This window comes from Bradyrhizobium sp. WSM471 (assembly GCF_000244915.1).
Classification (GTDB): Bacteria; Pseudomonadota; Alphaproteobacteria; order Rhizobiales; family Xanthobacteraceae; genus Bradyrhizobium.
Genome location: NZ_CM001442.1, coordinates 2,155,741 through 2,271,083, shown reverse-complemented (window position 1 = coordinate 2,271,083; position 115,343 = coordinate 2,155,741). Strand labels below are relative to the sequence as shown.

Sequence of the window (115,343 nt, the reverse complement as noted above, 5' to 3'; positions counted from 1 at the left end):
GATGTGCAAAACTCCTCGCGCTCGTCCTACCGTCATTCGAAGAGAGGGGAATTCAGATGATTACACTCAAAGCGTTTGTACTCGCCCTTGGTGCCGGGATCGCATTTTGGAATTGTTCGGGCGACTTCGGCTACGACGTGGCACTGGCGACCGCCGCCTGCCTGCCATAACTTTTCGACGACAGGAACCCGCCTTGAAGGCAACCTACATCGGACTGGTAGTGCGAAGCCCGCCAGATCAAACCGGCAGCAGCTCAACATAAACGCTCTTGCTCTAGCCGTCTTGGCACGCGATGTCCAAGCTGTCGCAAGCGATGGCGAAAGCCTGTTTTGCCTTAGCTTCTTCGAAGCAAAATTTGGTTCCGACCTTCCGCTCGATCGGTCCACCAGACGGTTCTCGTATCTTTGGCGATGCTCCAGCAGCACGCACAGTCAGGCAATGTTCGTTTGTCATCAAGCCTCCGGAAAATTGGAGTGACCTGCCCCTGAAGTTTCACGCAGTAGCGGTTAGAGTCTCGGCGGATGTTACGCCGTTTGGCGCGGTGTTAGCAACGTGCGATCGGCGGAGCTGGTCGGGGTTGCGCAGCCGATCGCACGTTGCGGTGAGGTAGGCGGCATAGGCCGCAGGGGCCAGATAGCCGAGCGAGGAATGCGGGCGTTGGCCGTTGTAGTCGCCGACCCAATCCGCAATCTTGGCGCGGGCGTGATCGAGGCCGAAGAACAAGGTTTCGTTGAGAAGCTCGTCCCGCATCCGGCCGTTGAAGCTTTCACAGAAGCCGTTCTGCATCGGCTTGCCCGGCGCAATGAAGTGCCAGTCGATGTTGTTCTCCTTCGACCAGGCCAGCATGGCATTGCAGGTGAACTCGGTGCCGTTGTCGGAGACGATCATGCCCGGCTTGCCGCGCTGATTGATCAGCGCCGTCAGTTCGCGTGCCACCCGCCGCCCCGGGATCGAGGTGTCGGGGATGGCCGCCAGACATTCCCGGGTCACGTATCGACGATATTCAGGACCCGGAAGCGACGGCCGCTGGCGAACTGGTCGTGGACAAATCCAGCGACCACCGGGCGTTCGGCCGAGCCTCGAGCAGTATCGGCGCTCGGGTGCCCACGGCGCGGCGGCGGGCTCGGCGCTTGCGCACGCTGAGGCCTTCCTCTCGATACAGACGGTAGATCCGGTTCCGCCCGGACGGCTCGCCCTGCTGGCGAAGCAGCACGAACAGCCGGCGGTAGCCGAACCGCCGACGGGCATTAGCAAGCTCGCGCAAGTGGCCGCGTAGTTCGGTGTCCGGCGGTCGGCACGATCGGTAGCGAACCATCTTGCGGTCAGCGCCGACGATGCCGCAGGCCCGCCGCCTCCGACAGACCCATGACGGCCTGCAGGTGCGCGACGGCTTCGCGCTTGGCGACGGGCCCTACCATTTTTTTGACAAAAGCTCGCGTAGCGCTGCAGCATCCAGCATCTGCTCGGCCAGCAGCTTCTTCAGCTTGGCGTTCTCCGTCCTCGAGTTGCCGCAACCGCTTGGCATCGGAGACGTCCAGACCGCCGAACTTCGCCTTCCAATTGTACAGCGTCGCTTCAGAGACGCCATGCTTCCGCGCCAAATCGGCAGCCTTCGCACCTGCCTCATGCTCACGCAGCACGCCAATAATCTGCTCTTCCGTAAACCTGGCTCGCTTCATCTGTCCGTCCTTCAGAAGGCCGGACTCTAACTTCAACTGGAGGAAATCGGCAGGGGCAGGTCAACAGTTGAACAAGACGCAGTCTGGGGCAGACTGCGGCCCGCGCATTGTCAAAAAATCCGGGTGAAAGGGGTCTAGGTGCAAAGCCAGCCCATTGTGCAAACAAAATGCTGTTCCATTACAGGAGCTTAAATTTTGCGGCCTTCGTGCACATAGGGAGGCCCGCTAAAACTACCGAGGTAGGCGACTTCCGCTTCCTGAGCAAGGCCGCGCAAACCCCCAGGGCCGCTTCCCGTTAGATTTTGGACCCGTTTGAAGGGCGGTTTGCAACATCAAGTTCGAAGCGATCCGGCGCGGGGAATTGCCGATCCCGCATCGTCTGCCGAAGGCTGAATAGGCCGGAAAGGCCGGGCGAAGCAGCGGAATGATTATGTGAGGCGGGCAACAATTGCCAAAGCTAAGCCGCAGCCGAAGTCACACGAACAATTCCAAAACAAATCTCCGTACCTTGGGCGAGCACAAATGCTTTGAGTGCAATTATATGAAGACCCTCTCGTCCAGTGAGGGCGAGGATGAGCCATGATCGTTTCCAGGCAGCTTCAAGGGGACGGGGCGATTGGTTTCGTTCACCGAGCCGTTTATTCCCCTACTTCCATTAGGCGGCGCCGTTTGCCTCGGTATTGCAACCAACCGCAGCTCTCGACAGTACACCCTTTTCAAGTGCCTTCTTATAGGAGATAAACTTTGGCCTAGGTTATGCAGCTTGGCTTAGTATCCAGCAGCCAAGCTGTTGTTGGCACCTCAACGTTTCCCCAGAAACCGCTCATGCAACGTGATGGGGCCCTTTGAGCCGTCGAGAAGAACCCTGACCCGTGTGCGCGTTGCACCTGTCCCAAGAACCACGCCACGTTTACCGGCTAGTCGCGGGCCAGCGTCGGCCTGCACGACGATTAACTGGCCGGCGGACAACGGCGTCATTGCCGACGAGTCCAAGCTGGAAGAAGTTTGCAGCCTCGAATGGCGATCACCCATCGATTGCGCTCTCATAACCAGCATCGCCGCCGCTCCTACCAGCTGGACAGCGCGGCGCTTACCCAAAATGGCGAAGATCTGTTAGCGGGGCCGCTTCGCGTGCTCGTAGGCCACCGCTCCCGTCTGGTCGCTTCGATTCGCTCGCGATCAGCACAATGGCGAGCAATCGCAACTATCGAGCTCGACGGCGTCTCACCAGCCAATACACGCCATATCCTATCGCGAGAAGAGGAAGGCCGGCGCCTGCAATCGGTCCGGGCGCTCCCCGGATTTGGCCGGGCGCGTTGGAGCAATTCCCGTTGCCATTGCAGGCGCTCGCTGTCGGCGAACCCGTCATCAGAATAAAAGTCAAAACGGCCGCAGAGGGTAAGGACAAGGTCAGCTTTTTCATTTGTATCTTGCTCCACGCCACCCGCCAAGGGAAGGAAATATCTAAACTCCACGAATTTAAACAAGAGCTGTCCAAGATTAAATGATTAAACAACGACTGATCTTTTTCAGCGGAACCCAAATCCGCGACCGCATTACTATGAAGACCCGGCGAAGAACGACTTGTCGAAAGTTCGCACTACAACAGATGATCGTTGGGCTGAAATCAGTCGGCGGTTGTTCGACCCACGATACAGCCGTGTACGACGCTACCCGACCGATGGCAACAAGCAGTGGATCGGGCGCATCGGGACCCGCCGCGCCATCATAAGCCTTAACATGGACCAGCTTCTTCGGAGCCGATGGTTCCTTGAGCCGAAGTGGCCCCACAAGCCGGCGATTGTGACCTTCGCCGCACCCGATTTCGTTCGTGCCATGTTCGTGACGTGTCGTCGGGAGGCGTCGCCATCTTTCTCCAAGACTAAGGGTCATACCGAAAGAGTTTGAGCTGCTGATTGACGGAGTGCCTGCGATGACGCTCTGCAAAATGGTCTGGCGCCGCGATGCCTTTGTAGGCGCCAAGTTTACGGTCCGCGAGGCTTGCTAATAGTGTTACAGCGTAGTTGCCGTACAGGGATACCCTGATGTGGCTTGCGCGTCCGCCGGCGAACCGGATGCTTGACGCATTTGCGAAATCCCGTGTTTCGCGTCACAACGGCTTCGGGACGCGGAGCTTAGCGCTCCGCTCTGGGCTGTTCTCGACCTCGCGGTTCACTTCCGGACCAGCGTCAACCTCATGCCGGTCAGCATGGTGTAGGCAAGGCGTCGCCAGATCAGGTTCATCAGCACTAACATGATCGCATCCTCTCACTTGAGACGTGGCTTAGGTTCGGTCCGATTTGTTTCAGGGCGACTTCGCCAGCAGAGGATATGGCTTCTTCGGGGAGGCGAGGCCGCGTTTAAACCGCCGCTTCATCACTGAGGGCAGTGTCGCCGAAGCGCCTGCAGGTTAGATTAGATAATAATGGGGATAAAATATGCGGTTTAATATTCAAATTGCCATAAGCGAACAATAACGCTCGCGTGGTGAACCTTACAGTTCCCCTCACCGACACAAATTTAAGCAACGCATGCTATGCTGAAAGTGGTCACGGCCGCCCCGTGACCGGGCGGCCGTGTCCTGAGCGTCCTCAACCTACCCCAAGCGAAGTGCACGGCCGCCACCTGTTATCAACGTTTGCAAAGCACTGCAACCGACAGGAAGTCCCTTGGGAAGCAGTTGGACGCCACACGGCGAGTGAAGGCGCAATGACGCACGAAGCCGCGGTAGGGCCGATAGCGGGCGCAACCGTTGCTGCAAGTCCTCAGCTGATTGTCGAGGTAAGATTGACGCCCGTTGTTCTTCGACTGTGCACGCCTGAGCTCGTTCACTCCAGGCCGGGAGAGACGAACGTGTTCATTTGAATGTTAGTCATTCTCATCGGTGTCAGTGTCGCAATTCTGATCGCCCACACGATCGATGCAATACGCTCCTGAAGCGGGACGGGTTCACACCTGTGAACGCACGCCGTCGCAGCCGGCGTCACCCCTCGCGGAAGGTGGGCCGCCAGCTTTCCAGCCAGTATCCACTGGCGGCCCGTGCCAATCGAAAATTCTGGCCTTGCGTGGTCAGACGACTGGCGAAGTGATACTGCTTCGCAGTCACCCGACCCCGCAAGCGCTTGGTGCAATTAACGTAACGAGGCGAGGTTACCGGCCGCTCCTTCGAGCGGCACTATGGCCAGCCGGTAGGATCAAAGCACCAGAGAGCGGCGCAAGATCAGCGAGCGCCCCTCAGTCGACATTACACCATGCATCGCGGCATCCCGCGAGCGCGACATGCATACTGATTCACTGTGCCGCAGTTCAACTCGCCTGGATCGGCGACGGTGTCTCGCGCGCGGCGTGGACGCGCTTCCAGTCCAATCCTTCGAGCAAGGCTGACAGCTGCGCCGCGGTCAGGCGAATGACGCCGTCTTGCACGTTGGGCCAGCAGAACGAACCGGTCTCAAGCCGCTTGGCGAACAGGCACACACCCGTACCGTCCCAATAGATCAGCTTCACCCGGTCGGCGCGCTTGGCGCGGAACACATACACGGCGCCGGAGAACGGATCGGCCTGGATGCTCTCACGCACCAGGGCCGCGAGCCCTTCGGCACCCTTGCGGAAGTCGACCGGCCTGGTCGCCACCATCACCCGCACCGCGCCCGTCGGACCGATCACGTGCAAGTCTTCAGCGCATGGATCACCGCCGCAACCGTCGCGGCATCCGCGCCGCGGCCGACCCGGACGGCGACGCCGTTGATCTCGAGCTCGATGATGCCACTGTTCTCGGCGCCCTCGGGCGCCCTCCGGAGGCGTCGGCGCTGCCGCCGTGAGCGCTCCGGCGGAGTGGACGGTGGGGTAACGACAGCGGGCACGAACGTCTGCGGCTCGGGTCCCACAGGGATCGCAACCGGCTGTCGCATTTGCCGGCGCCACGTAAACAGCTGTTGCGGCGACAATCCGTGCCGCCGCGCGACCTCCGATACCACGGCTCCCGGGGCCAGCGTCTCCTCGACAAACCGCGCCTTGTCGTCGGCTGAGAACTGCCGGCGTCGGCCGCTCTCCGTGATGACCTCGACCCGACGAACCGAGGCCCTAGGCTCAAGCATATGGTCAAGCTTAGACACAAGCCGATCTCCAATCAGAGATCGATCATTCCTCGCTCGACGCCTTCAATGGAAGGTGGGACCGCAACAGCGCTTACCATTGGACCATGGCGCTAGATGGATCGTTTAACACTCACAAAGCTCGCCCCCGCTGCTGCAACGGTCACCTCGGTGGGCGGACTACGTTGAGACCTCTCTGCGTGATGCGGTACTCAGTGCCATCAGGCGTTTCACGACGCTCGATCCATCCGTTTAGCAGAAGCGCTTTCTTTGTTCGTGGTGGGTCAGGCATCTTGGATGCGTGCGTCCATTTTGCATGCCGGAGGAGATCCAGGAATTGACGATGGCGCCGATTAAATATCTCCTCGGGAGTAGCCTCAGCGGCGCGATGATAACGGCGCACCTCTTCAAGGATCGGTTCGAGCGATCCCCATTCAGTCATGTACAACTCATTTGGTTCAAATTTTTTATGTAATACTCTTACTTCGACTAATTATCTCTTGTTCTAATTCGCAGAATTGCACACGAAACCCCACGGCATTGTCTATTGATCTGCCGACTTTACCAGCGAAGCTTCGCCTTGTGTCAAAGCCGTGCGCCAGACCGTCGGCCTAGCGAACGTTGGGTTTAGGTAGCCGTTCGGGATGGAAGTGTGTTGGGTTGATCTTCCAGTCCGGTCGCTTTTTCTCCTCTTGGACGGGCATCAGGGTTGTCTGAAAAAACAGCCCCCCAACCTCGCCAGAGCACGAAGCGTAGTTCGAAGCGGCCGTGCCCGTCAGCTTGATTTCGACTTCGTCAGCACCGAAAACGTTTTGCTGTCCATCAGCGTGTCGGCACGTCGTCAGCGTTGCCGCAAATCGTGTTCCGGCGATCTGATACGTTCCGCCGTAACTCATGACTGTATCGCCACCTGTGATAACGCCGTTCCTCAGATGAACACGGCCGGTGCCCGAACCGCGCTCGGTCTGAAACCATGCCATATATTCGCCGTCTTTAAGCATGTGTTCGCCTCGCTCAAAGCGCAATAAAGCCGAGCATCGGACCAAGAGAGCGGCGAAAGTATTACAAAACCATGAATGATCCAACAGAGCGGGAGGTCATCGGCGTGGGCGCCGGCGTGCAGGCGCTCTATCGGCTTGCTAGAACGACGCGAAGACGCCGGGCGCCGACGATTTCGAAGAGGAAGGCGGCTATGAAGCTTTTGCAAGCCAGCAGAGCCCACCGGCGCCCTCGCAGCGCGCGAAGCAAAACCAGGACGTCCAGGTAAGGCTAACAGCGAGGAACAGCCACTTTAGCGGAGGGTTTTTGGTGGAAGAGCCTCCGTTTCGTTTGCGGGCTTGTGATGAAGATCGGAGCCGCCCATCATTCCTCTGCAAGCTGGGACGCGTCCGAGGCGCATCTCGGCAGGTAGGAGCGCGAAGTTGCCAACGTCCTATCCGTGGGACGACTAGAGAGGCGCGGAACAGGGCTGCCTGCCCGAGCGGCTTCAACCGATGTATCTTGTAGCGGGCCAAGCGGATGATTGGCGCGTCTCTGCAAGATCGTTGGTTAAAAAGGTTCCCATTTGGCAGCATGACGACATAGGACATCTTTGTTACCTCGATACTGACAACCTTGAGATACCAGACAGACCCGACGAGGCTTGTCGGATTTTGACAGCCGCCCGTAATAATCCGGGAATGCAGCCCGCGATATAAATCGCTAAGATTTACTACCGCTCCAAGTTGCGGGAACGCGCGCACGCCCTTTCGCGTTATCGCAGCTAGGTGACCCATGTCGATCTTTTCGATTTTGGCAGGATGGATCAGCTTCAACGTAGCTGTTGCCGTTGCGTTGACCCTCCGAAGCCCGGTTCGACGCAAGCCCGTGTTGCAGCCTTGCGTTTTTTACTTAGTCGCGCGAGCAGAAAATTACTAACGGCTCTGCTTCACGGATTCTCTTCTTTCGGCATTGTGAGCCCTTCTGGCTTCAATCACCCTAGTCCGAAAGCCGATAGCATTCGAGCCAGCCCTAACAGAGACGCTCGCTCAGCACTTCCATGACGCGCACCAGAGCTGCGTCGGCTATTAGGGGATTGCGGGAAGCTGTCGCGTTTCAATATCCTCGCTCTGTGAATGCTCTCGAGAGATGAATCAAGCGGGCGTAGAGCACCCTTATTATGATAGCCCGCGAAAGGACAACAGAACTGGGTTCGTTCTGCCAAATTCAGCAATTTGTGCTCTCCCCGCCCGACTAGCTTTCTTCTTAGCGCGGCGTACGCACGTCGCGTGTAGCGCTCCAGCCAACCAAGGAATCCACGGCTCCTGGAATTTCGTCCAAACCGTCATTCTTTAGAGCTTCTTCAATGCCTTTGAGAACGACCACGCGAACACGGTCGCCCCGATGAAGAGCAGTCGAACGCTCGTAAGAGGCAACGCCGCCCGGCGATGGAGCCGCCAGCAAAGGCGCAGCGCATTCATTCGGGAACGCGCTTCGCCTTCCCGCGCAAAGGCCGGGGCGTCGCCCGCTCCCGCAGGTTTCGCGTTTGTCGGAGGTTACGACCATGCCCCAATCTTGATGCAGCACGGTGGCTCATTGACTCGTTCGTAACTTCAGTAAGAGCGATACACTCAACCATACATTTCCACTGTGGTGTCCTGCTGCGAGTAAACATCGACTTCGACGTTCTCAGGCACGAGGATTCACGATCCAATATATCCTATTAGTGGACTGGGAGAGCGCCTTGTCGTTGACGAATTGTCCGGAAAATGACATTTCGATGCCGGCACGCCCTGGTCCAGCGAAGTGCTCCACCTGCTGTGAGGGCTAAGCGTGCTGCTAAACGTAGCCTCCAAATCGAAGTGCCTAGCGATCGATCTTCTTCCTATCAGCTACCGGCTGCTTGCCGAGCGTTGTCCCGATATTTAATCCGAGCAAGGATTTGCAGCCCAAACAATCAGCTTTGCTGGGTTCCCCAGAAGCTTTAGCAGCATCTTGCAAACCTTGGATTGAACCTCGCCCGAGTTGAATTGCACGCAGGATCAAAAGCAGGCCCGTTCGGCATTGGCACCGGGTTAACGAAGATTGCCGTCGGCTCGCTCACGCAGCTCGCGCTGTCCTTGCGCGATGTTCAAGAGCGTTGATCGTCAAAATAAGGTTGTCGCGGCGGGATCGGAGGTTTAGCGCAAGCAAAGGATAGGTCGGCTGGCGCACGTCAAATACCCTAGCTTTTGCTTCTTCTTCGAGAATGTCGGAATTCATGAGATCGATGCGCCACCAAAGATCGGCGATAAGCGCGCTGAGCTGCACTTCTCCGGTGATGCCGGAATGGGACATGTCTTGCATCGTTTTCGCCTCAACCTGAGACAGCCTCAACATTGAGACTGACACTTGATGTTGACTGAGCAAGCGTGATGCCAGCGCGTACCCTTGGCAGGCAAGTTCCGGAATAATTCGCCGGGACGATACAAGCTTAGTTCGCGAATTCGCTTCGGTTTCGTTACGTTCGCAGGCAGCGAGGCCAGGCTCGCGCAACGGCACCGACGCGGCGTAGTTTCACAGGAAAAGGTGGGCCGCCAGCTTTCCAGCCAATATCCACTGGCGGCCCTCGCCAATCCTGAAAATTCTGGCCTCACGCGGTCAGACGACTGGCGCGTTCCAATCCTGTTAGGTGGCCGTGCCCCGTGCAAGCATCCGCTAAAATCAAGGTAACGCGGCAAGGTTACCGTCCACTCTCGCCAACGATGCCGAAGCCGCAATCAGCAAGAAGCCCGCGAGAGAGCGGGCTTCAATCTACCAGGGATTTTCTGGGGAGCCTTTCCCTGAGCCGGGACTGCCAATGGGAACTCCGTTTGGGGCGGTGCCCGCGCCTCTGAGGGTATTGTTGGACTGGGCGCCTGCTGTCCCGACCGCTGCTGGATTGGTCGTGGTTGCACCGGAGCGAGCGGCACCGGCGGTCAGAGGCGTGGTCACCCCTTGACCGGAAAAGGTCGGATTGTTGGAAGTTGCGACGGGTGCGCCTGACCGGCCGCCTGCAGGAGATAGGCTACCCGTGCCGGACGGCCCCGAGGATGATGCTCCCGAGCTGGAGGAGGCGCCTCCAGCTGCGGACGATCCGCCTCCGGCGCCCCCACCTCCACCTCCACCTCCACCTCCTCCAGCTTGAGCGAGAGCGGTTGAAGCCAGAGCAACGCACGCGACTGCTGCAACAAAGGATTGCCGTACCATGGGAACAATCTCCAGTGATTTGCCCGATAACGGTCGATCAATGGCGGGAGTTCCTTCAGTTCGTGCCTCGCCCGATGGCTTCTAGGGCCACTCCGGCCAGACGATGGCATTGAAGCGACATCCGCCGCGGTGAAGCTCACTATCTCCGCATACTGGGTGGCGGCAACGTCAACTGCGGGTTGGCCTGACTAAGTGAGCTGTCAGTATCAATCTCTCAGGCAGCGGCCGTAAGACAACTGAGCAAGCCGAGCGAGGCTGCAGCCTACTGTTCCGCCACCGATCTTTTCTAAGGCGTCTGCGAGGTGCTGATGCCTATCGGGGGTTAGGTGTTGCAAAAGCTCGAGTGAAACGGCGACCCCCGAGGATGAAGATCATGACACGCGCGAAGTGCTAAGTGCTAAGGATTGCTGGCGCAACGACAAGCACTGCTGAGACAAAACTCCAGGCACCGGGTAGCTTCCCGAACGCGCAGGCCAAGCGCAATGCAGGTGCGGGCGCCGCGCAAAATGGGCTGCCACTCGGCTCTCGAGCGGGAGGCACTTCGCTTCCGCTGTGCCTGTTTCCAGAGGCGAGGATTGGATGTCCAACGACGCGATGCCATTTCGTCCTCACCGGAGACTTGCATTCCGTGGATGAAAGCGCGTTGCACTATGAGTATGTCTGCAAGCGCGTTGAGCGCCGGGAGCAAGTCTGCCGCGCTATGAAAGCCTAGTTCGCCTCTGGCCAGTTCGCGCGGGAGCAGCATCAAGCTTGCTCATTGTGCCGAGCAGTTCGATATTCGGTTCTCGGCAAGGACTAAAGGAGAGTGAGAAATGAACAGTTTCCCACAGAGGGCCGTCGGGGTGACGCTGACCGGCGAGGAATGGACCACAATCCTGATGGTGATCACGCGCGGCCAGGACAGCCTCTCGCGCCACGGCTGCAGCGTCTACGGGCGGGCCGTTGAAAGGCTAGCTGCGCAGGTCTGCACTGCATCGGACCAACATGCCAGCGGCCTTACACCGGGCCTGCGTTTGGTGGGCGCCGAATGAAGAGACAACGGCTTGGAAGAGGTAATGCAATATCCGGCGCTCATTCCAACGCGAGTAGTGCCCTACTTTCTTCAAACACCAGCGGCACAGTCCTACGCTGGCTTGCCCTTGAGCCGCCGTCAATTCGGACTTGGGGCTGGCGCTGCCACTTGCTTGCGGATCCCGCCGGCCGCATTCATACGATTCAATGCTCTGTTCTTAATTAACCGAACTGAGCAATTTGGCCTCATTCCAGACCCAATTCGTAGCAAGTTGTTAACGTTGCCAATGCGGGGACTGGCAAATGCCAAAAACTATTGTACTCGGGATACTTGGCTCAGTTGCAATCTGTTCGATTGTTATTGGGGGCCGTAGGTCGGATGCACCCCCTCAGTCGGATGCGCTGCTTGCGTTTGTTGGACCTATTTCGACTGTAACCTCTAATAAATCTGATAGGTTGCCAACTCTTGTGGAGAGTGCTGTCGCGCTGCCCAAGCAAATAACGGAGGTAAGCTTCGTGGCGGTGCAGCAAGAGCCCCGACCGGCTTCCCCTATAATCTGGCCAAAACCATCGCCTGATTTCGTTCCTCGTCACTGGCATGATCCCTACGCTTCGCAGCCGGAAGCCAAAAAGCTTGCAAGCAGCGCAAAAAAATCCGCCAGGCGGCCCGCCGAAAAACGTCTCGCGAGCGTAGCAAAAGAATGTTCGACCGATGGGTTTGCGCCGCTCCTGAGAAAGCTCAGGTTGGCTGCCGATTGCGAGACCTAGAAGTATCCGTTCAAATGCAAGCGCTAAGCGGCTCCCTTGCTTCGCGATCGGGATAGCTCCGCGAAGATGCCTCCGGCTTGGACTGCCGATGAGCCACAGAATGCGAATGTCACGACGATCGCAGCCGGTGCTGTTCTGTCCAGGCCAGCGACCTCTTCCTTTCAGCTGAAGAGGTTGGGTCTGAGCGCAGGTGCCAGCCCACGCAGCAGCCTGCGTTTCGGGCTTATCGTGGTGCCGGGCCGGTGCTGGAGACCTTTAATCTGCTGAGATGGATCGTCGAACACGGGAGCCCCGCCAGCTCGCCGGCGAGTACAGCAATTCGGAGCGCGGGGAAGAGCGCCTTGTCATTGGCGAATTGTCCGGAAAATGACTCTTCGATGCCGATGCCGATGCCGACACAACCCGGTCCAGCGAAGTGCTCGTGGTCCCTGCGAACGCTGACCGTGCCGCTGATGTAGAATTTAAACCGAAGTGCCTAGCCATCAATCTTCCCCCCATCTAGTACCCCCTGCATGCCGAGGGTTGTACTGAGCGGATCCGATTCCAGCACGGATTTGCGGCCTAATCAAACTGCTTTGCCTAGTTTCCCAGAAGAAGCTACCACGGTGCTTCGCGGACAATAAAATGAACCTCGCCCAACAGTTTAACTGCACGATGAGCAAAGGGTAGCCCCCCATCAGTCCGCGGTTGGTCACGCGCACGAGCAGAAGGTGAGCCTGCTGATAGATGCTGTCGCCGCTCAGCCGGAGGCCGTTTTCCAACGCCACACCGGCCGAGCGATCGCCTCAGGCGCGAGGATTGACGACCCTATAACCTCGTAGAGAACGCGCGTGGATTCTCGGGGCGCCTCCTCCCGAGTTGGGATCGTATGCCATCCATACGTCGCCGCCAACATGCTGCTCTAGGACAAACACGTGACCATGCCGCGCGGCAACCATTCCCGGAGCCGGCGTTACGCGAGGAAATGGTAGCCAATTGGACGCGAGATTTAAGTCCGTGCGATGCGACCAAATACCTTGATGGATGCACCGCATCCGCAGAAAGCGTGAGGGCAGCCTGCCGGCCGGCTACCAACGACTTGTCCTCTGTCTACCGAGGCTTCAGCATACCACCTCCGAGCGCGCGCCGCCTGAAGCGCCTGCGATCGTCGTGAATTGCTGAATAGATTTGGTTGCGAGAACGAAAAGTCGCAGGGCACCGTGACGTTGCACTCAGGCGCTTTATTAAAACTTATGCGGCGCGCTTCTGTAGCGGTGGCCCCGATAATGACCAATACAAACGCGACAAAAACTGGGTCTTAACATATGTAGGACTCCTACGGAGTTGGTCCTGCCCCGGCGCCAGAAAGCCATTCGAGCTTGGCGAAAATTGGACTCTGGGGCGTAAGCTCGATGCATTAGTTTAAATTATTTGAATTATTATAATCGCCCCGTTGGGCGTCCTGCAGCGTGGCCAATGGTTGGCGCGCCAGCCCGGCAGCGCGATGGCGTGGAGCGCGCCTTACCGCATCAGCTCTTGACCAGCAGGTCACCAAACCCGTGAGGTAAGAGTTTTGCAGTAAATAACAGATAATTTCCGATTTTTATAAGCGAATGTTGCTTGGCAAGGAGATTGCGATGCCCTCGGAAATTGACTTGGAGTTGGCCAGTTTGACGCAGGAGATTGCCGCGCGCCATCGGGCGGTTGAAGACAAGCAGATCCTGATCCAAGCTCTCGAAAGGGACGGGCACGACGTTTCTGAACAAGAGGCCGCGCTACGCAGGGAGCGATCCGATATAGCGTTGCAGGTCACTCGACAGTTTCAACTGATCCAACAAGTGGCGGAACAGAGCGAATGAAGCGGCATTCGATATTAAGATGTCATCTTGCCCTGACAGGGAAAATCGTCAATCATCGTGGGTTGTGTTCTCGCGACCCATCGATGTTCACATCCTTGCTATCGACGGGACCTGGAGCCGGCCTTGTAAAATGACTGACGTTTCCCAGGCAGGTGCGAAGCTCCATATCGAAAGTCTCGACGGACTAGCCCTGAAGGAATTCTTCTTGGTGCTGCCAACCAGAGGAGTTGCCTATCGGCGCTGCGAGCTGGCATGGGTCAATGGCGAGGAGATTGGCATCTCCTTTCTACACGACCATCGAAAGATCTGATCAGTGGACGAGCGTCGAAAACACGACCGCGCGGAGATCGATGAGATCGCCTACATATTCGGCGATGGATCTAGTGTCCGGTGCCGCGTGCTCAACATCTCGGAAGAAGGAGCTGCGATTGAGCTGGCAGACCCGCGATCTACAAGACCGCAATTCAAGTTGATGATCCAGAACAACCGCGCCATCAAGAACTGTTGCTTGGTATGGTCGAGCGGCAGCCGTATCGGCGTGAAGTTCGTTGACTGAGCAGCGCAGACGTCCGCCAATCTTGCCCTCAGGCGCTCTGGTTGGGAGCCAGCCGGGAGTGACATCGCTCGCGTATCGGATTGGCGAGCGCGCTAGTCCGACGGTTGTTGCTAAGGCTGTTTCGTGCTTACGCAGCCGAACCTCAAGGGGGAAAGCCGTAGATCGGCAGGCCCGGTGCCTCTCACTTAATGTGAGCGCACCGGCCGCGAGGGTGACGGATATGTCGCTAGGACAGGCAAGCCATGATGGCGAGGACAACGTCGGATCCGAGATCGCCGGACCACAAAGAGAAGAAAACGCCTGCACCAAGCACGATTGCAAATTTGAGCGCCATCATTTGAAATCCCCTTCAATATAGAGAGGTAAACCCCGGTCGTTTCAGGACTGTTTCAAGCGAGGAGTTTATGGCTTCATTCACCCAACCGTTATCTGCTGATCCGGATCCAAATTGTTGCGCAATGGCAAAACAGAAAGCATGCGTCGGGCGTCAGTTGCGGCCGGGCGTTCTAATCACGCACAAAGACCACCATATTCACCAATTTAGTGGGCTAGGCGTTAGTTTCAGTATCGAGCGGACTGACGGTCAAGCAACCGCACCATTATGCCCGCACCCCACATCCATTATCTTGAAAGGAAGCTGACTGCTTCCGCCGAGGATGCTTTAGGAGGCTGCCAAGCAAGGCAACGATTTTGGAAGCGTGGTTTAAGTGCTGCCGAGTACCGCGCTGCGGTTTGGCGGGCTTTCTTCTGGCCGGGCGGCAGGCACGAACGGTTGGACCACAGCTTCGCCCCCTGGTGTGTATGCGCACTAAGCACCTTAGGAAGATAGCCTGGGGCCTCAGGCCTACCATGCCTCCCCTTTGGACAGATCTCCTGACCTGCTTCTCTCTGGGCTACTGACTGGAAACGAACCGACTCTGAGTGCATATTGCGCCGATGCAGGTGCCGTGCCCCAGATGCAAAGTGATCGTCGCCGTTGGCCACACGAGGTGGTTCTTCGACGGCGGCGAATGCCGAGAGCTTCGCGGGACTGTTGCCGGCGATGCGAAGGAATATGAAAAGTGCTCGGTTCTGATCGAAGCGGTGGCTAAGGCCGGAAAAAATGCGACGACCTAAAATGAGCGGCATAGCGTCCGACAAGCCCGCCTTGGGTTAGAGCGGACCCGCCCAACAAGTCTCGACCCAATCCGTCGCGCTGAGGAAGTTCGGCGGCTGGTTGAAGAGGAAATCGATCAGCAGCGCGCTATTGTTGAGGAGCTACGCCGCAAACTGAATTGAGGCCTGACGGTTTACGTTAGAGAGCTCTCACGACTAAGGCCGCAGCGGAGGGACCGCTGCGGCCCTGATCGTCGAAAAAATCCGGGTGAAAAAGATCTAAGTGAAATATCTACCAGCCCCGGTCGCAAGATCCTACCCGCCCGAATTAGTTAATTTCAAATTAAATCTGTTGCGCGGCGGAGGCAACCAGAGCTGTGCTTAACGTGCGTGAAACTGGTGAGGGAAGGCCCGCCGGGGCTGGGTAGTTGGCGGGCCTCCCCCCAAGCACAAGGCCGCGTATGTCCCCCACGGCCCCGTCCCAAAGCTTAGATTATTATAAAGACATTAAGGATGAATGGAGAGGAGCAGTTCACGGGCTCTGCATTCAGTCGTAAACAAACCGGAGCGATTGGTGTCCGCCTCTCGCTATCTGCAACTCCCGCCGGCCCCCAAGGTCGGCGGGTTTTTATTTCGATTGTAGCAGGGCGTGTCATCTGATCGGTCGTCAAGATCAATACGGCACCGGCCGAAGCGTAGCCGAGCGCCCCATGTAAAAGCGATGATCCCCGGCAGCTTTAGCCGCTTATCCTGAACAACGCGCCGCCAGATCAGGCTCATGAATGTCAATCGGCGCGCAACGCCGCACACCGTCTCGCCAGCCTGTAACGTCTCTTCAATCAGACGGACCTTCTCGTCGTAACTCCATCGGCGCCGACGTTCAGCGCCCAATACCTTCACCTGCATTCGCCACATGACCTTAAGGCTAGACTTAAAGTCACATCCTCAGAAAGACGCCCAAACTTCACAAGGCGGCCGCCCCCGGAGGGATACTCTGATCACCACAAAAGGTAAAAAAAAGGCGCCCGTAGGCGCCATTTTCTAAGCTGCTGAAGCCTTTTACCTTCAGGCTACGGCCGTCGCGTCGGCTCCGATAGCTTGCGCCCGTGCAGCCAGCGTGATCCGGGTGCGGACCGGAACCTGCCTCTGCGCTTTTGCTCGGGGATACGACAATTCGGTCATCGGCTTGCCCTCGGGGTAGAGCTCCTGATATTCGGCCCAGTTGTCGAAGTTCAAACGATCCACGTTGTCGACGAAAGTTTCCGCCGGTGTATTTTCGGCCAGGATCAAAGAATGATCATCAAGCTCGACGTGATAGTAGACGAATACTTCTGGGACATTAGTTTCGCGCAGAATAGACGTGCCGTTCACTAACGCTCCCGCTTGGACTAGTGCACCCTCGACCAAGAGGGCATGGTCTGGCGAAAGCAACAAGTCGCGAGAAGGCACGTTCTGCTCCAATGCACCTGCGAGCACCCGGATTGGCCAAACACGCATCTTATCAGCGAAGCGCGTGGAAACGGTCTGCACGCCGAGCCAGCTGACCGGCCTCACCTGGCCGTCACTCGTCAACACGAGATCGCCGCGCTTAAGCTCTTCAACGGCAACCCCGCCATTCGGCGTCTGGATCATCGTGCCCGCCATGAAACAGGCTGCATCGGTCGTGATGGTGTCGAGAGTGCCGCTCTCCCCGATAGAGAAGTGCGCGTTGCGATAATCTCCCTGCAGAACCACCGTGCCGACTGTCGTGGAGCCCTGCTTGATGATCAGCGTTGTTTGCCCGCCGCTAAAGCTCGTCGTATAGGTCTCTGTACCCGCGCTTGCGACCGTAAGCTTGATCTGATCGCCTGACTTGAAGCTGGTAACAACTCCATGAAAGTTGCTCGACTCGCCGCTCATGCTTGAAAGGTCGAGCGTGCCGGTAGCTGCATCGAAAGCAATCGTCGGCTTGATCGAGCCGGTGCCAACAGTATTGTCGAACTTAAGCGTACTGTTGGAGGCGATATGGAATGTCGAAGCGGTGCCTGTACTATCGACCGCGCCTTTGAACTCCAGCGTACCACCGCTCGCCGTGATCGTGCCCGATCCATTGACCGTGGTGCCAGTATCGATGACGCCGAAGCCTGTTAGTTTCGCACCAGATCCAATGGTGATTCCGGATGCGTCCTTGAGCGTGCCACCACTCAACTTGATGGTACCGCTTGTGATGCTTTCGGCCGCATTGATCGTCAAAGATCCGGAAGGGCCGATTTCCAAAGTTTGATCGGGGTCACCAATCGAAATAGCGGATGAAGCCGTTGCAGTGCCTTCGATCTTCAACGTCGAATTGGCTGACGTGCCGATCGTAAGGCCAATGCCACTATTGATTGTGCCAAAGACGTCGAGGGTACCGCCGCTCGCCGTAATCGTACCCGAGCCGGAGATCCCAGCACCGGCGGTAATTGTTCCGGCCCCCGTGATTACCGAGAATGAGTTCGATAGATTTATTGCACCGCTTGTCGTTAGGGTTTTTCCAGACTGAACCGTGAGCGTCGTGAAGTGGGTCGAGCCACCCTGGTCGTCGCCGGTAATAGTGAGCGATTTGATGGACACATTCACATTTAAATTGATCGATAGTGTGCTGTTGCCATTGCTTGAAACCAAGGTGACGTCATCGCTTGCCCCCGGAACTCCATTCGGGCTCCAGTTGTTCGCATCACCCCAATTGCTGGTAAAAGCCCCGCCGTCCCACGTCTTCGTTGCCATTTGCGCAATCCTTTAAATTTCCAAAAAAGCGAAGCTAAAAGCGTCCCCTGCATTGAATGGGGAGTTAACCGTTTGTTATCTAAACAAACCCGCGAGGAAAAGGCGTCGCGATTATCTTTGAGACGTTTTGAGCAGAATTCGAGATACTTTGGTTAACAGTGCGAGGAACCCACTACCTTTGGTAACAAAACGATACCATACAATCCCAAATTCTGGGCACTGCTATCAGAAAGGGGCAAAAAAAGAGGCGACTTAGAGCCGCCTCTTTTTGACCTGCCGCACTACGCAACAGATTGCGCGTCCTGCGGCATATCGGTTTGAGCTCTTGCAGCCAGCGCAATGCGAATGCTGACTGGTACCTGACGGTGCGATTTTGCGCGAGGGTACGGCAACTCGCTAACCGGCTTGCCGTTTGGATAGAGCGCTACATGCTCGGCCCAATTGTCGAAGCCAAGACGATCAACGTTGTCGATGAACGTCTCCGCTGGGGTATTTTCTGCAATGATCAACGAATGATCTTCCACCTCGACGTGATAGTAGACGAACGTCGATGGGACCGCGGTCTCTCGCGCGATCGAAGCGCCATTCACAAGCGCGCCAGCTTGGATGAGCGTGCCGTCCACCAACAGCGCGTGATCGGGAGAGACCAATAAGTCTCGGGACGGCACATTGTCGGCCAAAGCTCCTGCCCGAACGCGGATCGGCAGCGACCGCATTTTATCGGCAAAGACGGTCGATACCGTCTGAATGCCGACCCAATCGACTGGGACTGTGCGTCCATCATGAGTCAGCACGAGGTCGCCACGCTTGAGTGCTTCTACAGCAACATCACCCTGGGGCGTCCGGATCAGCGTACCGCTGTAGAAGCAGAATGTGACCTCGGCATTCGTGTCGACATTGGTCAGCCTGCCGTGTTGGCCGTTCAAATTGCCGGAATACGCGGTATCCGTCAGGAAGAAATAGTTACCGTGGTTGTCCTGGATAATGATGCCGTTATGGCCAGCCAGATCGGCAGTCGCGATGAAGGTATATTTGTTGCCGTTGCTCAACGAGCCGCTTGCAACGTCGCTGATTTTGACCTTGTCGCCGTGATCGAGCGGATCATTTCCGGACCGGTCTACCGCCTTCACCCCGACCGCGACCGGGTTGACTCCAGGTGACGAGGAATCAGCATCGACGAGCTTATATGTTCCGCCCGTCTTTACCAACTCGTACGCGAAATTAAATTCCTCACTCGTTTTTGTAACCATCGTGATAACCTCGAAATCCAATATTTACCACACCCCAAGGTTCTCATAACCGATTGCAAATCCCGTTGATATACGGAGAAACGAAATAACTGTAACTTGAGATATATTGAGCGAATGGATTTACGATCTTTCCACTGGTCATCAGAGCTTGGGGGAGACAGTGGTGGTGAGTGGCTGGCAGCCGTATCGCCGATATTCACGTCGCCAACGCCTTTCCCAAACCAGAAGAGTGCCATCGATGTCTGGGCCAGCAGCAGTTTCGTCATCACCCAAAGCTCCTGCGATTGCGCGAGCCTCGTCCACGACCCGTCAAAATTTGGCCGGTTCGAGCAAGTGGGAATCTGCGTAATTCTGAGCGGGACGATCGACGAGCGCGCGAGCGGCGCAACAGGTCGGCTCGGCGACATCTTGCTCTTGGACCTGCGCGAGCCAATAGAATTGGTCCGCGAAAGCGACGGGACGAATTCTTCCGAAATGACGTTGTGGCTGCCGCGGTCGCAACTGCTGGATCGGCTGAAGGGCCTTACAACTTTAAACGCGAGAGTGGTCAAGGCCGATCAACCGGGAACGGTCGTCGCAACCGCAGCGTTGCGAGCATTACTCACTCAGCTGGACGTCACAACGCCGTCCGTTTTGGACCAGTTGGCGCGCGGCATTGCCTCTCTGACAGCGGATGTGGTTGCCGCGGCTGCAGCTGGGGAGCCGAATGTGCATACGGCCCACGCACCACCGTTAGAAAGCTTCGTGACGCTGTCACAATTCATCGAGACCAATCTGGCTGCGCGGGACTTGGGCGTTGAGAAGCTCGCGCGTACGTTCGGGCTTTCGCGCGCCTCGCTCTACCGACTATTTGAACCGGTCGGCGGTGTCGCTTCCTATATACGAACGAGACGCCTTCACCGGGCATACCAAGAACTAATGGCTCCTGGCCTTCAGAACCGGCGCATTGGGCCCATAGCATACGGTGCCGGCTTCCGAAGCATCCCCGCCTTCAATCGTGCGTTTCGTGCTACGTTTGGACAGCCACCCCGCACCACGCGGAAGACACAGGTCGCATTTCCCAAGTCCCGAGCTCGAACCATCGAAGAGATGGGACCTCTCGCACGCTGGCTCTCGGAGATATCGTAAAGCGGCTTGCGCGTTGATGGGGCGCTCGATTGGCTCGTGCAAAATGGCTAGGGTCTCGTGCTACTGCATTTCATGACGTGAAGTTCGATACCGGCGGCAATCGAACGCGCGGGTGAGATATCAACCGTGCTCAACAACAGGTCCACAAAATCGAACGTGAAAAGCCTCACGATTCCACCGGTCTTGTCCTCCCTCCAAGCTACGATCTGATGCTTGTTGGTGAAATCACTTTTCATCTCCCAGACCGTCTTGCCGTACTCAGTTCGAAACGCTGGGCGATCTGGGTCCCTGATAATCTTAAGTATGGTTTTTCCGACGACCTGAAGTCTGTACCGCACTAACGGCTTCTCAAGAACATCGCTGTCAATTCCAACGTTCTTATTATCGTGCTCCGGAAATTGCGTCTTGCTCGCAAACGATTGATAGCAGTCGATCGTCATCTCCGGCAACGAATCCGCCGCCCGCTGTGCGCAAACAGACGAAGATGTAAGGATGGCAAAGCATGATAATATGATGAGCGCTTTCATTTAATTCTCCACACGTTGCTACCTTCTCGTCGCAGAGATGACCGTTGTCGGCGAAAAATCTAATCTGGCAATTTCCTGAGTTTACCAGATAGCTTTGGCGCGAGCCCTCAATGGTTTCAAGGTCGCAGCATCAACCTGATATCGCGACGCTGTCATTCGAGTTGTTGGGTCTGCTGTTCTTACCCGTGAAGCAAGCCGCAAGACTCTTCAGTGGCGCTGTTGAGCAAAGCGACCTCCGTAGCGGATTCGCGGATCTTCTGAGATCAGGACGAACGTCGCAGCTTCGGCGGACAGGCAGGGCCTAGCCAAATACGTAAGCAACACTGCCATACCGAATTTAACTTAATCGCGTTCTGGTTGATTACTTGCTGCGGCAAGGGTGATACAAATTTGACGAGAATTTTGTCGATTTAATATTAGCTCATTGGCGGTGCCCAATTGAATTACACGGGCGATTTTGACGCCGCGCGGCCTGCTGTAGATGGCCAGGGCTCTCATCCCCTGGCCTCGAGTCACGGGGATTCGTTTGCCGTACAGGCTCACGGACACGCGCCCGACGGCGCACTCCTCGTACCTGATCCCAATCTGTTGTTTCACGGCGAGTACAAGCGTGCTGGCGTCGACCTCGTCCTATCTAATGATGGGCGGGAGTTCGTCGTCCATGACTATTTCAAGGGTGAGAAGCGCGCAGCGCTTTCTTCGCCCGACGGCGCGCATCTCAGCGGAGATCTTGTCAACGCGCTCGCCGGCCACGTTCAGTATGCTCAGGCGGCGCCCAGCACAGCGACATCCCAGATTATTGGCCACGTAACGAAGCTGGCGGGGAATGCCACCGCGATCCGCAACGGCGTATCAATCATCCTGAATAATGGCGACGACGTCCAGAAGGGCGACGTGCTGGTAACCGGTTCGGATTCGACCCTCGGCGTCACCTTCATCGACGGCACAGTGTTCGGCCTGTCCTCAAACGCGAGGATGGTGTTGAACGAGATGATCTACGACCCCAATGGGTCGAACAACGCGTCGCTGCTCAGCTTGATTGCGGGCACAATCAGCTTCGTCGCCGGTGAGACCGCTAAGCACGGCGACATGAAGATCGATACTCCGGTCGCTACCATGGGTATCCGTGGAACGGCCGTGCTCACCCAGATAAGTTTCTTCGTGCCGCTTGGCGGTGGAGATCCGCAGCCTCACGCCAATTTTCAGGTTCTGGTCGAGCCCGACGGCACCACTGGCTCCTACGTCTTGTTCGACAAGATCACACTGCTCCCGATCGGGACAGTCAACCAAGCTGGACAGATGATCCAGATCAGCGGCGGTAATGTCTCGGTCTCCAATGCATTATTGTCGCCGGAGGTTCAGAAGCTCATCTCCGATGTGTTCTCGCTGAAGTTCAGCGCGAATTCGGACAACACCAGGCTCACCACGAATTTCACCGACACGGTCACCCCCGACAGCCGTGGTCTGGCGATGAACGGTGCAGGCGGCCTAGCCGGTATCCCGAACTTTAACTTTACGATAGCACCCGAGAAAACGGCTGTATTCAATCAAACGGGCGATCTGTTCATTCCGTTTATCTCAATCAAATCTGTCGATGTGATTTCTGCTTCAGATAAAGCGAGTTTCACAATTGCAGATCAGGTCATCATCACCGATTCCAATCCTGCTGACGTTCTTGTTCCATATGTACCAGGAACCGCCACGATCAAATCGGTGAGCGGGCCTTCGACCGCCCCACCAGGTGCCGATCTGGCAAAGCTTTTAACTCTCAATGCCGCGACTGGCGCAATCAGCTACGATCCCGCAAAGTTTGCCTTTCTTGGCGCCAATCAGAATGTCGTAGTCATACTCGAATTTGATAGCAGAGCGGGGTCCGAAATCTTCCATAAAGCTCTGTCTCTAACCATCACCGGGAGCAACGATCCGGCGACGATCTTGGGAACGGCTACCGGCACGGTGATGGAAGACGGCGGGCTGACGGCGCACGGCGTTCTGATGGTCCATGACGTCGATACCGGGCAAGATAACTTCCAGACGGCGGCTTCACTCGCCGGGGCCTATGGCACCTTCACGTTCGATCCAACCACCGGCGAATGGAGCTATACGCTCGATAACACTGCCGCCAAGGTCCGGGCGCTCGCCGACGGCCAAGTTGTCCACGACACACTGACCGTGAAGTCGGCCGACGGCACTGCTTCGCAACTGATCGACATCACTATCACCGGGAGTAACGATGCGGCCGTGATTTCGGGAACGGGGATCGGCGCCGTCAAGGAAGACTACAAGCTGACTGCGTGTGGCACTCTGACGGTCCATGACGCCGATACCGGCGAGGATCACTTCCAGACGCCAGCTACCCTCGCCGGGGCCTACGGTACCTTCACGTTCAATCCTGCCACCGGCGACTGGAGCTACACGCTCGACAACTCTGCCGCCAAAGTTCAGGGGCTTGCCGGCGGCCAGGTCGTACATGACACTTTGACCGTGAAGTCGGCCGACGGCACCGCTTCACAGCTGATCGACGTCACCATCACCGGCAGCAACGATGCGGCGGCAATCTCGGGAGCGGTGACCGGCGCGGTCGAGGAAGACGGCAAGCTGACTGCGTGTGGCACCCTGACAGTCCAGGACGCCGATACCGGCCAGGACTACTTCCAGACTCCAGCCTCGCTCGCCGGGACCTACGGCGCCTTCACGTTCGATCCCGCCACCGGCGACTGGAGCTATTCGCTCGATAACTCTGCCGCCAAAGTCCAGGCGCTTGCTGGTGGCGAGATCATCCATCAAACTTTGACCGTGAAGTCGGCCGACGGCACCGCTTCACAGCTGATCGACGTCACCATCACCGGCAGCAACGATGCGGCGGCAATCTCGGGAGCGGTGACCGGCGCGGTCAAGGAAGACGGCAAGCTGACTGCGTGTGGCACTCTGACGGTCCAGGACGCCGATACCGGGCAGGATAACTTCCAGACGCCCGCTTCTCTCGCCGGGACCTACGGCACCTTCACATTCGATCCCGCCACCGGCGAATGGAGCTACACGCTCGATAACTCTGCCGCCAAAGTCCAGGCGCTTGCTGGTGGCGAGATCGTCCATGACACTTTGACTGTGATGTCGGCCGACGGCACCGCTTCACAGCTGATCGACGTCACCATCACCGGCAGCAACGATGCCGCGGTGATCTCGGGAACAGCGACTGGCGCAGTCAAGGAAGACGGCAGACTAACTGCGTGCGGCACGCTCAAGGTCCAGGACATCGACACCGGGCAAGACCACTTCCAGACGCCAGCCTCCCTCGCCGCAGCTTACGGCACGTTCACGTTCGACCCTGCCAGCGGCGAATGGAGCTACACGCTCGATAACTCCGCCCCCAAGGTCCAGGCGCTTGCTGGCGGCCAGGTCGTCCACGACACCCTGACCGTGAAGTCGGCTGACGGCATCGCTTCGCAGCTGATCGACGTGACTATCGCCGGCAGCAACGATGCCGCCGTGATCTCGGGAACAGCTATTGGCACGGTGAAGGAAGACGGCAAGCTAAGTGCGTGCGGCATGCTCACGGTCCAGGACCTTGATACCGGGCAGGATCACTTCCAGACGCCCGCTTCTCTCGCCGGGACCTACGGCGCCTTCACGTTCGATCCGGCCACCGGCGATTGGAGCTACACGCTCGATAACTCTGCCGCCAAAGTCCAGGCGCTTGCCGGTGGCCAGATCGTCCATGATACTTTGACCGTGAAGTCGGCCGACGGCACCGCTTCGCAGCTGATCGACGTCACCATCACCGGCAGCGACGATGCGGCGGCAATCTCGGGAGCGGCCATCGGCGCGGTCGAGGAAGACGGCAAGCTGACTGCGTGTGGCACGCTGACAGTCCAGGACGCCGATACCGGGCAGGATCACTTCCAGATACCAGGCTCCCCGGCCGGGACCTACGGCACTTTCACGTTCGATCCTGCCACCGGCGATTGGGGCTACACGCTCGATAACTCTGCCGCCAAAGTCCAGGGGCTTGTCGGTGGCCAGGTCGTCCATGACACCCTCACTGTGAAGTCGGCCGACGGCACTGCTTCGGAGCTGATCGACGTCACCATCACCGGTAAGAACGATGCCGCGATAATCTCGGGTAAGCTGAGCGGCAATGTGGAGATTCCCGATGACGGCCCGGGTAGCGGCAAGTTAACCGATACTGGCAAGGTAACCGACACCGACATCGACAATAATCCCAACACCTTCATACCGAAGCCTGCTGGGTCGGCCACTAGCCACGGCTACGGCACTTATCAACTGACCGCGTCGGGCATTTGGACCTATACGCTCGATTATTCAAACCCGACCGTACATAGGCTCGATGAAGGCCAACATCTCAACGACACCTTCACAGTTCAGACCATTGATGGCACTGCCAAGGTCGTGACGACTACAATCAGCGATGATGATCCGCCGCATCGAGCTCCGGCTGGCGTCGCTGGCTCCGAAATCAATCTCGGCTTAGCCGACCCGTTCTTGCAATCTGGCGCCATAGTCACTGTCACACTCGCCGGCGTTGCGGACGACTGGATCGTAACCGATGAAGTTCGAAGCGCTGATGGTACTTGGTCGGTGCAAACAGCCGATCCTGCATCTCTGTCGATAACAACGCCGGGTACTTTCGAAGGCGCCGCGCTTCTAATAATAACTGAAGTAGTGACCACGCAGGACGGTACAAGTACAAACCACGTCGTCGCTGACAATGTTGAAGCCTACGCCCAAGGAAGGCCAATCTTCGCTTATGCAGGCGACGATTTCCTTACGGCGGCGAGCGGTCATGACTTGATCGTGTTCTCGCAACCCATTGGTCATGACCTCCTTTACAATTTCGATGTTCGTGCCGATCAAATCGATCTGATCGGCTTTTCCGCCACCGACTTCGGCGCCGTTCAAGCGCACATGCTGGACGATGTCTCCGGCAGCGCCGTCATTGCGCTGGGTGATGAGCAATCTATTACGCTACCGGGCATCTCATCGTCTTCGCTAACGGCAAGCAATTTCGTTTTCGATCTGGCACCAGCGTTCAGCAATGTTGGCACGATGTCAGTTTCTGACGGAGCCTTACTCCCGATCAGCGGAGAAATGAACAATACCGGCACCGTCCTAGTAAGCGCGGCAGGCGACGAAACCATCGTGCAGCTCATTCAACCCGGATTGACGCTTAAGGGGGGCGGGCAATTTTTACTCTCGGATGATAACAGCAACATCATTTCGGGAACGAGCCCGAATGTCACCCTGAACAACGAAAACAACGTCATCTCCGGTGCAGGTCAATTGGGCAACGGACAACTGAACTTCATCAACGCCGGCAACGTCAACGCGACAGGCAACCAACCGCTTATCATCGACACTGGCTCGAATGTGATCCACAACGCGGGAATTTTGGAGGCTTCTGGACCAGGAGGCCTGATCGTTGTCAGCGCAGTCGACAATTCGGGCTTCCTCTGGGCGAATACTGCCAATCTGACGGTCAAAGGTGCCGTTAGCGGAAACGGCACAGCGATTATCGATGGCCCAGGCCTGCTTGAGTTCGAGGCCGCTTCAAACGCCAACGTGGTTTTTGGCCTGGCTAGTGGCGGCACCCTGTCGCTCGGAGATGCCTTCCATTTCAACGGTACGATTTCAGGGTTCAACGATTTGGACATTATCGAGTTGAACAACTTCAACCCCGATTCAGCCACTATCAGTTACGTCCAGAATGCGAACACCGGCGGCACGCTAACCATCGCAAACGGAGCACAAGTCGCTCACCTGACTCTTCTTGGCGATTACACTGCGGACTCTTTCAATCTTGTTTCCGATTTACCGGGCCACGCACTGGTGACGTACGCCCACCAAGGGATCATCTCATAAGCATTTCCATTACAAGATCTTTTTAGCACCGGGGAGGTAGCGATGAGGGACTATCAATCCATGTCGTTGGACGACCTTTTGCTTCATCATCATGAAATCAGCGAGACGATCCAACAACGAACCAATCTAAAATCTCACCTGACCAAGCCGCGGAAGCCATATCCGCGTGTCCGTCCAAAATACCGAAACCCAAACAATCCGTCACAGACGTGGTGTGGACGCGGGAGTCAGCCGCGATGGGTACACGACCTACTTGCGGCAGGAACAACACTCGAAGATCTAAAACTCAAATAACCCATGATCCTGTCGGACGTCGACCTTCGATGCTGACTTGTTCGATGCTGCGGTTTGAGGCGGCTCATGATCGACTCGACTCGAGCACCAGCAGCTCGGAGAGCTTCACCATCGCGTGCTCGCTCCTTTTGGCAGATCAGCGGGAGTTAGCTTTGCCAACCATCTGCTCGCTACGACCGATGACGATCAACGGCAGAAGCCCCCGGATCTTGAGAAGCACCCGAATTATCCCAGCCGAATCAAACGATCGAGTTCACGGTGCATAGCCTGGCTCCAAGATGGCATCGACACACCGAAGGCCTGGCGGAGCCTTGACGTGTCCAGCCGCGAATTGGCAGGCCTGATTGCTTTTGTGGGAAACTCGCTGGTCGCGATGGCGTGAATCGTCGCAGCCTTGACTGCCTGACCTCTCAACTTGAGGCCATCCACGATCGCTGTTGCGAAGCCATGCCAGGACGTCGCGCCGGCGTTTGCCAGATGGACGAGCCCCTCTGCCGCCGCGAAATCCTCGGCCAAATCCGTAGTGTTTGTGCGTCGATCAATGATGGCCGATGTCGCCTCTGCGATTGAAGCCGCCGCCGTTGGGGCGCCAAACTGGTCCGCCACCACCCGCAATTCGTCACGCTCGCGCGCCAAACGCGTCATCGTGCGAAGGAAGTTTGTTCCCTGTGCGGCGTACACCCACGACGTTCGCAAGATGAGGTGGGCTGCGCCAGATGCCTGGATTGCTCGCTCTCCCTCCCACTTGCTACGCCCATAACTTGAGAGGGGTCCGCATCTGTCCCCTTCGCGCCAGGGTGTCTCGCCCGATCCATCGAAGACATAGTCTGTAGAGAAATGGATCAGGGGAACGTTACGTTTACGGGCCCAAGCGGCCATGGCGGCGGGAGATGCTGCGTTCACGCGCAGAGCGAGTTCTGCCTCATCCTCAGCCTTGTCGACAGCTGTGTAAGCAGCTGGGTTAACTATGAGGTCGGGCACTAGGCCATCTAACGCTTCAGCTACGGTCTCGGGCCGAGAAAGATCGAGTTCCGCACGCTGCGGCGCCAAGACCACGTGTGAAGTATTCAGCAGAGGCAACAGCGCTCCACCAACCTGCCCACTGGTCCCGGTCAGAAGGACCCGCATTACACTTGCCCGTAAGTCGGCAAATTCGTCACGTCCACGAGCAAAGGCGCCTCCGCGTCACGCGGCGACAATGACGGGTTGGGAATGCCCCAATCGATCCCGATGGCGGGATCATCCCATCGGACGACAAGTTCGTCCTTTGGGCTGTAGAGATCATCGCATTTGTAAAAGAAATCCGCCGTTTCAGACAGCACCGCGAACCCGTGCGCGAAACCTCGAGGCACCCACAATTGCCTGCGATTTTCCTCGCTAAGTTCAACCGCCACATGCCGCCCGAAATTCGGACTTCCAACACGGACATCTACGGCAACATCCAATACCGTGCCCCGCACGACACTGACGAGCTTGCCTTGCGTCGAGGGGTTTTGTAGGTGAAGGCCGCGAAGCACCCCATAGGACGAGCGCGACATGTTATCCTGCACGAACGGGCGGCTGACACCGTGTTCGGCGTAGCGGTCGAACCGGTAGGTTTCGAGGAAAAAGCCCCGCTGGTCGCCAAACAGCTTGGGTTCAATAACCAAAACCTCAGGAAGCGTAGTCGCAATAACATTCATTGTGATATATGAGGGGCTCGAAAACCTTGTTTACTCTAGATTTATAGCGAACTTGTGCCGGCTATTCCATCTGATACGTTTTAATTGGTAAATTTGTGAGAGGGCCATGAAGGGCATCATACTCGCCGGCGGAACTGGCTCGCGCCTCTACCCCGTGACCACCGTTGTATCCAAGCAATTGCTTCCGGTTTTCGACAAGCCGATGATCTATTATCCCCTTTCCACGCTGATGCTGGCAGGGATTCGCGACATTCTGATCATTTCGACCCCTCTGGACAAACCTCTGTTTCAGCGCCTGCTCGGCGATGGATCGGACATCGGCGTGCGATTCTCCTACGAAAGCCAGGACGCTCCCCGTGGTTTGGCTGACGCCTTCATCGTGGGACGCGAATTTGTAGGCCAGGATTCGGTCGCCCTCATCCTGGGCGACAACATCTTTTACGGCCATGGCCTTCCAGAGATGCTCGCCCACGCCGGGGCGCGAAAGAAGGGCGCAACGGTGTTTGGCTATTACGTGAACACGCCCGAGCAGTATGGTGTCGTCGAGCTCGATACCACCGGCCGAGCGTTGTCAATTGAGGAGAAACCCAAGCAACCAAAATCTAACGTCGCGGTTACGGGCCTTTATTTCTACGACAACGACGTCCTGGACATCGCCGCGAATGTGAAGCCGTCCGCCCGCGGAGAAATCGAAATCACCGACGTCAACAACGCTTATCTCGTGCGCGGTGACCTCTTTGTCGAGGTGCTCGGGCGCGGATTTGCGTGGCTTGATACGGGTACGCATGCCTCTCTCGTGGAGGCCAGTCACTTCGTACAGATCCTGGAGCAGCGCCAGAGCTTGCGGGTCGCTTGCCCCGAGGAAATTGCCTTGCGGCAGGGCTACATCTCTCTGAAAGCTTTCGAGAAAGTGGCTGAGAAGACGGCCAAGAGTAGTTACGGGGAATACTTGAAATCGGTTGCCCGTTCTTTCCAACAGTAATTTCAATCACGGAGGGCGCTCCAGATGCGCTTCAAAGGCTCAACGATCTTCGTGACTGGGGGGGCCGGCTTCATCGGCTCTGCCGTGGTGCGACATTTGTTGCGCGATACACATGCGCGCGTTGTCAACATCGATAAGCTCACCTACGCGGCTAATCTCGACTCCTTACCTGGCGCCGAAGGCAATCCGCATTATCAGTTCGAGAAGCAGTGCATTTGCGAAGGCGCCTCACTTCGCAAGTTGTTCGAGAAGTATCAACCCGACGCGGTGATGAATCTCGCCGCCGAGAGCCATGTCGACCGCTCAATCGATGGTCCAGGTGAATTTGTTCAGACCAACATCGTAGGTACTTTCACGATCCTGCAAGAGACCCTACGCCATTGGCGAACCCTGTCCCCCGAGAAGCGTGCGTCGTTCCGCTTCCTCCACATATCCACCGACGAGGTCTTCGGCTCGCTGGGCGATGAGGGGCTCTTCACGGAGACGACAGCCTACGCCCCGAACTCCCCCTACTCTGCCAGCAAAGCTTCGTCTGATCATCTGGTACGCGCTTGGCGGGAGACTTACGATCTGCCGACGCTGGTGACGAATTGTTCGAACAATTACGGGCCGTTTCACTTTCCGGAGAAGCTGATCCCGCACATGATCATCAAGGGTCTCGCGGGTGAACCGTTGCCGGTCTATGGCGACGGCAAGAATATCCGCGACTGGCTCTATGTCGAGGATCATGCCAAGGCTCTGACGACGGTTCTCGAACGAGGCAACATCGGCGAGACCTATAACGTCGGTGGCCGTAACGAACGTACCAATCTGCAGGTTGTCCAGACAATCTGTGACCTACTTGATGACATGGCTCCCACAAGCGATGGATCGCGCCGTCACCTCATTTCGTTTGTTAGTGACCGTCCCGGCCACGATCATCGCTATGCAATCGACGCTTCAAAGCTCGAGCGACAACTTGGCTGGCGCGCGGAAGAAACTTTTGAAAGCGGAATCGAGAAGACCGTGAAGTGGTATCTCGATCAGAAGCCGTGGTGGGCCGCAATTTTGGAGCGGGGCTATACGGCCAAGCGCGTAGGCATAAAGCTTTAGATCTGCGGCATCAGTCCTAAGCTGACTTTTTAGCCCTCTGCCGGTTGCGGCTGATGGAGGGGTTCAACCAAGATGTGCTCCACAACAATTTTGCCGCTGTGCTCCAAGTGACGCCGCGAATGCACCTTCTGAATGCTCGTTAAATTCGATAAACCATCGCGCTTCCAGAACTCATCAGTTTTGCGCTTGCGAATGAAGCCTTGCGCGACTTGCTCAAACCAGAGGTCCACATAACGAAGTCTGTTTCTAACATGCGCTGGCGTGGGTTCGCCATCCGGAAAGCTTCCGGCATCAACATGAGCTAAGCGCCGAAGCGACCCGGGCGATGCTCGATGCTGCACCCAACCCGCAGCAGCCTCTCTCGAAGATCCACGTCCTCGAATCCCCATCCCCAATAGTCGTTCGAAAACCCATTCGCCGAGCTAAAGTGCTCCTTGCTCATTAAAACGACTGCGCTAAAGAGCTGCCGAACAAATTCCGGGGTGAAGCTAGAGTTGAGCCCGTCCGATATCGCCATCGCAGGCCTCTCTGACAGGCGATAGTCCGCCTCTTCGGGTAAGAGGTCTACGTCATGGAAACAGACATAATCGACGTCCGGCGCCATTGCCTGAAATCCAGCGTTGTTAACGAAACCGCGATTGAAGGGAAGATTGCCGGCCTGCTCTGAAACCATAATCCGGACGGCAACTGTCGAGCTGAGCGTGTCCCGAGCAAAGAAGGCCAGTAAGTGCGGAATGAGTGCCGCAAGGTGTTCCGACCTGTCGCGATAGGGAACAATGATCCCGAGGGTTGTCGGCATTCATTTCCACCTTACAGGCGGTTACGGCGGTCACCAAGTGATGCACCGCCATTCAGCCCCCTGCTAGAATTAAGTCCAATCCCGTTTTTGGGTATATCAACCCTCTATTCATGGTAGAGCCGAGAGTAAAGTTCATTTTCATGGCCGCAATTTACCTTCTGACGCCGGCCCATTTTTTCCTCAGCTAGGGCCGTGTTAAATAGGTTCGTTGATCCGCCATATTGGCTCCCCTCATCTAAGTCATTCGATGCAAGGTCCATTAGAAAATAGCGAAGCAACCGAGAAGTTGGCCGGACTTTCAGCTCCCGACGCCGCCGAAACTGCGCGGAGCTTGATCGAGCAAGGCCGGCAACTCCGGAAAGCCAATGATCGTGTCGGATCGCTGGCGGCGTTTGCCCGAGCAACCGATGCTGACCCTTCGAACGTAACCGCTGCGATCGAATGCGGTTATGATCATCTTCACCTCGTCCAGATCCCCGAGGCACGGGATGCCTTCGAGCGCGGCCTTGCGCTTGATGCCGACAACAAGTCAGGCCTGATCGGCTTGGGTCACACCTTTAGGCATCTACGTGATCTCGCGGAGGCCCAGCGCTGCTTTCAGCGCGTCCTCGAACTCGAGCCCGGTCATGCGGGCGCATCCATGGGGCTCGGTTACACTTTGAAATCGCTGGGCCGCAGCGATCAGGCGCTTGACGCGTTCCTGTCGGCCGCAAAGACCAGCCCCACGAACACTGCCGCGAAGGTCGAGGCTGCGAACATCCTTCGCGATACCAACCGTATCGACAACGCCATTGCCCTGTTGCAGGACGTCATCGAGCAGGGCCCATCAAATGCGGGACATATCTCGGCTCTCGCGCGGCTGTTGAAGCAATCGGGCCGCAATCTGGAAGCGGCTGAAACGTTTCGAAAGCTCATTACGGTTGACCCCACCGACATTAGTTATCGTATAGAACTGGGTCATATTCTTCGTGACATCGACGCCCTCGACGAGGCCCTCGAGGTCTTGACCGCAGTCCTGGAGCAGGAGCCTGCGAATGCCAGTGCATGGGTCGCGATGGGCTGGCTGCATCGCAAGGCTGCAAGGCTTGACCCTGCTGCAGAGGCGTTCCGGCGTGCGGTTGACCTGCAACCCACAAATGCCGGGTCGCTGCACGCGCTTGGCATCAGCGAGCGAGACCGCAGCAACCATGGGGCTTCCCTGGACTGTTTCAACCGTGCTCGCGATGTCGATCCAAGGGCACTTTATATTCGGCAAGAGATCTGCAATTCGTTGCGAAATCTCGGACGTTTTGACGACGCCGCCGCCCAATACCGGGACGCCCTGAGGGATTGGCCGGCATCACGAGAGTTACACCTTGGACTGGGCTATGCGCTCCGAAGCGCCGGACACAGCGACGAGGCCTTGGCCGCTTTTGATGCGGCCACGGGAGACGATCCGGCGCATCCGAACGCGCCCATCGAGGCCGGTCACGTGCTCTTGAAGCTCGGCCGGCCGACCGAAGCGGTTGAGCGTTTCCGGGAAGCGCTTACGCGCGCGCCGGGGAATCCGTCGGCCTTGGTTGGCCTTAGCTACGCACTTCGCCGCCTGGGGCAGTTAGATCAGGCCGAGACAGCCCTGCGCGAGGTGCTGGCCACACAACCAGACCATGGCGGCGCCCGCGTGGCGCTTGGTCATCTGCTTGACGCCCAATACCGGCTGGACGAAGCGGCCGAGCTGTTCTCGCAGGTCATCGCCAGCCAGCCCGATCACGCCGAGAGTTACGGGGCTCTCGGCAACATTCATCGGCGGCGCGGAGATCGCGATGCCGCGCTCGCGTCGTTCCGCCGGGCGGCGGCTGCTGAGCCAGCCAACGAAATGCGGCTCCTTGATGTGGCCGTCGAGCTGAGAGATCTGGGCCAGCTGGACGAGAGTGCCGCGGTCATCAATCGAGTGCTTGCCTCGGCTCCCACGGAAGCGCGTGCGTTGATGCAACGCGGGCAGCTGCTGCGCCGGCAGGACCGGCGGGACGAGGCGCTGGTGGTGTTCAAGCAGCTGATCGCCCATCACCCGGACAATGCCCAGGCGATGGTTGAAGCAGCGAGCGAGGAGCGTGCGCTCGGCCGCCCGCAGCTTGCGACACAATGGCTTGATCAAGCCCTTATCGCCGAGGCCGATCACGTCGGAGCCCTAATCGGGCTCGCCGAATTGGCCATGCAAAGCGACGATGCGGAAGGGGCCCTGGAGATTTATCGCCGCGCAGCGGCCGCACATCCTACAAATGTTTGGGCATGGCTTGGCGGTGCGCGAGCTGCTTTCGAAGCGGGCTCGCGCGATGAAGCTTTCCGCTTGATCGCAGAAGCTCGTGAGCGGCTCGGATCGCATCCCGAGATGGCTGGGATGGAAATCGAGCTGCTGCGCCAACTGCGAGAATGGACCCGGGCGCAAGAGACGATCGATCAGGCCTTGGCCGAGGCGCCGCGTCCAAATTTCTGGCTCTGGTCGCATAAGGTCCAGATTGCGACCATGACCGGCGACTACGTGCTGGCCGAGCAGGAGTTGAATGGCCCGACGCCGGCCTCGAGCGTAACCGACCACGCGCGGGTCGAGTTGCTTCGCGGGCAGCTTGCCGAGGCCAGATTTGCCTACGGCGAGTCGATCCCGGCCTATCAGGAGGCCATTCGCCTCAATCCCAGCGATGCATGGGCCCATTTCGAGCTCGCGCGCGCGGCATTGATGAGCCTCGACATCGATACATCACGGAAAGCGCTCGCGAACTTCATTCGTGTCAGCAGATCCTCGCTTCTCCTCAAAGGTCAGTCCCTCAGCCCGTCGCAAAATCACGTCGGACAATTGCTCGACGAGTTCGTCCTGGATGCCGATGCCTTGGCGGAACTGCAAAGCATCATGTCTGGCGATCCCGCAGTTCAATTCGGCCGATTGCGAGCGATGCTCGCGGCTTATCCGGACTACACGCCAGCTGCGATGCTTCTGGCGATCGCGCTGCGTCAAAATTGCCAATTTACAATACCGCCAAAATCGGATCCGGGAGCTCAGAGTCCAATCCCGCGGCACATCGTGCAATTCTGGGATCGGGATCCGCCGAAAGAAGTGACTGAGCTGATGGGATCGTGGCGGGAACTCAACCCAAGTCACCGCTGGACTTGTTTCGATAATGACAGCGCGAGAGAATTCCTCAGGCGTGAATTCGGTGTGCAGGTCCTTCGTGCCTACGATCGCGCCGTCGTACCGGCTCAACAGGCCGACCTGTTCCGCCTCGCCTGGCTTGCGGCGCGAGGCGGCATCTATGCCGATGCCGACGACCGATCCCTTGCACCGATCGACAGCTATCTTCATCCAGAGGCGACACTGGCAGTGCATCAGGAGAACTACGGTTCGATCGGCAACAATTTCATCGCCGTGACGCCGGAGCACCCTGTCATCGTCCGCGCCCTCGATATGGGCACCGCGGCCATGAACCGCGGCGATACCGATCTGATTTGGCTTTCGACGGGCCCAGGTCTCCTGACCCGCGCATTTGCGCTGGAGTGGGCAAGCGGACGCCCCGGTGGCCTACTTCGACGAACTCAAGTACTCGATCTCGGCCATCTCCAACGCGTGATCGGCATCCACTGCCCCGTCCGTTATAAATCAACAGACAAGCACTGGAGCCGCACGGCGTTTCGCCGAAAAGGGAAGCCACGCTAACCGAGCTCTAAAAGGTCATCTCCATTCTGGCAGGAGGTTTATCATTGTCTAATCCACCCTCGCGTTGGACGTTACCTTCGCAGCCGGGTAGCAAACGAATGTTCGATCAGAACAAATTCGTCTTCTTCTCGACGCCCTCTACGGCCAGTTCGAGGAGCCCGCTGGGTCGCCGCCGACGGACTGAGGCAGGTCACTGCAACACCGTAGCCCTCTCGCCAAGGCGCTGAAGGCGGAAGCGCTGGCGAGACGCAGTTTGAGCGCAGTCGGACCGCAGCTGCAGATCGACCTCCGGGGGCACTGGGCCGAGATGAGAGGAGCGAAACTCACGGCGTTCGTGTTCATCTCAACGAGGCGATTAGCCTGTCATTGAACTGAACCGATCGCGCATCGCCCTGGCGCGCACGAGCGCCCGAGGATTGTCCATCAACACCTAGCGCCGAGGAATGTGCTCTCCACCCGGCAAACCAATCCCACACCGCTGCTCTAGGTGTTGCAGGCGGCAGCCAACCCAAGCTTTCTCAGGAGCGGCGCAAACCGATCGTTTGGGCATTCCTTCGCCAAGCTCGCTTGAACTTCTTCGGCGGCTCGCTTGACCCGCTTCTTTGCGACGCCCGCGTGCTTTTGAGCCTCAGGCTTTGGAGCATACGGGTCGCGCCAGTGACGAGGAATGAAATCAGGTGTTTGGCTAGGACGGCTAATCGGAGGAGCGGGAAGAGGCTCTTGCTCTGCAGCTATGAAGCTCACCTCCGTTATCTGCTTGGGCAGATCCAGGTCTTTCACCACAAGAGTTTCCAACCTGTCGGATTTCTTCGTGCTCGCAGCCGACGCCGGTGCAGCGAATACTACAAGCACCTCTGACTGAGGGGATGGATCCGACCTGCGACCCCCAGCGGCAATCGCGCAGATTGCGACTAAGCCAAGCACCCCAAGTACGATAGCTTTTGGCATTTGCCAGTCCCCACATTGGCAATCTTAGCAATCTGCCACGAGATGCGTCCGGAATGAGGCGAAACTTCCCATTTTGGCTAATTCGAAAGCGGCGCATTTGGCGACTAGTAGCACTGGCTCACCGAAATCAGGCAAAACCTGCCTGAAATCCGCCGACAAAGCGACTGGGACGACCGAAAGATAACCCGGCGGTCCGAGTCGAAATCCGATCAAATCCGGCCTCAGTCCGAATCACTGGAGCGGGCGCGGCGCGCCCGCCCATGGTGCTTCTGTTCTTTCAGCGCATCCTGAACGCGTCAAAGGCGTGCGCCAAAAAGATCACGACACTCAGGAAGGCCAACGTGGCAATTGCCGTCTCTGTCATGGCCTCACCCATTTGCTGGAGATGCCCAGAAGAGCGGCCTGCACGAACTGTTCGTAAAGTACATTGATAAGCGCCAGCATGACCACATCCCGTTCTTTATCATCCCGTGGAACGTTAGGGTGGGAGTGTTTCAGGCTCGCTTCGTTGCGCCCGGAAATGGTTTCGCCGCCACGGCGAAGGGGCTGGCCTACGGTGTCCCGACGCGGCGCCCGTAACCTCTCGACGGCGATCCTGAGCTTCTTGGACTGGCGCCGCCGCCGGTCCGTGTCTGCTACCCCAACCCATTCGGCTTCGGCACTCCGCCTATCAGTGTTCTTATACAACATGCCTCTTTCCGTTTTCGGCGACGCGCAGCCGCAACGGACGGGTGTCTTGCCGGGCCTTGCAGGCATGGCCAACGATGTTCTTGACAGCCACCACGCGAAAGCCTCTGAGGAGTGGACGGCGTGTGCAGAAGGCACTATTTTCGCGACATGATGCGGAAATTAATCATTTTGATTGCCTGGTGCGGCCTCGGATCCATCGCCTTTGTAACACTCTCTCCGATCGGCTTGCGCCCTGAATTAGGATCTGCCGGGTTCGAGCGTTTCGCAGCTTACGGTGCCCTCGGCGTTCTCTTCGTAGTGGCATATCCTCGCCGATTCACACTGATGATGATATTCATACTCGGTGTGGCCGTTTCGCTCGAGCTGCTGCAACATCTCACGCCTGACCGCCATGGCCACATCGCGGACGCTGCGCAAAAGGTTATTGGCGGGCTTGTTGGTTCGAGCGCCGCGAAGTTCGCCCATCTGTGGCGAGACCGATCCTGAAAACGGCGGCTACCGCGGCGGCGATAGGGTTAGCCATGCAATTGCGTGGGCAAGCGTCTCAGTCACCAGCTGTGGGTGTGCGTTGATGCATGCGTTCGTCGCTCTCTAGTTTCTATTGTCGCGGTGGCCTCGCCGCGACTCCGCTTGCTTATCTGGCAAGTGCCGGCGGCCCGCGCCGGATACTAAGCGAGGTGGCGATATACCCTATCCCAAATGCTGCTGCGCTGGTGGTCGCTCCATACTCGTCGGAACCGCCACAGATAAGACGACGCGACCATCTACTGGTGGAGAATGAGATTTTGCTCGCACGGACTCACCGAAGAGACCTCGGCAAGACAACCCTGCTTGCCGCCAAGTCTCCCCTCCGCGCTCCCCTGCTTACCATCTTGTTGGCCGCTACCCGCTGTGGTGACGCCCTCACAGCTTATTGGCGCTTGGCGTTCCGAATCAGGCAGGTTCGTCCGAAGTGCCGAATGGACGCTGCCGCTCGAACGATGTGCACCGAAAGACTATTGTGACTAGGAGTTAATTTTGGGCTGGATCGCAAATCTACTCCGCCTTCCGGACGTCGGCCTTCGACCTCGGGACGGCACCCACGTGGACCTACAGCCGTTATCGGCGCGCGGCGCTCGATGGTTGAAGCACAACCTGTTTCGCTTCCCCGGTGCGGTCTGGTCCCGCAAGCAGGGTTGTGTGGAATTGGCAGAGGGCGACGTTATCGCGTTGCATCTCGTGGTCGAGCGCCTGAAAGAGGCTGGTGTTCGGGTGCGATTCTATGGGCGGCTTCGGCGCTGGGACGGGAAGGCGCCGGTGTGGACCTTGCTGGTGCGTGGAAAACGATGATCCGGCGGCGTCGAAGCCATTGGCTCATCGACGCTCTGCAAACCCGTGCGGCCGGTTAACCTGCAAGCTTCGCATCAATGTTAATCCGCGAGTTTGGTTGTGTGCGTTCTACTCCGCGCTAAGATTCGCTTACCGGACATTGCATGCCCGGGCCCACCATGGCGAAAGTCGGCGCGCTCTCATATTCGGCGTGTCGTCTTCGTTCGCCCAACAACGCGCGCGAGTTGATTTTGCAGAAGCCGTCAAAGGAACCGCTCGATCTCGTCGAAATGCGTCGAGAGATTAGCGTCCTGCGAAGCTGCCATTCGGAAAATGGCCGCGTCACGAACCTTTTGAACAAGCTGATGATCAAGGTTGCACATCTCATGGAGCCAGAGAACGCCGCTCACGCTGAACAGCTGCGCAAAGCTTACGAAAGAACGATGGCAGAGGTGGAGAGAGCCGTCGCGCACAATGAACCCAAGCCGTCCAGGTAAGCCTAATAGCGAGATCATATTGTAGTAAAGCGCCACTTCATCGGAGGGTACCTACAGTCGTGAAAGAGCCTTCGTTTCGCGTACGGGCGCTTTTGCTGCGAGGGGTGCTTGCCATTGCCAGGCGGCCCCGCCCAGCTTTGCCAGAGGCACGGGTATTAGAACGAGGGCCGGCAATCGCTACTGGGTCAATCTCGATGCTACTGCGTCGGTGGGTGCATTAACCCTTCCGCAGCGTTGCCGCGTCCGCGAGGACTCCGTCGGCGGACTTGGCGGCCTTGAGAAAATAACGCGACCATTTCACCGGATGACGTCACGCTCCACAGGAATGAACCTATTCTCATTCAGCGAGATGCAGCGCGTCCTTAGACCTCGCCAGCGCGAGAAGTGGAGCAGAAACTCCCAGAACTTGACCTCCTGGACCATCAGAGCCGGTCTAAGGCATAGATGAACCTGGGCCCTTTCAAGAGACTACACCGTTTGATTTTGCGAAAATTGCTCGCATTAGCTGCATATCAGAAAGCTACACTAATTAAACCGCTTGGCAACTTTAACTCGCAGATAAGAAGGTACTCGCTCTAAAAGAACGAGAAGCCGATCTCGGAGTTGAAGTCCGACAAGGCGCAAGGCCTCGTCCGATTACCAGATCTTCTTCACGCGCGACGCCTAGCCCTTGGACGTCATGGTTTTGACTTTTCTGTTATTCAATTCATCTGCCATTTGTAAGCTGAAGAACCGCTTTAACAGGCGATCAATCGCTGTGTCGAAACGTTCTTCGAGATCCAAATTGGCGAGTACCCCAGTGCTTTCCAAGGCGTTGCGGATAGCGCGCTCATTAGGAGCGGTTATCCGTGCTAACTCCGATGTCGGCCGCGATAGCGCGTCCGACTTCTGCGGTTTCGCCGGCGATGGCGACTTCGGCACGCTTGCCTGCGGGCAGGTACGGCGCACCAATAAACTTAACGAGCGCCCTTCAGACGCCTCCGCGAGAGGTATTCTGCGACCTCATTTGGACTGAAGATCAAGGTTGCCTTGAGCTGAACTGAAAATTATGATCGCCGTCCTTTTGAAGAAAAATAATAGTGCGGAGGGCGTCGTATGACCGGGTTCGAAGCCAAGCTTGAACGTTTTGAATGCCTCGCCACTGAATGCGAATTGATCGCTGAGCGAGCGAATGAAAACGATCGACAGCTGTACCTACGCGCTGGCCAGCGTTATCGCGATTTGGCAAAGGATATGCGCGAACTGATCGCTTCCTTCGACATCGCCGCGTAAAGTACAGCGTGCTGCTTAGCGGGAAGCTGTTCAACGGCCCACACATCCGTCCCCGAGGCGACTAAGGGTCTCGATTGGCGCCCGGTGAGTGGTTCAGCGCAGCCGATGGGGTATTAGAGGACCCCAGCCTAAAACAGGTCTTTGAGGCGCATTGAAGCATCCTTACGCGCTGGTCACGCCTGCTTAGCCTGGGGGGTGCAAGCCAGTCTGCCTACCGTTCCGGCGGCCTAAGACGCTTTGAGCGCTCACGTCGGCGATCAGAAATATGCTCGCGAACGCCGTAGCCAACGCCAAACCCGGCACCGAAGATAAGCAAGATGACGACAACGTCTGCCATTCGATGCGTTCGCCGCTGCCGAGAGAATGCCAGAAGTGGGCCACCAGCTTACCAGCCAATCCGCTGGAGGCCCGTGCCAGTGCTGAAAATTCTGGCCTTGGGCGGTCAGACGACAGGCACAACGATACTGCTGTGGACGTCAGGCGACCTGCAAGACTGCGCTGGGATTAAGGTAACGCAGCAAGGTTACCCGGGTCCTTCGCACGCGGTGTCCGAAGCGTTCTCGCATTGGCAGTGGCCAGCCGAAGTGTCTCCCTGAGAAGGAGAACTTCTTCGTATTGTTTCTCAGTTTGCAATTTTGTCGCCAAACGCGCGATTTGGTTGTTGTTGAGGAGTTCGACGCGCGCAGCAATATTCGTGTGCTTATTCGACATAGACCACCCCCACTGCGTTGTGTTCCGGGCACTTTTTATGACTGTTCCAAGGTTTCAAGACATCGCATACCAACCGTTGGGAAGCGGGATGAATGGCCAGGACGCGACTTCAAGATTATCGTTCGCGGCGGCGGGCTTCATCGCAGCTGTCGGATCGGCGACGGCTTCTTCCACCTGGGCGGCACTCGCCGCGGTGCGCGCGGCGCACCTAAAATCGATTTGCATGAACAAAGCTCCCCATCGGAAGCGCGGAAATTTGCAGTGTTCTAAAAAGGGTCGATAAGAATTAGGGCACGACGATATATCGGGTCCGCGTCGCAAGCAATAGTAGTGCGGCTCTGACTTAAGTCGAATTCCGCCGTCGCGCAGCGGCGACATACAAAGCGCGAATTCACCGAGCGCCCTTCAGGCGACACGACGTCGAGCACGTCGTCATCACGCCGTTGTCGCACCTAATGCAAGCCTTGACGCATTGATCATAGTTCTTCGGATCAAAAGGCGAGAACATTTTGGCAGCGCATGCATTCGTCGAGTTGGTGACGTCTTCCTCACGCGAACAGGCCGAAAGCCCCGCAGCGACCGTGAGGATAACAACCGCATGGATTGTTCGCTTTCGAGCGCGCTTCACGTTGGGTCAGACCAAGGCGTGCTGGACCGAAGCTACCGGTCTTGGAGACTTCGACTGCATGGCGGCGAGATATCGAGATGTCGTGACTACGGCAAAAGCGACGGTAATGGCAAAGGCGACCGTGGAAACAACAACAGCGGTACGAGGACCAATCATAATTTGAAGCGCTCCTCCCCAGGGCGTCCCCCGGCAATCACCTTAGCGACATGGTCCCAAAGAGTTCAAGCTTCGTCTCATAGCTCGAAGGACCTTTGCGAACTTGCGATGCCAGAGCCCGGCGTGCGAGTGTCTACTTTTGAACAGTTCGCCGACCCAAAGCTGTGAGCCCGCCCCGCAGCTACGCTGCGCGCTTCTGCTCGCCAATCCAGAGCGTTAAGATGCGATTTCACTGTTTGCGCGCGATGCGGTTCAATTGACTGGCGGGTCTCATTTAGGACAGTCTTGCTTTCCGATTAAGGATATTCGAATTCGAACGGCGTATGGAAGCCGCCGCGGCGTATTGTTGTCTCTATGCGCTTGAACCGCCAATTCACGATTGTGACCGGACTGGGCCTTGCTCTGGCAACGTACGCAGCGGTGGCAGCGCTGAAAGGCTGGCCGGTCATCGGCGGGCACCATCACGGCGATCGCGTGATGCTCATTGAGCGATTTTGCGTGTGGGCTCTTTTTGGATCTGCGCTATCGCTCCTTTTACCGGGCAGGCTGCTGATCGTTTGCGGCTTCCTCATAGTGACTTCACTCGCAATAGAACTGTCGCAAATCGTTCGCCCTGACCGCTATCCCAGCCTCTTCAGCGCTGCGCTGAAAATCCTAAGCGGCATCGTGGGTGCAGCGGTCGCACAAATCGTTCTCATGTTCTTGCCTCGTCCTCCATAGTCGTTGTATTGCCCTCATTTGCCCAAGTAACACTAACGCACAGATGTTCTTGCGCCGCTCGGCAACGGGCCCGATGCTTCATGCAGTCGCGAAGTCGTCCTCGTCTTGCGTAACGGCGGCTTCGCGGCGAGGGGTCGCCGCCCCCTCGGTCGGCGATCCCGCCCACAATGCTGCTGAGGTTCGGAGGCAAAGTGTCTGTTGAATGGACGGGCTTTGATCGGCGACGCGTCACACGCAAAACGGTCGACCAGACAGTCATGCTCTCGCTCTCAGGCGGAGCGACAGTCACGCGCTGCGCAATGCGTGACCTCTCAGTTTTTGGGGCCGGCCTACTGCTAGAAAATGCTCCGATCCCGTCGACTATCCTCCACCTATCGTTTGACCATTTTCGAACAGGCTTCGCCTGCCGCCTCATATGGCGTCGCGATGCTTTCGTCGGGGTGGCGTTTGTCCATTAGCGTGCTGCGATCTAACGCCGGCGCAGCGCGCGCGCTGATCGCGAAGCTGAGGTGCACGGTCGGCAAAGGCCGCCTAGGTCCTGATCCTGACCGGGTTGCCGGGACGTCACTGGATAAAAGCGCCGAACTGGATGGGCTGGCGGCGATGCCGAGCGGCTCGCCCCGGGCTCTTTAGGCGGAAAGAGCTGCATCGGCAGTCCGATGATGATACCTGTCTGGTCAGCACCGACATTGCTCATCCCAATGTCGGAGTTAGGACCGCGTTGAAGGCGCCACCTCGACGCGGTCCGCCACTATTGACCGAAGCATTACACAGCGGTCGCACAGCTAACGTGGCTTGCAAGCCCCGCCTCTGCTGATCAGAACGTGCGGCCGAAGCCTACTACTCCGCCCATGCTCCCGGGCTGGTGCGGGGCAGGCGACGTCGACGCATTCTGCCCAAACCCGTATGTGTTCGTCCCGGGCACAGGTACCGAGATCTGCGAGTTTCCGTTCACGCTGTGCCAGTGATGGTGCCGCTCGGAAAGGAATGACGAATTCACGTTCTTCGTTGTGAGTACAAGGTCCAGTCCAGCTGCGGCTGCAAAGGGGCGAGGCGCCGACCATCGCACCAAACTTCCACGGGGCTTCTTCTTCGCAGCGGCCCTTCCCTTTGCATCTACTTCCGTCGCGCAGTCTCACATCCAAACTCAGGCATAGCCGAGCTCGTCGAGCACGTATCCTGATAGATCATCATGATACTTCGCTCGCCGAACGGCTCTGTGCGTATGTCAATTAAACTGACATAGGTTTGGGATTGCCAGATTTTCCCGGTAGTCGTCAGATTCTTGTTGGCAGAAGCGAGTCAACTTGGCATGCTCCTGTGACCGGGGCTCGCACGTTCATCTCGCATCTATTTACACCCGGGGACTGAAGCAACGGCAACGCTGCGGCAGCTGTTTTAGTACGTGTTGTTTAGATCAACCAATGAACTTCTGAGGCCGCCTTTAGGTGGCCTCTTCGTTGGGAACTCAATTCTGCAGGGATATTGCAATGGCAAAACCAGCCGTTTCCCGGGATGCTTTTCGTGGACTATTCGCTTTATACGCGACGAAGGCTCATCACGATCACAAAGCCGGAGAATGCCTTTTGAGGTTGTTCGGGTCTGCAGAATACATTCCTGATCGCCTACTGCAGCAATGGTCTGAAAAAGCTGATCTACTCGGTCCAGAAACCGTCGGTAGTGTAGTGGGGCCGCGCGCCCGTGAACTCGCGAGCGGCGGCACGCGGTACGACCATGCGAGTGATTTTCTCCACTCGCTCCTGAGAGACCTCGGGCGAAAAACGCAGTGATCAGATGCGCCGTTTCCGCGCGCTCTTGCCGCGCCTCTGCTCAACTTTGACCTCATAGGAAGTCTTCTGCCCCTCACGCAGCTCGTTAGACCGGCGCGTTCGCCTATTAGCCCCTCGACTTTAACCTGCGCCTTCTCCCTGGGTCCGGGGAGGTGCGTGGCGCCTCAATCTTCGAGGCGAGCGACCAGGCCGCTGGAGAAATTTGATTTCGATAAGGAGCGGTCAATAACATCTGGAAGATTGCCTTGCTGGCGCTGTAACGAGCTGCAGTCCTGCTGAACTCGCTGCCAATCAACAAAGGGGTGCCTGATCGGTCAATGACGGACCATCGCCAGGCACGACCGCGCCTATGTATCGACAGATCAAAGAGAGCAAAAGCGTCAGCGTTCATCTATGGATACCTTGAATGCGCACTTGAAATAGACAGGACACATTACGAAATCTGACGGGGAGAACTTTCGGGCAACGCTGGGGTTCCACGCCCGGATACATATGATATTAGTTGAAGATTAAAACGTTCGTTGCTACTCGACGATCTCCGGTAGCTATCCATATAGAATGCGACCGAAAATTTTGCGTTGCGAATTTACGGGATGCTTCAACTCCGACTTGCCCCACCGAAAGCCTACAGATGTCTCATTTACCTGCCGACAAGATCGCGCTCTTCATCGATGGAGCCAATCTCTACGCGACGGCGAAAACTCTGGGCTTCGACATCGATTACAAGCGCCTGCTGAAGGAGTTTCAGAGCCGCGGGACGCTGCTGAGGGCGTTCTACTACACCGCGATCATCGAGGATCAGGAGTACTCCTCGATCCGGCCGCTGATCGACTGGCTCGACTACAACGGCTACACCGTCGTCACCAAGGCGACCAAGGAGTTCATCGACGCCTCCGGCCGCCGCAAGGTCAAGGGCAACATGGACATCGAGCTCGCCGTGAACGCCATGGAGCTCGCCGAGCACATCGACCAGATGGTGCTGTTCTCGGGCGACGGCGACTTCCGCTCTCTGGTCGAGGCCGTTCAGCGCCGCGGCGTGCGGGTCACCGTGATTTCAACGATCGCGAGCCAGCCGCCGATGATCGCCGACGAGCTGCGCCGGCAGGCCGACGTCTTCACCGACCTCGTCGAGCTGCAGTCCAAGCTCGGTCGCGACCCGTCCGAACGCCCCGCCCCGCGTGATCGTGAAGCGCGTGGACACATGCCAAAATTCTTGCAGGAGCCGAAGGGAAACGACCCACACGACTAGACCCTGAAGGCGGCGCCCGCATTCCGCAAGTGCGGATGGGCCGGTGGCATTTGTCGCTTTGAGATATCTCCGCGATGGCTCGATATCGCTTGCGTGAAAGGGGCGGCATCCGGCAACCTATCTTGCTGGCGAAGCGAACCTGCTGTGGCTCTGAAGAACCCCGACGCAATTGCCGTCATCGTGACCGCCCTCCGGCTGACTCACGGCGGCGAAGCTGCGCGAGCCATGCTGATCGGCGGCATGAGCTTGGCCGCCTGACAGAGGCGACGTTCTCCGCACCGGTCGAGCGACGCGATGCCGTTCGATACCTCAATTTGCACCTCGAACGTCCGCCAGCCGCTCGAATTCTGATCCTCCGGCGCGTTCCTTCAGCACAGAACGATAATTTCAACTCTCAGGCAGGGCATGCACCTGTAGGCATAGGCGGCGGGGAGGTTTGCAATTGCCGGCAGCGACGCGAGAAACTCCATTGGCCGCTGACATCTGTTGCAGATGAGGGTTGGTGCCTTGTCCGTGTCACCGCCGAGGGCCAATGCGGGTCCGCCAAAAGGTGAGAAGGGTAATTCCAATGGCCGGCGTTTACACCTCCGGACGGCTACCGGGCCGCCGCATCGAAAAATAGGCCCCGCCGGCGTGAGCCGCTATTGCTCCTGAACCGAGACTCAGTTCTGATTTCGGTCATTGCGGCTAAATTGCTTGCGGGAGGCGATCGTGACTGGCGAAGCCGGATGCACCGTTTGCAGCCAAGCTCGACTCCTCAAAGCTGTTTTTCCCGTCACCAAAGGCTACGAACTGAAGCGTTATGAATGCGCTAGTTGCGGCAGCGACCTGTGGCTAGTTACGAGAGTTTCCCGATCATCAGCGCCTAAGCAGCAAAGCGGAAGATCCCGACGAGGTACGCGGCTCAAGACCATCGAAGCCTTGAAAGGCGCCGGTCGTGCCGCAGCTAATCAAAAACCGAAAGCCCCGCCAGCGTGACTGGTCCCCGCAGCTTTTCCATTTCTGTACGATCAGCCGCGGCGTTCCGATTGCCATTGGAGAATGAGATTTCCCGTCCACCCGCAGGGCGGCCGCGACAGGGCACCATTATGATACCGATCGCTTAGACCTCCCTGGCGGTGTGAATTAACTCGCCGCCATGCCGACCTGCACCGGGGAAGCGACCCCGAAATCGCACGAAGCCATTTCCCGGCCCCGCGAAATCTTGCTGAAACAGAGGGGGTCGAAAGTGGCGTAATCGAACACGGGGATGCCACATGTTAGTCCTGATGAACCTGATCTGGCGGCGCCTTGCCTACACCATGCTGACCGCTATGCGGTCCAAGCTTGTGCGCCAATGACGAGAAGGGCGGCCGCGTAAGAAGGCATCCGTGCCGCGTCATGGACGGTCCGCCAGCCCGCCCCGGAGCCTTCCCCCTGGGCGCCAGGATTCAAGGAGCCGGCGGGCTCCGTACCAAAGGGTATCCGTTAGACTGGCAGCATCGAAGCCGCGACATTCGGGGCGATGCCACCCACTTCCATAGGCGCGCATTTCAGTGTGTGACTTAGCTTTCGGTCAGGTTTGCCAAAAAGCGGCCCCAGGACGGGAAAGACCTGAAGCCGAATACGTTCCCTGACCGCGCCAGGCCGATTGACGCTCGCCGCCACGACACTTGGATACCGGCATGCGGCATGCAGAAGGCACCTTCAGCGAGATGCGCGAGATGGGCCTACGCGATGTCCTGGTCCACTGCCATTGCGGCCATCACGTTGATCTAAGGGCCGATCGTTGGGCCGGACCACGTTCGCTTCTCTGATGTCGAGCCGCGGTTTGTGTGCGCCGGATGCGGCAACCGAGGGGCCGGGGTCAGACCGATTTCAGCAGCCGCAAGCCGCAGCCTCAAGCGCTCGTAGCCAATCCGTATTTTTCCCAAGACAAGGCGCCGCCAGCTTGCGTAATACGCGTTTACGCACTCGCGGCCCGACGCGTCCTTGTCCGGTAAGACGCGCCGGGCCTAACCATTCCCTGCTTTCCCCGTAAGGTTTGGCTGAGCCAGCATAGAGCGATTCTACAAGCGACTTATAGGTCTACGTCTCTGTGCAGCGCTCCTCTCGCTTCGGAGCAAAAATCCCATGTCTCGGGCCACACGTTTGACGGACGCGATATACCTTCCAAGCTCGGTTGCGATTTCCCCCGCGGTCGAGCCAACGTTGACCATTTTGATCAGCATCTGTACCTCGCCCTTGGTCCACTGCTTAGGTTTGTGGTTTCGCACGCGCCAAGCTCCGGTTCGCTCGAAGCGGAGATTAGCAGAATTGTTCCACTTCTGGAACGAAATGCCCACTGCGTGGATTTCGGTTCCACCGAATTTGTATTTGCAAACGAGACGAAGCTGGGGCAGAATTTTCTGCACCGGGGCTGGCTTCATATTTCACTTAGTTCTTTTAACCCGGCTGCATTGACCACGCGGGGCCGCAGCGATTTAACCTCCCGCTGCGGCCTTCGCCGTATGCCCGCCAGCGTGACCGGCGGTGGGTCGTCCGAAGATAGCCGCTCGAAGCGACTGCTTAGCTTTGTTTCCCGTGCATGCAGGCGATCACGAACTCCCGCTTTGCGCGACCTTGTCCCTTTCCTCTTCCGCCCGCACTGGAAAACCCAAGTTCGGTGGCGAGCTGCTGGCATTTTTCCAATTTTTGTTTCCAATTTTTGCGGGTTGCGAGGCGCGCCCTGCTGAGCCCGTACAGCGCCTCCGACCAAAGCCACAGCAATGGAAGCAAATAAGATCGGCCTAATCATTCTGCGCACTCCCTACCTGCAGTTGATCAAATCGCTGCAAGAAAATAGTGCACCTGCCCGCATTGCCCTCAATCAATGCGGGCAGAGGACCCTCGATCCCCCTTGAATTGTAGCATGGCAATGCGGGGGTGAGCCGGCGGGCTTTACGGTATATTCTTAAAAGCGAACTGAACCTCCACACCGCGCGCTTATACTGATGAGTATCCGGGATTTTCGCTAATCCCGTCCCGGGGCTGGACGGATATCAAGCCGCCGGGACAAGGTATTGTCTGCCCAGCGGCTCTATTTCGCCTGCCGGCTCAGGGGAGCACCTGCCAATGTGAACCGGCGGAGCTTCAAGCGACTTTCTCCCACCTACGATAAGCGGTAGCTCACCCGCGTTCCGAACCACTAGGAATCGACAATTTGCGAGATTCCTAAGATGCCGCTTCGCTGGCGGCATGCGCGCTTGTCGATATACGAAATGGCCTGGCCATTATCCGCCCCGCAGCCCTGCTGAATGGCTGGCCGACGGACATGTGACCTGCAGCATCCAATGCCTGAACGGCCGTTGCGATCGCAGGGTCGATGTGCGGATCGAGGCGCTCCCGCAGGATCAGCCGCGATCGTGCGTCGGCTTGCGCCTTGTCTGCTCGGCATGCGGCGCCGCAGGATCTGTGCATAGCCGCGGGCAAGTCCGGCCAAGCATGGGCTTGAGGTTCTGATTCCAGCGATGAAGCACGTCACCGAACGCCCTTTTGCCAATCCGGAAGTCGCCGCCGACTAGCTCGTTCAGCTGGCTTCGGCCATCGAGGCGGTACAGGACGGCAGAATCCATATCGAGAAGATCAACTACCCATTCCTCTACACGCTTAAGGCGAGCGGGGCAGAGTTCGGCGCCGGCATCAAGTGCGCTGCCGAGAAGGGCTGGCTCGAGCTCCACTAAAGCGGGACCTATGTGCCACTCCTGGCGCCGGGCGAGGACTTGCTGGCGAGGGAATGACGTGGTCCGTTTGACGAGCCGATCGCGCTGCCAGACGGCTTCCTGAGCTTGCATCAGCAGCCTGCCAAGAAGAGAACACGCCGCGCCTGAATAGCGAGCCGCGATGGTGGCGCTAATCCTCATGGAAGGCGGCGGCCCGACGATGTGCGCTCGTATTGGCGTCATGCGCGCTGCACAATCTGCTCCGCTATCAAAAGCCCCGCGCTTAACTTGCGTGGAGGCACCCTTCCGGCGCGCGTCGTATCCACCCGAATGCCGGGGGACCGAATCAATGCCTAAACGAGTGGCCAGAGCGGAGCAGCATCCACGCTGCGAGAACTGCGACATCTAACAATCCTGAGAACCTTCGTTCTCGACACCCAGTCCGGTCGCGAAGTCGGGGTGTACCAATGCCCAGCTGCGCCAAGCTGCACTGGAAAGAGGGACGCAAATCAGGACGAAGCGCGCGACCCTAATCAGCTGGTGAGGTGAGGCGCTGCGATCAGCTCGGCTTCGCTCCACGTTCGAATTCGACCGTCAGATTTTTTAGCGAGACCTTGACGGCGAACCCAGCATCGAGCCAAGCGCGTGCTTGACTGTGACCCGCGCGGACGTTCTCGTTGCTCCACCACGAGGTGAACTTTCGAGCCGACGCCGGGAGCTTGCGTCCTAGGACGTCCTCTATTTCGGCGAACGTTAGCCGAACGATCGGTCCACGCTCATTCGACAGCCGAACATGCAGTGGGTGGTAAATGGACTTTCTAGGGTTCATGGCCTCAGCACCGCAAATGTAAAGCCTTCATCATAGAACATCCGAGCGGCGCTGCACTGGACCGCAGACCGCTTGGACCTCGCAATAGCGGCAGTTCCTGCGGTTGAGAAGACGCCCGCCATTAAAGCGGTCTTACTCGTTCTCGGCTTGCGAAATTGCGCGGTCCAGTTCGGCTGCCAGGTTCGCGTAGTGAGCGACGACCCTCTCGACAGCTTCTCGCTTGATGACGGACTTTGCGGCGTCTCTCAACTGCTCGCACTTCCCGATCTGCTCGCGCAGTGTCGCAAGATGTTCGAGCATGTCTTTCATCACGCGTTCCCCAACGGGAACGCGCTAACGGCAAAGTCGGAAACCTGCAATCGGGCCTCAGTGCTCGGTCCGGCCGAGCTTTCGACGCGACTGTGCCAGCTGCTTGTCGAGCTGCTCCTCGACGAACAACAGGACGAGGCGTCGAGTGTCCCTGTCGGTGATGTTCTGAAAGGCTTTGATCAGGCGCAGCATCTGCAGATCTTCAACTGGTTGGGTCATGGCAAAGACCTCATCGGAAAAGCGACACATTAAATTATGTTTAAATATGCCTCTATTATTTCCGAAAAGGAACATGGAACTTGATTGAAAGTTAAACACCGCCGGCTCGCCGCCCAGAGCTGGCGGAGCGGCCCCGGCCACCCTCAAGGAGCCCCCCTGAAGCCGGGGCCGTGTCTCTTTAGATGGAGGGAGTAGTGTCCCCAGTCGAACGCCGATTGACACGGTAAGCCAGACCTGTCGACGAAAGCAGAAGAAAGAACCCTTTGAGATTTGAGCCCTTCAGTCTCTCTGCCATCGTGAACACTGATTAGGAACTCCCGTGCCTTGCGACGATTGCCTGTCCAAGTATGGAAGGAAAGAGCATGGTCCGGACGTCGATAATCGTTGCAGTAGCCTCGTTAGTACTTTCCGCAGGCGCATTCGCTCAGGGTGGCGGAGGTGGTGGCGGCGGCGCCGGTGGTGGCGCAGGCGGTGGCGGCTCTTCGGCCAGTTCCGGGGCTTCCAACGGCGGATCGTCTTCGAGCGCGACCGGTCAGACCGGAGCTGGCAACCAATCTCCTACAACTGGCGGAGCCGGCCAGACCACGACCGGAAGCGGCGTCAACCAGTCGTCTGCAGGCAACAGCGCCTCAAGCACGACGAAAAGCACGGACCCCAACGCGCCAGGAGGCTTGCCTGCAAACGCACAAGCTAGGCGTAACGCAGGTGCGGGCACCGCCCCGAATGGGCTGCCAATCGGCTCGCCCGGTTCCGGGATCGGGTCGCCCGAACACCCCGTCGGTTCAAGCCGTTGAGCGCGCCCCATCAGGTTTCGCAGAGCAACGCACTCTTAAGGCAATGCACACTGCATCCGCCTGTCGATGGCAGCAAAGGCGGTGGCCGCCTATCCAGACCGCTTTTCCAGTTCTGCGACGATCAAAGCGCGCTCCTCTAACTGAGCCTTTTGGCTCTCAATTAGGGCATCGAGGATGGAAAACGCGAGAGCGAGATCGCGTTCTTCGCGCTTCAGCCGGGCGATGACCATCTCTTGCTGGCTGATGTGTTGCTCGCCTTCTCTAAGACGGCGTTCGGCTACGATCAAAAGCTCATGAAGGCGCGAAATCGGCCGCTCCTGCCTCCGCTCAGGCTCAAAGCGGGCGAGACGCCGTGGGCCACACCAAACCTCGACAGGATCAACCGCAGCCGCGGCAGAGCCCAGCTGGAGAGCCTCTTCGGCGTTAATACAGTCTATCTCTTGCGCGTTCAGTATCCCGCCGCAGTCGTCGAGCGTGAAGATATGACAGCGCATCGAAGCTTCGCAGCTGTGGTTCAGTCAGGAATACCGACGCAGGGCCTAGACGTTCCCTTGTCCGGTATGCACCGGCTCAAAAAACCTTCAAGTGCCGCTTTCTCCGCTCCCAAATTAACTTCGAGCGCGGACATCAAGCTTAATTTCAAGCTTCAATTGCGGCGACACATCGGAGGGTTACGCTTCTTTAGCCCGGTGGGACATCGATCTTTAGACGGGCCTGTGTAGCGATCTCGCCACAGCTTTTGGTTAAACGCGATGCTAAATTCTCCGGCTCGGCACAGGAGGGCGTAATGTCCATCGATCGCTCACAGACAATAGAGTGGAACGGTGAAGTTCTAACCGGGTGGATTATCGTGGACGGTCTTTCGAGAAAGGTCGCTGCGGACCGCAAAACGATTCACAACCATGCCCCGGGTTTTAGCGACGCTCTCAGTTGGGAAATCGACCGATTTTACGGTGAGATCTTCGAGAAGATGATGCCGTATTTTCGGGCAACCGCCATTGGGCGCTAAGGTAAGCCCGCCAGCGTGTACCGGCGGGTTTTGTATTTTTTATCGAGGACCTGAACCTTCACACTCCCTGCCTACACCCACGAGTATCCGGGGTTTTTTGCTAATCCCAATCTCGGGGCTGGACTGAAACAAACGTCGCCGGGCCGAAGGTATTGTGTGCCCGGCGGCGCATTTGTTTTGACTAGGCTCAGAGCCGATGCAGCCGCTGACCTAGTTCAGCAAGCCCCATGCTCAGCCAGAAGCAACGGCGGGCGAGCCGTAGCTGTGCCCGCATGGGCAGAAGCCGGATCAGGCGCACTCCAATTTCTCGTTAATCAGATCCAGGCGTGCGCTGATTTCAAGCACTACCTAGTGCGTCCCATCAATGGCGGTGTCCGCATCGGGCCCGGCGAGGACAATCGCAAGCAAGCCGGTGAGTTTCTTCGGTCTTCGCTTCCCTTAGGAGATCTAGGGGTGCCTAGGTCATGCCGTCACCCCTTGCTGCCAGTGCTGCGTGCCGATCTGCTCCAGCGGCCCGTCATGGTCAGCAATCCCGCTCTCGGCATAGTCCTGCTCCAGATCGCGCCGGCCACCGGAGGCCCACCGGATTTGATCGCCGCCGCCGGATCACAGCTGCCGAGTGTTGGCCCGTCTTCGAGGTCATTCTCTGCCGGGTCGTCGTCTCCGCCCGAGGTGTCGTCCTCCAGGTCGGCCGGAATGTCCTCCTCCAGCTCAGTCATGACGTAAGGGTCGGACTGGTCGAGGAAGGCGATCAGCCGGTGATCTCCGCTGCAGCCTCTTTTCTAAGCCTGGCGAGGTCGCTGAGAGCCCTTGCGCGCTCCTGCTGTTGGATACCGAGGGCGGACAAAATCGCGCCGGTAGAGTCCGCTGGCAGTTCGCTGACGTTTTCCATGGTGGTGGGGCCATGACCGGCAGCCGGGGCTAGAAACCTGCCAGTCAGACAGGCGCGGCGCCTTTAAGGGAGAAACTTTGGGGGCAACTCCCTCTGGACATCACGACGGCCCCCCGGCCAAAGGCCGGACAGCACATGGCACACTCGAATCTGCCGCTAGGATAGCGGCTGAAATTCAGCATGTGACACGGGCAGCACTGGTTTGGGTTTCTAGACCCACCCGAATCATGCACTTGATGGTGTGATTTTCAAGGACTGCTTTTGAGCGAGGCTTCACATGGGAAGGCCTGCCGTGGTTCGGACTATTACAATCACCATTGATGGTGTTGCGCATCACGGGACATATTTCGTCCAGAACTGCGCCGTCTACGTGCAATCCGTCCTCGGAAGCAAGGCAACCCACGTCGGCGGGTCGCCCCCGGAAGCGGTGGCCAAGTTGCTCCTCTCCGAAATAATTCGTAGCCGTACTGAGGCGATGCACTAAGCGCAGAATTGCGCTTAGGTAGGGCGCGCCTGAGTCGTGGGGGAAAGTGGCACAGAGCACGGTGAGTCTACTTGAACGCGTTGGCGCTCTTTTTGGCGCGCTCCATGTGCGCCACGAGGGACCGCGTGCGGTGGCTGCGAAAAGTTGTCATCAACGCTGAGCGCATGCGGCTCGGGATCAAAGAAGAGGAAGTTGCAAGCCGAGGAAACTTTCTGATCTCTGCGTCGGCACTCCTCTGCTTCACTTAAACGGATCCTGGATCGAAGGCGCCGACTGCCTGATGCGGCGCACGCTCACCGGCGTGCCGTCGGAGACGAACAGCAGCTCGTATCGGCGGCCTTCATTGTCGGTCGCTGCGCAGGTGACATCAGTCACCTTCTTCGCAGCGAAATTGCCAGTCTGGCGGCAGGTACCGGTTGATGGCTGCTCGGCCGGCACCGGCAGTCCGTCGACCTTGGGCCGATCCTTAGAATTGAGCAGCATGAGATCGATCGCCAGCTCGTAGGAATTGTCGTCGGCTCGCTTGCCGTTCGCGCCGGAGAACGATACCACGTGGTTCTCATCGTCGGGATCGTCGACGGCGACCGCGAAATTGACCCGCCCCTTGTCGCCGTAGGCATAGACCAGCGTCTTGCAAGCGAAGCTGCGCCCGGCGACCTTCAGCGTCTTGCACTTCCCCGACATCAACGCCAGGAAGCTGACAAAAGCATTCGGTCCGGCGCTGGATGGGGAGGTTAAGGATTGTTCCTGAGCAAAGCATGGCCCGAAGGAAACTAGGAAAACAAGTGCTGCGGTAGTCGAATGATTTGGCATTTGGTCACTTGGAAGAGTTAGGCACGAGCCAGACCACATCAGCATGGAAAGCGCAACGGTCGCAAAGTGAGCCCTGGATCGCGCGCCAGCCGCCGTTTGCTGCACTGCGCAGCAGTCAAAACGCGCGTCGACAACTAGGCAGCCCTAACGATCCTGGTCAAGCTAGAGCATAGGTGCATGCGGGCTCGCGCGAAGGTGTCGATCAGAACCGGGGCGTCGAATCTCACCGGATGCCCTGAAGCACCTCCGCACCGCGCAGAGATCCCGGGCCTCGCTCCCTGAGCCAATCTTACCGTGCTGCTCGATGGTATGGCGGTTGGTGGTGATGTAAACGATCATAGCGCATGCGGAAGCGCGGCGATCAATCTCGCGGCGCAGTTCCTTGGCGCGCGCTCTCGCCGGCTCGCCCATCAAGCGACGGCCAGACTTGGCATCGGCTCGGACCTGATCGCGGATGCTCTCGTACATGTGCTTGATGTAGTGGTCTGAAAGTTTTTCGAACGGCATCCGCGTCACCATCCTTGCAAAGAAGGGTGGGCCGCCAGACCTAGGGCGTATCGCTGGCGGCCCGTGCCGGACAGTTGAAATTGTGGTCTTGAGGATTCGATTTGGGGATAAGACCAGCCCTGTCCGGCCTTGCCATGAATGCGCAAGCGCGCAGCGGTCTCAAGTCAATGTTCGGATTAACCTCACTTCTCAAGGTTAAGTGCGCTGACTTGGTGCACGGCTTCCCTGCAATGCCGCCCTGAGGCTTACGAGGGCTGCTTTCAATAGATAATTGGAAGAAACGGAAATCGCGGAAAGACACCTTAACGGGAGGAGCCCACCAGGTCCGTACTTTGCCCGCATTGTTCGCCCGACGGGCGGGCGTTGTGGCGATCAATCGCGGCCTGTTCATGGGCTCAGGCGGGTGAGGTCTTGGGAGCCGTCGCAGATGACCGACGTCGGCCTGAACGGGCGTATGGTTATCACGCGTCTGAAGGCTTTGCGCCGATACTGGAGCGCGCTGGGTGCAAAAACGCCGCCCGCTTGAATGAGTCGCGGGCGGCGACTTCCAGCCCCGAGGGGGATGATGCAAAACCCCGGTATCGATTAGTCTGGATAGACTACATGACGATTCAAATAAAATTGGGCACGATAGCAATCGTAAGCCATGCCGATCTGGGCGCTGAAATCGTGCACGGCTTTCAAAGGCTCAGTCCCCGCCAGCCCCGGGATTGAGTGTTTCTGCAAAAACCGCCCGCTTGAATCTTAATTCTCATCGCGGGCGGCATTTTTATTCTGGCCGCTAGAAAGACAAAGACCCCAGATCCGGGTTGAGATCGGATCTGGGGTCCAAGCGTACCAAAGGAAGCGTTCGGGTGTGCGACGACCGAACACCCGCACGCTACGCTCCGTGCCCTAATTTAAAGTTACCATTGTCCAAATTCAGTCCGGGGCGGCTTGGTCGGACATGCCTCCGGTTCGTCTAGGAAGTTTGCGGCGGCAATGATGGGACCGCTGCCAAGCGACCCCATCGGCTCAGCCATCCGCCCACCCACCCTGACGGCCGCCCGCTCAAGATCACCTTCGGCAAGATGCAGGAGAAGGGCGTTTGGGGCGTCGTGGTCTGGTGCGCCAACTGCCGTTGCAGCCATCGGGGCGCGGTCAGTGCGGACCCGTGGCCGGACCATACGCGGCTGGCCGCTGCCAGTACAAGAGCAGCTATGGTCAAGCCCTTGATCATCGGGAGAACGGTAGCCTTGCCGAGTAAAGTCTCGCTCAATGGTAGTGCAGGCTCGACTCGCTTTGCCCGACCAGCCCTAAGTAAACGATTTCTCTATTTGGCCCGCAAATTGTGCCGCGACTTTCCGCGACAGCTTTATCGATCTGTAAGAAGAGCTGGCTTAAAACCCGTCCCCATGGAAAAGCGAACCGCTCGCCGTCGACGTGTATTCAAGTCGGCACTCATCGAGTTTCCCGGAGGCTCCTTCAGTTGCGTCGTCCGAAACTTCTCCGATCTGGGCGCCAACCTGGACGTGCCCAGCGCATCTGGCATTCCGCACGAGTTCACACTGATCATTCCGAGCGCGCAGTCCCAGCTTTCCTGCCGAGCGGTGTGGCGGTCGGAAGGACGCATCGGCGTTGCGTTTTCCTGATCATCGCTCTGGTGCCGGCACTGGCCCGCGCGGGTTAGAAGGCACAGCTAGGGACGCCCATGATCCCGGCTTCGCGGTGCCTAGAGATCGTCTTGCCGGCTGGAACCGCAGATGTCGTCGGTAACCGGTTGACTTATCGCAAGCGCTAAATCACGGTCCTGCTCGCCGGCACGTGGGGGGCTAAGTGATGACCGACCAGAAGAACTACAATGAGCGCTATTTCCTGCGCTTGCTCCAACATGGCCCGTTTCAGCGGCGGCCGCGTGGAGGCTGGCGCTTCGGTGTCAAGGTAATCAGCGACGGCGTCGTTGAGCGGCTCCTCGCCGGTGGTCACACCGAGATTGCCGGCTCGCAATTGAGGCTGAAGCCGCTGGCCTCTAACCCGCCGAGCGGATCGAGCCGAGCGACGACCTCGCCATCATACTGCTGGCGGACTACCTGACGCGCGAGCGTGACGCGGCTACGCACGATCGACTGGCTGATCCGCATACTTGATGACGACCGGCTGCGCGATGCTGTCCCGAGGTCTGGTTGACGCGCGGCTGCATTCCATTGCGCCGCCTGCGAAGATACTGGCTGGGTATGCGAAGCCCACCCCGGCCGCTCTTGGGACGGTCCACACGCCTGCGGCTGCGGCGCAGCCGGCGACCCTTGCCCACGCTGCAATGCTTCGGAAGCCGACCGACCGCGACCGCCAGCGGGCTTTCGGTTCAGCTTCGGCCTATTGGCGGATTTGGCCCGCTGCTTCCGGAAGAGATAGGCGCCCAGTCCCGAGGTCACTTACGCCGGCCAGGGTGTGGTGAGCGTCTAGCTTCGCTCGCTATTCCGCGCGGCTAATTCCTGGTCCAGCTCCTTCAAGCGGACGAGTAGGTTTTCCACTATCTCCATGCAATCGGAATGCCGCAATGACCGCACGCCCCGCGCGGCCAGCTCTTGCTCCAATATAGTCGCCACGATGCCTTGGATGCTCACAATCGTCCCCCGGAAAACATTGCTCCGGCCAGATACGGCTCAACAAAGAATTTGGGTTCGCTCAGCGAAAAGCCGCAGCGTGGTTCCAGCCCCACTGCGGCATTCCCGACAACTTAAAATTGGGTCGTGCTTAAATCGCGCCGGTGTTCTCACAGTAGAACACCCCGTTCCGAAAATGGACTCCGGATAACTACCGAACTCGGGTTTCTAAGCATTGTTGCTTTCGGGAAAACATGGCAACGCTCGCTTTCCAGCCCCATGCTCCCGGCTGCCAATCCAATTGCGGATCAGAGCGCCGGAGCTCGAAAGTGAAGGTCGCAGGAACGGCTGAGAGGCTGCTCCTGCGACCGACGCCGCGTCTGAATCTCTGACGCATCAACCGAACGGTTGAGACCCGCCGAATTTCGACAGTCTCCCGTAATAGACCGGAGATGCGCCAGGCATTCCATAACCCTACGCTGCCCGCTTTTGGTTATTTGGATGACGCGGGACAATCCACCGATCCTTATTTGCAATGTGTGCAGGCGGCCCATGGCGTACCTAGCGAGACTTCCAGAGATTGCAGGTCTGCCCGCTGTGTACGCCTATCGCTGCCTACCTTGCCTGAGGGTCGATACCATTGTGCTGGGCCCGCTCTAGGAACGCCGCTCCCGCGAAAACGTTGAATGACCGGTCTGTGGCGCGACGGTTTCGCGCCATCCACCCGGAACGGTCTGTCGTCTACCGCGCGTATGGCGGCGGGCCGGTTCTCGTTGAAACTCAACAGCAGAGCCGTCCGTAGCCTTAGTATGCCGTGTGTAAAAACTCGAAAAACTGCCGCTGGACGAATTGCTGCGTCGAACGTGCCGTACGCGCTCGTCTAGGCTGCCGGTTTGCCCGCCAACACTTGGACTTGGTCAATATCCATTCCTTGGCTCCCTCTTCGGTCTCAAAATCCCGATATGAGAGTCGGGTCCGCAACCTGTCTTGACGGCCACAAACCAACGTCCGCCTCTCACGTTGCGGTTCAATTTTGGCACCAGCTGAGCCATTCCTATGCGTCCAGTCCGTCCAACCGCAGGAATAAACTCCGGATTTAATTTAAATGGAACCAATTTAGTCGACGCTGTATTATCTGTGGATTACAGCGGAGTTTAACTCCATGCATGATGAAGACCTGGCCCTTCAAGCCGTCAGCGATGCGCAAATCATTTTGGAAGAGTATTTAAAGCCGCAGCCGCGCAACAACGAGCGCGCCATTCTCGACCAACTGGTGGAAATTTTAGAGCGCCCCGACCTCATTGTGGCGGTTAATCGGATGCACCACCGCTAGAATTGCGCGCGAGCTTCAGCCATTCGTCAGCGAGCGGCCCCTTCCTCGTCTGCAGCGCATCGTACGCAGGCTGATGCGCTGGAGATTGAGGCGGTGTTAGTAGCTCTCTGCTCGCGCAACCAAATGAAACACGCGCGCTTGCAACGCGGGCCTATGTTGTCCGGGGCTCCGTAAAGTCAACGCAACCGCAACGGCTACGTTGAAGCCGATCCATATTGCGAAGATCAAAATGATGGTCGACATGGGCAAGTCTCATCAGCGTTTTGCCGTAACTCGGGATGGTAGCAAATCTTAGTTTTGAGATGAGGGATTGCATATCCGGGCGATTACCTGCGACGATCGGAATTCGGCAAGTGTCAACCGTTCGGCTGAGACCCATATGACGAACAGGTTGTGCCAGCGTTCTCCCTCGCGTGTCGATTACTGTCAGGTCGAGGCTGGATCGTTTCTGCTTCCGATGCGAGGCAAGACAGCGATACGCTTGAACTTGACTTCCAGCGCGGCCTTCGTCGTCTCACCCTTGTGGTTGCGCACATCTATGTAATGCGAGTCTTTGACGCTGGCCCAGCGCTCCAGGATATCGTTGAACGCCTTATGGCCGCTGGATAGTATGGCGAGCTGCTTTAGTGAGCCTTCCTGACCTTTCGGAGATGTCCCCCTCGCAGATAATTGAGGTGAGACGACAGGATTAAGTGTGAGGTAACAAACTGCGGCAATGACCGCTCGTTACTTTATGCAGAAGGCGTTCATCCTGCATCGATTGATTTATGTTAACGACAAGCGAAAGTATGGATGTTCATAGTTGAGCTAATCATCCGATAAAAAAGATCGCGGGCACACCGTGTCATTGCTGACAAGCTGGAGGCCGCAATGAATCTCCAGGGGATAGCCGGAAGATTTTCCGAAGGTGACATACATTACGTGCTTGGTCGATTCCGGACTGTCCGTTTAGCCTACGGTGCTGCAAGGCGGCTATTTGGGCGCGGCGTTTTGGCGGAACAGAATGGAATTCCGACGCTCTTTCCCCATCGGAACGTCTCCGAAATCGTTAAGACCATTTCCGAAGAAGCAGTGTTTGTGGGGTTAAATCTCCCGGCGTATATAGTGAGCGAAATTGACACCTTTGCTCGCACGGAGCCGCTTCACGCCAGCTACGACCCGAATGGCCCCACGTTCCGATATTCGGAAGTGATCAGAGGTAAAGCTCCCGACGGTAGATCCGTGCCAGTCGCCGGTATTCACAAGCCGACCCGCTGTCCTGCAGTGCAAGCCATTGTCGATGATCCCGTATTACAAGCCATCGTGCGGACTTACCTTGGGCACGAACCTCGCAAGGTGATGACCATCATCAACTGGAGCTTTGCGGCGGACTTTACCCAGGAGGAGCGCCGACGGCTGAAGCATCAGAACGTGCTTGACTATCATTATGACGTGGAGGGATACAACTTCGTATACGCCAACTTCTATATAACCGATAGCGACCGCAATTCCGGAGCGCACGTAATGATGAAGCGCTCACACAATCGCAAGCCGCTTCGTATGCTTCTTGGCTCGGCGTCGGCAAGCGAAGCAAGTGTGCGCAAGCAGTTTGGATTAGAAAACGAAGTCATCATCGAAGGCAAAGCAGGCACCGGCTTCGTTCAGGATACGTCATGTTACCACCGCGCTACTCCGCCGACCGAGCGCGACCGACTTATGCTTGCTGTTCGATTTATCAATTGAAAGCCGCTCGGCGTCGGAGTAGCTGAGCCGACGCAACCTTTCTCCTCACGTTGCATTCGCCGTGCCATTTAACCTTGCCTCATTGCTGTCTGACGAATTCCGATCTACGGACCCGTCCAGCAACAGAAGGGGCATTGCAGAGCAGCTTACGGTCGCCGAATTTCGCTTTCAGTTTCGCGAAAATCGTATAGAGTTGAGGAGCTGCTTACGATTTTAATCGGCTTCTATTTTGTGTGAGGCGCCAATGGATCTTTCCAGCGAGCGTTTGCGACGCATTTCCGAGGAAAGGCAAAGACTGATCGATATTTTGCTGGAGGTAAAGCGGCTGCGCAAACTTGTTGCGGCAGCAGAGGCCGAAGCCCGAAACAGAGCTCGGCACGTGCGCAGGAAGAACATCAGGCTGGTCGCAGACGCGAACGTCACCGCTTCTCTTTAACCTCTTTCCCACTTGGCGCTCGCCGCTTGTGCCGCTGTATCGAGCTGGCTTGCGATCGCCCAGGTGTTTTAGGATCAAACGGACGAGATCTTACAAGCGAAGTGATCTCGAAAATCAACGGCCTCAGGCGGTCGATATACAGGCGCTGTCACCGCGTTCTGATGGCGAATACGGTATCTACGGCGATACTCAAATAGCGGAGCCGCATCAGCTGGCGAACTTGGGAGCATCTTGGAAGCAGCGCTTTAAACGGCGGTGATCCGGCCACCATCTAACATCGGCCCTCTCGGCTCCTTGTCGGGCTTAATAGCCGGGTCCATGGCCCGCCGAACGATGCCCGGGTCGCGCTTCTCGGTGCCCTTGATCTGGCGAGCTTCGTGGATTTCCTTTGCAAGCCAAGTTCTAAGATGGGTCCTGATTTGGCGAGCTGCTATGGGGGACGCGGCAAGAACATGAGAACGACTTGTGCGGTCGCTGCACCGACGATGCCGCTTAGGATTTTCTGGGCAGCGCTGAAGAGGGCGGGATAACGATCAGGGCGAAGGATTTGCGACAGTTCGATTGCGAAAGCTCGCCGACAACGCGGATTTGGAACAAGGCATATTCAAGCGTTACGACTAAAACCGTCAGAGTTTTTGAGGCTGCCGATGTCCGATGAGGCGCTCCAACGGGAACTACAAGAGCGAGACGTTTGTCGAAGGCGAACGGCGGCTTGCTTAAACGCCACTTCCTCAACGTAGCGCAAAACCAAACGGCGCGCGTCGCCGTTCTTGATTTTCTGAAAGCCATGATCAGGCGTAACATCTGGAGGTCTTCAATACTGCTTGTCACGGAATGATCTTTCGAAGAAAGCGACATTCTAGTAGGCTTCGGATTGCCCAGGCACCTGACCGTTCGTCAAATGGCTTATCGCCGTCTGCACCAGCCCCACCGATCCTCGCCCCGGCATCGCCGGGCCGGCGTCTTCTGACGGCGCCGTCACACGTGGGACAGCCGTCGCCCGATAGGCGTGGCCGCTCTCGCATCGTACGGCCGACTAAGGTTGGATGCTCTACGGGATTATCGTGGGACGAGTTAGATGAACAGGCTTCAACAATTCGTTGAGCAAGGCGCATCTGGCGAACGCACCGGCCGCACCGCCTACGCATTCAACCCTCGATTCTGCCTGAAGCGACCAAGGATCTAGATTGGCAGCCAGTGGCCGAGTTCAGCGCCGCGGACGAGATTTTAGGAGACCCCGACTTGAGGAAGGTCTTTGAGGCCGCGTTGAAGCACGGTTAGTCACGGGCAAGAGGCAGAGGGTAAGCCTGCTGACAGACGCTGTCGCCGCTCGGCCGGAGGGTCGTCGTCCAACGCCCCACCGGCCGTGCGATCGCCTCAGGCGCGAGGATTGACGACCGTATAACCTCGTAGAGAGCGCGCGTGGATTCTCGTCGCGCCTCCTCCCGAGTTGGCATCGTATGCCATCCATACGTCGCCGCTAACATGCTGCTCTAGGACAAACACGTGACCATGCCGCGCGGCAACCATTCCCGGAGCTGGCGTTGCGCGAGGAAATCGTAGCCAATTGGACGCGAGATTTAAGTCCGGCACGATGCGACCAAACACCTTGATGGATGCACCGCATCCGCAGAAGGCGCGAGGGCAGCCTGCCGGCCGGCTACCAACGACTTGCCCTCGGTCTACCGTGGCTTCAGCAAACGACATCAGAGCGCGTGCTAACCGAAGCGTCTGCGATCGTCGTGAATTGCTGAATTTATATGGTTGCGAAAACGAAAAGTCGCAGGGCATCGTGACGTTGCACTCAGGCGCTTTATCAAAATTTGGACGGCGCGCTTCTGAAGCGGTGGCCCCGACAATGACCAAGACAAACGCGACAAAAACTCGTCTTAACATATGCAGGACTCCTACGGGTTAATCCTGCCCCGAAGCTAAAAATGGCTTCGAGTTTGGCGGAAATTGGGCCTCAGACATCTAGCGTCGAGCGTCGATTTGAAACGAATTAAATCCTCATAAATGGAGCCGTCGCGCGTCCTCCAGCGTGGGAAGCAATTTGCCCGCAGGGGCCGCGCTGCTCCCTCGGTGTGCGACTGCGCAATCAACGCCTAGTGCCTTGAGTCAAAGCGTTTCCTTCGTTCGCGCGCAACTCGGGGCCGGGGTGCTGTTGGATGGTGCTGGGTCCAGGCGGAGCGAACGCTGCCCAATCGGCTGGTTTAAAAACTGGGAGACGTGGTTTAAATTTAGAAGATTTGAAGACGCGGATAAGCTGCAGTGCCCGCCGCTTGCAGGAGCCAATTGACGTCATGCGCCGCGACGAGAAGCTGGAACCGACCCATTCACGGATCACGTCTGCGCTTTGGCCAAACCGCGAAGCCTCTTTTCTGCTTTGCAAGCACCGCCCGCTCGTAGCGCTCGAGGCAGCGCAAGCTCTTTGCATCGACCTGTTCGAGCAAGGTCAATAGCGCAGTCAGCATGTCAAAGCGAATGTGATGGATCTTGGCGAGGCAATATCCGCGGTCGCCTTGATACCAAGAGCTGCGATGATCGACAAGCAGATGCGCTCAATTGACGAACCTTTGCTCGTCTCCCGTCGTGACAGTCCATGGCGCAGCGCGTTGGCCTGGAGCGGGCCTTACCGGACACCGATTGGGACCTGTGCTCCGTTTGGCATTTCTACGATGGGCTTCGATTTGTAAATTTGTGGCCATCTGTGCCTCACGCCCGCTTCAGCAGCTTTGCGAACAGTGCACGCCGCTTTAAGCGGTACTCTTTGCCTCTAGAAGGCGGGGTGACTAGGCACGATCATATTCCGAACATCGCGCACACTACACGGGCGCTACCGAACTTGCCGCCCTCACCTCGCAGCTTCATACTCATCCCTGGTATCGCGATGGTCTCGCCGCTGAGGCTACGCTTTTGGCGACTTAAAAGGAATGTCGCAAATTCTGCAAATCAACAACGGTTGTAAACGCTGCTGGACAAACAATCCTGTACCATACGCGCGCCGCTCTAACGGGCGCCTTTGAGCCTGCATGATGTCGAAGACGGCGTCATGACACCGTTCTCGCACTTAATGCACGCGTTGACGCATTGATCGAATTTCTTCTGATCAAACGTTGAATACAACTTGGCTGCGCACGCATTTGTCGCGCCTGTGACGTCGTCATCACCCGCACAAGCGGCGAGCGCTGTGGCACCCGCCAAGATCGCTTTCCGCACAGGATCCGTCTGCTCACAGGCGCAAAGCTTAGATATCCGCGACCGGCTTAAGAACTTGCAGCGCACGCAAGGCGACGGGCTTGATTGACTTGGCGCTGTCCCGCAAGAGGTCGCGGTTTTCGGGATGGCAGCAAATGCAACCGCAATTACGCCGTCCGACAGTGAATGCAAAACACGCAGTACGAGGAAAAGTCATCATGAAGCCGCTCCTTGCCAAAGGAGGCCCCCGCGAATCGTTCTAGCCGGTTCAGGCTCCCAAGTCGATCTCCGGGTAGTGACGCTTTCGGCGATGCCCCCACCATCCGGCGGGGACCCTCGTCTGTATTGTGCTCGTGGCCAACAACCAGCGTGGGTACGGCGTTAACTTCGAGGCCGCCTCAAGCGCCAACGTGGTTTTTGGGTTAACCAGTGGTGGCACCCTGTCACTCGGAGATGCCTTTCATTTCAACGGTACGATTTCAGGGTTCAACGATCTGGATGTTATCGAGTTGAACAACTTCGACGCCAATTCAGCCTCTATCAGTTACGTCCAAAATGCGACGACTGGCGGCACGTTAACAATCGAAAACGGAGCAGTCGTCCACCTGGCGACTACACCGCCGATTCTTTCAACCTTGTCTCCGATTTGCCGGGCCACGCGTTGATCGCGTACGCGCATCAAGGGATCATCTCATAAGCATTTTCATTACAAGATCTTTTCTGCACCGGGGAGGTAGCGATGAGGGACTATCAATCCATGTCGTTGGACGACCTTTTGCTTCATCATCACGAAATTAGCGAGACGATCCAACAACGAACCAATCTAAAATCTCACCTGACCAAGCCGCGGAAGGCATATCCACCTGTCCGTCCAAAATACCGAAACCCCAACAATCCGTCACAGACGTGGTGTGGACGCGGGAGTCAACCGCGATGGGTACACGACTTACTTGCGGCGGGAACAACACTCGAAGATATAAAACTCACATAGCCCACGATCCTGTCGGGCGTCGGTCTTCGATGCTGCCTTCTTCGAAGCTGCTGTTTGAGGCGGCTCATGATCGCGACTTGACTTGAGCACCAGCAGGTTCGGAGAGCTTCACGACCGCTTGCTGCTCGTACCCCCCTTTTGCCGGATCAGCAGGAGTTAGCTTTGCCAACCATATGCTCGCTACGACCGATGACGATCGACGGCAGAAGCGCCCGGATCTTGACAAGCACCTGAACTATCCTAGCCGAATCAAACGATCGAGTTCACGGTGCATAGCCTGACTCCAACCTGGTATCGACACACCAAAAGCTTGCCGGAGCCTTGACGTGTCCAGCCGCGAGTTGGCAGGCCTGATTGCCTTTGTTCGCGTCGTAAGCATGCGGCGTAGGCTGCGCGTTCCAGCCGATGCCGCCGGCTGGCCGGTTACCGGGCTAAACCTCGTCGGGCTTTTTCGGCCTTCGGCTTAACGATCGCCGCGAGCAACCGACCTCGACACCGTCACCACTGACCTGATGTCAGGCGAGTACAGCAACCCGGTCAGGGTCATCGCCTTCACCGCCGGGCGTTGGTCGAGGATGTCTCGGAAGACATCCTCGCGCTCTGCGGCAAGGAGTTGCGGCCGGTGCCGCTGAGCCTGCGCAAGACCAATCTGGCGCGTCTGCTGCGCGGCCGGCCGGACGGCATGTTCGTCGCGCCGTTCGAGGGCGCGGAGCTCGGGCCGGAGCTGTTCGGCGCTGCCTGCCGCATGGGCCCGGAGGGCCTAATCTCAAAACGACGCGACCGGCGCTATGGTGCCGGACGTTCGAAGGACTGGATCAAGGTAAAGACTCGGACGCACCCTGCGATGACGCGCGTGATGGACGCGCACAAATAAAAGCCCGATCCACTATCTCTGTGAGCGACCACCGCCCTCAGCGGTCGTGAAATCGTGGTTGGCCTGTTTCTCCTCGTATACCCGCTAATAGGCCTTTCGCGGCCGCCTGGAAGTTTCTGGGCGAGCGTGCGAACAAATACATCATCGCTTGGATGCATCCAAACAGACCCGCCAGCAACACGTATCGGGGCCAGTGCATCCGAACGAACGTTAGATTATTGCGGCTTTCGAGGTAAACTGAAAGGTAGGATCTTTCTGCTCGACGGCGGGCTGATCCGATGGTCGTCCCCCCTTTGTGCGGTACGATCGAATCAGGTGCATAACCAAGGCCGTGCTTCTTTGCTCGCTCTGACCAATCGGCGTCCTCGTAGAAGAGGAAGAACCGTTCATCCATGGGGCCGATGTCCTCAAGGCAACGCCTCGTGACGTACATCGATCCACCGGAGATGCAATCGAGATCAGCCTCTATCGACTTGAGGTCCACAGGGGCGTAGACGGGCTCGCCATGGCCAATCAACGCAAGATCAGCGCGAAGCCTCCGCCATCGATGACCGGCGCGGCAATACACAGTCGCGCAGTGAACATCAGGCACGATCGTGCTGCCCACCATCCCCTTGTTGCCAGCCGAAGAGCGCTCAACCAGAGCCTTCAAAGCGTTCGGTTCGGGCTCTGAGTCCGGGTTGAGCACCCATACCCCGTCCCATTCCGGGTTTGGCAACACGCGATGAATCCAGACGTTAGTGCCTCCGGCGTAACCCAAATTTTGCGTTGCGCAGCCAACCCACACTCGTGTGTTGCGTCCCTTTAGTGCAAACCGGGCGATTTCGATCTGTCCCGAAGAAACGGCCGCCGGCGCCTCGGGGGGGGCATCCGAGCCTCTAGCGCATGGCCCTGCCGGCCCGATTAGTGTTTCGCACAGCAGAGCAAATGCCCCGTCTCCGCCGTTCTCGCAAATGAAAACGTCAAAGCGCGGTTCAACCGCTGAACGCGATAGTGCGGCGAGGCAAGCCCGTACGTCTTCAGGATTGCGGAAGCCGACGATGATGATCCCGATGCGGCATCGATCCAGGGCCATTTACTCCCACTCAAAAATTTAAACCAGAATTAACTGATGCAGTATGGCCGAATCCAAGGGGTGCAAAAAGAGCGTCTTTGCGTCTAGCTTCAGCCCCACCACACCGCCCACCGTCATCGGCCAGACAAAATGGCCACGGTCTGGCGAAGTCGCCGTCGAGAGTCTGAAACGCGGCGACATGGTGCTCTGCAGCGACGGGCAGATCATGCCTATCAGCTGGATTGGACGGCAGACTGTGTCCACAGTATTCGGCGACAAGGAACGCGCTCTTCCGATCCGCGTCAAGGCCGGCGCTCTCGGTCCAAATATGCCGTGGCGTGACCTGCTCGTCTCACCAGATCACGCGTTACTTGTTGACGATGTTCTTATCCAAGCAGGCGCACTTGTGAATGGCCGCGTAAGCTGCTGCTCTCAGTGATATCCCGCAATCCAATTCATGTAAGCGCTGTCCTCAGGCCACCCGCTTTGAAGTCCGGACGGCAATAGGACCACGCAAGCAGCTGATCGATGTCGCTATTTGGATGGCCGTTGACGATCCTGGTGCGGGGGGCGGTCAGGTAGGCAGGCGGATCGACCTCATCCAGCTTACAGGTTTCGCCCAGAGAGGCGATGGTGGCCCGGTGTTCAGCGCCACGGAACCAGATCTAGGTAGCCGGCGGGCGTCAGCGCCCGCGGATGGATAGGGAGCAGCGCTACAGCCACTCGTGTTCGGCAGGTTCCGAAAACCTAAACCGGCGGGCGTTTAGCGCCCACCCGGGCGCCCGGCTGCCGTTGAGGAGCCGCGCCGGGCGGTCTGGGGCGTGTGAAAAGTGCCGCCCGGCGGGGCGTCGTCGACCCGCCCGGAGCGGGACTTGCCTGGAAGTTATATGAGTCGTCGAACTGAAGCACCGCTGTTGTCGTTCCTGCGTCTTTGTCCCCAATGTCCCATCGATGGTTCCCGGTCGCACCTTTGGCTCGCTCCATGCGTTCTGAAGAATCAAACTCAGCTAAGACTCCTCTTCGTGGATCTCATGTTACGGTCTCGGCCGCGCTTGGTCGGCAGTCTTTTTCCGGGCCCACTCTTTCGCGCTGGTGCTCGGCTAAGGGCCAGGGACTGCGGCAACGTGTGTGTTGCCGTGTTGCTTCGCAGTCAGTCGCCTCAGATAAAAGCCCTTGCCTTTGATCGATAGTGCAATCTCGACACTAACTTTTTTGATGCGCTTGTGACCCAGCTGGTCCAAGAACGGCATCAGCCAGCGTTCGAGTTCGTCTTCCCATCCTGACATGGTCACCCAAGTATCTCATTGGCCGCAAACAAGCTCGCAGCCCCGTGATGGAGCGGCCCCGCCACCATCGCTGAAAATAAGCTTCATCGTCTCCCCCCACTCCCTAAAGCGCAGAGAATCTGATTCGTGCCGGACGGGGAAGACTCGGCAGATGATGGCCGCGGCGCCGATCCTGCCTGCGACTTCTCGTCATTCTAGGAGCCGATTTGATAACGTCCTGCGCATCTTGAACGACATCGGATCAGACGAGATGTCAGCTACCCCTTGCTTTTTCTGACGTAGAGGTCCTGCCAGATTCCTTTGCCGCGCTTACTCTCTGCAAGCCAGTTGCAGCTCTATGAGCGCTATCCTTTGCAAGGCGGCGGCTTCGCGTTCACCTCCACCTGCGGTACGCAGGATAGATTCTGCAAGAAGATTGACATGAAGCGATTGCACAGGCTCCGGCAAGGTCGCTACTGCCGCCTTCAGAGCGGAGGTCATCACCTCAATCACATCGGGCGAAAAGGCCGCATTGGCAAAGTTCTGCATAAAATTGCTCTGCTCGCTCCAACCCGCTCTCTACAACGCCGGGAAAACCTGGCAGTTCCCTATGGGGCGTCACGCGAGTTGAAAGCACGGCATCGAGTATGTCCTCGCTTACGACATCGCAGAGCGGTGCCAGTCGAAGGTATGTGTTAGACACCAACGCGCCTTAACGCTCGGCGTAACGATGTTATCTTGACTTCACGGGAACTTTGCAGTGTCACCAATCAAGTTTCTTGCTCTCCCACTTATCCTTCTGACTGTTCAAGAAGCATCCGCCGGCGATTGGGAGGTGTTTGGTCTTAAGGCACGCATGTCGGTAATGGATGCTGTTCCTATCATGGCCGGCGCTTGTGCCAGCAATATCGAAACACTCCAACCTCTGGCTCCTGTCGAAAATCTGGACAGGCGCATTTGTACGCGAGCAGACGGCTCATCGCTCGAAGTTTGGTTCAGATGCGGAAAGTTATTCGCAGCGTTCGTTCGTAAGAAGATCGAGGGCGGCAATGCCGCTACTGGAACCGTCTTGCAGGACTGCGGTAGGGAAACCAACATCGAAACTTTGGGTGAGCGTCGGATTAGTCTGAGCTGCGATGGAAATGGCTCGGTGACGATCGAATTTCCTCAGGTCGGGGAACGATTATCGCTGACTCGGAACTATTACGCTTTGTCGGGTCCTACTTGCCCTTGATGCAAGACATGCTATCCCACACCGCGCGCGGGTGGCGCACACGGGGCAATCGCTTGGTAGCAACTGTCCAGCAAGAGGGGCACGCTTAGATGACACAATACACTGAGTTTCCTGGTCCGCCGGGTTACAACGTCTTTCAACCGAACGGCATTAACGATTCAGGCGTGATCGTTGGCGTGGCCGGCAATCAAGGTCCCAGTCAGGGGTTTGTGTATCGCGATGGCATCTACACGCTGTTCAATGATCCATCGGCAGGAACTGGGGCTAATCAGTATACAGACCCGACAGCAATCAATGATCTCGGCGATATCACGGGGATCTATTTCGGCGGCGACGGTATTGGTCACGCATTTCTCTACAGCGGAAGCACGTTCGAAACACTGCCCAATCCTTCCGGTTACAGCGCCTTCCAACCGAATGGCATCAACAACGCAGGCGTCATTGTCGGCGTTGCAGGAAATCAAGCACCCAGCCAAGGTTTCATCTATAGCAACGGCGTATACACTGCGTTCAATGATCCTTCGGCGGGATCTGAACCCGGGCAATACACGCTACCTACCGCTGTCAACGACTCCGGCGATATCACGGGAATCTACACAGACGACAACGGCGTTGCTCACGCGTTCATCTACAATGGGGGTGTCTTCACCACACTTCCCAATCCTCCGGGATTCGATGTCTTTCAGCCCAAGGGCATCAGCGATTCTGGCTTGATTGTAGGGGTGGCGGGCAATCAAGGACCCAGCCAAGGGTTTATATATAGTGATGGTGTCTACACGCCGTACAACGATCCGGCATCCGGTAGCGGTCCCGGTCAGTACACACTTCCCACTTCGGTTAGTGGTCGAGGAGAAATCTTAGAGACCTACACCGACGGCAACGGCATTACTCACCAGTCCGTTGCAACGCTGGAGTCTGAAATTCCTTGTTTCTGGCACGGCACGCTGATTTTGACTTCCGAGGGTGAGGTGCCGATCCAAAACCTTAAGGTCGGCGATGTGGTAGTCACGGTCGATGGGCGCGAATGCACCGTCAGATGGCTTGGCCGACGCACAGTATCCAAGCTGTTCGCCGAACCACTGCGAGCATTTCCTGTTCGGATCAAGGCCGGCGCGATTTCCGACAATGTCCCTTCCCGTGACCTTTTACTTTCGCCCGATCATGCCATTTTTATCAATGATGTGCTGTTACAGGCGGGCGCTCTTGTGAATGAAACATCCGTTTTGCGCGAAACGGACGTGCCGCACACGTTCACCTACTATCATATTGAGCTTGACGATCATTCTTTGATCTATGCTGAGAATACGCCGGCTGAGACGTTCATCGATAATGTGGGACGTCTCAGTTTCGATAACTTGATCGAACATAAAAATCTGCACCAACGTGCTGAACCAATTCTCGAAATGAAATATCCGAGGGCGAAAGCTCACCGCCAGGTGCCGCGTTCAATCCGAGATCAGTTGACTGAGCGCACTGCTGACTTTTCGGAAGGGGATGCTTCTGCGGCTTAACGCTGCCCTGGGACGGCTGGGCAGGTTGATGTAGAAGTTGCATCATAGCGTCGATCGGGCGACCGACTGAAACAATCCCGTCTGCCCTATATAACGGACATTCAGCGGCACCGCGTCAACGGAAGTAATGGTCCGAAGCGGCTATTAGCGCTGTCGGCGACTTACTTCCCGACGTTTTCGAGCCTGTGAATGTCCAATGGTTGCTTAGCGTCTGACGGCATGCACCAAGCTACTATTTTCACAGCATTAACATTGCTGGCTTTGAAAGTGTCCCAAATGCCCACACCGGCACTTTCACACGCCAACTTGTTGTCAAACTCCATGCTCGACGTGCTTTGCAACAAGAACGTCTTTCCATCGGGTGACACGAAGAATGCGAGAAGCAAAATGAACTTCATAGCGGGACCTAACGATTGAATTGAAGATTTCGTATCGTCTGCTCATTTTGCTGCCGATCCAGTCTTTCCTTAGCCTCCGGCGATACCCCTTGCGGCGCTGCAGGCGCCCCGGACGGAGTACGTCGCACGCGAGCTGGTGGCCTTATGCGGGGCTGCCCGTCTTCTCGGAATCTAATGAAGTTCTTTTCGGGAGATGCTTCCGAGACCTTCTGCTTTGTGAACGCTGGGAACTGGACGATGTTCGGAGCTGGCTTCGGGTCCTGCGTGAAGGTTATAGACAGCGTTTCATCGACTTCGTACCAACCACCGGCGTTTACAAAGTTTGTGCCTAGCGGGAAGTTGTACGTGAAATTGCCCGAGCCATCCAGGCGGACGACGATCTGTGCTGCAAAGGTTGGTTTATCGAAACTAACCGCTCCGGCCAACTCCGGCTGGTTTGTAGAATCAATGAGACGCTGCAGCCACTCCTGAATTCCAAAATCTTGGGCAAGCGCATGCGGAGTGGTCCTGGCATTATCACAATCGTAGTGGATCTTCTCGTTCAGAAGATCTCTGCCAGCCACGTAGTACGTAACAGCGCCGTTCTTCCAGGTCTTGATATCGATGCCTGCGCCGGGACTTGCGCCAACAGCAAACGTGTTGAAGTGATTGACCGCCGTGCCAGGAAATTTGGTGGTGCCGGTGAGACCGATGCGAGCGTTTAAATCCGTATCGACTTTGGGAGTCAGCTGGATCGACATGCTCCAATGCTGCGGAAAATCGGGCGGAAGTCGTGTGCCAGGGGGGACACGTTCGAAGGAATGCAGAGCGTCTCTTAGCTCACACGTTGCATGCAGAGTGATTGCCTTGATCGGCAGCGTAAGGTCAGGCGCCATCGCCGGCGTCGCTACGCAGCCAAACCCAAAAAGGCAGCTACCTAGAACGAAAACAGGTTTACCCCGCACCGGTTTTGCTCCCAAGACCCGCTGCTACCTTAAGGAGAGCATGAAAGCAGGTAAAGCTCTTTGTATTCGGGCCGATGACCGATGCTCTCGCAATTCGGAGATCAGCCTGGCAGCATTTTGCTGAAGAGCGGTCGTCCGCTGCGGGTAGTTCAACGGCGACCACCGAGAGCGGGAAAGTCCGATTAGTCACCTGAGCTGACATTACCGTGCTTCCATCGCGCGATCTTTCACCACGAGAAAGTTCGGATATTTCAAGCTGATAGCCGGGCTTCGGGTATTCGCTCCGGTATCACCGTTGCCCAGAGTGCAAGTTTAGAGGACGGCCGCTCCATTGATCACAATAGGAGTCCATCATGGCACGCGCATCGATTAGTCTCGTTAATGTCACCAAGCCGACGGCCAATACTCCGGTCCTTTAGCGCCGCAACAAGTTTACGTCCAGCATCGATCAGCAGATTACCAAGATTGGGCTGTTCCGTGGAGGAAAGCTCCTCATTCGGTCGCATCTGCGCCCGATAGAATGTCGAACGACAACCAATCACAAGAATTAAATGTGATTCTTCGGAATCAATCTGCCCGAAATTCGACGTCTAACCCGCGCGGTAGATACAGCCTGCTGTCCGGGCTCCTACTGTCGATGCCAGCATCTGCTCTCATAGCCGATCTGATATTTCGCCATCAGAGCTACGGCTGGGTCAATGCGATTGATATGTTGATTGTCCCGCTCGCTATATTCTGCTGGATCTTCTCAACTATCAGAGCGATCCACCTGCTTGGGCGTAGCCCTGACCGCGCAGTCGCCCTTGGTGGTGGCCGACGACACAGGCAATGCAGTCTGGCGCAAGTGCTTCACCAGAATAATCGCCAGATGTTCCGTAGCAGGGAACAATAGGCGGGTCACGGCGGTTCTCGCTCAGGAGCCTTCCATGAGCTTGAGACGGTCGATCGAGCGACTCGGACCTTATCCCTCGCTGTTTCTGCTGGCGCTTCCGACGGCGACGGTCGAACCTCTGAAGCTTGTCGCGGTGGCCGTGGCGGGAAAGGGCCACTGGATCGCCGGCACGGCGATGATCGTCGTCTGCTATGCGCTCAGCCTTCTGCTGGTCGAGCGGCTTTTCCAAATCGTCAAGCCGAAGCTTTTGATGATGCCGTGGTTCGCGAAACTCTGGGGGGCCTTTATTTCTGTACGGACCCGCGTATGGATGGCCCTAAGAGGGTGCGTCGGACTTTCGCCATGACCACCGATGCTATGGAAAGCAGCCAGGCCTGTCGGTGGCGAAGACTTGCCCGACCGCTACCGTGCAAAGGCTGACCCACTTTGATGTCTGTTTCGTCAACCGGCCGGTCGATAGCATTTACTCGCCTAATGTTTGCTTCGTCTGTTCCTTTGAGGTTGCTGTGGACTGGTATTTGCCTCGGCATTCGACGAAGAGAGAGCATCTACCCGACCGCTGATCGAACCGAGCTGATCGGAGAGAAGTTTGCGTTCTCCTTGTTCTGCGGCAATCCGGCGTTGAAGCTGGCTCACTTGGTCGGCCAACGTCGTTTGACCGTTCTTAATGTCGTTCAAACTTTGTTGGAGGGCCGCTAGGGTGTGCTGCGTCTCGTCACCGTTCAGCACCTGATGGGGCGCATTCGCGGCTTCGAGCGCCTCAATCCTGTTGTTCATCCAAATAACGCTTGCGACGCCCGCGAACACCACGAGAGCAACGATCACCCACGGAAGTGCCGATTGACGCACGCGGGCCGGAGCTTGGGAGTCTTCCATTCTGACCTCGATTAGGAACGAGCGAACCTAACGCTTGGATCGAAGGTTTGTTGCCAGTCCCCTTTTGCTGCCAGCATAGGAATGTGCATCTGCAAGATCTGGCGGACTAGCGAGGCAGCACGGAGGGAGAGACCTCAATGACGCGCCCCTGAACTGAGGAAAACTTTCGGTTTTAAGGAACAACAGGGCCCATCCAGCATCGCCAAGCCGTTCCGAGCCGCCCCCTGGTCGGAGCAACAATGCGGCCCTCGCCTTCCCCCAGAGCGGGGGCCGTCCCACTGCAATTTAGGCAAGGCCGTCCCTAGAAAATAAGAGGGGACCGACCATCTCTTATGCCAGCTCACTAGCCACAATTCCACAAGAGCTGTTTTCGATTCGAGCATAACGATGCCAGGTTCAGCTCTCGATACTGATGAGACAATACTCGACTGCGCGAGGCAATACGCGTGCTTGGTCGCGGCATTCCCTTTCGCGCATCGCGAGTGCAAGCAAGGCTTCCTCGATCAGATGGATCACTTCCTCGCACGCGGCAGCGAATTTCATCGGGTGGTTAGAAGAAGAAGGCAGTGGCGACTCTCTGGTGACATTCTGAGTTCGGTCGTCGGTCGAGCCGAAATCAAGCGGACAATCAGCACGTCTGAGGCCGAAGCCATACGACACTATTACGCGACGCCATCCGTCTCTCATTTGGCTACGCTTTCGGGCGAAGAACTATCCGGATTAGCTGACCTCATGGAGGGATGGGCTCAGGATAAACGCCTCGATTGCCGCTCAACGATTGAGCTACTCGGTTGGTCCGATGGCATGCGGAGTTTGGTCGACGTGGTCGGCGACAACTACATGCCTCCGCCATTGCCCGCCGACACGAAGCCTTCGCTGTTCAAGTTTCTTGCGACCAAGATGCATAGACGATGAATCGAGCAGGGCTTCTGATCTCTGGCGAACTTCCTGCTCACGTTCCAAACCTGCTAGACCGAAGGTCTGGTTCAACTCAATCAGATTGAGTAGCGCATCTTCAATCGATCGGAGATGCGGGGAAGAAAAGCCAGGAAGCGAAGCCTCGCTTAAAGTAGCGGTCGGACGAAAGGCTCACCGCCGTCATTCAGTCCCCCTTCCCTCGGGAATCGGATCGAACGTTCCGCTACGCCTCGCTCGCGAGCGGGCTGGATATCGTCCGCAAGACCCTCAGCCAGCAGGAGATCGCAACAATCCAAACCACGCGCATCGAAGCTGATACCGGCCAGATCCACCTGACGACCATGCTCGCGCATTCCTCCGGCGAGTGGATATCGTTGGACTGTCCGCGCGAGCAAGGAGACCGACGCGCCCCATCGAATGGGCGCGGCGCTCACATATGCTCGTCGGTATGCCCTTTTTACCCTGGTCCGCATTGCCGGCGAGGACGATCTGGACGCGCCAGACCTGGTTGTCCCTTCTCCAACGGCACCTCTGCCACAAGCCGCTCAAGGACCAAAAGGTAAACCCTTAAAAAGTGTTCTGAACCGCGCGCCGACACTGGATTCGTGCCAATCAGCCGAAGTGCGGGAGCGCTTGCTAGGCGAACTTCAACCCCTAGCGCTGAGCGAGGACCTGCTTGCTTGGGCAAAGGTCAACTTACCGACCAAAAACACTCTTCAGGCAGCGGACGCAACTGCCGTCGAGACCGCCTATCGGTCGCGGCTTGAGGCGTCGGCCTCTCCCGAAGCAAACGCCAGCAATCAGGACTCGTCAGCAGCAGATCAACTTCGTCCGCTGGAGCCCATCGCAAGAGCGGACGTAGACAGCGAAGTAGTTGAAGTGGAGACCCGGCACCCCGCTCCCACCCTCGCCTTCCCGAAAGAGCCCCCGCGCAAGCGCAGCAAAGCACACCTCTTGTTTGTTCGAGAGCAACCCTGCTTGATCTGTAAGCAGTCGCCATCGGACCCCCACCACCTGAGGTTCGCCCAACCTCGAGCGCTTGGGCGAAAGGTAAGTGACGAATTTACCGTACCGCTCTGCCGGTCCCACCACCGCGAGCTGCACCGACATGGTAACGAGAGGACTTGGTGGACCAACGTGCAGATATCCCCGCTTCCTGTCGCGAGGAAGTTATGGGGATCTAGTCCTGTGCAGAGATTGCTCGGGTAAGGAGCATTTCGGTCAGGAGGAAACGGTACCACAGACAGCGACTTCATCGCTGTCACGATCAGTGCATCCTGTCATCGTTCGCGCCCTCGAGAGGGGAGCGGCGGCCATGAACCGCGGCGATACAGAATTGATCTGGCTTTCAACCGGCCCAGCTCTGCTGACACGAGCGTTCGCTTTGGAGTGGGCAGGGCAACGTCCAGGCGGGCTCCTCCGGCGAACCCAGGTACTTGATCTCAGCCACTTCAACGCGTGATCGGGATCCACTGCCCTGTCCAGTACAAATCGACAGACCGGCATTGGAGCCGTATCGCCTTCCGGCGCGACCGCCGACAAGGCAAGTCAAGCTTGCTTAGAGAAGAATCGCCTTTCCAGCGGTATCTATGCCGCGAGATCGATACACACGCGGTAATGCTCGGCGGATGAATGGACGCCCTAGCGGCCGTTGGAGGTCGCCGCAATCCGCTACTCCCACCAAGAATGCGTGAGCTTCGCTGACGCATTTCCGGAGCCAAGACCATTCCTGAAGTTCTAACTAGCGTTTGCCTCCTGATATCCGCAGAATACTCCAATTATTTAAAATCGATTTTAGGAGACATTGCGATGGGCAAGCCGTCGGTTTCTCGTAGTGCGTTTCGAAGCCTGTTCGCCGTGCGCGGCGCAGAAGCCATTCCCAGACGTCACCGCGCGGTGACTGAGAGCGACGAAGGAAATCTCAGCGCGGCGACAACCAAGACCGAGGTAGTCAAGGTCAATCCACTGGCACCAACCATCAATTGGTCTCCGGCAACACCGGCCGCGGGGCTCGAGGGGGCCGAGGCGGTTATGAGATTTGCTCTTATTGATGCGCTCCGAGGTATAGCAGCATTGAGCGTTTTGTTCTTTCATGCCTTTGCAGGAGGTCATACGCCGCTGCTGCATGACAGGCTGCCCAATTTAGTCCAGTGGCCCCTTAACCACGGCAATCTTGGCGTCTCAGTCTTCTTTGTCTTAAGTGGCTTTGTGATCTCGCACTCGCTGCTTTCTGTCGATTTGACGCGGGGGATGGCTGCCCGCTTCATGTTGAGGCGGTCCCTGCGTCTCGATCCCTCTTATTGGTTTGCTATCGCGGTTGGATGTGTCGCGGTTCTGATAAAGGGCGAACCACCGTTTACCGCGATGCAGATCGGTGCCCATCTTCTATACGCCCAAGATCTCTTGGATATGCCGGCCATCGCCACCGTGTTCTGGACGCTCTGCCTTGAGATGCAGTTTTATGTCGTTTTCGCGCTGCTCTTGCTTTGCAAATCGAGGAACACGCTGATTGCCGCCTTTGTCCTGAGCATCCCGCTCAGCCAGTTCGCGATCTGGAATGGGCTGTTCACCACGCAGTGGTACGGTTTCCTATTGGGAGTTGTCACTTATGTAAGCTGGAAGGACAGATCGCGATTCGGCTGGTTTCTCGCCTATGCGGGCTGTCTTGCTGTGCTCGCTTTTACTGGGCACGACCTATTTATGTCAGCATGCGTCGGGACAGCCTGCTTCATTCTTTTGTTAGGACATTGCGGAAAACTGGAAACATACGGCAACTGGGGAGCCCTGCAATTTCTCGGAATGATTTCTTATTCACTTTACTTGATCCATGATCGCGTAGTGGGAGCCACGTTCCGGATTGCGCCGAGGTTTCCAGGCAACGGCTTAGGTAAAGAAATTGCTTCCTATGGAGCCGCACTCATACTCTCCATTATGGTCGCCTTCGCCATGTGGTTTGCGATCGAGCGCCCTAGCATGAGGCTCGCTCGTATGCTTCCGTTGACGGCTCGTGGATCAACGATAATTGCAAATGCGTAATTCCCGTGTGCATTCGCGCGCTGTAGGACGAGGAATATGCTGGGATCGGCTTCAGCAGATGGCGAGGTTATCGATGCCGAAGCATGTTGAAGCCGATGCCTTGTTAGGCAGTCCCGACCCGTCGCGGCTGATCCATGCGCTGCGCCCGTTCTTCGCCATGCCCGATATTGAAGAGAATGCGCCTCGCAAGTCAACTACCGGCAAGAAGGAGATCCCGCTCTCGCCCATCGCGGTCTGGCCTACCCCGGACATCCATCCGCGGGTAGTCATGCGAAGGAGGCAGAAGGTTAGGCTGCTGATAGCTGCTGTCGCCGCTCGGCCGGAGGGCCGTTGTCAAACGCCCCACCGGCGTGCGATCACCTCAGGCGCGAGGATTGACGACCGTATAACCTCGTAGAGAACGCGCGTGGATTCTCGTGGCGCCTCCTCCCGAGTTGGCATCGTATGCCATCCATACGTCGCCGCTAACATGCTGCTCTAGGACAAACACGTGACCATGCCGCGCGGCAACCATTCCCGGAGCCGGCGTTACGCGAGGAAATCGTAGCCAATTGGACGCGAGATTTAAGTCCGGTACGATGCGACCAAACACCTTGATGGATGCACCGCATCCGCAGAAAGCGCGAGGGCAGCCTGCCGGCCGGCTTCCAACGACTTGTCCTCTGTCTACCGTGACTTCAGCATACGACATCTGAGCGCGCGCCACCCGAAGCGCCTGCGATCGTCGTGAATCGCTGAATAAATTTGGTTGCGAGAACGAAAAGTCGCAGGGCATCGTGACGTTGCACTCAGGCGCTTTATTAAAATGTAAACGGCGCGCTTCTGAAGCGGTGGCCCCTACAATGACCAACACAAACGCGACGAAAACTCTTCTTAACATATGCAGGACTCCTACGGGTTAGTCCTGCCCCGAAGCTAAAAATGGCTTCGACTTTGGCGAAAATTGGGCCTCTGACATCTAGCCTCGAGCTTAGATTTAAAACGAATTAAATCCTCATAATGGAGCCGTTGCGCGTCCTCTCCAGCGTGGGAAGCAATTTGCCCGCAGCGGGCCGCGCTGCTGCATCGGTGGTGCGACTGCGGAAAACGCTTCGTGCCTTGAAACAAAGAGTTTCCTTCGTTCGCGCGCGCAATTCGGGCCCAGGTGCTGTTGGAAAGTGTTGGGTCCAGCGGTGCGAACGCTGCGAATCGGCTGGATTAAAAAAGTGGGAGACTTAGTTTAATTTAGAAGATTTGAAAGCGCGGATAAGCTGCGATGCCCGCCGGTGGCAGGCGCCAATTGATCTCCTGCGCCACGACGAGAAGCTGGTACCGACCTAGTCACGGATCACGTCTGCGCTTTGGCCAGACCGCGAAGCGCCCGTTTCTGCGTCCGCTTCACCGCCGCCCCTGAGTGTGACGGTGATGCCGTAGTGAGGATCTTCGGATCCGGATGGGCCGGATCTTCCGGCGCATAGGTGAAATCGTACGATGAGATATCGGATTCGGCCGACCGTCGCTAGATGAAGCAGCCGACTAAACCATAACACCCAAACAAGGCTGTTGAGCCTGCGTCAGCACATCAGCGCACTTGCTTTCTTAGACTAACGCCGATTCCGTTCCCGGCTTCTTCAATAAATTCCACACCTGCAAGCTCGAGAGCCCGCCTTAAAGCAGCTTCGTTCGCTGCTGTTGTTTGAATCTCACCATCGTGTCCTTCCGCACGTCTTATCGTTGCGACGCCAACTTTCGCGGCCCCCGCCAAATCCACGGCGCTCCAGCGCAGAAGTGCTCGCGCAGCACGCAACTGAGCGCTTGTAATCTTTGAACTCATATGATATCTTTTATATCACTTGATTGATTTTGGAGGAGACCATGAGACTGCGCCTACAAATAAACGATTCATCGCATCGTCGCACATTCATAGGCGGCTCGGACGCTCGGATCATCATGGGCGAGGATGAGGACAAGCTCGTCAGGCTCTGGCGCGAAAAGCGTGGCGAGATCGAGCCACAAGACCTCAGCCAAGAGCTGATCGTCCAATTGGGGACCATCACCGAAGACCTCAATCGCGCCTGGTACGAGCGCAATTCCGGACACACCGTAGGGGCCGTCCAGCGCCACGTGCGGCATTCAATTCACAAGTGGATGGGAGCCACCTTAGACGGGCGCGTCGAGCAAACCGGTGCGGTATTTGAAGCCAAGTTCATGCTGCCGTGGAATTTTTCCGAGGAGGCAGCAGCCGAAAAGCATATGGCGCAGCTGCAGCACAACATGTGGGTCGTTGCGGCGCGATCGGCCGTGCTCTCGATTATCAACGGGGGAGGCAAGTGGGTTGAAATCACAGTCAGTGCCGATCCGCTCTACCAACACCTCCTGCTGACCGCGGAAAAGCGGTTCTGGCGCTGCGTCCAGACCGGCGAGCCCCCCGTCCTGTTCGGGATCGAGGCACCCCGGCCACGGCTGGAGGCAGTGAATGTCGTCGACATGTGCGGCTCCAACTCCTGGGCGGATCTTGCCGCAACCTACCTGCGAACCCGAAATGCCCATGGCGAGCATGAACTCGCGAAGGGAGAGCTCAAGAAGCTCGTCCCGGAGGACGCCAAGGAGGCGATCGGGCACGGCGTTAGGGCCAAACGGTCGAAGTCCGGCGCCATCAGCTTTGACGCCATGCAGACGGAGGTCGTCCATGCACCAGTCCAGTGAGCGCATCGGCACCATTGCGGCAGCCTTGGCTCGCGCCCAGGCCCAGCTTACCAATCCGGAAAAGAGCCTCACGGCCGTGATTCAGTCTCCCTTCCCACGGGAATCGGACCGGACGTTCCGCTACGCCTCGCTCGCGAGCGGATTGGATATCGTCCGCAAGACCCTCAGCCAGCAGGAGATTGCGACGATCCAGACCACGCGCATCGAAGCTGACACTGGGCAGATCCGCCTGACGACCATGCTCGCACATTCCTCCGGCGAATGGATTTCGTCGGACTGGCCAGTCTGCGCTGGCAAGGAGACCGAAGCGCCGCATCGAATGGGCGCGGCGCTCACATATGCCCGGCGCTACGCCCTTTTTACATTGGTCGGCATTGCAGGAGAAGACGATCTGGACGCGCCAGACCTGGTCGTTCCTGCTCCGACGGTCCCTCTACCACAAGCTCCTCATGGACCAAAAGGTAAACCCACAAATACTAAGTTGAACCGCATGCCGACGCTGGATTCGCGCCAATCCGCCGAGGTGCGCGACCGCTTGCTGAGTGAACTTCACAACCAGGCGCAGAGCGAAAATTTGCTTGCTTGGGCTAAGCTTAACCTACCAATAAAAAATACACTTCAGGCACCGGACGCCGCCGCGGTCGAGGCCGCCTATCAGTCTCGGCTTGAGGAAGTGGCCTCCCCCGAAGCAAGCGGCGATCAAGATTCGCCACCAGCTGATCGACTTCCTACTCTGCGGCCCATCACGAGAAATGGCCTAAGCAGCGAAGTAGCTGAAGGGGAGGTAACGCCCTCCCCACCGGCCCTCGCCTTCCCGAAAGAACTCCCGCGAAAGCGTAGCAAAGCGCACCTCATGTTTGTTCGGGAGCAGCCCTGTCTGGTCTGCAAGCAGTCGCCATCGGATCCGCATCACCTCAAATTTGCTCAACCAAAAACCCTTGGACGGAAGGTCGATGACGAGTTCACGGTACCGCTTTGCCGATCTCATCATCGCGAGCTGCACCGACATGGCAATGAAAAAACTTGGTGGACTAACGTGCAGATATCACCCCTTCCTGTCGCACGGAAGTTATGGGAATCTAGCCCTGTGCAGAGATTGCTCGGGTAAGGGGCATTTCGGTCAGGAGGACAAACGTTCGATTGACAGCGACTTCATCGCTGTGGCGCTTAGTGCATCCCGTCATCGTTCGCGCCATCTACATGGGCACGGCGGCCATGAACAGCGGCGATACCGATCTGGTTTGGCTTTCACCGGCTCAGGCCTCCTAACACGCGCATTCGCGCTGGAGTGGGCAAGTGGACGCCCCGGTGGCCTACTTCGGCGAGCGCCCGTCCTATCACGTGCTGCTTGAAATTGCGCGCCGGGTGGCAGTCGCCGAGAGGCTCCGCATTTGCGAAAGATGCGAACGCCAATGTCAGTCTTGCCCTACGACTTGCTGAGCATCGACGGTGATCCTCAATGACGAGGTAAGCGACGTTCTTCAGCGTCTTGGTGGTTGCTCAACAACGAGCGAACTGCGCAGGATGGGCTGCATTTGCAGCTGTTTAGCTTCATCGTGCCAAACGCAGCGGACGTGATCGCCAGCCATCGAGTCGACCGTCATGAGGGGACCACCCGACTTCAAGCGAACGACGGACCCGAGCTCGATCGTAGGTTCAGCCATTTACCTTATCCTTTCGTAGACATTTGTCTCTACTGACATTTGAGACATTAATCACCGGCGCACACCCCTTAAAGGTGGAGTTGACGCGAAGCAAGTTGAGATCGATCTGATCAGAGTGACGACGCGCCGAACATGGTCGCATTCTTGCCCGTATGCTCGCCGAAACGCCCGCCATCAAGGTCCGTTGAACTAAGATGCGGCGGGCCGCGGTCCAGTCGATTGCCGGAGCCAGGCTGCTCTCGGAGAATCTCAATCCGACGAAAGCCCTTTTCCTGTGCCTGGTTGTTGACTTCAAACCACACGCACGCAGCATAATCACCGCTAACATGTGAGACAGTCATCAGCGGTCCACCCCACTTGAGCCTGACCGTGTCGCCATCTTGGATTTTTTGTTTCATTTTAGATACCCTAATCGATGCTCTAAATCTTTCTAAGAGTTCAGATCATAGCCTTGGACATTCATCGAGAAGCAACACAACAAATTGCAACGAGCAAATTTTCGCCGATAGGGATTTGTCCTTTTCTGCTGTGCGAGCGAATACACCGGACACTGCCACCCATCAGCACTTTTTTTCCTCACTTTAAATCGTTAGACTTTGCAGGATGTTGTCCGGCACACACTCCTCGAGCCAGATTGCAATTTCTTGAATGTCCCCGTTCCACCAGCAACCGGTTCCGTCAGACCCGATCAACACTCGAAAAGGACCATCTGGCATTTCCAAGGATTCAGCATGCCCGAGAGCACCATCGAACGAGATGGCTTGGCTTCTTGGCGAAAATGCAGCGGCTAATTTTCCCTTAGAGTCTGGAGCCCATGCAGAGGAACCTGGCGGACTGATGGTTCTACTCACTTCCGAGATGACCTCCAAAGACGGCGTCCCAACGAGAGCATCTCTTCGCAGATCCAACGCACCGCCCCCACCGACCAACAGGTATAATAGCGGCTGAACCTCCCCATTCGTCGACGGTGTTCTCGGTCTGCCTTGCGCGTAGACAGAGAAACAACGACCGAACGAATCCAGCCCGGATAGTATGAGCTCGCAGATGGCGGGCACACGACTTGCACTTCGTCCATCCGTCCTTATTGCCGGGGTTGGAAAATCTCTCCTCTCAAGTTGTGGCCAGCCAAGACGCATAGAGAAGTCAAGGGCAGTACCCATCGGTAAAGGATTTGTCGATCGAATCATCGGTTGTATCCAGGCGGTTGCCGCTCCCGCTTTAAGCGTCGTGACACAAACCTTGCGACTCCAAACAAGCCTTTCCGAATAGACTGACGTTCCGTTGATACCAACAAAAGCCGATCGAACGCTGTCGTCATATTGCCAAATGTCCAGATTGAGTCCCGTTATGCTGGGATCGTCTTGAGTGACCTGGAAGTACATTGAATTCGTCCAAACTTCTCCATCAGTAGCTGCGATTGACTTGCGATCAACTGTCTCTGGAACGACTTGAAACGATCCAGCGCTTGTCGTAGTCCCCCGCCAATTTATCTCGATCCACTCGATACCATCAGTTGTTCCAAGCGTGATTGTACGCACCAACCCAAGTGGTGCGGACTGTATCGCCCAATTTTTCGGAAGCACTCCTGGGCAGCCTTCAACAGCTCCTTGCAAGGAGTTATTGCTCACCACGTTCGTCCCCGCTGCCCAAATTGAAATTCCCTGATCAGAAGAGATCGCCGAGCAAAACTCACCCTCTGACCAAACGTCTCGTGAATTGATCAATCTCCCTTCGGTATTTTGACCGAATTCAATCATAGAAGATGCATCGACAACCACCGGGCCTGCCTTCTTCCAACCTTGCCCGGTCGTAAAGTTAATATAAATATCTGGCGGAAGAGGGCGCATAACGCTAGGAAGGAGAGAAAGGTCGCTTTCCTCACGGCCCATTTTGGCATCATCGTCGCACTCCGATGGATCAACATCGATCGGCCCAAAGACCTTATACCCTGCCGCAGCGCCTCCCTCGAACGCTTCTACTGCCGCAGCAGCTTGATCAGCCGCTTTGTTCTTTGGAAGAGAAGACCCCTGTGCCTCATATTTTGAAATACCATGTTCAATTACCGAGAGTTCTTCGAGACATTGTCCGCGAAGACCAGCAAAAAATGGATCGCCTCCATCAGCCGAAGCAAGGATCTGTAAACGCTTCTCCTTCAGCGAAGACAAAGCCTTAATATCGCGTAGCCTCAAGTACGCCGAGACAATGGATTCAATAGCTCTCATCGACTGCTTCGGTGCCGTCGGCAAATCATTGAACGACGCACTCTCCCCCAAAAAAGTATAATAACCGGCCTCACGTCGTTTTCAATTGCTTTTGCTTCGCAGGCGCCCCAATCCCATAGTCTGACTTGTACTCGACTCATTGCAAACTGTCGTCGAGCAACTGCTTGATGGATTTCACGCTGCACCCAAATGATCCCCGATGATTTGCGTATCTCGAGAGAACGTGGACCCAGCTCCTGACTAAGGGCTAACGGAGGCTCCTCATACACGTCGAGCGCGGAGGTTTGCCGGGGGGCCGCCAAGCTGGTAAGATTAGCGGTGAAGGCTCTGGAGATGCTGAATGAACCAATGCGCTGTCGTAACAATGGTCTACAATGAACCAGCCTTCTTGCCCCATTGGATTCGGTATTATAGCAAGCAGTTTGGCGCAGATCATTGTTATATTGTTGACCATGGATCTGACGATGGAAGCACGCGGGACGTCGACGGTACTAATCTAGTGCGTATCCCCCGGTCTCCTATGCATGATAAGAAGCGTGCAAACTTCATTTCCCAGTTCTGCACCTCACTTTTGGAATGGTACGAGACGGTAATTTATACTGACGTAGATGAGTTTCTTATACCAGAGCCTGACAGATACAGCTCCCTTGCAGAATACTGCGCAAATAATCAAAGCGAGTCTGTCAATGCAATTGGCCTTAACATCATTCATGTCCCAGACCTAGAGCAAGATCTTGACACTACCCGTCCGATGATCGGTCAGCGGCAGTGGGTTAGATTTTCGTTTGCAATGTGCAAGCCTCTGCTAGTTCGGTCGCCCACCAAGTGGACGCCCGGCTTCCATTCATCAAATCACCCAATCCGATTTGATCAATTGTTCCTATTCCATGCGCGCAACTTCGACCTTCCTACTTCACTGAAGCGCTTGGAGAAGACGCGCGCGATGCCCTGGGGGGACGGACCGCCAGATCACTACCAGCGGTGGACGGCCGATCAGCATGAGCAAATCGTTCGAGCTCAAGCTGGATTGCCAAAGCTGCGAACGAGCCTACACGCAGACGCTCCCCACATTAAGAAGCACCTTGACTGGATTGAGAGCTTTGTGAAGCAGCACCCAGACCAGAAAGACCTCTTCTACTACAACAACGGAGTGCGCTGCGACGAGCTCCTCCTCATTCCGGACCGGTTTCACGGCTATGTTTGAGAATGGAGTCTATGTGGGATCAGATGGCTGGTTGTTTCTTGCCGACGGATCCAACGATGTGCGTAAACTCTACACTGAGCTCTCCTTTCTCTCTCAAGATACGATTCATGGTTGGCGCCAGCGGTTGATTGCACGTCAAGAGAGACTGCTTGAGCGACAAGTCAAATATCTTCACGTCTGGGTGCCTGAGAAGCTCTCTATTTACCGGGATCACATCGGCCCTGACTTTCCTCTGCTTCAGCATTCACCCGCAGATCGAATTTGGTGCAATGAACTTTCCGGCTTCGTGCTGAACTTGATCCCTGCCTTCGCTGAGGAAAAGCAGCGCCAACAGCTTTATTGGAAAACAGATACGCATTGGACATTCGCTGGCGCATACAGAGCTTATCTCGAGATCTGCAAAGCACTCGGTGCTTCCCCTGACTTAATGTTAAGAACAAGACCTATCCATCACATCGAGCTCACCCTTGATTTGGGATCAAAGCTGAACCCACCCGTCAAAGAGCTTTGGGGAAGCGCTCAGCTATTGAACAAATCCAGAATCGTATTCAAAAATGAGATGGTCCGGTTTCTCGAGTTGCTAAACGGCCGACTTCAAGCAAACATGCACACCGGAACCTCGATAGGTTATGACAATCCCGCGTCATTGGATAACCGAAGGGTTTTGCTGTTTGGCGACTCTTATTCAGAATATCGCCCGCACCTTTTGTCCGGATTGCTTGCTGAAACGTTTCGCGCCGTTCAGTTTGTTTGGTCAGCCTCCATTGACTATGAATTGGTCGACAGATTCAAAGCGGATATAGTGATTTCCGAAATGGCAGAGCGCTTCGTGACCAGAGCGCCAGCGGACGATATGGATCTTACAAAGCTGGTACACGATCGCATCGTTAGCTTTTTGAACAAAGAATGCGCGATGTCCAAAACGAAGTTCTCTTGGAATGTTGGTTGAAAGTTCGCGCGACCGCCCCCCCGGCAAACGCACGTCCGTAGCCAAACCCTAATTGGAGCACGCTGGTGCAAAACGCGACAACTACCGAACACCAACGAGTCGTGGAATTCGTTTATGATGACAAATTGGTGAGGTTCTTCATCGAAGAGCCCCGCGATGTCGTACAAAAGGCTCAACTGCACAAGTCTTTCTACGAACAAAATATCCTCGAACGCTTGAAGTACTCCATTCCCGAGGGCGCCATCATTGCTGACATTGGTGCGAACGTCGGCAATCACACTGTTTATTTTGGGCTATTTTGTAGACCCGCAAAGGTCTATGTCTTTGAGCCAAATACACACCTGCAATCGATATTGAAGAAGAATATCGAGCTGAACCATCTCACTTCGGTAGACCAATCATACCTAAGATTCGGAATAAGCGGATCCGACTTTGAGGCGAAGATTCGAGTTTCCTCTAGCGAAAATTGGGGAAACGGCCATTTGGTGAGCGTCAATAGCGCGGGGAGCGCAGAAGTCTTCTCCGAAAACGTCTCAGTGAGAGCCCTAGATTCATTCGAGATCAAGGAGCTCGATTTCATTAAAGCAGACGTGGAGGGTCATGAGCTCGCCTTACTCGAAGGCGCACAAGAAACTTTAAAAAGGTGTCAACCTGCTATCTTCATTGAAGTTGGACAAAAGCGCATCGAACAAGTGACGTTTTTACTCGAATCTCTCGGCTATCGCCTCATTGATTTTGTGACAATGTATCGAGGGCAAGGCAATTACCTATTTGTTCCCACGCGCTCGCCCAACTCTTCTTAGTTACAAGTGCGGGAAGACATCACCGCTGCCGTGGCGGCTAGGAGATTACCCTCCGGATCACCGAGAGTCGGCATCAAGGCTCCGCCCTCGTCACACTCATTCCATGAGTAGATGAGCAACACTCTGGAAGGGCAAGAGTCTAGATTGTTGTCGATGTACGAAACTGCCGATCGAAGGTGGGAGCTAAATTGTTCAGGAGTCGCAATCGAGTAATACCGGTCTGGATCGAAATTCTGCGGACGCCAATGCGAGCTTGCGTCTTGGCGAGGTCGCGTATCCCAACCGACGATCGCTATGGGCACTGTTTGCGCCCCGGTCTTCGACAGTTGACGCCAATACTTCTGAGCCTGCTTATCAAGGTCAACGTATGAACTCAGGTGCCCTGGAACAAATGACGGGATGTAGTTTGAAATTGCGTCTGCTCCTACCTCACTAACCAATGGCGCGCCGTTGACTCCATTCATAATCACAATGTAAGGGGCCCCTAATCCTCGGCCCGTCACAAGCTCTCTCAGATACGACAGTGCGGATCGGACATTAGCGAGATTGCCACCGAAATAGTTCTGGATGTCGCTCGGATACCAAAGAAGAAAAAGCAAAGGACGTTCTTTGACCCCGCTAACTTCAACCCTCTGATAATTCTTTTGCGCCATATAAGCCGCCCACTCTTGACATTTCTCTCTCCACCCAAGCTTGCCGCTGGATGATGATCCGAAGTGCTCTAATGTGGCAATGCCGCACCAGTTGACGCACGACTTGTATTTGCTCGCTTGGTAGAGATCCCACGCCGTTCGGAAACTGGTGTCCGACGCAAACCAGACAAAGGCCCAAAAGTTTAAGCCGCCTTTGGCCGCCGCTAAGATTTCGTTGTCCATAATTACCTGCGAACCGACACAACTTACATCGCTGAGACTCAATTCCTCGCAGTGCTTTGGTGCTCGTGCATGAAACTTGTTTGGCCCTAAGTTTTCTTGGGCAAGTATCGAATTGTCTTTTCGAGCGTACCAAGCGTCCCAACGAATTGCACCGGCGGCGCTAAGTGGAGACGCTGCTCTGCTGGAGGACGAGACTGTGGCTGCCACCGCCACGATCGACGATTGCAGAAACTCGCGCCGTGAAAATCGTGCCATGGCCCCTCCATCCGAGCGCGGCGCTTCAAATTGACGTCCGTCATCTCAGGGCAAGACAGTGACGAAACGAGCGCCTCTTCATAAGCTCGCGTGAGCTTCGAGACCACACGAACCCAATCCGTAAAACGCTCCAAGGTTAATCGATGTTCCGTGCCCGTTCGATCCTGAAGTATAGGACTTACGCCAGATGTCTGACCCGCTAGGCGATTAGGTCACTGGCTTAACATACTTGGTGATCTCGGCATGCAATTTAGGCAAGTCAAGTTCCTGCTCAAATTGCCGAACCTTCAAGCGAGAATTCTCTTCACTCGCATGATTCAACTTCGATAGTATTGGGTCGTTTAGCCAAGATTGGAGCAGGCCCATCGTTCTGGAGAAATCGCCGCGCTGGAACGACAACTGGTGAGCTCCCCAGAGAAAGTTTTCAAACTCCCTACTTGGACCCGCCAAACCCATCGCACCACGGCCGCGCGCCTTCTTCAGCACGAACTCCTGGAATGATTTTGCAAAATAGTGGTTTATCTGCGCCACTTCATAGCGCGGCGGCTTCAATTGCTCAGAAATGCTCACTTCATGGCCTGCAGAGTTCACGGCCCGCCCAGGCCGAATGAGCGCCGGAACGTGAAGCCGTGACATGGACCAGACGTTAGAGATGCGTGCGATTGATTTCACATGATCGTTCTCAGCCGAGAAGGTAAACCTCTCCGTTGTTAGGCCGGGCTCCCAATTGTACTGCAGTGGCGATGAAAACCACCGCCAATGCAGTAGGATCGCATCAACGATCGCGGATCCTTCTTGTCTAGCGCGCCCCTCAATGTCATCAATCACCCCCGCGAAAGTTTCATCCAGTCTGCCCAGAGGTACGAGAAACTCGTCTGCGTCAAGAAAGGCCACCCACTCACAGGCATGCACATCTTGCAACAGGTGCAGCACTGAGTTGAAGGCCTTTCGCTGAGGAGATACCGGTCCGGCAACAACGTTGCGGATAGCGATGATTTCACCACGAGCGGAAAGGTAATCTAGGATCTCGTTTGTTCCATCATCCGAGTCATTGTGTACGACAACAATGAGATCGCTTCCGAGGCCCTTATAATGCGCAATCCACTCTAGAATCCACGGGCCTTCGTTTCGAACGGACGCAACCACCGCTACCTTACCAGTTTTCGGGATGAACCGATTGGCAGCATAAATAAGGCTCGTCGCAAGATTTTCAGGAACCGACTCAGCAAAAAAATCGAGTTCGGCATTAAATATGGTGGATGGCTTATCAGGGAAACGGGTCTGGAGTAGCGCCACCTCTCCCGGACTTAACTTTACCCCATCAATCAAAGAAGTAGCGCTGGCTCGCCCTTGTCGAAGCTCTTCAACAAATGCATCAACGTGAGCGCTTTGGGCCGCATCCAACGAAAAACGGGCGGATATCGTCTTACTGATCTCTTCGTGTCGGTTCTCATCACAGAGACGCGAAAGATCGTGCAGGAAAGAGGATTGCATAGCAGCTCAATCAACGTTCTTGTAAGCTAAAGCAAAGAGCACCTTGCACGCGGATCTAGAAAGTCTGGTTCCAAGGTGGTCGTTCAAATGATAGGGTATGCCCCTAACCGCCGATCAATTTTTGTCCAGCACCTTCTTCCACTGTAGTGCGCTATCCTCCTCCGAAGAATTTGGACTACGTCCTTCGTCTGCCCCGGCCGCATTGAAATGTTGCTCCGCTGACGAGATTTTTCCCGCCTCGATCCCCAAACGGACATCCGGATATTTCTTCAAATACCATTTCTCATCCACGACCGCCATGCCACCTCGCCTCCCCTCGAAATACCCGTAGCCGATGAAATGCATTAGACCGCTTTCGATGGCACCACGCTCGACCGCCTCTCTTACGTCCGGGTTCGCCGCCAGATAACTATCTTCGTTGAAATCAACCTGCGCAAGCGCGATCTGGAGGAGGAGTTTCAGGAGGGGGAGCGGAATCTTGATTTCCTGGGCGGCCTCGGCCTGGTCGCGGCTGGAGTTGAGGCTCTTGAGGAGGGGTTCGTAAGAGGGGACAAACATATGGGGCTCTCGTTAGTCGGGGGTCGCGGATTTTTGGTTAGCCGGGGCTCCGGATGTGCGCGAGCGGCCTTGCTTTGAGCCGGGCGGCTGCGACCGCTGGCGAAGCGTTGTCGTGGCCGATCCGGTCTTCCCTGATGGTTCGGCCTTGGTCTTTGCTTTAGTTTTTCTCTCAGAATTTTTCGTGCGCTCTGCGGGCCTGCGGGGCGCGGTGGAAGGTTTGGCAGTCTTCGGCTTGCCGGCCGTGCCAGGCGCCTGGGTAGACTGGGCGACGCCATCTGCACGACGCGCCTCAGCAGGCGCCTCTGCGGGGCTGAGAAGCTGACGCGTAACCTCGTCGACATAGGCGGCCTGGGCGAGCGCCTGCTTCTTCGGCAGCTTGACCGCACCGCGGATCGCCGCGTGCATTGCAGCAATTTCGGCGACGTGCTTCTCGGCCTTGAGTGAGTGGGTGACGCTTTCGGCATGCCGGCGGTGGACGTTGAGCGGGTCGGCCACATAGGCGATTTTGGCGCCGGCGGGGACCAGTGCCTGCAGGTAAAGACGCCAGTCGCCGGCCATGCGGAAGTGCTTGAGCTCCGAGCCGCAGGCCTCGAGCGCCGTGAGCAGCGCCTCGCGGCGCCAGACCACCGAGCTGACGTTCAGGATCGTGTTCTTGACCGCAAGATAGCGCGCGATGAAATCCGGCCCGCTGAACACCTCGCTGCGCGACAGCGCCTCCGGCTCGATGCTCGCATAATAGGGCTTGTAACTCGCATAGACCTCCCGCCCTTCCGCGTCGATCGAGCGCGAGTCGGAGAAAGCCAGCGCGATGTCGGGATCGGCCTTCATGATGCCGACCAGGCGCGCGAGGAACTGTGGATCGGACTGATCGTCGGCTTCCGCGATCCAGAGGAACTCGCCGCTGGCCATCTCGGCCGCCTTGGCCCATTGCGCAAAGACCGATCCGGAGTTCTCCTCGTTGATGATGAGGGCGAGATCGCGCTGCCGGCCTTCTGCAACCTCCATGATGACGTCGACGCTGCTGTCGGTCGAGGCGTCGTCCAGCACGAGGATTTCGTCGACCGGATGGGTCTGATCAAAAATCGTATCGAGCCGCTCGCCGAGGCAATGGGCGTAGTTGTAGTTCGGCACCGCCACCGAAACGGTCGGCAGAGTGGGCGCAGCAAGCTCGAGCAGGCCCTTGACGTAATTGGGGAACGAGAAATCCTGCTCGATCAGATCCATCATGCGATCCCGCTCGGCGGGCGCGACCGGCGATCGGATGAGTTCGCCGATCGCTCGTGCCATGGCCGCGGTATCGCAATACTCGACGACCCGGCCAAGCTTGTTCTGCAGCAGGAATTCAGGGATTCCGCCCGAGTTTGCGAAAGCAACCACGGGAACGCCGATGCCGAGCGCTTCCAGAGCAACCGTTGGGAATGGATCTTCGCGCGAGGTGAGCGCAAGCACGGAGGCGGCCGAATAGAAGGTCTCCATGTCGCTACGGAAGCCGATCAGATGAAACGTCTTCGTAGCCTCTGCCGCCGCGACTTCGCCCGCGAGCCATTCCATCATGCCGGGATCGTGGTCGCCGACCCACACGAAATGGACGCTGGGATTGCTCAAATGCGCAAGCCGCCAGGCCTGCAGAAACAAATCGAACCCTTTGCGTAAGTCAGCATAGCCGACGCCGAGCACGACCGGCCCGCCCGCAGGGATACCCAGTTCGTAGCGCAGCTGCCGCGCCTTGTCCGGTGCGGCCTCGATCTGCTTGTAGCTGCCTTGCGGGAAAATCACGAACCGGTCGGATTTATCCTCCTCAAGCTTCAGGCCCGCCACGAGACTGTCCTGGACAAAGCGCGAAGCAAACACGACCTTGTGCGAGGCGGTGATGCTGCGCCGCGCCAGATCCTCCAGGTTCTTTTCCCGCAGAATACGCGGCAGTTCGTGGATGAGACTGATCGTTCTGATGCCGCGCTTGGTGAGGAACGGCACGACGCTGCCGCTTGCCGACGTATTGACGACCGCGGCCGTCACCCCCTGATCGCACAACTCAGCCAGCTTGCCCGGAAGCTCGTTGACGCCGCGGACGATGGTAACCGGCGCCACCTGCGCATATTCAGACTCGAGCTTGCCGCCTTCCATGAGCAGGAAGCGGACATCGACGTTGAACGCGCTTCGCAGCGTCTTGCCGATGTGAAGCAGAAGGTGCTGCGCGCCGCTCGGAAACGCGTCATGCCCCACCAGCAGCAGTTTGGGCATGGTGGCATCGCGCTGGATTCCGGCAACCGCCCGCGCCGTCGCATTCAGATAGGCTGATCCGTAATAGAGGTCAGGCTCGAGATAGGCGCCCTCGCACCATTCATTCCAGGCATTGACGCAAATGATGCGCTCGCCGAAGAACGTTTCGGTCTGAGCGCGCTCGATCAAAGCTGACAGCCAGGCCTCGTATTTCGCCGGCGTGGAGCCCTGGATCACCAGACCAGATCCCTGACGCCGCGCGTCATTGTCCCAGCTAGGCACCACCGTCTTGATCAGCGGGAAATCTGCACGCGGCTCTTTCAGCGAATAGTCGACCACATCCTCATAACGGTAGACCTGGCCGTTAAAGGTGTCATCGAACAGCTCGACCTCGTTGTTGATACGTGGCGTGAACTTGGTGATCTTGTGCGGCGGAAATTCGATCGCGCCGTCCAGTCCATAAATGCGGGGATCGAAATCGTCGAAGCTCTGGCTCATGACAATGATTGGATCTTCGCCAAACTTCTCGGCGAAGATCTCGCGCCAGCGTTCAATGACCTCCTTGGCATTCGGGATGATGCCAGGCCGGTACACCATTAGAAGCGGTCGGCCATCGATACGAATATAGCGCGGGTCGGAGAAATGCCGCGCATAGTCGGCGAGCAGCAGCTCGTCATCCTCGGCAAGATAATCCTGCGAGATCAGAACTTCGCCTTCCATCCCATCCCAGCGCCGGGTCCAATTTTCGTTCGCCCACATCAGGCAGAACGGCATGTCGACGTCACGGGTCTGAAGGAATTGCTCCAGCGGCCGCTCCAGCAGCCGCTTGCCGTTGAACCAGTAATAGTAGAACACGAAACCATCGATGCCGCTGCGGCGCGCAAGCTCGACCTGCTTGCGCATCGTGTTGATGTCTTCGAGGCTATAAAAGCCGAGATCGCGCGGCACGCGCGGCTGATAGTGATCTTTGAAGCGCGGGACGCCGCGGGCAATATTGGTCCACTCCGTAAAGCCCTTGCCCCACCATTTGTCGTTCTCGGGGAAGGAGTGGAATTGGGTGAGATAATACGCCAGAACTTTGGCGCGTCGCTTGGCTCGCGGCGGCAGCGGTTGCAGCTCTTCAAATTGCGGACCGCTCCGCGTGAATCTGCGGATTTCTGCGGGGATCGTGGCCTCGTTCAGCGGCGGCTTCGAATAGACGCCCTTCTCCTCGCGATGCTCCAGGAAATGCACCAGCGGGTTCTGCTCAAATTTTCCCCCGAGATAGCGCTGCACGTAGAAGCGCACATCGAATTCGGCTGACGGGTTGCGTCCCTCCTTGAACCCGTACGACATGAAATGCTCGAACGGGTCGACGCCGGCGTCGCGAATATCAGGGTAGGTCGACAGATAATATTGCGAGTCGAATTCGGGGATCGGGCTGAACGGCCCCTTGCGATTTGCCAGATAGTGACCGAGCGGGCTCTCGCTTGGTGTCAGTCCGTAAGACGTCCGATACCAGGCAGGGTCGAAATGTGGGTTGGGCCTCGTTCCGGCGGGTTCGCCAATGCGCGCATAGTGCAGCAGCGGATTGACGCGGGAACTTGTCACGTCGGGGTTGGTCGCGATGTACCAGGCCGTATCGAACAGGACGTTGGGACGTCGTCCCTCCAAAAAACCGTGCAGGAAGAAATGCTCGAAAGGATCAACGCCGGATTTTGCAACGTCACCATAGGTGCTGACGTAGTAATCGGTGTCGAACAGGCCGTGTCGAACCAAATAGTCCTTTGCGATTTTCAGCTGCTCCGGCGTGACACCTGCTTCATGAGCAGCCGTGGCCTGTCCCGATTTTTTGGGAGCTTTCGACTTGCTTCCGCCAGACTTCCGGTTGGCGGAGGTTCGGACAAGACCGCTGACAAAATCCGACATCTGAAGCGCCCCAAATCAAGAAGCAGGCCACGTCCTCCAAGCAAACCTGGTGCCACCGGACGCCGAAATTGAATCGAAGAGACTGCCCTTGCTGTTTCTAGATGCCAGCAGAACCTGGCGCAATGCAGCCAAGCAGAGTGTCGTATTTAATCTTAATTCATGGCCCCGTTTCGTCGAAAACAGTGTTGCAAAAGTCACTCAATACGTGCCCCCTTATGTCTCGGGCCCGGTTCGCTGCTCTTGATGAATGTTGTTGCGCTGGCGTGCTTTAAAGCCTCACGGCGAAGGGTTCGATGGTGCGGACGCGTAGACAAGCAACTGCGAAGCTGGCCCTTACCTGGTCGGACCGCGGTTCAGCGCGGCAAGGCGCTGCCGCGCCAATTCATTGCCCTGCTGCGCTGATTTCTCATACCACCTGACAGCCAATTCTGCATTTGTGGGAGCGCCGGAACCTGCAGCATAGGCGTCTGCGAGCGCAAGCTGGGCCGCGGGCATGCCTTGTTCCGCAGCTCGTTCGAACCATTCGACCGCCTTTTCCGCGTTCCGCTCGCAGCCCTGGCCCTTGGACAGCATCACCGCGAGATTGAATTGGCCGAGCGCATGGCCCTGCTTTGCCGCCGCCTCATACCAACTGAGACCCCGTTGAAGATTGAGCTCGACGCCGTTGCCGGTGCAGAACATCACCCCGAGCTGAAACTGGGCTACCGCATGGCCCGCGCGCGCGGCTTTCTCAAGCCATAGAGCCGCCTGCTTGGGATCGGCACCAAGCTTGTTCTGACCGAGATTGAGGTTAGCAACCTCCATCATGGCTTCGACGGATCCGGCCTCGGCGGCGCTGCTGTACCATTTCACCGCGAACGACGGGACAGGAGGCACCCCCAGCCGCCCCGCATAGAGGTGCCCGAGCATAAGCTTCGCCGGCCCGTAGTTGGCCTCGGCGGCCTCCGTCAGGAGGTCCGTGGCGCGCCTGAGCGAGCGCTCCTTGTCAGTCTGTAGCAGGAACTGGGCGTAGGCGACCTTGGCCTCGGGATCGCCGGCGTTGGCGGCCTGCTCCAGCCATTGTTTTGCCTGCGCCTGGTCGGTGCCGCCTCCGCCGGCCGCATGGAGACGCCCAAGCTGAATCTTGGCCGCGCTCAGGCCGCCTTCGGCTGCGACCTCGAACCATTTGATCGCAGCAGGGATATCCTTCTCCAGGCCGGTGCCATTGGCCAAAAACGTCGCGATGTTGAAGGCCGCCGTGGGATGCTTGTTCTCGGCGGCGCGAAGGAACCATTTTGCCGCCTCCCGCAGATTGGGCGGCGCGCCGTCGCCCGTGGCAAAGAACCGGCCGGTAAAGAATTGAGCCTGCACATCGCCGCGCTCGGCCGCCTTCTGATACCAATACGCGGCCTCTCGCAGGTCGGGCTCCGCGCCCGCTCCGAGAGCATAGAATTCGCCAAGCGCCAGGATCGCCGGCAGATAATCCTTGCGCGCCGATTTCCGCAACAGCGTTTCCGCGCGCTCACGGTCTCGTTCCACACCATCCCCGTTGAGACGCATGATACCGATATGGTAGAGCGCAACGGCGTCTTCGTGTTCGGCCGCCTTTGCAAACAGCCGCGCGGCCTCAGCATGATCCTCAGGCAGTCCCTTGCCCTTCAGATGCATGAACGCGAGCGCCACCGCCGCCCGGACGTAATCCTGATCCGCAGCCCTGCGGTACCATTCGGCGGCGAGCTCGAAATTCTCCGGCAGTCCGCGGCCCTGGAAGCAGACATCGCCGAGCGCAAACTGGCCGGCCGCAAAGTCCTGTTTCGCGGCCGCCATATAAGATTTGAGTGCCGCCTTGAGGTCCCGCTCGCAGCCTTCGCCATTTGTGTAGAGGTCGCCAAGCAAGACCTGCGCCTCGGCCTTGCCCGCATCTGCCGCGGATTTGGCCCAACGAAACGCAGCTTCAGAGTTTTTGGCAACGGCCGTCCCATGTGGAAAGATCAGAGCATGAAGCGACGATGCCTTCTCACCGAGCCGCTCCTCGGACGACCGCCGCCAGGTCTCAGCTGATCCAGGCCCGAGCCCGGCCTGCACGCCATGGCGGTAAATCAGCGCCAGTTTGTATTGCGCTTCGAGATGACCCGCCTGGGCCGCGCGCTCGTGCCAGGCCACGGCCTCGGCAATGCTGCCACGAACGCCCTCGCCTTTTTCGTATAGGAGCGCGATCCGGTGATCGGCTTCCGCATGGCCAAGCTTGCTGGCGTCTCTCCAGGCATGAAAAGCGTCAAGAAAGCGTTGAGCCTCATAGGCAGCGACCCCCGCATCGAACGGGGGCCGTCGGTGACGAAACGATTTCCCGCGCAAGACCTCCTTGGCTCGCCAAAGGAGAAATTGGGCTGCCATCATGGCTCGCGCATGGCCTCTTTCATGCCGCGAAGCATGCCGCCGAGCAGATACATCGCAACCGATCGCGTTCCGACGTTGACATCCCCGGTGAGGGTCATGCCGGGGATCAAGCGGAAATTCTGGGGCACATCGATGAAGTTCGCGTGCTCGACCGAGCAACGCGCCTTGTAATAGGCGTCAACGGCCCGGCCATCGTCATCCAGCGTAAATGCGCCTTCGCTGATCCAGCGTACCTTGCCCTCGGCCGTGCCATGTTCGGTGGCGTTGAACGCGTCCACCTTGATGGTGCAGCGATCTCCCGAACGAATGAACCCGATGTCCCGGGACGCAAGCTTGATTTCCGCTTCAAGGCGCGTGCCGATCGGCATGAGGGTGATAAAGGGATCGCCCGGCTTTAGAACGGAACCAATCGAAAGCTTCGCCATCGTCAGCACAACCGATGGTTCGGTGGCAGTCAGTCGCACCAGATCCTGGTGTTTATTGGCCTTCTCGTAGGACGATCGTGCCGTATCCAGGTTATTGCGGGTCTGCACCAGATCCTGGCTGAGCTGCGCACGCCACTGCTGGACAAAAGCATTGCGATCGGCAATGAGCGATTGCAGCGTATGTTTGGATTCGAGCAGGCTGTTATGCGTGCTGTCCATTTGCCGCAACAGTTCGATGCGCTGATCTTGCGACACATAGAGATTGAGCTTCGAACCGCTGCCGCTCTCGGCCAGGCTCGTACGCATATCTTCGACCTTCTTTGCGATCTCTTCGCGCTGGCCGAAACGCTCGTCATCCTTCTCGAGCTTCTGGATAGTAGCTTTCGTCTGCTCGATCTTGGAATTGAAGCTCGACAGCTGCGCCCTGTACTGCGCATCGCGCTGGTCGTACAGCGCCCCCTGCAGATCCGCATAGCTCTTGAACGCCTCGTCATTGCGATCGGGGAAGACCAGCACACTTCCATCGAGCTCGGCCTTGTCCCGCATCATTTGCGTTTCAAGGCTCGCGATCTGCAATTTGTACTGATGCACATCCGCCGCGGTAAAGGTCGAGTCAAGCGTAGCGACCAATTGCCCGGTCTTGACCTGATCCCCTTCCCTGACGTCGATGGTCTTGATGATCGAGGGGTCGAGCGCCTGCAACACCGTGATTTGGTCGACCGGAACGATCTTGCCGCCGACGCTCGAGACCACACGATCGATGCGCGTCAGACACATGATCCCAACGATCACGACAACGAAAGCCGTGAGCACCAACAGGGTGGCGCGCGCAACCCGGGGCTCTGCCTCCTCGCGGATCGCGTCCGTCTCGGACTGAAACTGTCGAACGGTCGTAAGGGACGCTTGCTGACTACGAGACAAGGCTGGGGCTCCGTCGAACCGGTGCAATCATATGATTATTCTGCTGATGCCAAAGCCCGCTATAGATGTCGTTGCGCTCCAGGAGCTCCTCGTGGCGACCGACATCGTCGATCACGCCGCGATTGAGGACCACAATGGCGTCGCACTTCACGAGCGAGGACAGACGGTGCGAGATAACGATCAACGTGCGCCCATGAGCGATGCGTGCGATATTCGCATTGACGATGGCCTCGCTGTCGGCATCGAGCGCGCTCGTGGCCTCGTCCAGGATCAGGATCGGCGGGTCGACGATCAGCGCCCGCGCAATCGCAAGCCGCTGCCGCTGACCACCGGAAAGGTTCGGCGAGCCTTCATATATATAGGTCTCGTAGCCGCGCGGCAGCTTGTCGATGAACTCCTCGGCGCCGGCAAGTCGCGCCGCGCGTACCACCTCATCGAACGTAGCATCAGGCTTGGCCGCCGCGATGTTCTCCCGGATGGTTCCACTGAACAGGAAGTTTTCCTGCAGGACAACACCGACATTGCGCCGAAGATGGTCGACATCATACTCTCGCACATCGATGCCATCGATCTTGATAAGCCCACCATAATCAGAGTGCAGCCGCTGCAACAACCGAGTGATCGTGGTCTTGCCCGAGCCGCTCTTGCCCATGATCCCGAGCGTTTGCCCTTGCGGGATTTCGAACGAGACGTCGTTGAGCGCCGGCGTGACCGTCCCCTTGTACTTGAAGGTCACACCGGAAAATTCAACCTGCCCCTTGAATGGCGTGCGCACACCGTGACCTGAACGGCCCTCTTCGGCGGGTTGATTGACAAGCTTGCCGACCGTGGCGACGGCCGTCCGCGCTTCGTCATATTGGTTGATGAGCTGCGCCATTTGCATCAGCGGAGCCGAAACCCGCTGCGATAGCATCAGAAACGCAAACATGGCGCCAATGTAGATCGGATCATTCGTCGTGAGCGCCAGATAAACGCCGATGGCGTAAGAGCCGCTGACCGCGAGCCGCTCCAGCGGTCGAACCACGGTTTGGATCATGGTGCCGGTCATGGCCTCGCCAATTCGCGCTTTGGCGACGCGGGCGACCAACACGTCCCACATATGCCGTTGACGTGCGTCGAGCGCGAGCGATTTGATGGTGCGAATGCCGTTGAGCGATTGGATCAGGAACGCACCCTGCGCGCCCTCCGCAGCCATGACGGCACCTGATTTTTTACGATAAGCCGGCAGCATGAGCACCAGCCAGGCCACGATCAGGCCGGCAAATCCGAGAACGATGAAGGTCATGACCGGGCTGAAGAAGAACATCACCGGCAGGAAGAACAGCAGCATCGTGGAGTCCAGGACGGTGCCGAACAATTGGCCAACCAGGAACGTTCTGACCCGGAAGACTTCGCGGATGTCGCGCGAGATCAGGCCGACCGCGTTTTGCTCGAAATAGTCGATCGGCAGGCTCAACACTTTTTCGAACACGTAGGTCGACAGCTTCACGTCGAGACGCGAGGTGAGCCGGTGTACCAGGAACTGTCGCAGGAACGAGAACGCGGCTTCGAATGCGATCACGACCAGCATGCCAACGCAGAGCACGTAGAATGTGTTGTACGCCTTGTAGAAGATCACCTTGTCCGACATGAGGCGCCAGAACATGATCGGCGCGAGCGATAGGAAACCGAGCACGAGCGCGGCGATCGCGACATCGCGCACCATGCGCCGTTCGCGGAAGATCAGCGACGTGATGAGGCCGAAGCTGAACGGCTGGTCCTCATCCGAAATCTCGTAGTCGCGCTTGACCAGCACGACATCCCCCGACCAGATGTCCTCGAACCGCGGCTGGTCGATGACCAGCAGGGCGTCGTCCGCCGCATTGGGATCACGCAGCGTGACGCGGATATTTTGTGGATCGCCGTCAACGGAGAGCAGCACCATGGCGGCGCCATTGCGAAGCCAAACGACCGCCGGCAGTGCCTTCTTCAGCTGCGCCAGATGGGCCCAATCGAGCTTGACCGCCTTGGCCTTCATGCCGGCATTCTCGGCACATTTGATCAGCTGCGGGATCGAGACGTTCTGATCGCGAAGCAAATTGTCCTGCACCAGCTGAGTCGGCGTCAAATGCATCCCATGCTGGCGGGCCACGATGACAAGACACTCAAGTGCCGAGGCGGGTGTGGGGTCGGTCGAGGCGCCTTCGCGAACGAGTTCGGAGCTCATTGGGGTCCTGTCTCTAACCTCTAGAAGAAACGATATGGCCTACCGACGGAGCCGAAAAATCTAACGCTCTGACGCTTCGGGCCAAGCTATTAAATTCATATAATAAATCAGGTGATCTTGCTATGCGGAAAGCCCGCTCCCATGGGGTAAAAAGCCACCTCTTCTGCGATAAACCTTAACACTGCGGCTCTTCTGCGATAAACTTTAACACTGCGGCGGAGAAGCTTCCGGTCACAAGCTAGGCAAATTGCTCGTGAAAATCGAAGCCGCAGGCGGCAAGCTCCTTCTGAATGGCAACGCCATCGGCCTCGGGCATTATCGCCAGCGCGCAGACCTCGAAATCCTGGCTCCGCACCGATACCGTAGGGAAGCCTGCACTGAGCAGCAGGTTGCCAAGCCGCTCCGGGGTAAAACCTGTGCGGTGGGCCATATAGTGTTGCCCCTCTTCGATCGAGCGGGTATGGCCATAGAGCATATCGAGCGGGCGTATCGGCCCAACCGGCGATTCGTAGGCCACAGCGGCGATCCCATGCTCAACGATGAACTGAGCCACCGCCTCCAGATCCGGGCTCATGATGAGAGCGAAACCATCTGACTTGAGAACTCGGTGGAATTGCCGCAGCGCCGGATAGACCTCGTGCGCATAGAGATGCTCAAGCACGTGCGAGGACCAGACCGCATCAAAGCCTTGAGGGCCAAAGGACGCATCGAGCCGGGTGATCGAGCCGACGACGTCCGGCCGAACGCCCGGGTCGATGTCCAGCCGCACTTCTTCCCAATCCGCTTTCGCCGTCATTCGGGCGATCCGTCGGGCAGGACCTGGACCGGAGCCAGCGTTGAGCATGCGCTTGTGGGGCAACGACGTTCCTTCCGGACAATCTCAATCAAACCTTGGCCCGAGATTACCAAGCCGACCGTACCCCTGCCAGCCGGTCACGACTCTCACCGAATTAACGGTAAACGATGAGAACTCAATAGCTTAGTCGAGACGAAAAAGCCCCGCCGAAGCGGGGCTTTCCAATCCGCCGATCAGCGGAATTAAGTGAGCTTGACCACCTGGTCGGTGAAGTAAAGCTCCGTGATGCCGGTGACCTTGATTTCCTGACCATCGTTGAAGGTGATGGTGTAGCTGCCGGGCGCCGTCGGATCGAGCGACTTGACGTCGCCGAGCGAACGGTCGTTGAAACCGACAATATCCGTACCCCCGCCACCGATAATCGTATCGTTGCCAATCTTGGTTTCAACGTGGAAGGTATCGTCGCCCGCGCCGCCCTGCAGCGTCGAGGACGCTCCGGAGCTGCCATAAAGCCAGAATTCATTCTTCGATCCGGCCGCGCCCGTATCCTGGAAGTAATCGCCTTGCTGGCCAATGATAGTATCATTGCCTGCACCGCCGATGAGCGTGTCGGTGCCCGCACCAGCCGACCCATCGTACAATTTTGTGTTGCCGGTGGTTCCCTGCAGGAGCTGATGCTGGCCAGAGCCTGCGATCAGGAAGTTGTTGCCCGCACCGCCCGTGAGCGTATCGCCACCGCCGCCGCCATAGAGTGTATCGGCACCTGCGCCGCCCTGCAGCAAGTTGGCTTCGCCCGCCTGCGTGCTGCCCGAACCAAGGGCCGAGGCATCGCTGGCCGTGCTGCCCGAAATGACGGTCGAATTGATGCCGCCATGCAGCTCGTCGCTGCCGGTGCCACCGTTGATCGTATCCGCACCGTAACCCCAGATGGTGTCGTTGCCGGCGCCGCCCAGAAGCGTGCTCGAACCGGACGAGAAATCACGGATGTCATCGTTATTGTCGCCGCCGTCGAGCAACTGATGCCCGCCGGTGCCGGCCCGCAGCACGTCGTCACCCGCACCACCGTAAATGCTGTCCTGACCACTGCCGCCATAGATGGTATCGCTGCCGCCGTCACCAAAGAGCTGGCTGTTGCCGCTGCCGCCGCCAATCACGTCGGCGCCGGAGCCGCCCCGCACCGTGTCGTTGCCGCTATCGAACAGGTTGACGCTGTCGTTGCCTTCACCCATCGCCACGAAGACGCCGTTCGATCCGCCCGCAACGTTGAGCTGGTTGCCGCCGGCATCATCCATGATGATGGCCTTGAGCGTCGAGGAGGTCTGAACGGTCGCCGAATTCGTGAGGTCCACAACCTGAACGATGCCGGGAACCGGTCCGCTGGTGTAGGTGCCCTGCTCAACCCAGGCCTTCTTGCCGTCCTCAGGACCCGGATCGTAGACGCCGCCGTTTTCAAGCGACGCGATCAGTGCCGCTTGAACCGCGGGATCGAGATGCCCCGCCGCCGTGAGGTCGGCATTCAAATCCGTCTTCGTCAAATAGCTGACAGCCATACAAGACCCCTGAAATTTCCTAACCCAGCCGGCTCATGGGGAAGCCAGATGGAAACGATCAACCTCGAAAAAGGCATTTCAAAAGGCGCAAAGAGAGTCTGCCCCCTTCTCGCCTCCGTTAATCTACTGTTAACGGAGCACCGCAGTGCGTGCAAGATCAGAATTTAATTCCCGCCAACTTAAATCTCAGGCAACATCATATTGTGGTTAACTTCGATTTGGCTGATCAGCCCGAGCACGAAACGGCAAGCTCGCCTAACCCGAAGCCCGCATGGTGTCATTGAGGCGGCCGGCAGCGGTCTAAGCGTGCGGAGAACATCGGGGGGCCGTGGTCGCGGGCTCGATTTTGCTGACGCGACAGCCGGCATCCTGCTACGGCTCCCGGAGATCACTAGAAACGAGGCCCGCGGTCTTCGCTGTTCATGAGCACGATCATTACAGTCGCCCAACGCAAAGGTGGCGTCGGCAAAACCACGCTCGCTGTTTGTATCACCGCGGAACTCGCCAGGCGCGGTCACGGCATATCCTTGGTTGATGCAGATCCGCAGCGCTCCGCGTCCCTGTGGGCCGAGCCCGGCCAGCTCGAATTTCCCGTTCACGAGATAGGCTTGGGCTTGGATACCATCTCCGTATGGACGCGCGATGTCTTGAGCGTGCAATCCGAGTTGCTCGTCATCGATACCGCGCCAAACGAGCGCGAGATGGGGGCCTCCATCGCGCTGGCCAATCTGATCCTCATCCCCTGCACGGCGTCAGGGCTCGATCTCGAAGCCACTGCCGCAACACTCGCGATCATTGCAGCAGTGCGCGCCCGTCGCCGTTTGCCCGCACAGGTGATTTTGGTTCCCAATAGGCTTGACGCAAGAACCTTGGAAGGCCGCCAGCTGGTTCAGGAATTGCAGACTTTTGGCGAGATGGTGGCGCCCGCAATTTCAGCACGGTCGGCCTTCGTCCGCTCATTCGCGATGGGACAATCGGTCGCAAGTTTTGCACCCGATGAACCCGCAGATTTCGAGATTCGCGCGCTTGCCGACACCGTTGAGGATGCTCTCGCCCGCCCCTAAGGACGTCCTTGTGGAAAACACGCAGCAGATTTAATTCGGACGCCCGCTTTCAAAATTTCTCGCGAAACTCGAAGCGAAAATCCTTCTGCGAGGGCATCGTACCAAGGATGGCCTCTTTGCGGCCATAACCGGGAACCGCGGCCTGGGTGCACGCGGTGCTCTTGAAATAACAAACCTGGATTTGGATCGCTTTCGGACAATTGTTCTCGGCGCTGATGACATGGTCGAAAAGGTTGGGGCTGGTTGCAAACGGTCGCGCGAATCCCCCAACGCTGAGACACGGCTTCCCACTGAAATCACGGTGGCGGAGAATCTCGGTGTTGCCGCTGCTGCTGATCTTGGGCTGCGGCACCTCACGCGGCCGGTAGGTTCCGCCCACCTCGGGTCTCGTGCCAAGGCCCGTCAGCGGATCCGTTGTCCCTTGCGCCGCCGCCGGCGACACGACCAGCAAGGTAGCAATCGCAGTAGAAGCAACGAGCGACTGTTGCAACCATTGAGGGGGATGCATGCAAGGGCCTATCTGCGCCATGGATTGACAAACTGTGAGATTGCGAACGGTAAATAAACAGTTAAAGTGGCTGGAACGTTAAGATACATCTTTGATCTGTCGAGATTTGATATTTATTTGTTAGGGGTGCGTAGCGGATGCGTCGCGAAGTTGGAATGGGCCGGCATGCGCCCGGTCGGCGAGCACCTCCGCTGCACCGCGAAGATCATCCGTCGCACAGCGGGCCCGATTCTCGGACCGATCAGGCCGCCGCCCCCTCCACCGAGACGTCCTCGCCGCTCCGGCCAACGCGCAAATCAGTTTGGCCGTTGGGGCTGGGGCTGCAACCAGGCGCGCGGGTCGCATTCCGACTGTTGAGCCTCGAGTTCTTGACGGTCACGGCGGCCGCCTATTTGGCAAGCAAGCTTTATCACCACGCTGTTGTCCCCGACGCCATCGCCGCCGCCCGTTATCTCCCGGCAGCTCTCCTGCTCGCAACACTCTATTGCGTGAGCACGCTTTGGCTCGGCGACCCAGCCCTTCTGCTGGCTTTCCGCCGCCGGCAATTGCTCTGGAATGCCGTCCGGGCCACCGTCCTGTCGTTCTGCTTTTTGTTGAGCGGAATGTTTCTCCTCAAGACGTCCTTGGAATATTCACGCGGCGCATTTTTCGCACAATTGGTGACCGTGTGCCTCGCCACGTTGGCGTTGCGTGGCATCCTGATTCGGCGTCAGGAGCGGGCGCTCGGCCAAGGACGACTGGCCCTGCGCCGCGCCTTTCTGATCGGCGATCCTGCAGCCTCCAGTGCATTGTCAAAGCGCCTTGACGCGAACGGGGTCGTCACCATTGCTCAATTCCCGCTCTCAAGCCTGGATGCCGATCAACCTTCCTCCATGACCCGAGAGCTGATTGAGGCCTGCCGCTCATTGGCCGTGGATGAGATTTTTGTTCTGCCCCAACCAAGCGAGCTTGAAAGCGTAAGGCCCGTGCTTGACCAGCTGTCGCAGCTGCCGGTCGCGGTCCACGTCATGGTGCCGGGACTGGATGGGCTGCTGTCGTCGTCAGAGATTTCCGCGTTCGGCGACGTCACAACCATGAAGGTGCAGGGTGAACCGCTATCCGCCGCTGACGAGCTTCTCAAGCGAGGTTTCGACATCGTTGTCAGCGCATTGCTGTTGGTGACGTTGGCCCCACTAATGTTGATGATTGGGGCCCTTGTTAAATTGACGAGCCCAGGTCCCGCCCTGTTTCGTCAGGTCCGTCACGGCTTCAACAATAAAGCCATCACTGTGTTGAAGTTTCGCACTATGCAGGTGCGCACGGATGACAAGTGTGAGGATTTCCGCCAGGCAGCGCGTAACGACGACCGAGTGACATGGGTCGGGGCAATGTTGAGAGCGACCAGCATTGATGAGTTGCCACAGCTCTTCAACGTGCTGCGCGGCGAGATGTCCCTGGTCGGTCCGAGGCCGCACGCCGTTGCCCATAATAAGATGTTCGAGGAGCGCATCCCGCCTCTATCGCGACGTCACAACGTCAAACCCGGCATTACCGGTTGGGCTCAGGTCAACAGGCTCAGAGGGGAAACCGACACGCTGCAAAAGATGCAAAGGCGCATCGACCACGATCTGTTCTATGTCGACAATTGGTCGTTTTACTTCGACCTCAAAATCATGTTCCTGACCGCCCTGTTGCTCTTCTCGAGGAAGAACTACCAAAACAGCTATTGATTACGGAGGAACTTGATTTGGGTCGGTCGGATCAGCCCCCGGTAGGGGCAGAGAATAACACGTTGCGCGCCCCTTCTCACAGCTTGCGAGCCACCGCCGTGAGGTTTTGGCTGTAGATTCCAGCTGCGGTTTCGCCCGTCTCGACTGCGATGAAGAAGCGCAACCCCAGGCGCAGCAGGTTCCAAAACATCCAGCGGACTGCGCTTTTCAGCCCATGCACGACCGGCTCATCTTCAAAGCACTCAACCTGCCCAAATCCGCCGGCGCGCAGTACAGCTCCGAGCGATTGCTGCGTGAACGCAAGCTCGTGAGTGAAATCGCCGTAGCGGATTCGCCCAAAAAACGGTGATTCGGCGTTCGGCGCATGGATGATCCAGCGCCCATTTGGCTTGAGCACCCGCCTCACCTCGGCGACCAGGCGAAGCAAATCCTGCTTCTTAAGGTGCTCAATCACATCGTAAGTCACGACCACATCCAGGACATCGGCCGCGGTCTGTTCGATTTCGGCAAACAGATCCCCTTGGCGGACTTCGCTAATCCCCAGACGATGCGCAATCGCGACTTGTTCCGCTGACCCATCGACGCCCAACAGCTGAACGTAGCCCTCGCGACGGGCGGCAAGCAGCAGCACTCCATATCCGCAGCCGAGATCAAGAATAAACGCGTTTCGATCAGCCGGGAAGAACCTGCGCACGAGATCACGCAAGATGACTAAGCGCGGCGCAAGATCGTTTTCGTTGACTGGCGCCCGCCCGAAACCTCCGGAGGAGACATATCGCTCATACATAAATTGGTTGGCGTCTTCATCATTTGGCAGACCTGACATCAAGATGCTCGTTCTATGTTGCCGGTGCAAAGGACAGCTCGGGGAGGCAGCTGCGTTCGGCGATGCCGCCTCAAATCATTACAAAATGAAAACCCATTATGTTTCACAACACCTCTTAAGCGATGAGATGCTTGGCCTGTTCGGGAGACTCATCGTGAACCGCCCCGGCCGCCCAGCGGGGCGCGCAGATGGTGCTGGATCCGTCTGACCAAACCCGAGACATTTGCAGCTTCGCGCGCGATTGCACTTAACGGAAGACCAAGCCAGCGGTTAAGGCAGATCCATAGCACGACCGCAATCGCAACCTCGCCGCAAATGGGGCCGATCAACATTCCGTAAATCTTGAAATTCGGAACTAGCGCTGAGCCGAGCACCAGCGATGCAAGCGAGACGGCCAGCACCAAAACCGACACGACGCGCATGGCATTCACGCTAATCAGGACCTGCGCTGCGATTCGACCCGGCAGACTAGCCGCAGACATGACAAGGAAAAGCGCCATCACCGGGTGGTGAAAGGCCACCCGTGAATGGGTCCACCAGTCGAAGATGACCGGGCCAAGCACCATTAGGAATGACGTAACCGCGATCAAGACGAGCGTAGATAGTTGTACGATCACCGCGGTGAGGCGAACGACCTGTTGCGGCTCGCCGCGTCCGGCCGAATGGCTGATTTCGACGCCGACCGGCGCCATCAACATGAAGAAGAGCTGATCGACAAGCCGCATTGCGGTCGCATACACGGCATACACCGCGACCGCCGGTCCTCCCATCAAGGTGCCAAGCACGAGCCGCGGTCCTTGAACCAGAACGCCTTGGGTCGCCAGGTTGAAACAGGCGAACCCCAGTGCGGGTTTGAGCTGATCGCGAAAGAAGCGTCCATCCATAACGCGGAAATCCAGGCGCGCCCAGGGTGCCGCTGAGCGGGCAAGACAAACGATGATGATGAGGTCAACCAGGGCGACAGCCGCCATGATGGCCGCAAGGTACACCGGACGGACGCCGAGGACGCCGACGGAGTAGATCGACGCGCCGAGTTCGACAAACTTTACACCTGCGGCAATGTTATAAGCAGCTCCATAGCGTCCCGCCGAAAAGAGCACCCCGGCCATGAAGCCGCGAAGCGTCTCGCAACAAAGTTGCAGCGCGCCGAGCGCCAGTATGAGCATGACCGCGCCTGACGAGAATTCCGCTAGATTGAACCAGTCGACGAGCGGCAGCGAAGCTGCCAGCGCCAGGATTGCGGCGAGCAGGATCGGAAACGGGCCAAGAGCTAGATTGCAGGACATCTGAAAGCAGCGTTGCGCGCGCACCTGATCGCCAGCGGCAACCAGCATGATGAGCTCGTTCGTCGCGGCGGCCACGAGGCCAAGATTGGCATAGGCTAGATAGGAGACGAGCGCGTTGATCGTCATCCACTGGCCGTAACCTTCAAGCCCCCATGTCGCAATGAGCACAGGGATCAGCGCCACGGTGTTGAGCGCTACGGCAACACGCCAAACCCCTTGCCCCAGGAGGCCAATCGCAAGCCGCTTGATCAGGGCCGGCATGGATAAAATCCGGCGCAAGCGCGACGAGTATAGTAACGGTCAATATTCATCTTGCCTTGCCTTGCGCTGCAGGTCCCGTCTTGCCCTTCAACATGCGCTTGACCACCGAACTGTCTCTCTAATGGAGAAATCGGGCCAGTTCGCCCTTGGTAGGTCTTTTACGTTAATTTTCGATCGCTCAGCGCAAGTGACCGCCGCCCACCTTTTCGGCCCGATTCGGGCTACAACACCGCCGTTGACCTTCAGGCCGAAAGCTCCGCAATCCTGCAATGAGCCATTCTGCACGCATTCTCCTGGTCGGAAATTACGCCCCGGATCGCCAGTTTTCGATGCTGCGCTATACATCCTGGCTCGCCGCGGCCTTGCGGCGCCAGGGGTTCGAGGTCGACCTTATCGCGCCGTCGGTTCGCCTCGCGAAACTAGCCTCCGGCCAAGGCCCAGCCCGCAAATGGCTGGGCTTCGTGGACAAGTTTCTGCTTTTCGCGGCCGAGCTCAAGGTGCGGGCTTCACGCTACGATTTGGTCCACATCGCAGACCACTCGAATGCGCCATACTTGCTGTTGCTTGGCTCGACGCCATCGAGCATCACTTGCCACGACCTCATCCCGATCAAGGTCCTGTCCGGCGAGGTCGAAGGCCAGCGCCTACCCTCAACAGGACGCTATCTCCAGCGGCTCATCCGCCTGTCCCTTCATCACGTCGCCAACATTGCCTTTGTCTCCGCGCCGACGCAGGCCGATTTCACGCGCCTGATTGGGCTCCCCTCAGGAACCAGTGATGTCATTCCCAACCCGGTCATAGGGTTCGGCGGTATGGATCAGAACCGCGCGCTCGAGCTCTTGCGGCAGGCGGACTTGCCCGTTGACCGTCCGTTTCTGCTCCATGTTGGAAGCAATATCTGGTACAAGAATCGAGGGGGCGCGGTCGAGTTGTTCGGTCTTTTGCGCGATCATCCCGAATGGGAGCCGTCGCTTCGCGACGCGTTGATGGTCTGCGTAGGACCGCCGCTTCCCGAAGACGCCACGCGAATAGCTTCGAATTGGCAGCGGAACTTGATTGTCTTGAGCGAGGCATCGAACGAATTGATCGAGGCTCTGTATATGCGGGCCGAGGCCTTGCTTTACCCGTCATATGAAGAAGGGTTCGGCTGGCCGATCATCGAAGCTCAGGCCTGCGGCTGCCCGGTGATCACCACCGACAAGGAGCCCATGCGAAGCATCGCAGGACCAGCCGCCCTCTTGATCGATCCTCACCAACCGCAAAAATCAGCAGCCACGATTGCGAGAAACTGGGCCTGGCTGACCTCACAATCCGAAGCCGCGCGCAGTCACGCTGGATCCTTTTCGGAGGATGTTGCCGCAGCGCGCTACGCCACGTTCCTGGTCAAGGTGCTGGCTGAGCGCAAGGATCGCATGCCGTGAATTTGCTTTTGACAATCCCGCGTTTCGGAACGGCCTTGCTGCTCAGCGGCCTTGTCCTTCTGCTGTGGCCCAACCTGACGCTGTTTGTAGCTGTAGCCTTCTGCGGTTTGATGATTGGCCTCGCGACGCTTTATGCCGCGATCGACGATCGCAAGGCCCTGCGCATCTCCTGGATCCTCAGCACCTCGCTGCTGTTTGCCTATGACGGCGGTTCCGTGTCGACCTATCTCAGCGCGCCATCGGCTCCGGAGTTTGCCATCATGGTGAAGGATCGTCCGATCGAGCTGATTTCATCGACGCTGGCTTTGGTCAACATCATCTGCGGCCTGCTCCTGATCGTAGGACAGCTCGAGAGCCCCGTGACCAAGACAGCGGAAGCGACCGAAGACAGCTGGTTCTCCTTCGCTTTGGCGACCTTCGGGCTCATATTGATCGTCGCTGCTTATCTCGCTGGTGACCTCGGCTACATGGGTATTCAGATCGACGAAGCCGGTCGCATCACGGTCCTTGGTGCGGCGGCCGCTCTGTTTCAGGGGCCACTCGCCGGCATCGCTGGCTTCATGCTGGCGCGAAGCCGGCGGCGCACGATGACAGTGTTTTATGCAGCGGTCGTCTTGATGGTCGTCCTCGCGGCTGTCCCGACCGGCCGCCGGCCCATCGTGTTGATCTTGATTGTTGCCACGTTGGGGTTTTCGTTGGCCGGCGGGTTGCAACGGCTCTCTTTGTCTCGAAAACTGCTGGGTGTTGCCTGCGGTGGGGCCGTTGCCTATGTCATGAGTTCGTATTTCTTTGCTCTGCGGCTTGCAGGATGGGAGCTGGGCACCGATGCCACTCTGGCTGACCAGATGAGCCTGGGCCTGGAATTTTTGGTCTCCCCCTCGCTGCAGGATCGTTTTACAACGCTGTTCTACGAAAACGTTCGAGAGCGGACGTTTCTCCTGGGCTACCTTGCCGATTTGATGGAGGCCGTATCCAACTCCGCTCCGCTTTACGGGGAGGCGCTGCTCTACTACGTGCGACTGTGCATCCCTTCAGCACTCGACCCCGGCAAGGACCAAATCATCGCCTTGCAGATGGTCGAGGCCCTGGCGCATCCGAAGCTGGGATTGCCTGTGATCGATCAGGCCAACACGATTCTAACGGACGGGATGACTGATTTTGGAGTTATTGGTGCCGGGCTTTACGCGCTCGTGATGCTTGTCCTCCTGCGGGGTGCCATCTTTCTGATTCAGAAATTCCCGGCTCCGATCACCGTCATGTTCGGCACTTTTGTCGTCGTCCATCTGGCGCTCAAGCCAGAACTCACATTGGACGAATATCTTGTGCCTTTGCGCAATCTCGCAGTGATCGTGCCACTGATGTGGCTTATCGAGGCAATGACAGGAATGGCCTTCTCACGACGCTTGGCGCATCAACAGGATGAACAGCGGCATCCAGTGATTTGACTGCGGATCGTGCACCAGCCGTCGTGGCACTGAGCGTGTTTGGTCCGGTGGTGATTCGGCGATAGGCCGTACCGCTGATCTGCTGACGACGAATCTTTCGAGGACCGTTGATCAGATAGTATTTGATGGCATCGGCGAGATGGTTTCGTTGGGCCCTGCTGGTGAGCAACGCACGGAAGCCGCCATTGCTCGCCCGTTTGCCGTCAGCCCTGACCGCTGCAGCCGAGGTAAGGCATACCCGCATGCCCGCATTCCATGTTGCACGACCAAGCTCGACATCGGACATGAAGAGAAAATATCTCTCGTCCAGCCCGCCGATCCGATCCCAGAGCGTCCTGCGAACAACGACGCACGATGACTGCACCCAATCGACTTCGGCCGAAATCACCGAGCCGTCGGTCAGTGATTCATTCAGATAGAGTTCACTCCCGCTCTGCGGGCTCAAGCGTCGCTTGACCTGTTCGGTCAGGGTCGGAAATGTTCTTGCGATCTCGACCGGGGCACCATCATCACTGAATTGCAGAGGGGCCAGAACGCCGATCGAAGGGTCAGCGTCAGCCATTGCGATGAGGCGCTCAAGCGCATGGGGCTGATCCCACACCACGTCAGGATTGCACAGGACGACATAGCGTGAGGAGGGTAGAGCGGCAACGCCGAGGTTACAGCCCCTTGTATAACCGATATTTCCGCCAGGCTCGACAAGCAGAAATGCACCTTCCGGCGCGTCCTTGGACAAAGCGCGCCGCTCACGCTCGTCCATCGAATTGTCTACCACCGCAACGGCAAGCGTCCTGGCAATCGTCTGACGATGAAGCGACCTGATTCCCTCCAGCAAGCGCTGCGCCTTGAAGTGATTGACGATGACCACAGCGGCGGCCGGCCTGACGTGATGCGAAGCGGCCGCCATTCTAACTCCCCCCGGTCCACATCGTCGGTCCAACTCCAAGCTCGCGTGCGAACTCGCGCGCCAAATGATCGTTCGTAATAATTGTCACCGGCCGCATGCGCCACTGGTTAGCCGCCGCGGAAAGGTCGGTCCAATCCTTCACTGCCACAGCAAACGCTGTGAGAATATCTGTCTTATTTCCATCCCCTAAATTTATAATGCACCGGCGGTCGGAAATAAATTCCAATGCGCCTAGTTTGTTAGTAACCATAACGGGCTTGCCATGCCATAGCGCCTCGAGCGGCGTAAGCCCGAAAGACTCGAAACGCGTCGGGCAAACGAAGTAATCGATGTCCTCGTAGAAGTGCTCCCGATCGGTTCCTCTCAGGGCGCCCCGGAAAAAAACGCGCCCCTGCGCCGCAGCTGCGACGTTTGCGACCTTATCACGATACCTCTCAGAGCCTGGGCGCGGAGCACCGGCAATGTGGAGCTCGGCAGGCGGAGCGCCATCCTTGGCTTGCCAGGCCACGAATGCCGTCACGAGTTCCGCCAGCCCCTTTCGGGGGGCAATTTCGGCCATGAAGCCGAATCGAATGGGCCCGGGACGGCGGGCCTGGGGTTCGGCCAAAGCGGGACCGAAGAATGGTTCCGGCAAGATAATCGACTTATTCTGGAATAAACTCGCCAGTAGCGAACTCTGGGCTTCCAGCTCGGACGAGAAAATAATCCGCTCGCTCATCGCAAGCAGACTAAATTCAATCGATGCCAAATAGGGGAATTTCTTGATATCGCGGGGGCGTTTAAATTCGGCGCGGGCGAGATTTCCCTTGGGCGTATAGACAAGCCGCACGCCCATGCGGCGCGCCCGCGCTGCAACCCACCAGCCGGTCGGATTCCATGCTCCGGCAATGAACACGCAAGCGTAGCCACCAAGGTCGAGGCCCTCCAAATTGCCAAAGGCGGGTCCGGACTTTGCAGCACTTTGTGCAGGAAGCCGATCCAGGCGTCCCGCGGCCTCGACCAGGCCATCCTTGCTCAAGACGTCCAATTGCACGCCGAGCTTTTCGAGCTCGCGCGCAAGCAGCAGCACGCTCTCGGGGATTCCGCCGAACCCCAGGCAGAACCTGTGGGCTATTGTCAAAACCCGTGTCCGCCTAGGGCTGTTGACCGTCAACGCCTCCATGGACGATCGTCTTCCCGATCGATGCCTGGCACGGCGACCGAAGGCAGCAGCGCACCTAGCGCCTTGGCAAAGCGTTCACGGCTCGGCTGCGGAACCTTCGCCAAACGGGCGAGAAGGCGGTCGCGCACGATGGGGTTGGCAGCCGCAAAAATCGCAGCGGATTCCTCATAGAGGCCGTTCTGCACCAGCGAAGCGAATTCGTCCAAGACGGTTTGCGCCAGTGATGAATCAAGGCCCGGCAGCATCGCGAGCGCCACAGGATTGCGCTTGATCGCAATCCATCCCTCGTGTGGTCCCATCAAATATGACGTTCGCAGATAGGCGAGGTTGTCCGCCTTAAAGCCGCCGGACGCATTTTCGAACGAGAACAGCAACAGCCAAAGGTAAGCGTCTGCCGGCGCGCAGTGCAGCGCCGCCTTCACGCTGCGGAGGAGATTTCGCAGTCGGGTGTCGATGAGATCGGCCCGCCCTGCGGCAAACGCTTCCTCGTAGAGGTAGAGGTTCAGCACGGCCAATGAGCGCTTGGTGGAAGCCCTGCAGAAGCCAAAGACGTCGGCGCCCTTCGCATCGCCAATGTAGCTTGTGACGAGCTCGGTTGGAAAGCTTCGACCGGTCAGAATGGCCGCAGCAGTTCGATCGGCGCCTTCGGTTTGCCGAAACATTGGCAGGGTAGCCGCAGCCCAACCAGCCAGCAGGCAGCCGCAGCAAGCGACCGCTGCGCGCAGCAGCCCGTTCGATTTGCTTCTAATCAGAATAGCCGTAGCGATTGTAATATTCGTTTCTGTAGTAGTCGTGGTGGCCATATCTCGACATCAGCTTGAGATCGGCCTTGTTCAGCACCACCCCAAGGATGTTCTCCCGCAGGCTGCGCGCGCCGTCCAGCGCATGCCGCACGATATCGATCTTTGTTCGTCCCCACTCGACGACGAAGACATAGGAATCGATGATGTCGGTTGTAGTCCTGACATCGACCACGGGTGCGAGCGGAGATAGATCGACCACCACGTAGTCATAGTGCTTGCGAAGGTCGTCGATCAGCGCCTTCATGGCCTGCGACGCCAGGATTTCGCTCGTATGCGCGGTGCGCGCGGCAACGACGGCGGGCAGGAAGTACAGACCGGTATTTCCTTCCTGCCACACGACCTGCGAAAGTCCGTCGCGGCCAGCCATGACCTCGATCAAGCCACGGTTCGCATCGGGTGTAAGGGCACGCGTCAGGGACGGATTGCGCAGATCGCCATCGACCAGAATCGTCCGGGCACCGCTCTGCGCCAGGAGCGCGGCGAATCCGGTCGCAACCGTCGACTTGCCCTCGTTCGGGAGGGAAGAGGTGAAGCCGATGACCTTGCCAGTCCCCGAACGGAGGGCAAGGTCAGCTGCGACCTTGACCGAGCGGATGGATTCGGCGTAACGGGAAAATGGCTCGTTGACCACATGCCAGTAAAGGCTGCCGTTCAAAGCGATTGCACGCGGGCCATTGAGCACCGCGGCAACCGGCGGACGTCCCTTTTGCTCCTCAATCTGCGGCAGAATTGCAATGCAATCTGTCTTCAGGACAGCCTTGAC

Annotated in this window: 90 protein-coding genes and 2 pseudogenes (1 of these 92 running past the window's edge); 44 read left to right on the top strand and 48 right to left on the bottom strand. The window is 57.5% G+C overall.

The genetic code is table 11. From position 1 onward, the window contains the following. Positions 1–492: 492 nt before the first annotated feature. A pseudogene (locus tag BRA471DRAFT_RS09885) lies at positions 493–1,679 on the bottom strand (IS3 family transposase). 1,187 nt (positions 1,680–2,866) lie between these two features. Between BRA471DRAFT_RS09885 and BRA471DRAFT_RS38820 the strand changes: the two are divergent. Further along, complete coding sequence (locus tag BRA471DRAFT_RS38820; protein WP_198287876.1) at positions 2,867–3,187, top strand: hypothetical protein; 321 nt, start codon at positions 2,867–2,869, stop codon at positions 3,185–3,187. Positions 3,188–4,985: 1,798 nt separating this feature from the next. On the opposite strand, the gene tnpB is transcribed toward BRA471DRAFT_RS38820, so the two are convergent. The 4 genes from tnpB to BRA471DRAFT_RS09860 form a co-directional block, all read right to left on the bottom strand. Further along, positions 4,986–5,342: an IS66 family insertion sequence element accessory protein TnpB gene (tnpB, locus tag BRA471DRAFT_RS09875; protein WP_007606730.1), complete on the bottom strand. Its 357-nt coding sequence runs from the start codon at positions 5,340–5,342 to the stop codon at positions 4,986–4,988. After that, positions 5,339–5,791, bottom strand: a complete 453-nt coding sequence (locus tag BRA471DRAFT_RS09870) for a transposase (RefSeq protein ID WP_007606729.1) — start codon at positions 5,789–5,791, stop codon at positions 5,339–5,341. Before BRA471DRAFT_RS09870 ends, tnpB begins: the two co-directional genes overlap by 4 nt. A 590-nt stretch (positions 5,792–6,381) precedes the next feature. Next, entirely contained in the window at positions 6,382–6,771 is a 390-nt protein-coding gene (locus tag BRA471DRAFT_RS09865; protein WP_007606728.1) for a hypothetical protein, read from the bottom strand. A gap of 2,077 nt (positions 6,772–8,848) precedes the next feature. Next, positions 8,849–9,094 (bottom strand): hypothetical protein, encoded by a 246-nt coding sequence (locus BRA471DRAFT_RS09860; protein ID WP_007606727.1) that lies wholly within the window; start codon positions 9,092–9,094, stop codon positions 8,849–8,851. Positions 9,095–10,788: 1,694 nt separating this feature from the next. Between BRA471DRAFT_RS09860 and BRA471DRAFT_RS09850 the strand changes: the two genes are divergently transcribed. From BRA471DRAFT_RS09850 to BRA471DRAFT_RS38250, 5 genes are all read left to right on the top strand, one after another. After that, entirely contained in the window at positions 10,789–11,007 is a 219-nt protein-coding gene (locus BRA471DRAFT_RS09850; RefSeq protein WP_007606726.1) for a hypothetical protein, read from the top strand. Between the two features lie 2,364 nt (positions 11,008–13,371). Then, positions 13,372–13,593 (top strand): hypothetical protein, encoded by a 222-nt coding sequence (locus BRA471DRAFT_RS09840; protein ID WP_007606725.1) that lies wholly within the window; start codon positions 13,372–13,374, stop codon positions 13,591–13,593. 19 nt (positions 13,594–13,612) lie between these two features. Next, positions 13,613–13,903 carry a PilZ domain-containing protein gene (locus tag BRA471DRAFT_RS09835; protein ID WP_007606724.1) on the top strand — a complete coding sequence of 97 codons (291 nt, stop codon included), beginning with the start codon at positions 13,613–13,615 and terminating at the stop codon, positions 13,901–13,903. A gap of 3 nt (positions 13,904–13,906) precedes the next feature. Further along, positions 13,907–14,149 (top strand): PilZ domain-containing protein, encoded by a 243-nt coding sequence (locus BRA471DRAFT_RS09830; RefSeq protein ID WP_007606723.1) that lies wholly within the window; start codon positions 13,907–13,909, stop codon positions 14,147–14,149. A 963-nt stretch (positions 14,150–15,112) separates the two neighbouring features. After that, positions 15,113–15,265, top strand: a complete 153-nt coding sequence (locus BRA471DRAFT_RS38250) for a hypothetical protein (protein WP_157234054.1) — start codon at positions 15,113–15,115, stop codon at positions 15,263–15,265. Positions 15,266–15,832: 567 nt separating this feature from the next. Here BRA471DRAFT_RS38250 and BRA471DRAFT_RS40305 read toward each other — a convergent pair. The 3 genes from BRA471DRAFT_RS40305 to BRA471DRAFT_RS09815 form a co-directional block, all read right to left on the bottom strand. Further along, on the bottom strand, positions 15,833–16,150 hold the full coding sequence (locus BRA471DRAFT_RS40305; RefSeq protein ID WP_050992596.1) for a transposase: 318 nt from the start codon (positions 16,148–16,150) through the stop codon (positions 15,833–15,835). A gap of 159 nt (positions 16,151–16,309) precedes the next feature. After that, positions 16,310–17,989: a Hint domain-containing protein gene (locus BRA471DRAFT_RS39650; RefSeq protein ID WP_007606719.1), complete on the bottom strand. Its 1,680-nt coding sequence runs from the start codon at positions 17,987–17,989 to the stop codon at positions 16,310–16,312. Positions 17,990–18,270: 281 nt separating this feature from the next. Further along, a complete protein-coding gene (locus tag BRA471DRAFT_RS09815; protein WP_231171079.1) occupies positions 18,271–19,260 on the bottom strand; it encodes a Hint domain-containing protein in 990 nt (329 codons plus the stop codon). Between the two features lie 93 nt (positions 19,261–19,353). Here BRA471DRAFT_RS09815 and BRA471DRAFT_RS35750 point away from each other — a divergent pair, with 93 nt between their 5' ends. Then, entirely contained in the window at positions 19,354–20,367 is a 1,014-nt protein-coding gene (locus tag BRA471DRAFT_RS35750) for an AraC family transcriptional regulator (RefSeq protein WP_007606715.1), read from the top strand. 47 nt (positions 20,368–20,414) lie between these two features. Here BRA471DRAFT_RS35750 and BRA471DRAFT_RS09805 read toward each other — a convergent pair whose 3' ends face one another. Beyond that, positions 20,415–20,894 (bottom strand): hypothetical protein, encoded by a 480-nt coding sequence (locus tag BRA471DRAFT_RS09805; protein ID WP_007606713.1) that lies wholly within the window; start codon positions 20,892–20,894, stop codon positions 20,415–20,417. A 438-nt stretch (positions 20,895–21,332) separates the two neighbouring features. Between BRA471DRAFT_RS09805 and BRA471DRAFT_RS09800 the strand changes: the two genes are divergently transcribed. Then, entirely contained in the window at positions 21,333–26,774 is a 5,442-nt protein-coding gene (locus BRA471DRAFT_RS09800; RefSeq protein ID WP_007606711.1) for a VCBS domain-containing protein, read from the top strand. A gap of 42 nt (positions 26,775–26,816) precedes the next feature. Further along, positions 26,817–27,068: an H-NS histone family protein gene (locus BRA471DRAFT_RS36730; protein WP_083843201.1), complete on the top strand. Its 252-nt coding sequence runs from the start codon at positions 26,817–26,819 to the stop codon at positions 27,066–27,068. 225 nt (positions 27,069–27,293) lie between these two features. Here BRA471DRAFT_RS36730 and rfbD read toward each other — a convergent pair whose 3' ends face one another. Together rfbD and rfbC are read right to left on the bottom strand one after the other, a co-directional pair. Beyond that, complete coding sequence (rfbD, locus tag BRA471DRAFT_RS09795) at positions 27,294–28,196, bottom strand: dTDP-4-dehydrorhamnose reductase (protein ID WP_007606709.1); 903 nt, start codon at positions 28,194–28,196, stop codon at positions 27,294–27,296. Then, entirely contained in the window at positions 28,196–28,750 is a 555-nt protein-coding gene (rfbC, locus tag BRA471DRAFT_RS09790) for a dTDP-4-dehydrorhamnose 3,5-epimerase (protein WP_007606707.1), read from the bottom strand. The genes rfbD and rfbC overlap by 1 nt, the downstream gene beginning before the upstream one ends. Positions 28,751–28,856: 106 nt before the next feature. Between rfbC and rfbA the strand changes: the two genes are divergently transcribed. Continuing rightward, positions 28,857–29,732 carry a glucose-1-phosphate thymidylyltransferase RfbA gene (rfbA, locus tag BRA471DRAFT_RS09785; protein ID WP_007606706.1) on the top strand — a complete coding sequence of 292 codons (876 nt, stop codon included), beginning with the start codon at positions 28,857–28,859 and terminating at the stop codon, positions 29,730–29,732. A 24-nt stretch (positions 29,733–29,756) separates the two neighbouring features. Beyond that, positions 29,757–30,824 (top strand): dTDP-glucose 4,6-dehydratase, encoded by a 1,068-nt coding sequence (gene rfbB / locus BRA471DRAFT_RS09780; RefSeq protein WP_007606704.1) that lies wholly within the window; start codon positions 29,757–29,759, stop codon positions 30,822–30,824. Between the two features lie 301 nt (positions 30,825–31,125). On the opposite strand, the gene BRA471DRAFT_RS09770 is transcribed toward rfbB, so the two are convergent. Further along, complete coding sequence (locus BRA471DRAFT_RS09770) at positions 31,126–31,623, bottom strand: galactosyltransferase-related protein (RefSeq protein WP_007606703.1); 498 nt, start codon at positions 31,621–31,623, stop codon at positions 31,126–31,128. 208 nt (positions 31,624–31,831) lie between these two features. On the opposite strand from BRA471DRAFT_RS09770, the gene BRA471DRAFT_RS09765 reads away from it, so the two are divergent. Continuing rightward, the gene (locus BRA471DRAFT_RS09765; protein WP_157234053.1) at positions 31,832–35,308 is read left to right on the top strand and encodes a tetratricopeptide repeat protein; all 3,477 of its coding nucleotides are present in this window, start codon (positions 31,832–31,834) and stop codon (positions 35,306–35,308) included. Positions 35,309–36,616: 1,308 nt separating this feature from the next. Here the strand turns inward: BRA471DRAFT_RS09765 and BRA471DRAFT_RS09755 are convergent. Next, positions 36,617–36,946 (bottom strand): hypothetical protein, encoded by a 330-nt coding sequence (locus BRA471DRAFT_RS09755; protein ID WP_007606701.1) that lies wholly within the window; start codon positions 36,944–36,946, stop codon positions 36,617–36,619. A 147-nt stretch (positions 36,947–37,093) separates the two neighbouring features. Here BRA471DRAFT_RS09755 and BRA471DRAFT_RS09750 point away from each other — a divergent pair, with 147 nt between their 5' ends. The 3 genes from BRA471DRAFT_RS09750 to BRA471DRAFT_RS09745 all read left to right on the top strand — a co-directional run bounded on the left by BRA471DRAFT_RS09750 (position 37,094) and on the right by BRA471DRAFT_RS09745 (position 38,751). Then, the gene (locus BRA471DRAFT_RS09750) at positions 37,094–37,432 is read left to right on the top strand and encodes a VanZ family protein (protein ID WP_007606700.1); all 339 of its coding nucleotides are present in this window, start codon (positions 37,094–37,096) and stop codon (positions 37,430–37,432) included. A 636-nt stretch (positions 37,433–38,068) separates the two neighbouring features. Beyond that, positions 38,069–38,275 carry a hypothetical protein gene (locus tag BRA471DRAFT_RS36725; protein ID WP_231171077.1) on the top strand — a complete coding sequence of 69 codons (207 nt, stop codon included), beginning with the start codon at positions 38,069–38,071 and terminating at the stop codon, positions 38,273–38,275. Between the two features lie 143 nt (positions 38,276–38,418). Next, complete coding sequence (locus BRA471DRAFT_RS09745; protein WP_007606698.1) at positions 38,419–38,751, top strand: hypothetical protein; 333 nt, start codon at positions 38,419–38,421, stop codon at positions 38,749–38,751. A gap of 663 nt (positions 38,752–39,414) precedes the next feature. On the opposite strand, the gene BRA471DRAFT_RS38245 is transcribed toward BRA471DRAFT_RS09745, so the two are convergent. After that, the gene (locus BRA471DRAFT_RS38245) at positions 39,415–39,672 is read right to left on the bottom strand and encodes a hypothetical protein (protein WP_157234052.1); all 258 of its coding nucleotides are present in this window, start codon (positions 39,670–39,672) and stop codon (positions 39,415–39,417) included. A 174-nt stretch (positions 39,673–39,846) separates the two neighbouring features. On the opposite strand from BRA471DRAFT_RS38245, the gene BRA471DRAFT_RS38815 reads away from it, so the two are divergent. Beyond that, on the top strand, positions 39,847–40,023 hold the full coding sequence (locus BRA471DRAFT_RS38815; RefSeq protein WP_007606697.1) for a hypothetical protein: 177 nt from the start codon (positions 39,847–39,849) through the stop codon (positions 40,021–40,023). A gap of 765 nt (positions 40,024–40,788) precedes the next feature. On the opposite strand, the gene BRA471DRAFT_RS38810 is transcribed toward BRA471DRAFT_RS38815, so the two are convergent. After that, positions 40,789–40,959 carry a hypothetical protein gene (locus BRA471DRAFT_RS38810; RefSeq protein ID WP_007606696.1) on the bottom strand — a complete coding sequence of 57 codons (171 nt, stop codon included), beginning with the start codon at positions 40,957–40,959 and terminating at the stop codon, positions 40,789–40,791. A gap of 919 nt (positions 40,960–41,878) precedes the next feature. Between BRA471DRAFT_RS38810 and BRA471DRAFT_RS09740 the strand changes: the two genes are divergently transcribed. From BRA471DRAFT_RS09740 to BRA471DRAFT_RS09735, 3 genes are all read left to right on the top strand, one after another. Continuing rightward, positions 41,879–42,238 (top strand): VanZ family protein, encoded by a 360-nt coding sequence (locus tag BRA471DRAFT_RS09740; RefSeq protein ID WP_157234051.1) that lies wholly within the window; start codon positions 41,879–41,881, stop codon positions 42,236–42,238. 167 nt (positions 42,239–42,405) lie between these two features. Then, positions 42,406–42,696 carry a PilZ domain-containing protein gene (locus BRA471DRAFT_RS40300; protein WP_007606695.1) on the top strand — a complete coding sequence of 97 codons (291 nt, stop codon included), beginning with the start codon at positions 42,406–42,408 and terminating at the stop codon, positions 42,694–42,696. 1,963 nt (positions 42,697–44,659) lie between these two features. After that, on the top strand, positions 44,660–45,277 hold the full coding sequence (locus BRA471DRAFT_RS09735; RefSeq protein WP_007606694.1) for an NYN domain-containing protein: 618 nt from the start codon (positions 44,660–44,662) through the stop codon (positions 45,275–45,277). A gap of 3,371 nt (positions 45,278–48,648) precedes the next feature. On the opposite strand, the gene BRA471DRAFT_RS38240 is transcribed toward BRA471DRAFT_RS09735, so the two are convergent. The 4 genes from BRA471DRAFT_RS38240 to BRA471DRAFT_RS09710 form a co-directional block, all read right to left on the bottom strand. Continuing rightward, positions 48,649–49,158, bottom strand: coding sequence for a hypothetical protein (locus BRA471DRAFT_RS38240; RefSeq protein ID WP_035973787.1), 510 nt, complete (start codon positions 49,156–49,158; stop codon positions 48,649–48,651). A gap of 760 nt (positions 49,159–49,918) precedes the next feature. Continuing rightward, a complete protein-coding gene (locus tag BRA471DRAFT_RS38235) occupies positions 49,919–50,095 on the bottom strand; it encodes a hypothetical protein (RefSeq protein WP_007606691.1) in 177 nt (58 codons plus the stop codon). Positions 50,096–50,152: 57 nt separating this feature from the next. Next, the gene (locus tag BRA471DRAFT_RS38805; protein WP_007606690.1) at positions 50,153–50,314 is read right to left on the bottom strand and encodes a hypothetical protein; all 162 of its coding nucleotides are present in this window, start codon (positions 50,312–50,314) and stop codon (positions 50,153–50,155) included. A gap of 883 nt (positions 50,315–51,197) precedes the next feature. Next, positions 51,198–51,602 carry a hypothetical protein gene (locus BRA471DRAFT_RS09710; protein ID WP_035973783.1) on the bottom strand — a complete coding sequence of 135 codons (405 nt, stop codon included), beginning with the start codon at positions 51,600–51,602 and terminating at the stop codon, positions 51,198–51,200. 293 nt (positions 51,603–51,895) lie between these two features. Here BRA471DRAFT_RS09710 and BRA471DRAFT_RS09705 point away from each other — a divergent pair, with 293 nt between their 5' ends. Beyond that, entirely contained in the window at positions 51,896–52,117 is a 222-nt protein-coding gene (locus BRA471DRAFT_RS09705) for a hypothetical protein (RefSeq protein ID WP_007606688.1), read from the top strand. Positions 52,118–52,587: 470 nt separating this feature from the next. On the opposite strand, the gene BRA471DRAFT_RS09700 is transcribed toward BRA471DRAFT_RS09705, so the two are convergent. The 3 genes from BRA471DRAFT_RS09700 to BRA471DRAFT_RS09685 form a co-directional block, all read right to left on the bottom strand. Next, positions 52,588–52,836 (bottom strand): hypothetical protein, encoded by a 249-nt coding sequence (locus BRA471DRAFT_RS09700; RefSeq protein ID WP_007606687.1) that lies wholly within the window; start codon positions 52,834–52,836, stop codon positions 52,588–52,590. Between the two features lie 897 nt (positions 52,837–53,733). Then, complete coding sequence (locus BRA471DRAFT_RS09690) at positions 53,734–54,306, bottom strand: hypothetical protein (protein WP_007606684.1); 573 nt, start codon at positions 54,304–54,306, stop codon at positions 53,734–53,736. Positions 54,307–54,468: 162 nt separating this feature from the next. After that, entirely contained in the window at positions 54,469–54,813 is a 345-nt protein-coding gene (locus BRA471DRAFT_RS09685) for a hypothetical protein (RefSeq protein WP_157234050.1), read from the bottom strand. 1,818 nt (positions 54,814–56,631) lie between these two features. On the opposite strand from BRA471DRAFT_RS09685, the gene BRA471DRAFT_RS36695 reads away from it, so the two are divergent. The 4 genes from BRA471DRAFT_RS36695 (at position 56,632) to BRA471DRAFT_RS09670 (ending at position 60,886) form a co-directional block, all read left to right on the top strand. Beyond that, complete coding sequence (locus BRA471DRAFT_RS36695) at positions 56,632–56,886, top strand: hypothetical protein (RefSeq protein WP_007606680.1); 255 nt, start codon at positions 56,632–56,634, stop codon at positions 56,884–56,886. 1,671 nt (positions 56,887–58,557) lie between these two features. Further along, positions 58,558–58,728 (top strand): hypothetical protein, encoded by a 171-nt coding sequence (locus tag BRA471DRAFT_RS38800; RefSeq protein ID WP_007606679.1) that lies wholly within the window; start codon positions 58,558–58,560, stop codon positions 58,726–58,728. Positions 58,729–59,598: 870 nt separating this feature from the next. After that, the gene (locus BRA471DRAFT_RS09675) at positions 59,599–60,450 is read left to right on the top strand and encodes a hypothetical protein (protein WP_007606678.1); all 852 of its coding nucleotides are present in this window, start codon (positions 59,599–59,601) and stop codon (positions 60,448–60,450) included. Positions 60,451–60,694: 244 nt separating this feature from the next. Next, positions 60,695–60,886, top strand: coding sequence for a hypothetical protein (locus BRA471DRAFT_RS09670; protein ID WP_007606672.1), 192 nt, complete (start codon positions 60,695–60,697; stop codon positions 60,884–60,886). A 492-nt stretch (positions 60,887–61,378) separates the two neighbouring features. Here the strand turns inward: BRA471DRAFT_RS09670 and BRA471DRAFT_RS38230 are convergent, their stop codons facing one another. After that, the gene (locus BRA471DRAFT_RS38230) at positions 61,379–61,717 is read right to left on the bottom strand and encodes a hypothetical protein (RefSeq protein WP_157234049.1); all 339 of its coding nucleotides are present in this window, start codon (positions 61,715–61,717) and stop codon (positions 61,379–61,381) included. Positions 61,718–64,437: 2,720 nt separating this feature from the next. Here BRA471DRAFT_RS38230 and BRA471DRAFT_RS09665 point away from each other — a divergent pair. The 3 genes from BRA471DRAFT_RS09665 (at position 64,438) to BRA471DRAFT_RS09660 (ending at position 65,949) form a co-directional block, all read left to right on the top strand. Next, complete coding sequence (locus BRA471DRAFT_RS09665) at positions 64,438–64,749, top strand: hypothetical protein (RefSeq protein WP_157234047.1); 312 nt, start codon at positions 64,438–64,440, stop codon at positions 64,747–64,749. Between the two features lie 74 nt (positions 64,750–64,823). Further along, positions 64,824–65,075 carry an H-NS histone family protein gene (locus BRA471DRAFT_RS36685; protein ID WP_083843193.1) on the top strand — a complete coding sequence of 84 codons (252 nt, stop codon included), beginning with the start codon at positions 64,824–64,826 and terminating at the stop codon, positions 65,073–65,075. Between the two features lie 565 nt (positions 65,076–65,640). Next, positions 65,641–65,949 (top strand): hypothetical protein, encoded by a 309-nt coding sequence (locus tag BRA471DRAFT_RS09660; protein WP_231171074.1) that lies wholly within the window; start codon positions 65,641–65,643, stop codon positions 65,947–65,949. 37 nt (positions 65,950–65,986) lie between these two features. Here BRA471DRAFT_RS09660 and BRA471DRAFT_RS09655 read toward each other — a convergent pair whose 3' ends face one another. Then, on the bottom strand, positions 65,987–67,024 hold the full coding sequence (locus BRA471DRAFT_RS09655) for a glycosyltransferase family 2 protein (RefSeq protein WP_007606667.1): 1,038 nt from the start codon (positions 67,022–67,024) through the stop codon (positions 65,987–65,989). 43 nt (positions 67,025–67,067) lie between these two features. Between BRA471DRAFT_RS09655 and BRA471DRAFT_RS09650 the strand changes: the two genes are divergently transcribed. After that, positions 67,068–67,442: a Hint domain-containing protein gene (locus tag BRA471DRAFT_RS09650; RefSeq protein ID WP_050992595.1), complete on the top strand. Its 375-nt coding sequence runs from the start codon at positions 67,068–67,070 to the stop codon at positions 67,440–67,442. A 16-nt stretch (positions 67,443–67,458) separates the two neighbouring features. On the opposite strand, the pseudogene BRA471DRAFT_RS36680 reads toward BRA471DRAFT_RS09650, so the two are convergent. Next, a pseudogene (locus BRA471DRAFT_RS36680) lies at positions 67,459–67,656 on the bottom strand (transposase domain-containing protein); the annotation flags it as partial. A 942-nt stretch (positions 67,657–68,598) separates the two neighbouring features. After that, positions 68,599–68,817 carry a hypothetical protein gene (locus BRA471DRAFT_RS09645; protein WP_007606664.1) on the bottom strand — a complete coding sequence of 73 codons (219 nt, stop codon included), beginning with the start codon at positions 68,815–68,817 and terminating at the stop codon, positions 68,599–68,601. Positions 68,818–69,028: 211 nt separating this feature from the next. Between BRA471DRAFT_RS09645 and BRA471DRAFT_RS38215 the strand changes: the two genes are divergently transcribed. Beyond that, the gene (locus BRA471DRAFT_RS38215; RefSeq protein WP_157234046.1) at positions 69,029–69,502 is read left to right on the top strand and encodes a hypothetical protein; all 474 of its coding nucleotides are present in this window, start codon (positions 69,029–69,031) and stop codon (positions 69,500–69,502) included. Positions 69,503–69,591: 89 nt separating this feature from the next. Further along, positions 69,592–71,013 carry a Hint domain-containing protein gene (locus BRA471DRAFT_RS35745; RefSeq protein ID WP_007606656.1) on the top strand — a complete coding sequence of 474 codons (1,422 nt, stop codon included), beginning with the start codon at positions 69,592–69,594 and terminating at the stop codon, positions 71,011–71,013. A gap of 406 nt (positions 71,014–71,419) precedes the next feature. Here BRA471DRAFT_RS35745 and BRA471DRAFT_RS09630 read toward each other — a convergent pair whose 3' ends face one another. Further along, complete coding sequence (locus BRA471DRAFT_RS09630; protein WP_007606652.1) at positions 71,420–72,151, bottom strand: hypothetical protein; 732 nt, start codon at positions 72,149–72,151, stop codon at positions 71,420–71,422. 1,130 nt (positions 72,152–73,281) lie between these two features. Between BRA471DRAFT_RS09630 and BRA471DRAFT_RS09625 the strand changes: the two genes are divergently transcribed. Next, complete coding sequence (locus BRA471DRAFT_RS09625) at positions 73,282–73,593, top strand: hypothetical protein (RefSeq protein ID WP_050992697.1); 312 nt, start codon at positions 73,282–73,284, stop codon at positions 73,591–73,593. A gap of 125 nt (positions 73,594–73,718) precedes the next feature. Here the strand turns inward: BRA471DRAFT_RS09625 and BRA471DRAFT_RS09620 are convergent, their stop codons facing one another. After that, positions 73,719–74,123, bottom strand: coding sequence for a hypothetical protein (locus tag BRA471DRAFT_RS09620; RefSeq protein ID WP_007606650.1), 405 nt, complete (start codon positions 74,121–74,123; stop codon positions 73,719–73,721). Between the two features lie 387 nt (positions 74,124–74,510). Between BRA471DRAFT_RS09620 and BRA471DRAFT_RS09615 the strand changes: the two genes are divergently transcribed. From BRA471DRAFT_RS09615 to BRA471DRAFT_RS38210, 4 genes are all read left to right on the top strand, one after another. Further along, entirely contained in the window at positions 74,511–75,038 is a 528-nt protein-coding gene (locus BRA471DRAFT_RS09615; RefSeq protein WP_035973778.1) for a hypothetical protein, read from the top strand. Between the two features lie 420 nt (positions 75,039–75,458). Next, positions 75,459–76,250: a DUF968 domain-containing protein gene (locus BRA471DRAFT_RS36670; protein WP_007606644.1), complete on the top strand. Its 792-nt coding sequence runs from the start codon at positions 75,459–75,461 to the stop codon at positions 76,248–76,250. A gap of 600 nt (positions 76,251–76,850) precedes the next feature. Continuing rightward, entirely contained in the window at positions 76,851–78,077 is a 1,227-nt protein-coding gene (locus BRA471DRAFT_RS35740; protein WP_007606642.1) for an acyltransferase, read from the top strand. Between the two features lie 73 nt (positions 78,078–78,150). Beyond that, the gene (locus BRA471DRAFT_RS38210) at positions 78,151–78,474 is read left to right on the top strand and encodes a hypothetical protein (protein ID WP_157234045.1); all 324 of its coding nucleotides are present in this window, start codon (positions 78,151–78,153) and stop codon (positions 78,472–78,474) included. Positions 78,475–79,638: 1,164 nt separating this feature from the next. Here BRA471DRAFT_RS38210 and BRA471DRAFT_RS36655 read toward each other — a convergent pair. Next, entirely contained in the window at positions 79,639–79,890 is a 252-nt protein-coding gene (locus tag BRA471DRAFT_RS36655; protein WP_007606640.1) for a hypothetical protein, read from the bottom strand. Positions 79,891–79,931: 41 nt separating this feature from the next. Here BRA471DRAFT_RS36655 and BRA471DRAFT_RS09595 point away from each other — a divergent pair, with 41 nt between their 5' ends. Together BRA471DRAFT_RS09595 and BRA471DRAFT_RS09590 are read left to right on the top strand one after the other, a co-directional pair. After that, positions 79,932–80,762 carry a YqaJ viral recombinase family protein gene (locus BRA471DRAFT_RS09595; RefSeq protein ID WP_007606638.1) on the top strand — a complete coding sequence of 277 codons (831 nt, stop codon included), beginning with the start codon at positions 79,932–79,934 and terminating at the stop codon, positions 80,760–80,762. Next, positions 80,746–81,870, top strand: a complete 1,125-nt coding sequence (locus BRA471DRAFT_RS09590; RefSeq protein ID WP_007606636.1) for an ERF family protein — start codon at positions 80,746–80,748, stop codon at positions 81,868–81,870. The genes BRA471DRAFT_RS09595 and BRA471DRAFT_RS09590 overlap by 17 nt, the downstream gene beginning before the upstream one ends. Before the next feature lie 373 nt (positions 81,871–82,243). Here BRA471DRAFT_RS09590 and BRA471DRAFT_RS40295 read toward each other — a convergent pair whose 3' ends face one another. The 3 genes from BRA471DRAFT_RS40295 to BRA471DRAFT_RS38205 form a co-directional block, all read right to left on the bottom strand. Next, positions 82,244–82,426 (bottom strand): DUF2158 domain-containing protein, encoded by a 183-nt coding sequence (locus tag BRA471DRAFT_RS40295; protein WP_035973773.1) that lies wholly within the window; start codon positions 82,424–82,426, stop codon positions 82,244–82,246. A 110-nt stretch (positions 82,427–82,536) separates the two neighbouring features. After that, positions 82,537–82,824 carry a DUF2158 domain-containing protein gene (locus BRA471DRAFT_RS35735; RefSeq protein ID WP_007606635.1) on the bottom strand — a complete coding sequence of 96 codons (288 nt, stop codon included), beginning with the start codon at positions 82,822–82,824 and terminating at the stop codon, positions 82,537–82,539. A 183-nt stretch (positions 82,825–83,007) separates the two neighbouring features. Continuing rightward, on the bottom strand, positions 83,008–84,648 hold the full coding sequence (locus tag BRA471DRAFT_RS38205) for a hypothetical protein (protein WP_007606634.1): 1,641 nt from the start codon (positions 84,646–84,648) through the stop codon (positions 83,008–83,010). A 340-nt stretch (positions 84,649–84,988) separates the two neighbouring features. Between BRA471DRAFT_RS38205 and BRA471DRAFT_RS40290 the strand changes: the two genes are divergently transcribed. From BRA471DRAFT_RS40290 to BRA471DRAFT_RS09560, 3 genes are all read left to right on the top strand, one after another. Beyond that, complete coding sequence (locus tag BRA471DRAFT_RS40290; RefSeq protein ID WP_007606633.1) at positions 84,989–85,852, top strand: glycosyltransferase family 2 protein; 864 nt, start codon at positions 84,989–84,991, stop codon at positions 85,850–85,852. Between the two features lie 13 nt (positions 85,853–85,865). Further along, positions 85,866–86,801 carry a hypothetical protein gene (locus tag BRA471DRAFT_RS09565; RefSeq protein ID WP_157234044.1) on the top strand — a complete coding sequence of 312 codons (936 nt, stop codon included), beginning with the start codon at positions 85,866–85,868 and terminating at the stop codon, positions 86,799–86,801. Between the two features lie 65 nt (positions 86,802–86,866). Next, the gene (locus BRA471DRAFT_RS09560) at positions 86,867–87,604 is read left to right on the top strand and encodes an FkbM family methyltransferase (protein WP_007606631.1); all 738 of its coding nucleotides are present in this window, start codon (positions 86,867–86,869) and stop codon (positions 87,602–87,604) included. Here BRA471DRAFT_RS09560 and BRA471DRAFT_RS09555 read toward each other — a convergent pair. The 9 genes from BRA471DRAFT_RS09555 to BRA471DRAFT_RS09515 all read right to left on the bottom strand — a co-directional run bounded on the left by BRA471DRAFT_RS09555 (position 87,601) and on the right by BRA471DRAFT_RS09515 (position 103,188). Beyond that, a complete protein-coding gene (locus BRA471DRAFT_RS09555) occupies positions 87,601–88,734 on the bottom strand; it encodes a glycoside hydrolase family 99-like domain-containing protein (protein ID WP_007606629.1) in 1,134 nt (377 codons plus the stop codon). The genes BRA471DRAFT_RS09560 and BRA471DRAFT_RS09555 overlap by 4 nt on opposite strands. Before the next feature lie 207 nt (positions 88,735–88,941). Beyond that, entirely contained in the window at positions 88,942–90,228 is a 1,287-nt protein-coding gene (locus BRA471DRAFT_RS09550) for a glycosyltransferase family 2 protein (RefSeq protein WP_007606628.1), read from the bottom strand. Positions 90,229–90,342: 114 nt separating this feature from the next. Continuing rightward, positions 90,343–90,786: a hypothetical protein gene (locus BRA471DRAFT_RS09545; RefSeq protein WP_007606626.1), complete on the bottom strand. Its 444-nt coding sequence runs from the start codon at positions 90,784–90,786 to the stop codon at positions 90,343–90,345. 12 nt (positions 90,787–90,798) lie between these two features. Further along, on the bottom strand, positions 90,799–94,914 hold the full coding sequence (locus tag BRA471DRAFT_RS09540; protein ID WP_007606624.1) for a glycoside hydrolase family 99-like domain-containing protein: 4,116 nt from the start codon (positions 94,912–94,914) through the stop codon (positions 90,799–90,801). Between the two features lie 333 nt (positions 94,915–95,247). Beyond that, positions 95,248–97,248, bottom strand: coding sequence for a tetratricopeptide repeat protein (locus BRA471DRAFT_RS09535; RefSeq protein WP_231171072.1), 2,001 nt, complete (start codon positions 97,246–97,248; stop codon positions 95,248–95,250). Positions 97,249–97,286: 38 nt separating this feature from the next. Next, the gene (locus BRA471DRAFT_RS09530) at positions 97,287–98,636 is read right to left on the bottom strand and encodes an HlyD family type I secretion periplasmic adaptor subunit (RefSeq protein WP_007606620.1); all 1,350 of its coding nucleotides are present in this window, start codon (positions 98,634–98,636) and stop codon (positions 97,287–97,289) included. Then, positions 98,626–100,842 carry a peptidase domain-containing ABC transporter gene (locus tag BRA471DRAFT_RS09525; RefSeq protein WP_007606618.1) on the bottom strand — a complete coding sequence of 739 codons (2,217 nt, stop codon included), beginning with the start codon at positions 100,840–100,842 and terminating at the stop codon, positions 98,626–98,628. Before BRA471DRAFT_RS09525 ends, BRA471DRAFT_RS09530 begins: the two co-directional genes overlap by 11 nt. Before the next feature lie 238 nt (positions 100,843–101,080). After that, complete coding sequence (locus BRA471DRAFT_RS09520) at positions 101,081–101,686, bottom strand: methyltransferase domain-containing protein (protein WP_007606616.1); 606 nt, start codon at positions 101,684–101,686, stop codon at positions 101,081–101,083. 194 nt (positions 101,687–101,880) lie between these two features. Beyond that, on the bottom strand, positions 101,881–103,188 hold the full coding sequence (locus BRA471DRAFT_RS09515) for a calcium-binding protein (protein ID WP_007606614.1): 1,308 nt from the start codon (positions 103,186–103,188) through the stop codon (positions 101,881–101,883). 422 nt (positions 103,189–103,610) lie between these two features. On the opposite strand from BRA471DRAFT_RS09515, the gene BRA471DRAFT_RS09510 reads away from it, so the two are divergent. Then, positions 103,611–104,252, top strand: coding sequence for a ParA family protein (locus BRA471DRAFT_RS09510; RefSeq protein ID WP_007606608.1), 642 nt, complete (start codon positions 103,611–103,613; stop codon positions 104,250–104,252). A 49-nt stretch (positions 104,253–104,301) separates the two neighbouring features. Here the strand turns inward: BRA471DRAFT_RS09510 and BRA471DRAFT_RS09505 are convergent, their stop codons facing one another. Beyond that, positions 104,302–104,694: a hypothetical protein gene (locus tag BRA471DRAFT_RS09505; protein ID WP_231171146.1), complete on the bottom strand. Its 393-nt coding sequence runs from the start codon at positions 104,692–104,694 to the stop codon at positions 104,302–104,304. A gap of 419 nt (positions 104,695–105,113) precedes the next feature. On the opposite strand from BRA471DRAFT_RS09505, the gene BRA471DRAFT_RS09500 reads away from it, so the two are divergent. Continuing rightward, positions 105,114–106,469, top strand: a complete 1,356-nt coding sequence (locus BRA471DRAFT_RS09500) for an exopolysaccharide biosynthesis polyprenyl glycosylphosphotransferase (RefSeq protein ID WP_231171070.1) — start codon at positions 105,114–105,116, stop codon at positions 106,467–106,469. Between the two features lie 76 nt (positions 106,470–106,545). On the opposite strand, the gene BRA471DRAFT_RS09495 is transcribed toward BRA471DRAFT_RS09500, so the two are convergent. Both BRA471DRAFT_RS09495 and BRA471DRAFT_RS09490 read right to left on the bottom strand, forming a co-directional pair. Then, positions 106,546–107,295: a bifunctional 2-polyprenyl-6-hydroxyphenol methylase/3-demethylubiquinol 3-O-methyltransferase UbiG gene (locus tag BRA471DRAFT_RS09495; protein WP_007606603.1), complete on the bottom strand. Its 750-nt coding sequence runs from the start codon at positions 107,293–107,295 to the stop codon at positions 106,546–106,548. A gap of 149 nt (positions 107,296–107,444) precedes the next feature. Continuing rightward, positions 107,445–108,842, bottom strand: a complete 1,398-nt coding sequence (locus tag BRA471DRAFT_RS09490) for a lipopolysaccharide biosynthesis protein (protein WP_007606601.1) — start codon at positions 108,840–108,842, stop codon at positions 107,445–107,447. A gap of 269 nt (positions 108,843–109,111) precedes the next feature. Between BRA471DRAFT_RS09490 and BRA471DRAFT_RS09485 the strand changes: the two genes are divergently transcribed. Then, positions 109,112–110,263 (top strand): glycosyltransferase family 1 protein, encoded by a 1,152-nt coding sequence (locus tag BRA471DRAFT_RS09485; RefSeq protein ID WP_007606600.1) that lies wholly within the window; start codon positions 109,112–109,114, stop codon positions 110,261–110,263. Then, the gene (locus BRA471DRAFT_RS09480) at positions 110,260–111,708 is read left to right on the top strand and encodes a hypothetical protein (protein WP_007606598.1); all 1,449 of its coding nucleotides are present in this window, start codon (positions 110,260–110,262) and stop codon (positions 111,706–111,708) included. Before BRA471DRAFT_RS09485 ends, BRA471DRAFT_RS09480 begins: the two co-directional genes overlap by 4 nt. Here the strand turns inward: BRA471DRAFT_RS09480 and BRA471DRAFT_RS09475 are convergent. The 4 genes from BRA471DRAFT_RS09475 to BRA471DRAFT_RS09460 all read right to left on the bottom strand — a co-directional run. Further along, positions 111,629–112,615: a glycosyltransferase gene (locus tag BRA471DRAFT_RS09475; RefSeq protein ID WP_007606596.1), complete on the bottom strand. Its 987-nt coding sequence runs from the start codon at positions 112,613–112,615 to the stop codon at positions 111,629–111,631. The genes BRA471DRAFT_RS09480 and BRA471DRAFT_RS09475 overlap by 80 nt on opposite strands. A gap of 1 nt (position 112,616) precedes the next feature. Beyond that, entirely contained in the window at positions 112,617–113,684 is a 1,068-nt protein-coding gene (locus tag BRA471DRAFT_RS09470) for a glycosyltransferase family 4 protein (RefSeq protein WP_231171069.1), read from the bottom strand. Between the two features lie 80 nt (positions 113,685–113,764). Continuing rightward, complete coding sequence (locus tag BRA471DRAFT_RS09465) at positions 113,765–114,580, bottom strand: hypothetical protein (RefSeq protein WP_157234041.1); 816 nt, start codon at positions 114,578–114,580, stop codon at positions 113,765–113,767. Continuing rightward, positions 114,522–115,343, bottom strand: the 3' portion of a protein-coding gene (locus BRA471DRAFT_RS09460) for a polysaccharide biosynthesis tyrosine autokinase (protein WP_007606591.1). It continues 1,446 nt past the right edge of the window; only the last 822 of its 2,268 coding nucleotides appear in the window; its start codon lies beyond the right edge, outside the window; the stop codon is at positions 114,522–114,524. The genes BRA471DRAFT_RS09465 and BRA471DRAFT_RS09460 overlap by 59 nt, the downstream gene beginning before the upstream one ends.

What these genes read in the sequence shown, in the direction of transcription:
- BRA471DRAFT_RS09515 (WP_007606614.1), bottom strand. Translation starts at nt 103,188, where the DNA reads ATGGCTGTCAGCTATTTGACGAAGACGGATTTGAATGCCGACCTCACG.
- BRA471DRAFT_RS09655 (WP_007606667.1), bottom strand. Translation starts at nt 67,024, where the DNA reads ATGGCCCTGGATCGATGCCGCATCGGGATCATCATCGTCGGCTTCCGC.
- BRA471DRAFT_RS09625 (WP_050992697.1), top strand. Translation starts at nt 73,282, where the DNA reads ATGAGCTTGAGACGGTCGATCGAGCGACTCGGACCTTATCCCTCGCTG.
- BRA471DRAFT_RS09475 (WP_007606596.1), bottom strand. Translation starts at nt 112,615, where the DNA reads ATGGCGGCCGCTTCGCATCACGTCAGGCCGGCCGCCGCTGTGGTCATC.
- BRA471DRAFT_RS35745 (WP_007606656.1), top strand. Translation starts at nt 69,592, where the DNA reads ATGACACAATACACTGAGTTTCCTGGTCCGCCGGGTTACAACGTCTTT.
- BRA471DRAFT_RS36695 (WP_007606680.1), top strand. Translation starts at nt 56,632, where the DNA reads ATGACCGACCAGAAGAACTACAATGAGCGCTATTTCCTGCGCTTGCTC.
- BRA471DRAFT_RS35735 (WP_007606635.1), bottom strand. Translation starts at nt 82,824, where the DNA reads ATGAAACAAAAAATCCAAGATGGCGACACGGTCAGGCTCAAGTGGGGT.
- BRA471DRAFT_RS09710 (WP_035973783.1), bottom strand. Translation starts at nt 51,602, where the DNA reads ATGCGCTGTCATATCTTCACGCTCGACGACTGCGGCGGGATACTGAAC.
- BRA471DRAFT_RS09630 (WP_007606652.1), bottom strand. Translation starts at nt 72,151, where the DNA reads ATGTCGATCCAGCTGACTCCCAAAGTCGATACGGATTTAAACGCTCGC.
- BRA471DRAFT_RS40295 (WP_035973773.1), bottom strand. Translation starts at nt 82,426, where the DNA reads ATGGCTGAACCTACGATCGAGCTCGGGTCCGTCGTTCGCTTGAAGTCG.
- BRA471DRAFT_RS38800 (WP_007606679.1), top strand. Translation starts at nt 58,558, where the DNA reads ATGCATGATGAAGACCTGGCCCTTCAAGCCGTCAGCGATGCGCAAATC.
- BRA471DRAFT_RS09690 (WP_007606684.1), bottom strand. Translation starts at nt 54,306, where the DNA reads ATGCCAAATCATTCGACTACCGCAGCACTTGTTTTCCTAGTTTCCTTC.
- BRA471DRAFT_RS38235 (WP_007606691.1), bottom strand. Translation starts at nt 50,095, where the DNA reads ATGAAAGACATGCTCGAACATCTTGCGACACTGCGCGAGCAGATCGGG.
- BRA471DRAFT_RS36670 (WP_007606644.1), top strand. Translation starts at nt 75,459, where the DNA reads ATGGGCGCGGCGCTCACATATGCTCGTCGGTATGCCCTTTTTACCCTG.
- BRA471DRAFT_RS38805 (WP_007606690.1), bottom strand. Translation starts at nt 50,314, where the DNA reads ATGACCCAACCAGTTGAAGATCTGCAGATGCTGCGCCTGATCAAAGCC.
- BRA471DRAFT_RS09670 (WP_007606672.1), top strand. Translation starts at nt 60,695, where the DNA reads ATGGATCTTTCCAGCGAGCGTTTGCGACGCATTTCCGAGGAAAGGCAA.
- BRA471DRAFT_RS09675 (WP_007606678.1), top strand. Translation starts at nt 59,599, where the DNA reads ATGAATCTCCAGGGGATAGCCGGAAGATTTTCCGAAGGTGACATACAT.
- BRA471DRAFT_RS36655 (WP_007606640.1), bottom strand. Translation starts at nt 79,890, where the DNA reads ATGAGTTCAAAGATTACAAGCGCTCAGTTGCGTGCTGCGCGAGCACTT.
- BRA471DRAFT_RS09615 (WP_035973778.1), top strand. Translation starts at nt 74,511, where the DNA reads ATGCCAGGTTCAGCTCTCGATACTGATGAGACAATACTCGACTGCGCG.
- BRA471DRAFT_RS35750 (WP_007606715.1), top strand. Translation starts at nt 19,354, where the DNA reads ATGGATTTACGATCTTTCCACTGGTCATCAGAGCTTGGGGGAGACAGT.
- BRA471DRAFT_RS09555 (WP_007606629.1), bottom strand. Translation starts at nt 88,734, where the DNA reads ATGGCACGATTTTCACGGCGCGAGTTTCTGCAATCGTCGATCGTGGCG.
- BRA471DRAFT_RS09495 (WP_007606603.1), bottom strand. Translation starts at nt 107,295, where the DNA reads ATGTCAGGTCTGCCAAATGATGAAGACGCCAACCAATTTATGTATGAG.
- BRA471DRAFT_RS09525 (WP_007606618.1), bottom strand. Translation starts at nt 100,842, where the DNA reads ATGAGCTCCGAACTCGTTCGCGAAGGCGCCTCGACCGACCCCACACCC.
- BRA471DRAFT_RS09755 (WP_007606701.1), bottom strand. Translation starts at nt 36,946, where the DNA reads ATGTTGTATAAGAACACTGATAGGCGGAGTGCCGAAGCCGAATGGGTT.
- rfbC (WP_007606707.1), bottom strand. Translation starts at nt 28,750, where the DNA reads ATGAATGTTATTGCGACTACGCTTCCTGAGGTTTTGGTTATTGAACCC.
- BRA471DRAFT_RS39650 (WP_007606719.1), bottom strand. Translation starts at nt 17,989, where the DNA reads ATGGCAACGAAGACGTGGGACGGCGGGGCTTTTACCAGCAATTGGGGT.
- BRA471DRAFT_RS36730 (WP_083843201.1), top strand. Translation starts at nt 26,817, where the DNA reads ATGAGGGACTATCAATCCATGTCGTTGGACGACCTTTTGCTTCATCAT.
- BRA471DRAFT_RS09850 (WP_007606726.1), top strand. Translation starts at nt 10,789, where the DNA reads ATGAACAGTTTCCCACAGAGGGCCGTCGGGGTGACGCTGACCGGCGAG.
- BRA471DRAFT_RS35740 (WP_007606642.1), top strand. Translation starts at nt 76,851, where the DNA reads ATGGGCAAGCCGTCGGTTTCTCGTAGTGCGTTTCGAAGCCTGTTCGCC.
- BRA471DRAFT_RS09840 (WP_007606725.1), top strand. Translation starts at nt 13,372, where the DNA reads ATGCCCTCGGAAATTGACTTGGAGTTGGCCAGTTTGACGCAGGAGATT.
- BRA471DRAFT_RS09620 (WP_007606650.1), bottom strand. Translation starts at nt 74,123, where the DNA reads ATGGAAGACTCCCAAGCTCCGGCCCGCGTGCGTCAATCGGCACTTCCG.
- BRA471DRAFT_RS38240 (WP_035973787.1), bottom strand. Translation starts at nt 49,158, where the DNA reads ATGAGGATTAGCGCCACCATCGCGGCTCGCTATTCAGGCGCGGCGTGT.
- BRA471DRAFT_RS09645 (WP_007606664.1), bottom strand. Translation starts at nt 68,817, where the DNA reads ATGCAGAACTTTGCCAATGCGGCCTTTTCGCCCGATGTGATTGAGGTG.
- BRA471DRAFT_RS09745 (WP_007606698.1), top strand. Translation starts at nt 38,419, where the DNA reads ATGCCCGGGCCCACCATGGCGAAAGTCGGCGCGCTCTCATATTCGGCG.
- BRA471DRAFT_RS09550 (WP_007606628.1), bottom strand. Translation starts at nt 90,228, where the DNA reads ATGCAATCCTCTTTCCTGCACGATCTTTCGCGTCTCTGTGATGAGAAC.
- BRA471DRAFT_RS09545 (WP_007606626.1), bottom strand. Translation starts at nt 90,786, where the DNA reads ATGTTTGTCCCCTCTTACGAACCCCTCCTCAAGAGCCTCAACTCCAGC.
- BRA471DRAFT_RS09650 (WP_050992595.1), top strand. Translation starts at nt 67,068, where the DNA reads ATGGCCGAATCCAAGGGGTGCAAAAAGAGCGTCTTTGCGTCTAGCTTC.
- BRA471DRAFT_RS40305 (WP_050992596.1), bottom strand. Translation starts at nt 16,150, where the DNA reads ATGCAGGTGAAGGTATTGGGCGCTGAACGTCGGCGCCGATGGAGTTAC.
- rfbA (WP_007606706.1), top strand. Translation starts at nt 28,857, where the DNA reads ATGAAGGGCATCATACTCGCCGGCGGAACTGGCTCGCGCCTCTACCCC.
- BRA471DRAFT_RS09465 (WP_157234041.1), bottom strand. Translation starts at nt 114,580, where the DNA reads ATGGCCACCACGACTACTACAGAAACGAATATTACAATCGCTACGGCT.
- BRA471DRAFT_RS09485 (WP_007606600.1), top strand. Translation starts at nt 109,112, where the DNA reads ATGAGCCATTCTGCACGCATTCTCCTGGTCGGAAATTACGCCCCGGAT.
- rfbD (WP_007606709.1), bottom strand. Translation starts at nt 28,196, where the DNA reads ATGCGGGTCCTTCTGACCGGGACCAGTGGGCAGGTTGGTGGAGCGCTG.
- BRA471DRAFT_RS09860 (WP_007606727.1), bottom strand. Translation starts at nt 9,094, where the DNA reads ATGCAAGACATGTCCCATTCCGGCATCACCGGAGAAGTGCAGCTCAGC.
- BRA471DRAFT_RS38820 (WP_198287876.1), top strand. Translation starts at nt 2,867, where the DNA reads ATGGCGAGCAATCGCAACTATCGAGCTCGACGGCGTCTCACCAGCCAA.
- BRA471DRAFT_RS09520 (WP_007606616.1), bottom strand. Translation starts at nt 101,686, where the DNA reads ATGCTCAACGCTGGCTCCGGTCCAGGTCCTGCCCGACGGATCGCCCGA.
- BRA471DRAFT_RS40290 (WP_007606633.1), top strand. Translation starts at nt 84,989, where the DNA reads ATGAACCAATGCGCTGTCGTAACAATGGTCTACAATGAACCAGCCTTC.
- BRA471DRAFT_RS09540 (WP_007606624.1), bottom strand. Translation starts at nt 94,914, where the DNA reads ATGTCGGATTTTGTCAGCGGTCTTGTCCGAACCTCCGCCAACCGGAAG.
- BRA471DRAFT_RS36685 (WP_083843193.1), top strand. Translation starts at nt 64,824, where the DNA reads ATGAGGGACTATCAATCCATGTCGTTGGACGACCTTTTGCTTCATCAT.
- BRA471DRAFT_RS09595 (WP_007606638.1), top strand. Translation starts at nt 79,932, where the DNA reads ATGAGACTGCGCCTACAAATAAACGATTCATCGCATCGTCGCACATTC.
- rfbB (WP_007606704.1), top strand. Translation starts at nt 29,757, where the DNA reads ATGCGCTTCAAAGGCTCAACGATCTTCGTGACTGGGGGGGCCGGCTTC.
- BRA471DRAFT_RS09750 (WP_007606700.1), top strand. Translation starts at nt 37,094, where the DNA reads ATGATGCGGAAATTAATCATTTTGATTGCCTGGTGCGGCCTCGGATCC.
- BRA471DRAFT_RS38210 (WP_157234045.1), top strand. Translation starts at nt 78,151, where the DNA reads ATGCCGAAGCATGTTGAAGCCGATGCCTTGTTAGGCAGTCCCGACCCG.
- BRA471DRAFT_RS38810 (WP_007606696.1), bottom strand. Translation starts at nt 40,959, where the DNA reads ATGCAAATCGATTTTAGGTGCGCCGCGCGCACCGCGGCGAGTGCCGCC.
- BRA471DRAFT_RS09865 (WP_007606728.1), bottom strand. Translation starts at nt 6,771, where the DNA reads ATGCTTAAAGACGGCGAATATATGGCATGGTTTCAGACCGAGCGCGGT.
- BRA471DRAFT_RS09590 (WP_007606636.1), top strand. Translation starts at nt 80,746, where the DNA reads ATGCACCAGTCCAGTGAGCGCATCGGCACCATTGCGGCAGCCTTGGCT.
- BRA471DRAFT_RS09685 (WP_157234050.1), bottom strand. Translation starts at nt 54,813, where the DNA reads ATGCCGTTCGAAAAACTTTCAGACCACTACATCAAGCACATGTACGAG.
- BRA471DRAFT_RS09700 (WP_007606687.1), bottom strand. Translation starts at nt 52,836, where the DNA reads ATGACTGAGCTGGAGGAGGACATTCCGGCCGACCTGGAGGACGACACC.
- BRA471DRAFT_RS09805 (WP_007606713.1), bottom strand. Translation starts at nt 20,894, where the DNA reads ATGAAAGCGCTCATCATATTATCATGCTTTGCCATCCTTACATCTTCG.
- BRA471DRAFT_RS40300 (WP_007606695.1), top strand. Translation starts at nt 42,406, where the DNA reads ATGCTGCTGAGGTTCGGAGGCAAAGTGTCTGTTGAATGGACGGGCTTT.
- BRA471DRAFT_RS09770 (WP_007606703.1), bottom strand. Translation starts at nt 31,623, where the DNA reads ATGCCGACAACCCTCGGGATCATTGTTCCCTATCGCGACAGGTCGGAA.
- BRA471DRAFT_RS38815 (WP_007606697.1), top strand. Translation starts at nt 39,847, where the DNA reads ATGACCGGGTTCGAAGCCAAGCTTGAACGTTTTGAATGCCTCGCCACT.
- BRA471DRAFT_RS38205 (WP_007606634.1), bottom strand. Translation starts at nt 84,648, where the DNA reads ATGAGAGCTATTGAATCCATTGTCTCGGCGTACTTGAGGCTACGCGAT.
- BRA471DRAFT_RS09735 (WP_007606694.1), top strand. Translation starts at nt 44,660, where the DNA reads ATGTCTCATTTACCTGCCGACAAGATCGCGCTCTTCATCGATGGAGCC.
- BRA471DRAFT_RS09490 (WP_007606601.1), bottom strand. Translation starts at nt 108,842, where the DNA reads ATGCCGGCCCTGATCAAGCGGCTTGCGATTGGCCTCCTGGGGCAAGGG.
- BRA471DRAFT_RS09510 (WP_007606608.1), top strand. Translation starts at nt 103,611, where the DNA reads ATGAGCACGATCATTACAGTCGCCCAACGCAAAGGTGGCGTCGGCAAA.
- BRA471DRAFT_RS09835 (WP_007606724.1), top strand. Translation starts at nt 13,613, where the DNA reads ATGTCATCTTGCCCTGACAGGGAAAATCGTCAATCATCGTGGGTTGTG.
- BRA471DRAFT_RS09705 (WP_007606688.1), top strand. Translation starts at nt 51,896, where the DNA reads ATGTCCATCGATCGCTCACAGACAATAGAGTGGAACGGTGAAGTTCTA.